99 protein-coding genes, 2 tRNA genes and 2 pseudogenes (1 of these 103 only partly in view) are annotated in these 114,402 nt (G+C 62.8%); 48 read left to right on the forward strand and 55 right to left on the reverse strand.

Annotation, left to right across the window (positions count from 1 at the left end):
* Positions 1 to 284 precede the first annotated feature (284 nt).
* The 3 genes from KSS93_RS00005 (at position 285) to KSS93_RS00015 (ending at position 4,412) form a co-directional block, all read left to right on the forward strand.
* On the forward strand, positions 285 to 2,978 hold the full coding sequence (locus tag KSS93_RS00005; RefSeq protein WP_217886652.1) for a putative bifunctional diguanylate cyclase/phosphodiesterase: 2,694 nt from the start codon (positions 285 to 287) through the stop codon (positions 2,976 to 2,978).
* 147 nt (positions 2,979 to 3,125) lie between these two features.
* The gene (gene msrA, locus KSS93_RS00010) at positions 3,126 to 3,794 is read left to right on the forward strand and encodes a peptide-methionine (S)-S-oxide reductase MsrA (RefSeq protein ID WP_217886653.1); all 669 of its coding nucleotides are present in this window, start codon (positions 3,126 to 3,128) and stop codon (positions 3,792 to 3,794) included.
* Between the two features lie 3 nt (positions 3,795 to 3,797).
* Positions 3,798 to 4,412 carry a glutathione S-transferase gene (locus KSS93_RS00015; protein WP_217886654.1) on the forward strand — a complete coding sequence of 205 codons (615 nt, stop codon included), beginning with the start codon at positions 3,798 to 3,800 and terminating at the stop codon, positions 4,410 to 4,412.
* A gap of 148 nt (positions 4,413 to 4,560) precedes the next feature.
* Here KSS93_RS00015 and creD read toward each other — a convergent pair whose 3' ends face one another.
* From creD to rloA2, 4 genes are all read right to left on the reverse strand, one after another.
* Entirely contained in the window at positions 4,561 to 5,889 is a 1,329-nt protein-coding gene (creD, locus tag KSS93_RS00020) for a cell envelope integrity protein CreD (protein ID WP_217886655.1), read from the reverse strand.
* Positions 5,890 to 6,127: 238 nt separating this feature from the next.
* Complete coding sequence (creC, locus tag KSS93_RS00025; RefSeq protein ID WP_217886656.1) at positions 6,128 to 7,564, reverse strand: two-component system sensor histidine kinase CreC; 1,437 nt, start codon at positions 7,562 to 7,564, stop codon at positions 6,128 to 6,130.
* On the reverse strand, positions 7,564 to 8,244 hold the full coding sequence (creB, locus tag KSS93_RS00030; protein ID WP_217886657.1) for a two-component system response regulator CreB: 681 nt from the start codon (positions 8,242 to 8,244) through the stop codon (positions 7,564 to 7,566). The genes creC and creB overlap by 1 nt, the downstream gene beginning before the upstream one ends.
* Before the next feature lie 122 nt (positions 8,245 to 8,366).
* Entirely contained in the window at positions 8,367 to 8,867 is a 501-nt protein-coding gene (gene rloA2 / locus KSS93_RS00035) for a retropepsin-like aspartic peptidase RloA2 (RefSeq protein WP_217886658.1), read from the reverse strand.
* Positions 8,868 to 9,049: 182 nt separating this feature from the next.
* Here rloA2 and yihG point away from each other — a divergent pair, with 182 nt between their 5' ends.
* The 3 genes from yihG to KSS93_RS00050 all read left to right on the forward strand — a co-directional run bounded on the left by yihG (position 9,050) and on the right by KSS93_RS00050 (position 12,479).
* Entirely contained in the window at positions 9,050 to 9,937 is an 888-nt protein-coding gene (gene yihG, locus KSS93_RS00040) for a 1-acylglycerol-3-phosphate O-acyltransferase, YihG family (protein ID WP_217886659.1), read from the forward strand.
* Positions 9,938 to 10,152: 215 nt separating this feature from the next.
* Positions 10,153 to 11,499 (forward strand): APC family permease, encoded by a 1,347-nt coding sequence (locus KSS93_RS00045; RefSeq protein WP_217886660.1) that lies wholly within the window; start codon positions 10,153 to 10,155, stop codon positions 11,497 to 11,499.
* A gap of 92 nt (positions 11,500 to 11,591) precedes the next feature.
* Positions 11,592 to 12,479, forward strand: a complete 888-nt coding sequence (locus KSS93_RS00050; protein ID WP_217886661.1) for an RHS repeat-associated core domain-containing protein — start codon at positions 11,592 to 11,594, stop codon at positions 12,477 to 12,479.
* A 266-nt stretch (positions 12,480 to 12,745) separates the two neighbouring features.
* On the opposite strand, the gene KSS93_RS00055 is transcribed toward KSS93_RS00050, so the two are convergent.
* Both KSS93_RS00055 and KSS93_RS00060 read right to left on the reverse strand, forming a co-directional pair.
* Positions 12,746 to 13,318 (reverse strand): DUF2780 domain-containing protein, encoded by a 573-nt coding sequence (locus tag KSS93_RS00055; protein ID WP_217886662.1) that lies wholly within the window; start codon positions 13,316 to 13,318, stop codon positions 12,746 to 12,748.
* Positions 13,319 to 13,703: 385 nt separating this feature from the next.
* Entirely contained in the window at positions 13,704 to 13,982 is a 279-nt protein-coding gene (locus KSS93_RS00060) for a hypothetical protein (protein WP_225917267.1), read from the reverse strand.
* A gap of 408 nt (positions 13,983 to 14,390) precedes the next feature.
* On the opposite strand from KSS93_RS00060, the gene KSS93_RS00065 reads away from it, so the two are divergent.
* On the forward strand, positions 14,391 to 15,275 hold the full coding sequence (locus tag KSS93_RS00065; protein ID WP_217886663.1) for an RHS repeat-associated core domain-containing protein: 885 nt from the start codon (positions 14,391 to 14,393) through the stop codon (positions 15,273 to 15,275).
* 194 nt (positions 15,276 to 15,469) lie between these two features.
* Here KSS93_RS00065 and fdhA read toward each other — a convergent pair whose 3' ends face one another.
* Positions 15,470 to 16,669: a formaldehyde dehydrogenase, glutathione-independent gene (gene fdhA, locus KSS93_RS00070; protein WP_027917538.1), complete on the reverse strand. Its 1,200-nt coding sequence runs from the start codon at positions 16,667 to 16,669 to the stop codon at positions 15,470 to 15,472.
* A 620-nt stretch (positions 16,670 to 17,289) separates the two neighbouring features.
* On the opposite strand from fdhA, the gene KSS93_RS00075 reads away from it, so the two are divergent.
* Entirely contained in the window at positions 17,290 to 18,021 is a 732-nt protein-coding gene (locus KSS93_RS00075) for an RHS repeat-associated core domain-containing protein (RefSeq protein WP_225917269.1), read from the forward strand.
* A 192-nt stretch (positions 18,022 to 18,213) separates the two neighbouring features.
* Here the strand turns inward: KSS93_RS00075 and purU are convergent, their stop codons facing one another.
* The 6 genes from purU to KSS93_RS00105 all read right to left on the reverse strand — a co-directional run bounded on the left by purU (position 18,214) and on the right by KSS93_RS00105 (position 25,786).
* On the reverse strand, positions 18,214 to 19,071 hold the full coding sequence (gene purU, locus KSS93_RS00080) for a formyltetrahydrofolate deformylase (protein WP_217841416.1): 858 nt from the start codon (positions 19,069 to 19,071) through the stop codon (positions 18,214 to 18,216).
* A 12-nt stretch (positions 19,072 to 19,083) separates the two neighbouring features.
* Positions 19,084 to 19,716 carry a sarcosine oxidase subunit gamma gene (locus tag KSS93_RS00085; RefSeq protein WP_217886664.1) on the reverse strand — a complete coding sequence of 211 codons (633 nt, stop codon included), beginning with the start codon at positions 19,714 to 19,716 and terminating at the stop codon, positions 19,084 to 19,086.
* 187 nt (positions 19,717 to 19,903) lie between these two features.
* Positions 19,904 to 22,918 carry a sarcosine oxidase subunit alpha gene (locus KSS93_RS00090; protein WP_217886665.1) on the reverse strand — a complete coding sequence of 1,005 codons (3,015 nt, stop codon included), beginning with the start codon at positions 22,916 to 22,918 and terminating at the stop codon, positions 19,904 to 19,906.
* Positions 22,915 to 23,250, reverse strand: coding sequence for a sarcosine oxidase subunit delta (locus KSS93_RS00095; RefSeq protein WP_217841413.1), 336 nt, complete (start codon positions 23,248 to 23,250; stop codon positions 22,915 to 22,917). Before KSS93_RS00095 ends, KSS93_RS00090 begins: the two co-directional genes overlap by 4 nt.
* Positions 23,251 to 23,266: 16 nt before the next feature.
* Complete coding sequence (locus KSS93_RS00100) at positions 23,267 to 24,517, reverse strand: sarcosine oxidase subunit beta family protein (RefSeq protein ID WP_016393299.1); 1,251 nt, start codon at positions 24,515 to 24,517, stop codon at positions 23,267 to 23,269.
* Positions 24,518 to 24,532: 15 nt separating this feature from the next.
* The gene (locus KSS93_RS00105) at positions 24,533 to 25,786 is read right to left on the reverse strand and encodes a serine hydroxymethyltransferase (protein ID WP_217841412.1); all 1,254 of its coding nucleotides are present in this window, start codon (positions 25,784 to 25,786) and stop codon (positions 24,533 to 24,535) included.
* Between the two features lie 328 nt (positions 25,787 to 26,114).
* Between KSS93_RS00105 and KSS93_RS00110 the strand changes: the two genes are divergently transcribed.
* The gene (locus KSS93_RS00110; RefSeq protein WP_217886666.1) at positions 26,115 to 27,155 is read left to right on the forward strand and encodes a threonine aldolase family protein; all 1,041 of its coding nucleotides are present in this window, start codon (positions 26,115 to 26,117) and stop codon (positions 27,153 to 27,155) included.
* Positions 27,156 to 27,349: 194 nt separating this feature from the next.
* Here KSS93_RS00110 and KSS93_RS00115 read toward each other — a convergent pair whose 3' ends face one another.
* The 3 genes from KSS93_RS00115 to KSS93_RS00125 all read right to left on the reverse strand — a co-directional run bounded on the left by KSS93_RS00115 (position 27,350) and on the right by KSS93_RS00125 (position 30,001).
* Positions 27,350 to 29,287 (reverse strand): methyl-accepting chemotaxis protein, encoded by a 1,938-nt coding sequence (locus tag KSS93_RS00115; protein ID WP_217886667.1) that lies wholly within the window; start codon positions 29,285 to 29,287, stop codon positions 27,350 to 27,352.
* A gap of 184 nt (positions 29,288 to 29,471) precedes the next feature.
* A complete protein-coding gene (locus KSS93_RS00120; RefSeq protein WP_217886668.1) occupies positions 29,472 to 29,774 on the reverse strand; it encodes a cell division protein ZapA in 303 nt (100 codons plus the stop codon).
* Entirely contained in the window at positions 29,771 to 30,001 is a 231-nt protein-coding gene (locus KSS93_RS00125; protein ID WP_217841408.1) for a hypothetical protein, read from the reverse strand. Before KSS93_RS00125 ends, KSS93_RS00120 begins: the two co-directional genes overlap by 4 nt.
* A 160-nt stretch (positions 30,002 to 30,161) precedes the next feature.
* Here KSS93_RS00125 and KSS93_RS00130 point away from each other — a divergent pair.
* A pseudogene (locus tag KSS93_RS00130) lies at positions 30,162 to 30,392 on the forward strand (methyl-accepting chemotaxis protein); the annotation flags it as partial.
* A 38-nt stretch (positions 30,393 to 30,430) separates the two neighbouring features.
* Here KSS93_RS00130 and gbcB read toward each other — a convergent pair.
* Entirely contained in the window at positions 30,431 to 31,531 is a 1,101-nt protein-coding gene (gbcB, locus tag KSS93_RS00135; protein WP_217841406.1) for a glycine betaine monooxygenase reductase subunit, read from the reverse strand.
* A 295-nt stretch (positions 31,532 to 31,826) separates the two neighbouring features.
* On the opposite strand from gbcB, the gene gbca reads away from it, so the two are divergent.
* Positions 31,827 to 33,119, forward strand: a complete 1,293-nt coding sequence (gene gbca, locus KSS93_RS00140; RefSeq protein WP_217886669.1) for a glycine betaine monooxygenase oxygenase subunit — start codon at positions 31,827 to 31,829, stop codon at positions 33,117 to 33,119.
* A gap of 34 nt (positions 33,120 to 33,153) precedes the next feature.
* Here gbca and KSS93_RS00145 read toward each other — a convergent pair whose 3' ends face one another.
* From KSS93_RS00145 to KSS93_RS00175, 7 genes are all read right to left on the reverse strand, one after another.
* On the reverse strand, positions 33,154 to 34,035 hold the full coding sequence (locus tag KSS93_RS00145; protein WP_217886670.1) for an RHS repeat-associated core domain-containing protein: 882 nt from the start codon (positions 34,033 to 34,035) through the stop codon (positions 33,154 to 33,156).
* A gap of 977 nt (positions 34,036 to 35,012) precedes the next feature.
* The gene (gene etfB, locus KSS93_RS00150; RefSeq protein WP_217886671.1) at positions 35,013 to 35,783 is read right to left on the reverse strand and encodes an electron transfer flavoprotein subunit beta; all 771 of its coding nucleotides are present in this window, start codon (positions 35,781 to 35,783) and stop codon (positions 35,013 to 35,015) included.
* 10 nt (positions 35,784 to 35,793) lie between these two features.
* Positions 35,794 to 37,026 carry an electron transfer flavoprotein subunit alpha gene (etfA, locus tag KSS93_RS00155; protein WP_217886672.1) on the reverse strand — a complete coding sequence of 411 codons (1,233 nt, stop codon included), beginning with the start codon at positions 37,024 to 37,026 and terminating at the stop codon, positions 35,794 to 35,796.
* Positions 37,026 to 38,978: a dimethylglycine demethylation protein DgcB gene (dgcB, locus tag KSS93_RS00160; protein ID WP_217886673.1), complete on the reverse strand. Its 1,953-nt coding sequence runs from the start codon at positions 38,976 to 38,978 to the stop codon at positions 37,026 to 37,028. The genes etfA and dgcB overlap by 1 nt, the downstream gene beginning before the upstream one ends.
* Positions 38,979 to 39,137: 159 nt before the next feature.
* A complete protein-coding gene (gene dgcA / locus KSS93_RS00165) occupies positions 39,138 to 41,198 on the reverse strand; it encodes an NADH:flavin oxidoreductase (protein ID WP_217841400.1) in 2,061 nt (686 codons plus the stop codon).
* 15 nt (positions 41,199 to 41,213) lie between these two features.
* The gene (locus KSS93_RS00170; RefSeq protein ID WP_217841399.1) at positions 41,214 to 41,744 is read right to left on the reverse strand and encodes a DUF5943 domain-containing protein; all 531 of its coding nucleotides are present in this window, start codon (positions 41,742 to 41,744) and stop codon (positions 41,214 to 41,216) included.
* A gap of 78 nt (positions 41,745 to 41,822) precedes the next feature.
* Complete coding sequence (locus tag KSS93_RS00175; protein ID WP_217841398.1) at positions 41,823 to 42,800, reverse strand: dipeptidase; 978 nt, start codon at positions 42,798 to 42,800, stop codon at positions 41,823 to 41,825.
* A 272-nt stretch (positions 42,801 to 43,072) separates the two neighbouring features.
* Between KSS93_RS00175 and KSS93_RS00180 the strand changes: the two genes are divergently transcribed.
* The 3 genes from KSS93_RS00180 to KSS93_RS00190 all read left to right on the forward strand — a co-directional run bounded on the left by KSS93_RS00180 (position 43,073) and on the right by KSS93_RS00190 (position 44,923).
* Positions 43,073 to 43,474, forward strand: a complete 402-nt coding sequence (locus KSS93_RS00180; protein WP_217886674.1) for a lysozyme inhibitor LprI family protein — start codon at positions 43,073 to 43,075, stop codon at positions 43,472 to 43,474.
* 115 nt (positions 43,475 to 43,589) lie between these two features.
* The gene (locus tag KSS93_RS00185) at positions 43,590 to 44,306 is read left to right on the forward strand and encodes a hypothetical protein (protein WP_225917271.1); all 717 of its coding nucleotides are present in this window, start codon (positions 43,590 to 43,592) and stop codon (positions 44,304 to 44,306) included.
* A gap of 65 nt (positions 44,307 to 44,371) precedes the next feature.
* Positions 44,372 to 44,923: a hypothetical protein gene (locus tag KSS93_RS00190; protein WP_217886675.1), complete on the forward strand. Its 552-nt coding sequence runs from the start codon at positions 44,372 to 44,374 to the stop codon at positions 44,921 to 44,923.
* Here KSS93_RS00190 and KSS93_RS00195 read toward each other — a convergent pair.
* Positions 44,914 to 45,876 carry a GlxA family transcriptional regulator gene (locus KSS93_RS00195; RefSeq protein ID WP_217886676.1) on the reverse strand — a complete coding sequence of 321 codons (963 nt, stop codon included), beginning with the start codon at positions 45,874 to 45,876 and terminating at the stop codon, positions 44,914 to 44,916. The two genes, KSS93_RS00190 and KSS93_RS00195, sit on opposite strands and share 10 nt — an antisense overlap.
* A gap of 145 nt (positions 45,877 to 46,021) precedes the next feature.
* Between KSS93_RS00195 and choX the strand changes: the two genes are divergently transcribed.
* From choX to KSS93_RS00215, 4 genes are all read left to right on the forward strand, one after another.
* On the forward strand, positions 46,022 to 46,966 hold the full coding sequence (choX, locus tag KSS93_RS00200) for a choline ABC transporter substrate-binding protein (protein ID WP_217886677.1): 945 nt from the start codon (positions 46,022 to 46,024) through the stop codon (positions 46,964 to 46,966).
* A 121-nt stretch (positions 46,967 to 47,087) separates the two neighbouring features.
* Entirely contained in the window at positions 47,088 to 47,972 is an 885-nt protein-coding gene (cdhC, locus tag KSS93_RS00205) for a 3-dehydrocarnitine:acetyl-CoA trimethylamine transferase CdhC (RefSeq protein WP_217886678.1), read from the forward strand.
* Positions 47,973 to 48,046: 74 nt separating this feature from the next.
* Positions 48,047 to 49,012, forward strand: coding sequence for an L-carnitine dehydrogenase (locus tag KSS93_RS00210; protein WP_217886679.1), 966 nt, complete (start codon positions 48,047 to 48,049; stop codon positions 49,010 to 49,012).
* Between the two features lie 10 nt (positions 49,013 to 49,022).
* Complete coding sequence (locus KSS93_RS00215) at positions 49,023 to 49,490, forward strand: thioesterase family protein (RefSeq protein WP_217886680.1); 468 nt, start codon at positions 49,023 to 49,025, stop codon at positions 49,488 to 49,490.
* A 62-nt stretch (positions 49,491 to 49,552) separates the two neighbouring features.
* Here the strand turns inward: KSS93_RS00215 and KSS93_RS00220 are convergent, their stop codons facing one another.
* On the reverse strand, positions 49,553 to 51,142 hold the full coding sequence (locus KSS93_RS00220; protein WP_217886681.1) for a metallopeptidase: 1,590 nt from the start codon (positions 51,140 to 51,142) through the stop codon (positions 49,553 to 49,555).
* Between the two features lie 331 nt (positions 51,143 to 51,473).
* Between KSS93_RS00220 and KSS93_RS00225 the strand changes: the two genes are divergently transcribed.
* Positions 51,474 to 51,731: a hypothetical protein gene (locus tag KSS93_RS00225; protein ID WP_217841391.1), complete on the forward strand. Its 258-nt coding sequence runs from the start codon at positions 51,474 to 51,476 to the stop codon at positions 51,729 to 51,731.
* 302 nt (positions 51,732 to 52,033) lie between these two features.
* On the opposite strand, the gene KSS93_RS00230 is transcribed toward KSS93_RS00225, so the two are convergent.
* The 7 genes from KSS93_RS00230 to KSS93_RS00260 all read right to left on the reverse strand — a co-directional run bounded on the left by KSS93_RS00230 (position 52,034) and on the right by KSS93_RS00260 (position 64,343).
* The gene (locus tag KSS93_RS00230; RefSeq protein ID WP_217886682.1) at positions 52,034 to 53,701 is read right to left on the reverse strand and encodes an ABC transporter ATP-binding protein/permease; all 1,668 of its coding nucleotides are present in this window, start codon (positions 53,699 to 53,701) and stop codon (positions 52,034 to 52,036) included.
* On the reverse strand, positions 53,698 to 56,478 hold the full coding sequence (locus KSS93_RS00235) for a M16 family metallopeptidase (RefSeq protein WP_217886683.1): 2,781 nt from the start codon (positions 56,476 to 56,478) through the stop codon (positions 53,698 to 53,700). The genes KSS93_RS00230 and KSS93_RS00235 overlap by 4 nt, the downstream gene beginning before the upstream one ends.
* A 31-nt stretch (positions 56,479 to 56,509) precedes the next feature.
* Entirely contained in the window at positions 56,510 to 59,296 is a 2,787-nt protein-coding gene (locus KSS93_RS00240; RefSeq protein WP_225917273.1) for a TonB-dependent receptor, read from the reverse strand.
* Between the two features lie 482 nt (positions 59,297 to 59,778).
* Entirely contained in the window at positions 59,779 to 60,738 is a 960-nt protein-coding gene (locus KSS93_RS00245; protein ID WP_217886685.1) for a FecR family protein, read from the reverse strand.
* Between the two features lie 88 nt (positions 60,739 to 60,826).
* Positions 60,827 to 61,327: a sigma-70 family RNA polymerase sigma factor gene (locus KSS93_RS00250; RefSeq protein ID WP_217888650.1), complete on the reverse strand. Its 501-nt coding sequence runs from the start codon at positions 61,325 to 61,327 to the stop codon at positions 60,827 to 60,829.
* Positions 61,328 to 61,467: 140 nt separating this feature from the next.
* The gene (gbdR, locus tag KSS93_RS00255; protein ID WP_217841386.1) at positions 61,468 to 62,574 is read right to left on the reverse strand and encodes a choline metabolism transcriptional regulator GbdR; all 1,107 of its coding nucleotides are present in this window, start codon (positions 62,572 to 62,574) and stop codon (positions 61,468 to 61,470) included.
* 392 nt (positions 62,575 to 62,966) lie between these two features.
* Positions 62,967 to 64,343: an L-serine ammonia-lyase gene (locus tag KSS93_RS00260; protein ID WP_217886686.1), complete on the reverse strand. Its 1,377-nt coding sequence runs from the start codon at positions 64,341 to 64,343 to the stop codon at positions 62,967 to 62,969.
* A 442-nt stretch (positions 64,344 to 64,785) separates the two neighbouring features.
* On the opposite strand from KSS93_RS00260, the gene KSS93_RS00265 reads away from it, so the two are divergent.
* From KSS93_RS00265 to choV, 3 genes are all read left to right on the forward strand, one after another.
* Complete coding sequence (locus KSS93_RS00265; protein WP_217886687.1) at positions 64,786 to 65,733, forward strand: choline ABC transporter substrate-binding protein; 948 nt, start codon at positions 64,786 to 64,788, stop codon at positions 65,731 to 65,733.
* A gap of 90 nt (positions 65,734 to 65,823) precedes the next feature.
* The gene (gene choW / locus KSS93_RS00270; RefSeq protein ID WP_217843499.1) at positions 65,824 to 66,672 is read left to right on the forward strand and encodes a choline ABC transporter permease subunit; all 849 of its coding nucleotides are present in this window, start codon (positions 65,824 to 65,826) and stop codon (positions 66,670 to 66,672) included.
* Positions 66,669 to 67,847, forward strand: a complete 1,179-nt coding sequence (gene choV / locus KSS93_RS00275) for a choline ABC transporter ATP-binding protein (RefSeq protein ID WP_217886688.1) — start codon at positions 66,669 to 66,671, stop codon at positions 67,845 to 67,847. The genes choW and choV overlap by 4 nt, the downstream gene beginning before the upstream one ends.
* Positions 67,848 to 67,984: 137 nt before the next feature.
* Here choV and hisF read toward each other — a convergent pair whose 3' ends face one another.
* From hisF to KSS93_RS00305, 6 genes are all read right to left on the reverse strand, one after another.
* Positions 67,985 to 68,755 carry an imidazole glycerol phosphate synthase subunit HisF gene (gene hisF, locus KSS93_RS00280; RefSeq protein ID WP_011536177.1) on the reverse strand — a complete coding sequence of 257 codons (771 nt, stop codon included), beginning with the start codon at positions 68,753 to 68,755 and terminating at the stop codon, positions 67,985 to 67,987.
* A gap of 9 nt (positions 68,756 to 68,764) precedes the next feature.
* On the reverse strand, positions 68,765 to 69,502 hold the full coding sequence (gene hisA / locus KSS93_RS00285; RefSeq protein ID WP_217886689.1) for a 1-(5-phosphoribosyl)-5-[(5-phosphoribosylamino)methylideneamino]imidazole-4-carboxamide isomerase: 738 nt from the start codon (positions 69,500 to 69,502) through the stop codon (positions 68,765 to 68,767).
* A 27-nt stretch (positions 69,503 to 69,529) separates the two neighbouring features.
* Positions 69,530 to 69,790, reverse strand: a complete 261-nt coding sequence (locus KSS93_RS00290; protein ID WP_217886690.1) for a DUF2164 domain-containing protein — start codon at positions 69,788 to 69,790, stop codon at positions 69,530 to 69,532.
* On the reverse strand, positions 69,791 to 70,429 hold the full coding sequence (hisH, locus tag KSS93_RS00295; RefSeq protein ID WP_217886691.1) for an imidazole glycerol phosphate synthase subunit HisH: 639 nt from the start codon (positions 70,427 to 70,429) through the stop codon (positions 69,791 to 69,793).
* Entirely contained in the window at positions 70,430 to 71,023 is a 594-nt protein-coding gene (hisB, locus tag KSS93_RS00300; protein WP_217841379.1) for an imidazoleglycerol-phosphate dehydratase HisB, read from the reverse strand.
* A gap of 200 nt (positions 71,024 to 71,223) precedes the next feature.
* Entirely contained in the window at positions 71,224 to 72,882 is a 1,659-nt protein-coding gene (locus KSS93_RS00305) for an OFA family MFS transporter (RefSeq protein WP_217886692.1), read from the reverse strand.
* Positions 72,883 to 73,304: 422 nt separating this feature from the next.
* On the opposite strand from KSS93_RS00305, the gene KSS93_RS00310 reads away from it, so the two are divergent.
* From KSS93_RS00310 to KSS93_RS00325, 4 genes are all read left to right on the forward strand, one after another.
* Positions 73,305 to 75,557: an AsmA family protein gene (locus KSS93_RS00310; RefSeq protein ID WP_217886693.1), complete on the forward strand. Its 2,253-nt coding sequence runs from the start codon at positions 73,305 to 73,307 to the stop codon at positions 75,555 to 75,557.
* Positions 75,554 to 76,621, forward strand: coding sequence for an A/G-specific adenine glycosylase (gene mutY, locus KSS93_RS00315; protein WP_217841376.1), 1,068 nt, complete (start codon positions 75,554 to 75,556; stop codon positions 76,619 to 76,621). Before KSS93_RS00310 ends, mutY begins: the two co-directional genes overlap by 4 nt.
* Positions 76,618 to 76,890, forward strand: a complete 273-nt coding sequence (locus KSS93_RS00320; RefSeq protein ID WP_217841375.1) for an oxidative damage protection protein — start codon at positions 76,618 to 76,620, stop codon at positions 76,888 to 76,890. Before mutY ends, KSS93_RS00320 begins: the two co-directional genes overlap by 4 nt.
* Positions 76,891 to 76,981: 91 nt before the next feature.
* Positions 76,982 to 77,057, forward strand: a tRNA-Phe gene (locus tag KSS93_RS00325).
* Positions 77,058 to 77,174: 117 nt separating this feature from the next.
* On the opposite strand, the gene KSS93_RS00330 is transcribed toward KSS93_RS00325, so the two are convergent.
* Together KSS93_RS00330 and KSS93_RS00335 are read right to left on the reverse strand one after the other, a co-directional pair.
* Positions 77,175 to 77,480: an addiction module antidote protein gene (locus KSS93_RS00330; protein ID WP_217886694.1), complete on the reverse strand. Its 306-nt coding sequence runs from the start codon at positions 77,478 to 77,480 to the stop codon at positions 77,175 to 77,177.
* Between the two features lie 9 nt (positions 77,481 to 77,489).
* Positions 77,490 to 77,780: a type II toxin-antitoxin system RelE/ParE family toxin gene (locus KSS93_RS00335; RefSeq protein ID WP_217886695.1), complete on the reverse strand. Its 291-nt coding sequence runs from the start codon at positions 77,778 to 77,780 to the stop codon at positions 77,490 to 77,492.
* A gap of 162 nt (positions 77,781 to 77,942) precedes the next feature.
* On the opposite strand from KSS93_RS00335, the gene ppk2 reads away from it, so the two are divergent.
* Both ppk2 and KSS93_RS00345 read left to right on the forward strand, forming a co-directional pair.
* Positions 77,943 to 78,935 carry a polyphosphate kinase 2 gene (gene ppk2 / locus KSS93_RS00340; protein ID WP_225917275.1) on the forward strand — a complete coding sequence of 331 codons (993 nt, stop codon included), beginning with the start codon at positions 77,943 to 77,945 and terminating at the stop codon, positions 78,933 to 78,935.
* 143 nt (positions 78,936 to 79,078) lie between these two features.
* Positions 79,079 to 79,522 carry a hypothetical protein gene (locus tag KSS93_RS00345; protein ID WP_217886696.1) on the forward strand — a complete coding sequence of 148 codons (444 nt, stop codon included), beginning with the start codon at positions 79,079 to 79,081 and terminating at the stop codon, positions 79,520 to 79,522.
* Between the two features lie 177 nt (positions 79,523 to 79,699).
* Here the strand turns inward: KSS93_RS00345 and gabP are convergent, their stop codons facing one another.
* On the reverse strand, positions 79,700 to 81,085 hold the full coding sequence (gene gabP, locus KSS93_RS00350; RefSeq protein ID WP_217886697.1) for a GABA permease: 1,386 nt from the start codon (positions 81,083 to 81,085) through the stop codon (positions 79,700 to 79,702).
* 621 nt (positions 81,086 to 81,706) lie between these two features.
* Here gabP and KSS93_RS00355 point away from each other — a divergent pair.
* The 5 genes from KSS93_RS00355 (at position 81,707) to KSS93_RS00375 (ending at position 86,011) form a co-directional block, all read left to right on the forward strand.
* A complete protein-coding gene (locus KSS93_RS00355) occupies positions 81,707 to 82,480 on the forward strand; it encodes an ABC transporter ATP-binding protein (RefSeq protein ID WP_217886698.1) in 774 nt (257 codons plus the stop codon).
* Positions 82,481 to 82,491: 11 nt separating this feature from the next.
* Entirely contained in the window at positions 82,492 to 83,244 is a 753-nt protein-coding gene (locus tag KSS93_RS00360; RefSeq protein ID WP_217886699.1) for an ABC transporter substrate-binding protein, read from the forward strand.
* Between the two features lie 55 nt (positions 83,245 to 83,299).
* Complete coding sequence (locus KSS93_RS00365; protein ID WP_217886700.1) at positions 83,300 to 83,992, forward strand: ABC transporter permease; 693 nt, start codon at positions 83,300 to 83,302, stop codon at positions 83,990 to 83,992.
* A complete protein-coding gene (locus tag KSS93_RS00370; RefSeq protein ID WP_217886701.1) occupies positions 83,993 to 84,682 on the forward strand; it encodes an ABC transporter permease in 690 nt (229 codons plus the stop codon).
* 114 nt (positions 84,683 to 84,796) lie between these two features.
* Positions 84,797 to 86,011, forward strand: a complete 1,215-nt coding sequence (locus KSS93_RS00375; RefSeq protein WP_217886702.1) for a methyltransferase — start codon at positions 84,797 to 84,799, stop codon at positions 86,009 to 86,011.
* A gap of 329 nt (positions 86,012 to 86,340) precedes the next feature.
* Here the strand turns inward: KSS93_RS00375 and mdtI are convergent, their stop codons facing one another.
* Both mdtI and KSS93_RS00385 read right to left on the reverse strand, forming a co-directional pair.
* Positions 86,341 to 86,658 carry a multidrug/spermidine efflux SMR transporter subunit MdtI gene (gene mdtI / locus KSS93_RS00380; protein WP_217841367.1) on the reverse strand — a complete coding sequence of 106 codons (318 nt, stop codon included), beginning with the start codon at positions 86,656 to 86,658 and terminating at the stop codon, positions 86,341 to 86,343.
* The gene (locus KSS93_RS00385; RefSeq protein WP_217886703.1) at positions 86,652 to 87,011 is read right to left on the reverse strand and encodes an SMR family transporter; all 360 of its coding nucleotides are present in this window, start codon (positions 87,009 to 87,011) and stop codon (positions 86,652 to 86,654) included. The genes mdtI and KSS93_RS00385 overlap by 7 nt, the downstream gene beginning before the upstream one ends.
* 583 nt (positions 87,012 to 87,594) lie before the next feature.
* On the opposite strand from KSS93_RS00385, the gene KSS93_RS00390 reads away from it, so the two are divergent.
* The 11 genes and pseudogenes from KSS93_RS00390 (at position 87,595) to KSS93_RS00440 (ending at position 98,843) form a co-directional block, all read left to right on the forward strand.
* Complete coding sequence (locus tag KSS93_RS00390) at positions 87,595 to 87,846, forward strand: hypothetical protein (RefSeq protein ID WP_437182083.1); 252 nt, start codon at positions 87,595 to 87,597, stop codon at positions 87,844 to 87,846.
* 98 nt (positions 87,847 to 87,944) lie between these two features.
* Positions 87,945 to 88,020 (forward strand) — tRNA-Thr (locus tag KSS93_RS00395).
* A 418-nt stretch (positions 88,021 to 88,438) separates the two neighbouring features.
* Positions 88,439 to 88,723, forward strand: a pseudogene (locus KSS93_RS00400) (tyrosine-type recombinase/integrase); the annotation flags it as partial.
* 933 nt (positions 88,724 to 89,656) lie between these two features.
* On the forward strand, positions 89,657 to 90,634 hold the full coding sequence (locus KSS93_RS00405) for an integrase domain-containing protein (RefSeq protein ID WP_217886704.1): 978 nt from the start codon (positions 89,657 to 89,659) through the stop codon (positions 90,632 to 90,634).
* Positions 90,631 to 90,903, forward strand: a complete 273-nt coding sequence (locus KSS93_RS00410; protein ID WP_217886705.1) for a hypothetical protein — start codon at positions 90,631 to 90,633, stop codon at positions 90,901 to 90,903. The genes KSS93_RS00405 and KSS93_RS00410 overlap by 4 nt, the downstream gene beginning before the upstream one ends.
* 512 nt (positions 90,904 to 91,415) lie before the next feature.
* Complete coding sequence (locus KSS93_RS00415) at positions 91,416 to 92,087, forward strand: hypothetical protein (protein WP_217886706.1); 672 nt, start codon at positions 91,416 to 91,418, stop codon at positions 92,085 to 92,087.
* 386 nt (positions 92,088 to 92,473) lie between these two features.
* Positions 92,474 to 94,315 carry an RNA-directed DNA polymerase gene (locus KSS93_RS00420; RefSeq protein ID WP_225917277.1) on the forward strand — a complete coding sequence of 614 codons (1,842 nt, stop codon included), beginning with the start codon at positions 92,474 to 92,476 and terminating at the stop codon, positions 94,313 to 94,315.
* Entirely contained in the window at positions 94,308 to 95,855 is a 1,548-nt protein-coding gene (locus KSS93_RS00425) for a DNA polymerase (protein WP_217886707.1), read from the forward strand. Before KSS93_RS00420 ends, KSS93_RS00425 begins: the two co-directional genes overlap by 8 nt.
* Before the next feature lie 690 nt (positions 95,856 to 96,545).
* Positions 96,546 to 97,688, forward strand: a complete 1,143-nt coding sequence (gene nirK, locus KSS93_RS00430; protein WP_217886708.1) for a copper-containing nitrite reductase — start codon at positions 96,546 to 96,548, stop codon at positions 97,686 to 97,688.
* 78 nt (positions 97,689 to 97,766) lie between these two features.
* Positions 97,767 to 97,982 (forward strand): DUF3079 domain-containing protein, encoded by a 216-nt coding sequence (locus tag KSS93_RS00435; protein WP_217886709.1) that lies wholly within the window; start codon positions 97,767 to 97,769, stop codon positions 97,980 to 97,982.
* Positions 97,983 to 98,039: 57 nt separating this feature from the next.
* Positions 98,040 to 98,843: a suppressor of fused domain protein gene (locus tag KSS93_RS00440; RefSeq protein ID WP_217886710.1), complete on the forward strand. Its 804-nt coding sequence runs from the start codon at positions 98,040 to 98,042 to the stop codon at positions 98,841 to 98,843.
* 461 nt (positions 98,844 to 99,304) lie between these two features.
* Here the strand turns inward: KSS93_RS00440 and KSS93_RS00445 are convergent, their stop codons facing one another.
* From KSS93_RS00445 to KSS93_RS00455, 3 genes are all read right to left on the reverse strand, one after another.
* A complete protein-coding gene (locus KSS93_RS00445; protein WP_217886711.1) occupies positions 99,305 to 100,501 on the reverse strand; it encodes a type II toxin-antitoxin system HipA family toxin in 1,197 nt (398 codons plus the stop codon).
* Positions 100,498 to 100,749 carry a helix-turn-helix transcriptional regulator gene (locus KSS93_RS00450; RefSeq protein ID WP_217886712.1) on the reverse strand — a complete coding sequence of 84 codons (252 nt, stop codon included), beginning with the start codon at positions 100,747 to 100,749 and terminating at the stop codon, positions 100,498 to 100,500. Before KSS93_RS00450 ends, KSS93_RS00445 begins: the two co-directional genes overlap by 4 nt.
* A gap of 433 nt (positions 100,750 to 101,182) precedes the next feature.
* A complete protein-coding gene (locus tag KSS93_RS00455; RefSeq protein ID WP_217886713.1) occupies positions 101,183 to 103,459 on the reverse strand; it encodes a TonB-dependent siderophore receptor in 2,277 nt (758 codons plus the stop codon).
* Between the two features lie 154 nt (positions 103,460 to 103,613).
* Here KSS93_RS00455 and KSS93_RS00460 point away from each other — a divergent pair, with 154 nt between their 5' ends.
* Both KSS93_RS00460 and KSS93_RS00465 read left to right on the forward strand, forming a co-directional pair.
* A complete protein-coding gene (locus KSS93_RS00460) occupies positions 103,614 to 104,333 on the forward strand; it encodes a response regulator (protein ID WP_217886714.1) in 720 nt (239 codons plus the stop codon).
* A gap of 1 nt (position 104,334) precedes the next feature.
* Entirely contained in the window at positions 104,335 to 105,717 is a 1,383-nt protein-coding gene (locus tag KSS93_RS00465; protein ID WP_217886715.1) for an ATP-binding protein, read from the forward strand.
* A gap of 97 nt (positions 105,718 to 105,814) precedes the next feature.
* Here the strand turns inward: KSS93_RS00465 and KSS93_RS00470 are convergent, their stop codons facing one another.
* Positions 105,815 to 106,228, reverse strand: a complete 414-nt coding sequence (locus tag KSS93_RS00470) for a type II toxin-antitoxin system HicB family antitoxin (protein ID WP_217886716.1) — start codon at positions 106,226 to 106,228, stop codon at positions 105,815 to 105,817.
* 975 nt (positions 106,229 to 107,203) lie between these two features.
* On the opposite strand from KSS93_RS00470, the gene KSS93_RS00475 reads away from it, so the two are divergent.
* Positions 107,204 to 107,479: a hypothetical protein gene (locus KSS93_RS00475; RefSeq protein WP_217886717.1), complete on the forward strand. Its 276-nt coding sequence runs from the start codon at positions 107,204 to 107,206 to the stop codon at positions 107,477 to 107,479.
* Position 107,480: 1 nt separating this feature from the next.
* Entirely contained in the window at positions 107,481 to 107,747 is a 267-nt protein-coding gene (locus tag KSS93_RS00480) for a DUF3077 domain-containing protein (RefSeq protein WP_217886718.1), read from the forward strand.
* Between the two features lie 233 nt (positions 107,748 to 107,980).
* Here KSS93_RS00480 and KSS93_RS00485 read toward each other — a convergent pair whose 3' ends face one another.
* From KSS93_RS00485 to KSS93_RS00515, 7 genes are all read right to left on the reverse strand, one after another.
* The gene (locus tag KSS93_RS00485) at positions 107,981 to 108,400 is read right to left on the reverse strand and encodes a hypothetical protein (RefSeq protein WP_217886719.1); all 420 of its coding nucleotides are present in this window, start codon (positions 108,398 to 108,400) and stop codon (positions 107,981 to 107,983) included.
* Positions 108,397 to 109,299 carry an Ssp4 family T6SS effector gene (ssp4, locus tag KSS93_RS00490; protein ID WP_217841343.1) on the reverse strand — a complete coding sequence of 301 codons (903 nt, stop codon included), beginning with the start codon at positions 109,297 to 109,299 and terminating at the stop codon, positions 108,397 to 108,399. Before ssp4 ends, KSS93_RS00485 begins: the two co-directional genes overlap by 4 nt.
* 177 nt (positions 109,300 to 109,476) lie before the next feature.
* Positions 109,477 to 110,400, reverse strand: coding sequence for a type VI secretion system-associated lipoprotein TagQ (gene tagQ, locus KSS93_RS00495; RefSeq protein ID WP_217886720.1), 924 nt, complete (start codon positions 110,398 to 110,400; stop codon positions 109,477 to 109,479).
* A gap of 76 nt (positions 110,401 to 110,476) precedes the next feature.
* Entirely contained in the window at positions 110,477 to 112,249 is a 1,773-nt protein-coding gene (locus KSS93_RS00500; protein WP_217886721.1) for a formylglycine-generating enzyme family protein, read from the reverse strand.
* Entirely contained in the window at positions 112,242 to 113,444 is a 1,203-nt protein-coding gene (locus tag KSS93_RS00505; protein ID WP_217886722.1) for an FtsX-like permease family protein, read from the reverse strand. Before KSS93_RS00505 ends, KSS93_RS00500 begins: the two co-directional genes overlap by 8 nt.
* Entirely contained in the window at positions 113,444 to 114,148 is a 705-nt protein-coding gene (locus KSS93_RS00510; protein WP_217886723.1) for an ATP-binding cassette domain-containing protein, read from the reverse strand. Before KSS93_RS00510 ends, KSS93_RS00505 begins: the two co-directional genes overlap by 1 nt.
* Positions 114,148 to 114,402, reverse strand: the final stretch of a protein-coding gene (locus tag KSS93_RS00515; protein WP_217888654.1) for a serine/threonine-protein kinase. Its footprint extends 2,745 nt past the window's final position; the window shows 255 of its 3,000 coding nt (coding positions 2,746–3,000); the start codon falls outside the window, past its right edge — the gene reads right to left on this strand; the stop codon is at positions 114,148 to 114,150. Before KSS93_RS00515 ends, KSS93_RS00510 begins: the two co-directional genes overlap by 1 nt.

Consider the following 114,402-nt stretch of genomic DNA (forward strand, 5'->3'; position numbering starts at 1 on the left):
GCTTCCCACAGAGGGCGCGGTGCATCTGCGAGACTAGCTCTCTGCGCGACAGCGCAGCCCGAAAGGGCTGGGTGATCTCCTACAGGAAAGCGCCGGCGCCCCCCTCGCAAGAGCCGTCTTGCCGGCGATAGGGCCTTCAGATTCCACCCCGCCAGCCGACAATCTGTACACAGCATCACGCATGGCCGCTTGCCAGTCCCCGGGACATGATGCAACCTTGCCCAAAGCGTCGCCGCATAGCCCGTGGCCCGCCGCGCCAACCGCCTTGTTCAAGCGAGTCTTCGATGAAAAGCCAACCCGATGCCGCCAGCCGAGTGGCGGCCGAGGTCGTCACGCAGCTACCCGTGCCTTCGCGGCTCGGCATGCTGCGTTTCGAGCGGCTGAACGAAGCCAGCTGGGCCATGCTCTACGTCGACCCGGCCTGCGAACGGCAATTCAACTTGCCCGCCGCCGAGCTGTGCTCATTGATCGGCTCGCCCTACGCCAGCCTCATGGAGCCCGAGGCGCGCTACAAGCTGCATGACGAGATCCAGCTGCAACTGGCCGAGCGCGGCCATTACCGGGTGCGCTACACCCTGCACTGCGGCCCCGAGCCGCTGCGCCTGCTGGAAGCCGGCGAAAGCTACAAGCAGCACAGCCGCCAGCTGCTGCGCGGCTACCTGACGGTGCTCGACGACCAGCCGCTCGAAGGCCCCGAGGTAGACGCCAACGACCTGGAGTCGCGCAACAACCGCCTGCAACTGGCCCTGCAGCTCAACCAGCACGCCCAGCAAGAGCAGCTTGAACACCTCGAGCGGGTTCGCGCCCAGCAAGACCTCATCCTGCGCCTGGCGCGCCAGCGCTACAGCGTGGGTAACTCGCTGCTCGAAGCCGCCGAACTGATCACCCGCAGCGCCTGTGAAATCTACAAGGTCGACTGCGCCAGCATCTGGTACCTGAACGACCAGCGCCTGGAGCCGATCAGCGCCTGGTACAGCCGCGAGCAGCAGCACCGCCTGCCCGAGGCCATCGACGCCAGCCGCTTCCCCGACTACCTCGAAGCCCTGCACGCCAGCCGCGCCATCGACGCCCACAACGCCAGCCACGACCCGCGTACCCGCGAAATGTCCGAGCTGCTGCACGGTAACGACGACAGCGCCATGCTCGATGCCAGCATCCGCATCGACGGCCAGGTGGTCGGCGTGCTGTGCCTTGAGCAAAACGGCAAGCCGCGGGCCTGGCAGTCCGACGAAATCGCCTTCGCCGGCGAGCTGGCCGACCAGTTCGCCCAGGTCATCAACAACCACAACCGGCGCACCGCCGCCAGCGCCCTGCACCTGTTCCAGCGCGCGGTGGAGCAAAGCGCCAGCGCCTTCTTGCTGGTCAACCGCGACGGCGTGGTGGAGTACGTCAACCCAAGCTTCACCGCCATCACCCAGTACAGCACCGATGAAGTCCAGGGCCACCACCTGGCCGAGCTGCCGGCGCTGGAAAACTTGAGCGAGCTGCTGTTCGACTCGCCGTCCAGCCTGGCCATGGGCAACAGCTGGCAGGGCGAGTTCAAGAGCCGGCGCAAGAACCTCGAGCCCTACTGGGGCCAGCTGTCGATCTCCAAGGTGTACGGCGACAACCGCGAGCTGACCCACTACATCGGCATTTACGAAGACATCACCCAGACCAAGCTGGCCCAGCAGCGCATCGAGCGCCTGGCCTACACCGACAACCTGACCAACCTGGGCAACCGCCCGGCGTTCATTCGCAACCTCGACGAACGCTTTGCCCGCGACAGTGCCAGCCCCATCTGCCTGCTGCTGGTGGACATCGACAACTTCAAGCGGATCAACGACAGCCTCGGCCACCAGACCGGCGACAAGCTGCTGATCAGCCTGGCCCGGCGCCTGCGCAACAGCCTGAGCAGCGGCGGCAGCCTGGCGCGCTTTGCCAGCAACGAGTTTGCCGTGCTGCTGGACGACACCTCGCTCGAGGACGGCCAGGGCGTGGCCCACCAGCTGCTGCGCACCCTCGACAAACCCATGTTCGTCGATAACCAGCTGATCAACGTCACCGCTTCCGTAGGCCTGGCCTGCGCGCCGCTGCACGGCAGCGAGCCGGCCACCCTGATGAAAAACGCAGGCCTTGCCCTGCACAAGGCCAAGGCCAACGGCAAGCACCAGGTGCAGGTGTTCACCGAGGTGCTCAATGCCGAGGCCAGCTACAAGCTGTTCGTCGAGAACAACCTGCGCCGCGCCCTGACCCAGAACGAGCTGGAGGTGTTCTACCAGCCCAAGCTGTGCCTGCGCAGCGGACGACTGCTGGGGCTGGAGGCGCTGCTGCGCTGGAACCACCCCGAGCGCGGCATGATCCGCCCCGACCAGTTCATCAGCGTGGCCGAAGAAACCGGGCTGATCATCCCCATCGGCAAGTGGGTGGTGCGCCAGGCCTGCCGCATGAGCCAGCAGCTGCGTGAAGAGGGCTTTGGCAACTTGCACGTGGCCATCAACCTGTCGCCCAAGCAGTTCTCCGACCCGGAGCTTGTGAGCTCGATCGGCAGCATTCTCAAAGAAGAAGCCCTGCCGCCGCACCTGCTGGAGCTGGAGCTGACCGAAGGCCTGTTGCTGGAGGCCAGCGAAGACACCCACCGCCAGCTCGACGAGCTCAAGGCCCTGGGCCTGACCCTGGCGATGGACGACTTCGGTACCGGCTACTCGTCGCTGAGCTACCTGAAGAAGTTCCCGATCGACATCATCAAGATCGACCGCAGCTTCATCAACGAGATCCCCGACAACCAGGACGACATGGAGATCACCTCGGCGGTGGTGGCCATGGCCCATAACCTCAAGCTCAAGGTGGTCGCCGAGGGCATCGAGACGCCCGAGCAGCTGGCGTTCCTGCGCCGCCACCGCTGCGACGTGGGCCAGGGTTACCTGTTCGACCGGCCGATCCCCGGGCGCGAGCTGAACGAAAAACTGCGCCGCTATCCGCGTGGGCCATTGGCCTGACAGCGGCGTAAAGCTCGGGCACTATAGAAGCCATTCGGGCCTCACCGCCGGCAAGCCGGCTCCTACACGAACAGCGCCCCCCTGTAGGAGCCGGCTTGCCGGCGATGGCCTCCCCCAATCAATCTGAAAAAACACAGAGGAACGGCCATGACCCTGCGTTCGGAAATCCTGGTGAACAAAAACGTCCTGCCTACCGCAGAACAGGCCCTGCCTGGCCGCGAAACCCCGATGAGCCTGCCCGAGTTCCACTACGTGTTCGAAGGCACCCCGCTGCTGGGCCCGTTCTTCGAAGGCGCCATCGACTTCGCCATCTTCGGCCTGGGCTGCTTCTGGGGCGCCGAGCGCCGCTTCTGGCAGCGTGAAGGCGTGGTCAGCACTGTGGTCGGCTACGCCGGCGGCTTCACCCCCAACCCCACCTACGAAGAAGTCTGCTCGGGCCTGACCGGCCACACCGAGGTGGTGCTGGTGGTGTTCGATAAAGACAAAGTCAGCTACCGCGAGCTGCTGGCGATGTTCTGGGAGCTGCACAACCCCACCCAAGGCATGCGCCAGGGCAACGACATCGGCACCCAGTACCGCTCGGCCATCTACTGCACCTCGCCGCAGCAGCTGGAGGAAGCCAAGGCCAGCCGCGACGCCTTCCAGGCCGAACTGGTCAAGGCCGGCTTCGGCGAGATCACCACCGAGATCGACCAGGCGCCGACCGTTTACTTCGCCGAGGCCTACCACCAGCAGTACCTGGCCAAGAACCCCGAAGGCTACTGCGGCATCGGCGGCACTGGCGTGTGCCTGCCACCCAGCCTGCAAGGTAACTGAGCCATGATCCTGTTCCATTCGCCCTTGTCGCCGTTCGTGCGCAAGGTGATGGTGGTGCTGCACGAGACCGGCCAGCTCGGCCGGGTGACCCTGCAGGCGGTGAACATCAGCCCGGTGAACGGCGACGAGCAGCTCAACCAGGGCAACCCGATCGGCAAGATCCCGGCCCTGCGCCTGGACGACGGCAGCGTGCTGCACGATAGCCGGGTGATTTGCGAGTACCTCGACACCCAGCACGTCGGCAACCCGCTGCTGCCCCGCGAGGGCTCGGCGCGCTGGCGCCGGCTGACCCTGGCGTCCCAGGCCGATGCGATCATGGATGCTGCAGTAGGTACCCGCTACGAAACCTTCCTGCGCCCGGCCGACAAGCAATGGGACGGGTGGGTGGCAGCCCAGGGCGAGAAGATCCGCAGAAGCCTTGCCAACCTGGAACAGGAGCACCTGGCCGAGCTGGCCTCGGGGTTCGACCTGGCGGCCATTGGCGTGGCCTGTGCGCTGGGGTATCTGGACCTGCGCCAGCCGGAGTTTGGCTGGCGTGAGCAGCAGCCGGGGCTGGCGGCGTGGTATGCCGAAGTCAGCCAGCGGGCGTCGATGCTGGCGACCACCCCAAACGCCTGACCGGGCCTCTTCGCGGGTAAACCCGCTCCCACAGGGTCTGTACCGTACCTGTGGGAGCGGGTTTACCCGCGAAGGCCTTACCTCGGTATCACAGGAAACAACTGCGCAATCCTAAGGGCCAACCAGCGCCCGACCTCTCTATCCTCCCTCATACCCCCCTCCCCACCCGCGACCAGTCCAGCCGGCGGGTCAGCACCATGAACACCCCGAGCAAGCCAAAGCACAGCAGCGAGCCCATCAACAGCGCGTAGTCCTCAGCGCTGAGCAGCCCGTAGAGCATGCCGTACAACGCCGCCAGCCCCGCCGCAAAGCCCACCCCGCGCCCGAAGCTTTGCAGCACGAAGCACAGGTAAAAACCGATCAGCAGCACACAGGCCGACGCCGACAGCCCATAGGCCAGGGCAAAGCCCAGGTGTTCCGACAGCGACAGCAGCAACAGGTAGAAGAACGCCAGGGCCACGCCCACCAGCACGTACTGCACCGCATGCACCCGCAGGCTCTTGAGCACCTCGAACAGGAAGAAGCCGGCAAAGGTCAGGGCAATGAACAGCAACGCGTACTTGATCGCCCGTTCGCTCTTCAGGTACTGGTCCACCGGGTCGACGAAGCTCACACCGAGGGTGGTTTGCAGGAACTCTTCGCATTGGCCCGCAGTGGCGCATTTGCGCAGTGCGTCTTCCAGGTTGGTGGCAAAGAACGAGGTCTGCCAATGGGCATTGAAGCCCTCGTCATCGATGGCCCGGCGGCTGGGCAGATAGCTGCCGATGAAGCTTGGGTGCGGCCAGTTGGCGCGCAGGGCCACCGTGCTGCTGCGGCCCACCGGCAATACATGCAGCTGGCCAGTGCCCTGCAGGGCCAGCTCGAAGCTGTAGTTGAACTCGCCAATGTGGCCACCTTCGAACTGCGGCAGCGGCACATGGACACCGCCGCGCATCCAGTCAAGGCCGGTGCCGGCCTCGAAGGCCAGGCGCTGGTCGTCCAGGTTCAGCTCCAGGTTGTTCTCGATGCCGCGTATATCGCTGATACCCACCACCAGATAGGGCTTGTCGAAGCGGTAGTCGCCGTAGTCCTGGTCGATGCCCCAGTGATCGGGCAGCTTGAAGCGGCCGCTGATACGGCCCTTGGTGTGGAACAGCCGCGCCTCGTAGATGCCCCGGGCGCGCAGTTCGGTCTCGGCGCCCATGTCCACGTCGAGGGTTTCCGGCAAAAAGTACAGGTTGCCGCTGACCGTGCTGGTTTCCTGGGTGCTCTGGCCGTCCTTGTCGATCCAGCGGCGTTCGTACTTGCGGTAGGGCACCACCAGCATCGGGCCGCTGATCTGCTGGCCGTAGGCAGAACTGCGGGCGATGTCCTGCACCACGCTATCGCGCAGGTGCTGGCGTTCGTCGATAAGGCCGCCGATCATCATCAGCGGGATGAGCAACAACAGGATCAGCATGGCGATGGTGCCAAGCTTGAAACCCAGGGTCTTGTTCATTGGTGAGGCTCCGTGTGCGATGGCAGGCAGTGTCTGCCTGCTGCGTGGAGCCTTCGGGGTGGGTTTGTGTGGATTGTGTGGAGAATGTCTTCGCAAGCACAGCGCGCCCCCGTGGGAAGCGGCCTTGTGTCGCGATGGGCTGCGTAGCAGCCCCAGGATCTCGGCATCATGCAAGAATGCCGGGGCTGCTTTGCAGCCCTTTCGCGGCACAAGGCCGCTCCTACAAGGGGTCAGCCAATCATGCGCCTATCCGCCGCGCCGGCAGCCACAAGCGCACCCGCACCCCGCCTTCTACGTTATCCACCGCCAACGCCCCGCCATGCAGTTGCATCACCTCGGCAACGAAATTCAGCCCAAGCCCCGTGCTCTTGCGCCCGGTGCCAGGGCGCGGCAGCGAATAGAAGCGCTCGCTGACCCGCCCCAGGGCGTATTCGGGAATGGTTGGCCCCTGGTTGAACAGGCTCAGCGCCACCCGCTCGCCGTCACGCTCCAGCTCGAACAACAGCACGCCACCAGGCGGGGTGAAATCCAGGGCGTTGTCCAACAGGTTGGCCAGCGCCTGGCGCAGCAGGAACGGGTCACACAGCAGCTGCGTGCCGGCCGGCAAGCGCTGGCGTACTTGCAACGAGTTGGCTTCGATACGCGCACCCTGAGCCACCAGCAACTCATCCACCAGCCCCGCCAGGGCCACCTGCTGCTCATCTTCAAGGGCCTGCATCTGCTCGACCCGGGCCAGGTTCAGCAGGCGCTCGATCATCTGCTGCAAACGCTCGCTCTCGCGCTCGATATTGCCGGCAAAGCGTGCCCGCTGCTCGGCTGGCATGTCGCCCTGCAGCAGCTCCGAGGCCCCGCGAATCGCCGCCAGCGGGCTTTTCAGCTCGTGAGTCAGGGTGTGCACGTAGCGCTCCACGTAGGCCTTGCCCTCCAGCTGCGTGCGCATGCGCTCCACTGCATTGGCCAGGTGCGCCAGCTCGCCGCCCTTGTAGTGCGGCACCGCCGCCCGCTCACCCTCGCTGACCGCCTGGGCGTAGCGCGCCAGGCGGCGCAGCGAGCGCACCAGCCACCACGACAGCGCCGCGCCGATCAGCAGTCCCAACCCGATCAACCCAAGGCCGAGGTTCAGCAGGCGCTGTTCGGAGCGGTCGATGTAAGGCTGCAGCGAGCTGTTGGGCTTGGCCACGGTGACCACGCCAATGATCCTGCCCGCATCGAGGATCGGCGCCGCCACATGCATCACCGAGGTGCTTTCGTCATCGGCGAGAGTGCGGGTAGAGCGCGCGCCGTACTGGCCGCGCAGGGTCAGGTACACGTCGTTCCACTGCGAATAGTCCTTGCCCAGGGCTTGGCCGCTGGAGTCGAGCAGCACGATGCCGTTGGCGTCGGTGACGTAGATGCGGTGGCTGACCTGGGTCTTGGCCAGGCCCCAGATGTGCGCGCCGGGGCTGCGCAGCCCGTAGGCCTTGAGCACCTCGGGCAGGCGGCTCTGGGCCAGGGTGCCGGCCTTGACGTCATCATGGAGGATCTCGGCCAGCAGGTTGGCGGTGTCCACCAGGGTTTCTTCAGAGGACTGGCGCACCACCGGGCGAATCTGCTCGCGCACGGTGTTGAGCAAAAAGTAGCCCGCCAGCCCGACGAACAGGAAGTACACCAAAAAGATGCGAATACCCAGGCGCATCAGGCGTGTTCCGGGCTGTAGCTGTAGCCAAGGCCCCTGTGGGTCTGGATCGGCTCGGCGGCGGGGGCCACCTGGCGCAGCTTGGCGCGCAGGCTCTTGATATGGCTGTCGATGGTGCGCTCGTAGCCCACGTCCGAGGCCACGCCCAAACCGTTGAGCAATTGCTCGCGGCTGAACACCCGGCGCGGTTGCTCCAACAGGCATTGCAGCAGGCGGAACTCGTGGCGGGTCAGGGTCAGTGGCTGACCCTGGTAGCTGATGCGCATGGCCAGGGTATCGAGTTGGAACAGCGTGCTTTCAGTGGCAGGTTCAACGCGCGGCGCCATGCGCTTGAGAATCGCCCGCACCCGCGCCGCCACCTCGCGCGGGCTGAACGGTTTGACCACGTAGTCGTCGGCGCCGATCTCCAGGCCCAGCACGCGGTCGATCTCGGCGTCGCGGGCACTGAGGAACATCACCGGCACCTCGCTGAAGCGGCGCAGCTGTCGGCAGGTTTCAAAACCGCTGATATCGGGCAGGCCGATGTCGAGGATCACCAGGTCCGCCGGGCGCAGGCGCTGTTGCTCGACCGCGGCGCTGCCGAGGGTCACCCATTCGGTGCTATGGCCGTCGGCCTGCAGGGCGTAAACCAGGGTGTCGGCGATGGAGGCTTCGTCTTCGACGATGAGGATGTGGGGCATGGCGTCCGGCATTGCTGGGGGCAAAGCTGGATTTTAAGCGCTCGGGCCCTATCGCCGGCAAGCCGGCTCCTACAAAACCCAGTAGGAGCCGGCTTGCCGGCGATAGGGCCGGTACAGGCAAATCAGCAGTCAGGCTTGCCTGCAGTGAACTTCTTCGCCGGGTTGACCGCCGCCTTGAACTCGCGCAGCGCCTTGGCGCCTACCAGCAGCGGGTAGTTGAAATTGCTGCGGTCGACCAGGTTCACCTCCACGGTGCGCTTCACATCCCCCAGGCACAGCTCCAGGTCGACCACCGGGCGGCGCGACAGCTCAGGGGCATCGCCCTCCTCGTCCTCGTCGGCGCGGTTCTTGATTTTGCTGATGCGCGACACCTCATGCTCGTAGACCTTGCCATCGGCGTCTTTGGTCGCCAGGCGAAAGCGCACCCACTCCTGGCCATCACGCTTGAACAGCTCGATATCCTTGGCCGACAGCGACGCGGTGTAGGCGCCGGTGTCCATCTTGGCCTTGAGGGTTTCGCCCAGCTCCGGCAGCGTGATGTTCTCGTAACGGCCATACAGCGTGGGCTCGGCGGCCATCACCGGCAGCGCCAGAAGGGACAACAGGGCAAGCAGGGGTTTCACAGGGCAGGCTTCCTTGAGAAGAGTCAGTGCTTAGACTGCGCAGGCAGCATAGGTTCGTTGTCACAGGTTAAACAACACAATGTGAAACATTTGTCCCACCCGCCGGGCATTCCGCGTTTGGCGTAGGCCACGGCCCTGCTTATCATTGCCAACCGTAAAATCCACACAACAAGAGTTTCCCTATGCGTCGCCTGCTGACCGGCATCCTTACCCTGACCCTGCTGCTGCTCAACACCCTGGTGATGATCGGCCCGCTGCTGGTGTTCGCCCTGCTCAAGCTGGTGCTGCCCGGCCGCTGGCGCGACTACGCCTCGGCCGCGGTGATGTGGATCGCCGAAGCCTGGTCGGAAGTCGACAAGGCCATCTTCGCCCTGTGCATCCCCACCCGCTGGGACATTCGCGGCGTGGAGAACCTTGGCAAGAACACCTCGTACCTGTGCATCAGCAACCACCAGACCTGGGTCGACATCCCCGCGCTGATCGAAAGCCTCAACCGCCGGGTGCCGTTCTTCAAGTTCTTCCTTAAAAAGGAGCTGATCTGGGTGCCGCTGCTGGGCCTGGCCTGGTGGGGCCTGGACTACCCGTTCATGAAGCGCTACAGCAAGGCGTTTCTCGAAAAGCACCCCGAGCTCAAAGGCAAGGACCTGGAAATCACCAAAGCCGCCTGCGAGCTGTTCAAGCGCCAGCCGGTGACCGTGGTCAACTACCTCGAGGGCACCCGCTTCACCGAAGCCAAGCGCGCCCAGCAGCAATCGCCCTACCGCAACCTGCTCAAGCCCAAGGCCGGCGGAGTGGCCTTCGTGCTGGCGGCCCTCGGCGAGCAGCTGGACGCGCTGCTGGACGTCACCATCGTCTACCCCGGCAAGCAGGCGCCAGGGTTTTGGGCGCTACTCGACGGCAGCATCAGCCGGGTAATCATCGACATCCGCGTGCGTGAGCTGGACCCGGCGCTGAGTGCCGGCGATTACGAGAACGACCCGGCGTTCCGCCAGATCGTGCAGGCTTGGGTGAACCAGTTGTGGGTGGAGAAGGACCAGCGGATCGATGAGCTGCGGGCCGAGATGGGTTAAGCATGTCAGGGCCTCTTCGCGGGCAAGCCCGCTCCCACAGGGTTACGCGATCCCTGTGGGAGCGGGCTTGCCCGCGAAGAGGCCGGCACAGGCGCGATAAAACCTCGATTAAAATCCGGGCTAATAATCGACATTAGCAACTCTTTGTTTGTCACCATCAGCCTTACCAGATAAAAATCGATCATACACAACTACAAAAAAGCCAGGATTGATCGATGGCAACCCAACCTTGCTCCGCCCCCCAACTGCGCCGTGTCCTCGGCCTGCCCGCCCTGGTGTTCTTCGGCCTGGTGTACATGGTCCCGCTGACCATCTTCACCACCTACGGCATCGTCACCGAACTCACCGGCGGGCGTACCGCCAGCGCCTACCTGGTCACCCTGCTGGCCATGCTGTTCACCGCCACCTCTTACAGTTTCATGGTCAAGCGCTTCCCGGTGGCAGGCTCGGCCTACTCCTACACCAACCTGGCCTTCGGCCCCGGCGTGGGCTTTCTGGCTGGCTGGTCGCTGCTGCTCGACTACCTGTTCCTGCCGATGATCAACTACCTGCTGATCGGGCTGTTCCTCAACATCGCCTTCCCGGCGATCCCGGCCTGGAGCATCGTGCTCGCCTCCATCGCCCTGGTGACCGTGCTCAACGTGGTGGGCATTCACTCGGTGGCCAAAACCAGCAACCTGATCGTCGGCGCGCAGATCGTCTTCATCGGGGTGTTCGTCGCGCTGGCGTGGCAGAGCCTGGCCGGGCAGCCGGTGGATGTGCTGGCGCCGCTGCGCGGTGACGGCAGCCAGCCCGGCTTTGGCGCGCTGATGGCCGGTGCCGCGGTGCTGTGCCTGTCGTTTTTGGGCTTCGATGCCGTGTCGACCCTGGCCGAAGAGTGCAAGGACGCCCGCCGCGATGTGCCGCGGGCGATCATCCTTACCACGCTGTTTGCCGGTGTGCTGTTCACCGTGCTGGCCTACGTCAGCCAGCTGGTGCTGCCGGGCAGCCACTTCGCCAACGCCGACGCCGCTGCCAACGAGGTGATGCTCAAGGCCGGCGGCCAGTTCCTCGCCAACTTCTTCACCGCCGCGTTCGTTGCCGGCAGCCTGGGCTCGGCCCTGGCCTCCCAGGCGGCGGTGTCGCGCATCCTGTTCACCATGGGCCGCGACCGCGTGCTGCCACGGCGCAGCTTCGGTTACCTGTCGCCGCGCTTCGGCACGCCGGTGTTCGCCATTGTGCTGGTGTCGGCGTTCTCGCTGCTGGCGTTGGTGATCGACCTGGCCACCCTTGCCTCGCTGATCAGCTTTGGCGCGCTGGTGGCGTTTTCGGCGGTTAACCTGGCGGTGGTCAAGACCCACCTGTTGGCTGAAGGGGCGCAGCGTAACCTCAAGGGGTTGCTGTGCTATGGCGTGGTACCGCTGGTGGGGTTGGGGCTGACCTTGTGGCTGTGGACCAGCCTGTCGGCGCTGACGCTGGTGATCGGGCTGTGCTGGTTTGCGCTGGGGTTGGCGTATCTGGCGGTACTCACGGCAGGCTTCCGCCGGCCGGTGCGGTTGGTGGAGCTCTCCGAGGCGCTCTGACCGCCGGCAGCCACCTGTCATTTTTGCCAGTGGCGCTCTAGCGCTTGCCCCCACAAGCTGTGCCTCGGGAACTGTCACTCGAGGCCACACAAATGGCATCCACCCAGGCAAGAACACTACGTTTCTATCAAGGCCCCTACCTGGCTCTGCAGTTGAACGCCGAGCGCTGTCTGGCCATTGTTCGCCATCAGCATCAGCCGCTGGCGCTGCGGGGGGATCGGCAGGGTGTTGTACTGGGCTGTGATGCGCAGGATTCGGTGCTTCTGTCAGGCCAAAGCAATGCGTCAAGCTATGGCGCATTCGGTTACAGCACAACAACCAGTGAATCACCCCTTGCCTATCAGGGTGAGTGGTTAGAGCCCGACCTCGAAGGGTACCTGCTGGGTCGCGGCTATCGCTTGTACAGCACACGCTTGATGCGCTTCCAGTCCCCAGACAGCTTGAGCCCGTTTGGCGCAGGCGGTTTGAATGCCTACGCTTATTGCGGTGGCGATCCAGTAAACCGAAGCGACCCGAGTGGCCACATGTTCAAAGCCACGTCTTCAAGACCAACGCCGACACATCAGAACTCTGGGTCTACTACCCCAAATACAAGGCCAGCTGCCAGCGCCACACCGCAGCCCGGAACGCCCACCAGCCGTACTGTTCAACCAGCTGGCACTTCCAATCCATCCTCCAGCACCCCAACCTCTTCTCAACAAGCAGGCAGGTCCTCGATTCGAACCTACCTCGATGAGAATAACTTACATCATACTAAGCTCGACAAGTTGGGGCAGAATATCCGGCAAGCCATGAAGGAAGGAAAGTTAAAACTTGCACTGAAGCTGAACGAATTGTTCACAGAGTTAGAAGCAGCCAAGGCCCGAGACGATAATGCCATGAACGCTCTGTTCAGCCCCAACTCAACTATTAAAACCGCCACCATCACTGAATCCGCACCGTCATCAAGCAACCAAGACATACGCACAAGCGCAAAATGAAGAGTGACTGTGCCTGGCTGAGGTCATTGGCGGTGAGGGATCACCGACAGCATCAGCGCGCAACAGAGTTCAAGCTATTTCCGAGGGCCATACACCCGAGGTCTCTACATGACGCTGGCTGATCAACGCCTCAAAAAAGTTGATGAGCTGCAGGCAAGCTTGTCCGGAACCTCTACCGCACAAGCCCACGTACCGACCAGCACCGTGCCATCGCCCCAGGTCGTTCAGGTTCGACAACCTGAAAAGCATGAGCAGGGCGGCTGAAATTACACGGACGGCTGAGCAGGTACCGCCGGCGTGGTCCACAAGCTGCCCAGGTTCTGCAGCAACGTGCTGGCAATGCCCTGCTGCCCCAGGTACTGCAGAATCAACGGCGCAAACTGCCCGATCATCCCGGTATCCATGCCCAGTGCCTTGAACGCGTTGTCCAGGTCGTTGCGGTTCTCTACCTCTCCGCCCAGGGCATTACCCAGCGGCGAGGTACTCTTGTTGCCACCCAGCAACTGCCCCAGCCCGCTCAGGTCACCCAGCGCATTGGCGCCAGACAACAGGTCCAGCCCCGGCACCGCCTTGGTCAACTGGCCATAGTCATCACCGCTGAGGTTGTTGCGCGCCAGCCCCAGCATCGCCCCGGCGCCGCCGATGGCCTGTTCGGGGGTGATCTTCAGCTCGCGGCCCAAGGTGTTGAGCAGGTTGGCCTGGCCCTCGGGGGCCTGCACCGGGGCGCTTTGCTGCTGGTTTTGCGTGGCAGAAACCGCATTGGCGACGTCGCTGAGGTTGAAGGCGAACACCGGGCTTGCGGCCAGGGTTATCAGGGTTGCCAGGGTGAATGCTTTCATCGGGAGGGACCTCGTCGGCCGGGATGGCCTGGAAACGAGGCATTCGACTGGGGGCTCGAACCTTTGTTCCGGGCCGGTGGTCGGCGCATACGGCCCTGCGAATCGAGCTGATTTGTTCGATGCTCGAGGCAGGCGCGAACCCTGTGGGAGCAACTGCCTTGTTATAAATCCAAAACCCGGCGCGATCCCTGAGCAACTGCCTTGTTAAAAATCCAAAGCCGACGCGATCCCTGTGGGAAGCGGCCTTGTGTCGCGATTGGGCCGCGCAGCGGCCCCGGCGATTTTGCATGAGGTCGAGATTCTGGGGCTGCTGCGCAGCCCAATCGCGACACAAGGCCGCTTCCCACAGAGATCGCGCCAGCTTTCAGATCATGCACCGCAGCAATCAATGCACAGGCCGGTTCTCCACCGCGCTGGCCAGCGCATCCGCCTGCCCCCAGGCGATCTGCATGGCGCGCAGGCCGTGCATCAGCAACTGGCGGGTCTCCTCGTCCTTTATGCGCTCGAGCGCGCGGTGGCTGTCGCTGAAGGCGAACATCAGGTAGTGGGAGACGTTCATCAGCACGTACTCCATGGGCACCACGCCATCCTGGATGGCACGGGCGAGGGACTTGTCGGGGGGCAGGATGAATTGATGGGGTGGGTCGGGGACGATTTTTTTCATGGCAGTCACTCGTAGAGGTTGAACTGCTACCGTCCGTTTCCACACAAGAGGGTGGCAGTTGTACACGGGGTGGAAACCGGTCACGAGTATCCCGGTAGGCCTTGCGGCCTCCCGCGTACAACCGCCATGACAGCGGGATATCGTGATTGTCAGGTTTCCACACCCGATCGCTGAACCCTCAGCGACCGGCAGAGCCTAGTGGCCAGTGTTTCCCCGGACAATCAGACGCACATCGACAGACCACGTAGGGTATTTCCATCGCCCTACAGATGTATGCGGGAAGCGACCTAAGACGCCGTAGGGCATTTCGGCGGACCTAGCATTTTTGCCAGTAGCCACCAGCTCGGCTCACGACCAACATCCTGTGAAAAGCCACTACCCAACAGTGCAAGCGATCAGGAGAGTTCCATGAAAAAGCAGGCGGGCACCACCCACTTCTTCTACCAGAACGGCAAACTAACCACTGTCAGCGAAAATGGCCGGCCGCGCACCATCTTCCGCGCCGACGACAGGCCATTGGCAGAGCAGCATGCGGGTGATGCAGGAAACGCCGGCTTGCTGGCAACCGATGATAAAGGCTCGGTACTAAACGTGCAGAATGATGAAAGTGAAGATCACGTCTTTTCAGCATATGGACATGATCCAAGCACGCCCCTGAGCGGAAGACTTTGCGGCTTCAACGGTGAGTATCCAGAGCTAATATCAGGGTACTATTTGTTAGGCCCCGGGCATCACCGCCCATACGCGACAGCACTGATGAGGTTCATGTCACCGGATAGTTGGAGCCCGACAGGAACTGGTGGGTACAACGCATACGCCTATTGCGGAGGCGACCCGATTAATCGTGTTGACCCGTCGGGGCATAATTGGCTGACTAGTTTCTTCAAAGGCGCTGGTAACTTGCTGCATCTTCGCAACAAAAAACCTAGACATCCCGAGCCCTCAGCCACTCGCCTCGACACAACAGTAACCGCCTCCGATAAGAGCCCCCAAAAGCCATTATTACCAGCGTACTCTCAAAAGCCGCCGGAGGGTCATTCAAGTAAAGAAAAAGCAACTGATCTCCTGCGAGATGAAGCGAATAGAATACAGGCTGACTCTCAACGACATTTGGTGTTATACAACCGAAAGCGATTAGCTAACCTTGTAAAAGAACACAAAGGAAAGAAGCCTACCGAAATAAATACAAACCTTGAGCGCTACCGCTACGAGCAGGCCAAGCAAACTGCCAAGCAAGCATATGAAATCCGAAAAACGCCTGGCGTAAGCTACCCTCCTAAATATGAAGAATGAATTTTCGTGGGTTACTCGCAGACAGAAAGTTGAAAAAATTTCGTCTGATTCCCACAGTAGTAAGCACGGATTTGACCACTGGGCTGTGTTAACAGACCTCATCGCCGGCAAGCCGGCTCCTACACAGAGCCGTGCCTGCTTCAAGCGCCCCATGAAAAAGCCCCTCATTTCGAGGGGCTCTTTTCACACAGCCGTCACGCCGCACCCCACATCTTGTGCGGGTCAATCACAAACTTCTTCGGCACCCCGGCATCGAACTCGCCATAGCCTTCCGGCGCCTGGTCGAGGTTGATCACCTGCACCCCCACCACCTCGGCGATGTTGATACGGTCCCACATGATCGCCTGCATCAGCTGGCGGTTGTACTTCATGGTCGGGGTTTGCCCGGTGTGGAAGCTGTGCGACTTGGCCCAGCCCAGGCCAAAGCGGATGCTCAGCGCGCCGATCTTGGCGGCGGCATCTACCGCGCCCGGGTCTTCGGTCACGTACAGGCCCGGGATGCCGATGTTGCCGGCTACGCGGGTTACCTGCATCAGCGAGTTCAGCACGGTGGCCGGGGCCTCGTGCTTGGCGCCTTCGTGGCCGTGGCCGCGGGCTTCGAAGCCGACGGCGTCAACGGCGCAGTCCACTTCTGGCTCGCCCAGAATATCGACGATCTGCTCGTGCAGCGGGGTGTCCTTGGACAGGTCGACCACCTCGAAGCCCTGGGACTTGGCGTGGGCCAGGCGCGCCGGGTTGAGGTCGCCGACGATCACGCAGGCGGCGCCCAGCAGGCGCGCCGAGGCGGCAGCGGCCAGGCCGACCGGGCCGGCGCCGGCCACGTATACGGTGCTGCCCGGGCCAACGCCGGCAGTCACGGCGCCGTGGTAGCCGGTGGGCAGGATGTCCGACAGGCAGGTCAGGTCGCGGATTTTCTCCATGGCCTTGTCGCGGTCGGGCAGCTTCAGCAGGTTGAAGTCGGCATACGGCACCAGCACGTATTCGGCCTGGCCACCGGTCCAGTCGCCCATGTCGACATAACCGTAAGCGCCGCCGGCGCGGGCCGGGTTGACGGTCAGGCACACGCCGGTGTGCATTTCTTTGCAGGAGCGGCAGCGCCCGCACGCAACGTTGAAGGGTACCGACACCAGGTCGCCGATTTTCAGGCGCTCGACATCTCGGCCCAGTTCGACGATTTCACCGGTGATTTCATGGCCGAGTACCAGGCCGACCTGGGCAGTGGTGCGGCCACGGACCATGTGCTGGTCAGAGCCGCAAATGTTGGTGGACACCACCTTGAGGATGACGCCGTGCTCGATCTTCTTGCCGCGCGGGTCCTGCATCTTGGGGTAGTCGATCTTCTGCACCTCGACCTTGCCTGCGCCGAGATACACCACTCCACGATTACCAGACATGCTCTTACCTCGCTTGATTTGTATTTATGCAGCGGTGGTTGAACCTGCCGCCATCCATGGGCGGCATGTGTTACTGGAATGGAGGGATTGTGGGCCGGATGGGGGATGTCGCAGTGACTGGTTGCGACAAAGGGATGCCTGTTTGCGGCGCAGGGGTGTCGCAAAAAGCATCGCGATGGTGCGGCACTCCGGCTCACGCGGAAACCCAGGGAGGTGGTTCAACGCTGCGGTAAGCACTGCGATGTCTTGACGACGGGGAACGGCAGCACAGCTGGTTTTCAGCGAACTAGAGCAGACACAGCGCTCACCGCCATCGCCCAGAAAACGGATGGCACGGTCCGAACGCCTTACAGCAAAGTGCAGATCTGGCGCTACTGTGTGTATTGATAGTTTCCAGACTGGCCGCTTTGTTGAAGACTCAGGTCAACCAGCGTCCTGTCTCGGAAATGAACTGTTCACTTTTGGCGGCGTCTTGGGCGCCCGGCCGATGTTGCAACTCGCCAAAAGAAAACGTTTTCCCGAGACAGGACACTAGCGAGTTCAACAACTTTCGGGAGTACATCATGGCACCTCATAGCCGTGCAGCGACCTGCGGAACGACTCTGCTAGCAACTGACGCCATGGCATCCGTATTGCTGCACATGGGACACTGCGTCAAGCCGGCAACGATCAGCTACACACCCTATGGACAATGCCTGCTTTCTACAGTCGAACACACCCGGACTGCATTTAACGGCGAGCAGTTGATACTGAGTCTGGAAAAGTATCTGTTGGGCAATGGTTACCGAGCTTATAGCCCAACACTGATGCGCTTTATTTCGAGCGACAGCTGGAGCCCGTTCCGTAAAGGTGGCCTGAACGCCTACGCCTACTGCCATTGTGATCCTGTCAATCGCAATGATCCAACAGGCCAGGCTGGGGACTTCAAGATACCCAACCATGGTGACAAGACGCAGTTCAGGCCTTCCCAACGAAAGCCCCCATCCTCCACCAGAATGAATATCCCCAGAAATCTGGAACGGCACGATGACCACTTGCTCTTCAACGTTCTGGACAAGCTGCCAGACGAAGCCCTCGCCAATTTGAGCGAAGCCGACCCGACACTCGAACGCTCGATTGCATCACGGTCCTTGCAAAACCTTGAAAAATTCATGAAATCAAACCTCTTCACGGGCCTAAGCCAAGTTATTGAAAGCCCAGGGCTCGGCATCCGCCGAAAGGAAGCAAGCCAAAAGCTGCAAAGCCAAATCGAGCAGAACACCAAACCTGAGGTGGCCGCTTATCTGAGAACGCTCAATCTGGCCGGCATGGAACCTGCGAGGGGAGCAGCCCAAGTACGGGACAGCATTTGACGGTGACCCCATGCTCACGACAAGGGCGCAGCGCAATTCAGGCCGTTACAAAGGGATGCCTGTTTGCCGCGCAGGGGTGTCGCAAAAAGCATCGCGGGGCAAGCCCGCTCCCACGCTCTGTGGACTGCTCCCAAGAGTTGGCTCGGGGGCAATCACTGGGTGGGAGCGGGCTTGCCCCGCGATGGCGTCGGCTCAGAGTACGACAGTGCGATTGGCGTTCAAGAACACCCGCCGTTCAATGTGATACCCCACCGCCCGCGCCAGGGTCAGGCATTCGATATCGCGCCCCTTGGCGATCAAGTCCTCGGGGTAATGGCTGTGGTCCACCACTTCCACCCCCTGGGCGATGATCGGGCCTTCGTCGAGGTCGTTGTTGATGTAGTGCGCAGTGGCACCGACCATCTTCACGCCCTTGTTGTAGGCCTGGTGATAGGGCTTGGCACCCTTGAACCCGGGCAGCAGCGAGTGGTGGATGTTGATCGCCCGGCCATCGAGCTGGCGGCACAGCTCGGGCGACAGCACCTGCATGTAGCGGGCAAGAATCACCAGCTCCGCACCGGTCTGCTCGATCACCTGCAACACCTTGCGCTCCTGCGCCGGTTTGTCGTTGGGGTCGAGGGCAAAGTGGTAGTACGGGATCTTGTGCCAGTGCGCCAGCGGCTCGAGGTCGGGGTGGTTGGACACCACCGCCACCACGTCCATGCCCAGCTGGCCGATGCGCTGGCGGTACAGCAAGTCGTTCAGGCAGTGGTCGGCCTTGGACACCATGATCACCACCTTGGGGCGGTGGTTGGGCGCGGTCAGCTCGAAGGCCATGCCGAAGGCTTCGCTGCGCTGGGCAAGGCCGGCCCTGAAGCCGTCCTCGTCGAAGCCGTCAGGCGCGCGAAACTCCACGCGAATGAAAAACCGCCCCGACAGCCGGTCATCGAACGAATGGTGCTCGGTGACGTAGCAGCGCTGCTCGTAGAGGTGACGCGTCACCACATCGACGGTGCCGAGCATGCTCGGGCAGTCGGCAGTGAGAATCCAGGTGTCCGGTGCCCGACTCATGCTGTGCGCTCCTTAGGCTTCGATGGCCAGGCCGTACTCGGCCGAGGCGTCCTGCAGCCACAGCCACCAGTAGTCCGAGAAGCTGCGGCGGATCATCAGCTCCCAGGTGTCTTCGGCAGTGCGGCGGATCACCAGCTGCGACTTGGCGAACACGGTGCCGACGGCCTTGCCCACCGGGAAGTTGTTCGGGTGAACATCGTAGCTGGTGGACTTCATCAGCACGTCGCGCACGTTGGGGCCGCGCAGCTCCAGCAGGGTTTGCCCGCCGCTGACGTTGACCACCTGGATGTGCTGGCCGTCGAGGGCGGCACGCAGTTTGTTCTCCACCTCCACTTCCTGCCCGCCGGGGACAATCAGCAGGTACTCGTCCGGGCCCATCCATTGCAGCGACATCTCGCCGTTGGCGACCACGGTCAGGGCCACCGGCAACTCCAGGCCCAGGGCCTTGTGCACGGCACCGGCAAAGGCCGCATCGTGGCCGTTGCCACGAATGGTCAGGTGGCCGAGGAATTTCTTCTCGCGCAGGGTCACGCCTGCGTTCTTGCGGCCCTTGCCGACCAGGCTGGCCAGGTCGGCGTGGTGCAGTGGCGACTGAGCCTTGGCATCGGCGCCGGGGTTTTGCTGGAAGACGTTGATAGCGCTCATTTCTTACCTGCCTTGAATTCTTGTTGATCGCGAAGACCTGAGATCAGGCGCAGAGCTTCTGGGCTGAGGCGATCCTGTGGGAGCGGGCTTGCCCGCGAATGCGATGGTGGGGCCACCGCCCTCTTCGCGGGCAAGCCCGCTCCCACAGGTACCTCATTAGCCATCAGGGCTCTGCCTGCCGGGGGCCTTAGACGTTCTGCCGCTCACCCTTCGGATCGAAGAACACCGAAGACACGATTTCTGCCTCGATCACGCTGCCATCGGCCTGCGGCGAAAACACCCGCTCGCCCATGCGCTTGAGGCCGCCCTTGACCACGCCCATGGCGAACGAATAGCCCAGGGAGTTGGCCGCGTAGCTGGAGGTGACGTGGCCGACCATGTCCATCGGGATCGGCTGCTTGGGGTCGAACACCAGCTGGGCGCCTTCGGGCAGCCACTTGGTCGGGTCCACAGGCTTGAGGCCCACCAGTTGCTTGCGGTCTTCGCGCAGGCAGTCTTCGCGGTTCATGCCACGCAGGCCGATCCACGAGAACGGCTTGTTGCGGCCCACGCACCAGCTCATGTTGAGGTCGTCCGGGTTCATCGAACCGTCGGTGTCCTGGCCAACGATGATGAAGCCCTTCTCGGCACGCAGCACGTGCATGGTCTCGGTGCCGTACGGGGTCAGGTTGTACTTCTTGCCGGCCTCGATGATCTGCTCGAGCACGCCCATGGCGTAGTTGGCCTGCACGTTGACTTCGTACGACAGCTCGCCGGTGAACGAGATACGGAACACGCGGGCCGGCACGCCGCCAACGTTGCCTTCCTTCCAGGTCATGAACGGGAAGGCTTCCTTGTCCATGTCGATGTCGGTCAGCTCGCTGAGCAGCTTGCGGCTGTTGGGCCCGGACAGGGTCATGGTGGCCCAGTGGTCGGTCACCGAGGTGAAGAACACCTTCATGTCCGGCCATTCGGTCTGGTGGTACAGCTCCAGCCACTGCAGCACGCGGGCGGCGCCGCCGGTGGTGGTGGTCATGATGAAGTGGTTGTCGCCAACGCAGGCGGTCACGCCGTCGTCGAAGACCATGCCGTCTTCTTTGCACATCAGGCCGTAGCGGGCCTTGCCCACGTCGAGCTTGGTCCAGGCGTTGGTGTACACGCGGTTGAGGAACTCGCGGGCATCCGGGCCCTGGATGTCGATCTTGCCCAGCGTGGAGGCGTCCAGCAGGCCCACGCTGTCACGCACGGCCTTGCATTCGCGGGCCACGGCGGTGTGGATGTCTTCGCCAGGTTTTGGGAAGTACCACGGGCGCTTCCACTGGCCGACGTCTTCGAACTCGGCGCCGTTCTTCACGTGCCAGGCATGCAGGGCGGTGAAGCGCACCGGCTCGAACAGGTGGCCACAGTGGCGCCCGGCTACCGCGCCGAAGGTCACCGGCGTGTAGTTGGGGCGGAACATGGTGGTGCCCATTTCCGGGATGCTGATGCCGATCGAACGGGCGGCGATGGCCAGGCCGTTGATGTTGCCCAGCTTGCCCTGGTCGGTACCGAAGCCCAGCGCGGTGTAGCGCTTGACGTGCTCGACCGACTCGAAGCCTTCGCGGGTGGCCAGCTCGATGCCGGCGGCGGTGACGTCGTTCTGCTGGTCGACGAACTGCTTGGGCCCCTTGGTGCCCTTGTCGTGCGGCACCTGGAACAGCGCCACGGTGGCCTCTTCCTTGCGCGCCACGGTTTTCGGCAGGGTGCCGACGCTGGCCTTGAAGCCGGCTTCGGTGGCAGCGCGGGCGCCGCCTTCAAAGCCATCGGCAATCACGTCGCCCAGGGCGTACACGCCGTTGATGCCACCCACGCATTCGCGTTTTTGCGGGGCATCGCCCGGCACGAAGCCGAGAATATCGTCGCGCCATACCGGGCGGCCGCCCAGGTGCGAGGCCAGGTGGACGATCGGGCTGTAGCCGCCGGAGGTGGCGATCAGGTCGCAGTCCAGGGTTTCGCCCGGGCTTGTGACCTTGTGCGCCTGCACATCGATGGCGGCCACGCGGGCGCCGGTGACGTGCTTGCTGCCCTTGGCCTCGACCACGGCGCTGGAGGTCAGAATACGAATGCCCTTGGCACGCGCCTCTTCAACCAGCGAACCGCGCGGGTTGTGGCGGGCATCGGCGATGGCCACCACTTGCAGGCCGGCGTCGTGCCAGTCCAGCGCTGCGCGGTAGGCGTGGTCGTTGTTGGTCGACAGCACCAGCTTGCGGCCCGGGGCCACGCCGTAGCGGCGCACGTAAGTGGACACAGCACCGGCCAGCATGTTGCCCGGCACGTCGTTGTTGCCGTACACCAGCGGGCGCTCGTGGGCACCGGCTGCCAGCACCACACGCTTGGCGCGCACACGGTGCACGCGGTGGCGTACCTGGCCGATCGGGGCGCGGTCGCCGAGGTGGTCGGTGAGGCGCTCGTGAATGGTCAGGAAGTTATGGTCGTGGTAGCCGTTGACCGTGGCCCGTGGCAGCAGGGTCACTTCCGGCAGGCTTTCCAGCTCTTTGACCACGGCGTTGACCCAGTCGGTGGCAGGCTTGCCGTCGAGGGTTTCGCGGCTGTCGAGCAGGCTGCCGCCGAACTCTTCCTGTTCATCGGCCAGGATCACCCGCGCGCCGCTGCGCGCGGCGGCCAATGCGGCAGCCAGGCCCGCGGGGCCGGCGCCGACAATCAGCACGTCGCAGTGCTGGTTCATGTAGTCGTAGCTGTCCGGGTCGTTCTGCAGCGGCGCGCGGCCAAGGCCGGCGGCTTTGCGGATGTACTTCTCGTAAGTCATCCAGAACGATTTGGGGTACATGAAGGTTTTGTAGTAGAAGCCCGGCGGCATCATGCTGCCGCCCACCTTGCCCAGGATGCCCATGACGTCGTTGTTGACGTTCGGCCAGCCGTTGGTGCTGGTGGCTACAAGCCCTGCGTACAGCGCTTGTTGCGTGGCGCGCACGTTGGGGATCTGGGTGGCTTCGCTGGAGCCGATCTGCAGGATGGCGTTCGGCTCTTCGGTACCTGCGGCGATGATGCCGCGCGGGCGCGAGTACTTGAAGCTGCGGCCGACGATGTCGACGCCGTTGGCCAGCAGCGCGGCGGCCAGGCTGTCGCCGGCGTAGCCCTGGTAGGTCTTGCCGTTGAAGGTGAAGTTCAGCACCTTGCTGCGGTCGATACGGCCGCCGCTGGCGAGGCGATAGGTCTGGCTCATACTTTTTCCCCTTGGCCCTTGGCGGTCGCGGATGCCGCGCTTTGCTTGCCGGCAGCGGTGACTTGAGGCTTCTCGCCGATCTTGTAGGTTTCCAGAATTTCGTAGGTCACCGTGTCGCGGGTGACGTTGAAGTACTGGCGGCAGCCGGCAACGTGGTCCCACAGCTCGTGGTGGATGCCACGCGGGTTGTCACGGAAGAACATGTAGGTGCCCCACTCCTCGTCGGAGCAGGCGGCCGGGTCCAGCGGGCGGGCGATGTGGGCCTGGCCCGAAGCGTGGAATTCTTCTTCGGAGCGCAGCTCGCCGCAGTGGGGACAGAAGATTTGCAACATGACGGTTGTCTCCGGGTCAGTGGGCGACGGCAGCAGCGCCGTGTTCGTCGATCAGCGCACCGTTGTAGAAACGGTCGATGGAGAATGGCGCGGCCAGCGGGTGCATCTCGCCCTTGGCCAGGCTCGCCGCAAAGACGTTGCCCGAGCCCGGGGTGGCCTTGAAGCCGCCGGTGCCCCAACCGCAGTTGAAGAACATGTTCTTGACCGGGGTCTTGGAGATGATCGGGCAGGCGTCGGGGGTGGTGTCGACGATGCCGCCCCACTGGCGGTTCATGCGCACGCGCGAGAGGTTCGGGAACATCTCGACGATGGCCTGCAGGGTGTGCTCGATCACCGGGTACGAACCGCGCTGGCCGTAGCCGACCCAGCCGTCGATGCCGGCGCCGATCACCAGGTCGCCCTTGTCGGACTGGCTGATGTAGCCGTGCACGGCGTTGGACATGATCACCGAGTCGATGATCGGCTTGATCGGCTCCGATACCAGCGCTTGCAGCGGGTGCGATTCCAGCGGCAGGCGGAAGCCCGCAAGCTTGGCCATGTGCCCGGAGTTACCGGCGGTGACCACGCCGACGCGCTTGGCGCCAATGAAGCCTTTGTTGGTTTCCACACCGATCACGGCGCCGTTCTCTTTGCGGAAGCCAATCACCTCGGTCTGCTGGATCAGGTCCACACCCAAGGCGTCGGCGGCGCGGGCATAGCCCCAGGCCACGGCATCGTGGCGGGCCACGCCGCCACGGCGCTGCACGGTGGCACCCAGAATCGGGTAGCGGGTGTTTTTCGAGCAGTCCAGGTACGGGATTTCGGCCGCCACCTGAGCGGTGTCGAGCAGCTCGCCATCGACGCCGTTGAGGCGGTTGGCGCTGACCCGGCGCTCGGAATCGCGAATGTCCTGCAGGGTGTGGCACAGGTTGTAGACGCCGCGCTGGGAGAACATCACGTTGTAGTTGATGTCCTGCGACAGGCCTTCCCACAGTTTCATGGCGTGCTCGTACAGCTGCGCCGACTCGTCCCACAGGTAGTTGGAACGCACGATGGTGGTGTTACGGGCGGTGTTGCCGCCGCCCAGGTAGCCTTTTTCGATCACCGCAACGTTGGTGATGCCGTGCTCTTTGGCCAGGTAGTAGGCCGTGGCCAGGCCATGCCCGCCACCGCCGACGATAACCACGTCGTAGACCTTTTTAGGGGTTGGCGTGCGCCACATGCGCTGCCAGTTTTCGTGGTGGCTGAGGGAGTGTTTGAAGAGGCCGAAGCCCGAATAGCGTTGCATGGTTTTCTACTCCACTCAGCGGTAGACCGGGAAGTCGGCGCACAGCGCGGCGACGTTCTTGGCGACATCGGCTTCGACGTCGGCATCACCCAGGTTGTCCAGTACATCGCAGATCCAGCCGGCCAGCGCGACGCACTGGGCCACCTTGAAACCGCGGGTGGTGACGGCCGGGGTGCCGATACGCAGGCCCGAGGTGACGAACGGCGACTGCGGGTCGTTCGGCACGGCGTTCTTGTTGACGGTAATGTGCGCGCGGCCCAGGGCGGCGTCGGCGTCTTTGCCGGTGAGGCCCTGGCGGATCAGGCTGACCAGGAACAGGTGGTTGTCGGTACCGCCCGACACCACGTCATAGCCACGGTCGATGAACACCTGGGCCATGGCCTGGGCGTTTTCGATGACTTGCTTCTGGTAGGCCTTGAAGCCTGGCTCCAGCGCTTCCTTGAAGCACACCGCCTTGGCGGCGATCACGTGCATCAGCGGGCCGCCCTGGGCGCCGGGGAACACGGCAGCGTTGAGCTTTTTCTCGATCTCTTCGTTGCTCTTGGCCAGGATCAGGCCGCCACGCGGGCCGCGCAGGGTCTTGTGGGTGGTGGTGGTGACCACGTCGGCAAACGGAATCGGGTTCGGGTACAGGCCAGCGGCCACCAGGCCGGCAACGTGGGCCATGTCGACGAACAGCAGTGCACCGACCTTGTCGGCGATGGCACGGAAGCGTGGGAAGTCGAGGGTTTTCGAGTAGGCCGAGAAGCCGGCGACGATCATCTTCGGCTTGTGCTCGACGGCCAGGCGCTCGACTTCGTCGTAGTCGATGAGGCCGGTATCGGTGTTGATCCCGTACTGAACGGCGTTGTACAGCTTGCCCGAGGACGACACCTTGGCGCCGTGGGTCAGGTGGCCGCCGTGGGCCAGGCTCATGCCCAAAATGGTGTCGCCGGCCTGCAGCAGGGCCAGGTACACGGCGCTGTTGGCCGAGGAGCCTGAGTGCGGCTGCACGTTGGCGTAATCGGCGCCGAACAGCTGCTTGGCGCGCTCGATGGCCAGCGCCTCGACCTTGTCGACGTGCTCGCAGCCACCGTAGTAGCGCTTGCCCGGGTAGCCTTCGGCGTATTTGTTGGTCAGGCCGCTGCCTTGGGCCTGCATCACGCGCTTGCTGGTGTAGTTTTCCGAGGCGATCAGCTCGATGTGATCTTCCTGGCGCTGTTCCTCGGCATTCATCGCCGCCAGCAGTGCGTCGTCATAACCCTGGATCTGGTCTTGCTTGCTGAACATCTTGTTTCTCCCGGCAGCGATCAGTTCTTGTTGGAGAGGGACTTGTCACCCTTTGCGGCGATGTTATGACTGGGCCGGTGGGCACAGATGCCTGCGCGCGCCTTGCAATGGCGCGTTTACGACATTGCTGTTTTGGCAGTGACGGCCCTTTCGCGGGCAAGCCCGCTCCCACAGGCACAGCGCCACCTTCAAATGCTGTGATGAAGCTGTGGGAGCGGGCTTGCCCGCGAAAGGGCCAGTGCAGGTAAACAAGGCTTCCGGCTTGTATAGGCAACCGTCGAATCAATGGTTTAGAGTGCTTTCCTGCGTCGTAATAAGGACAGGCGTCATGACCGACAACAACCAGCAATTCGCCAGCGACAACTATTCCGGCATCTGCCCCGAGGCCTGGGCGGCGATGCAACAGGCCAACCTGGGCCACGAGCGCGCCTACGGCGACGACCAATGGACCGAGCGCGCCGCCGAATACTTTCGCAACTTGTTCGAAACCGACTGCGAAGTGTTCTTTGCCTTCAACGGCACCGCCGCCAACTCCCTGGCCCTGGCCTCGCTGTGCCAGAGCTACCACAGCGTGATCTGCTCGGAGACCGCCCACGTCGAGACCGACGAATGCGGCGCGCCGGAGTTCTTCTCCAACGGCTCCAAGCTGCTCACTGCCGCCAGCGTCAACGGCAAGCTGACCCCCGAATCGATCCGCGAAGTGGCGCTCAAGCGCCAGGACATCCACTACCCCAAGCCGCGGGTGGTGACCATTACCCAGGCCACCGAAGTGGGCACCGTGTACCGCTCCGACGAGCTCAAGGCGATCAGCGCCACCTGCAAGGAGCTGGGCCTGAACCTGCACATGGACGGCGCGCGCTTTACCAATGCCTGCGCGTTCCTGGGTTGCTCGCCGGCCGAGCTGACCTGGAAGGCAGGCGTGGATGTGCTGTGCTTCGGCGGCACCAAGAACGGCATGGCGGTGGGCGAGGCGATTTTGTTCTTCAACCGCGCCCTGGCCGAAGACTTCGACTACCGCTGCAAGCAGGCCGGGCAGCTGGCATCGAAAATGCGCTTCTTGTCAGCCCCCTGGGTAGGCCTGCTGCAAGACGGCGCCTGGCTGCGCCACGGCAACCACGCCAACCATTGCGCGCAGTTGCTGGCATCCTTGGTCACGGGCCTGCCGGGCGTCGAGCTGATGTTCCCGGTAGAAGCCAACGGGGTGTTCCTGCAAATGCCTGAACACGCCATTGAGGCGCTGCGTGGCAAGGGCTGGCGCTTCTATACCTTTATTGGCAGCGGTGGGGCGCGGTTCATGTGCTCGTGGGACACCGAAGAAGCCCGGGTTCGCGAACTGGCGGCGGATATCCGCAGCATCGTCTGCGCCTGACCGGACGCATTCGCGGGTAAACCCGCTCCTACAGGGCTGTGCAAAACACGGCTCCAGCGCCGTACCTGTGGGAGCGGGCTTGCCCGCGAAGCAGACAACACGGTGGATGGCACCGGCTTTGCCGGTGTTCGCGGTGGTCAAACCTGGTGATGTACCTGTGGGAGCGGGTTTACCCGCGAAGAATCCACCACCGATTAAAGCCTGAACCCACCCATCTGCCGCGCCAGGTCGTCAGCCAGCCCGCGCAGCGCATGGCATTCCTCCCGACACCCTTGCACCTCCACCGCCGTCTGCCGCGCCAGGTCCGAGATGCCCTGCACGTTGCGGTTGATCTCCTCGGTCACCGCCGACTGCTCCTCGGTGGCCGTGGCCACCTGGTGGTTCATGTCGCTGATACGCTCCACCTGGTCGGTGATCGCCCCCAGCGACGCACCGGTGTGCTGGCTGGCCTGCACCCCGCCGCCGGTGGCCTGCTGCCCGGCCTGCATCGAACTTACCGCAGTGCCGGCGCCGTGCTTGAGGCGCTGGATCATCTGCTGCACCTCGTCGGTGGACACCTGGGTGCGCCGCGCCAGGGTACGCACTTCATCGGCCACCACGGCAAAGCCACGGCCCATCTCCCCGGCCCGCGCCGCCTCGATGGCCGCGTTCAGCGCCAGCAGGTTGGTCTGCTCGGAAACACTGCGGATCACGGCGAGAACTTCATCGATCGAGGCTACTTCCTCGGCCAGTTGCGTCACCGCATCGGCTGCCCGGCCAATCTCGCCCGACATCCCCTCGATATGCTGCACCGACTGGCGCACCACTTTGCGCGCCTGCAAGGCCTCGTCCCGCGCCGATTGCGAGGCTTCGGCCGCGCTGCCGGCGTTACGGGCGATTTCCTGCACGGTCAGGCCCATCTCGTGCACGGCGGTGGCGACCATTTCGGTCATTTCCTGCTGGCGGCCCGAGCGCTCGGCGGTGTTGTCCACCACCTGGGTTACCTGCTCCACCGAGCGGTGCAGGCGCTCGGTGGTGCCCAGCACGTCCTTGATCAGCGCCCGCTGGCTGTCGAGGAAGCGGTTGAAGCCCCGGGCCAGGTCGCCCAGCTCGTCCTTGCGCGAATCATCCAGGCGGTGGCTGAGGTCGCCCGCGCCACTGCCGATCTGCACCAGCGCGGCGGTCACCTGGCGGATTGGCCGCACCAGGCCACGGGCCAGCAGTACCACCAGCAACAGCGACAGCAGCGCCACGCCACCACCAATCAGGGTGGTCAGCCACACGGCCTCACGCATCTGCGCGTAGATTTCGGCCTCGGGCACTTCGGCCACCAGCGTCCAGTTCAGGTCGCGCAGGGGTAGCCCCAGGGCAAGGTAGCTTTCACCGTCACGCCTGAAACGGGTGCTGCGCAGGCCATCAGCACCGCTGAGCATGGCCTTGGCGGCCTGGGGGTCGAGCTGCTCGGCCAGCGGGCGCTTGCCGCTGAACTGCTGGTCGGGGTGCACCTGGATCAGGCCGTCGTTGCGCACCAAAAACACCTTGCCGTGCTCGCCAAAGCTGAAATCGTGAATCAGCCTGGACAGCTCGGTCATGCGCAGGCCCATGCCGGCCACGCCCACCAGTTGCCCGGCTTTCTCGATGCGGTAGTCGATGAACAGCGCCAGCTCGCCGGTGGCACCGTCAATGTCGATATTGACGAAGCGCTCGGCACCGCTGTCGATGTAGCCGTAGAACCACTTGTCCTTGGGGTTGGCACGGCTGAGGGTGCGGTCCAGGCCCTTCTCGTTGTAGTAGTTGCCACTGTTGGTGGCGGCGAACAGCGCGGTAAAGGCGTGGTTGCGCTGCTTGGCGGCGTCCAGGTATTCGATGAAAGGCGGGAGGCTGGCCGGGTCTTCACCGGCAGCCAGCCAGTCGCGCAGCAGGGTGTTGCCGGCGATGTCCGCGGCGGCCACCAGGGGCTGGCCGAGCATGCGCTCGATGTCGTTGCGGATCGCCTCGACGCTGGCCGGCAAGGCGGTGTCGACCAGGTAGCGCTCGGTCAGGCGGTTGACCGCCACGGTGTAGATCGCCACCACCACCAGAATGCTCGCCAGCAGCGCCGCGCCCATGCTCGCGATCAATTGCCACTGGATACTGCGCCGCCAGATGCCCATGTGTGTGCTCCCCGCAAATTATTGTTTTGCGAGAAGTGTATACACTTAAGTATCCGATCTATCCATAGATCCAGAACAATACAGCCGCCACCCATCGTGGGAGCGGGCTTGCCCCGCGATTGCGTTCGTCAGTGAAAACGCAATCGCGGGGCAAGCCCGCTCCCACGAGGGGGAAAGATTCTTTTTATTGGTCGCCGATGGTGCGGCTGATGGCATCCACGGTGGCGTCGATCTGCGCCTGGGTGCGCTCCAGGGTCAGGGCGTGCTCACGCTGCTGCTCGATCTGCCTGGAGCACAGGTTCAGGGCGGCCAGCACCAGCAGCTTGTCGCCGATCAGGGTCGGGTAGCTGCGTTTGGTCTCGGCCAGCGCGGCATTGAGCATGCGCACCGCCTGCGACAGGGTTTCTTCCTGGCCTTCGGGCGCCTTGAGCGAATAGTCGTTGCCCAGAATCGACACGACGTTGATTGGCTGGGCGTGCAGCTTCATGCGCTGGCCACACCTGCGCTGGCGCGATCGACCAGTGCCTGGATGCGCGCGGCGGTGGCGCCGTGCTTCTCTTCCTGCTCCATCAGCGACAGCTGCAGGGTTTCGTTCTCTTCCTTGGCCTGGGCCAGTTGCTCGCCGAGGCCGGCGTTCTGTTCGGCCAGTTGCGCGTTCTTCTGCATCAGGTCGCTGACCAGTTGCTCGAGTTGATTCAGGGAGGTTTCCAGCATGGGGTTTGTCTCGGTTGTTGCAAAGGGCGCACACGATAAGGAAAAACCTGCGCCCCCGCCATTAAATATCGGATTCATAAGGTTTTTACCTGGCTTGGTTGACCCAGGATCGCCCTGCTTGTTCCGACCCTTTGCAACCGCCTGTCCGGTAAATCGTTATCAGTCCGAATCAACCCTGAACATCGCCTCGGCCGTGGGCCAGATCAACGAACGCAACCTAGTAATCGCCAGCGCCGCCGAAGAGCAGGCCCAGGTGGGCCGCAACCTGGTGAACATCAACGACCTGTTGGTGCAGAGCGCCACCGGGGCGCATCAGACCAGCGCGGCGAGTGCCGAGCTTTCGCGTTCGGCGATGGACCTGAACGGGTTGGTAGCGCGTTTTCGCACCTGAAAAAACAGGGGCCGCTTTGCGGCCCCGGCAATGTCGGATCAGTACTCGATCCGCACATCCCCCTTCGGCACGCTGCAGCACGACAGGATGTAGCCCTCGGCTTCGTCGTCTTCGGTGATACCGCCGTTGTGCTCCATCTCCACCTCGCCGCCCAGCTTGAGCACCTTGCAGGTGCCGCAGATGCCCATGCCGCAGGCCTTGGGGATCATCAGCCCGACCTTGGCCGCCGCGGCGTGCACGGTTTCGCCCGGCGCCACGCGGATGCTCTTGTCGCTGCCGACGAACTCCACCAGGTTGAGGTCGGCCAGGTCCACTTCCGGCGCATCGGCGGCGGCTTCGGCGTGCTCCACCGCATCGGCCTTGGCCTCCGGTGGCGTCGCCCCGAACGACTCTTCGTGGTAGTTCTTCATGTCGAAGCCGACCGCCTCGAGCATGCGCTTGACCGCCGTCATGTAAGGCGTCGGGCCGCAGCAGAACACCACCCGCTCCATGTAGTCCGGGGCGATCAGTTCCATCAGGCGCTGGTTCAGGTAGCCACGGTAGCCGGCCCACGGCTCACCCAGCCCGTGCTTTTCGCAAATGATGTGCAGGCTGAAGTTGGGAATGCGCGAAGCCATCTGCTCCAGCTCGCGGTGGTAGATGATGTCCTTGGGCGAGCGGGCGCTGTGCACGAACACCATGTCCACGTTGGCGTTGGTGTCGTAGAACCAGCGGGCCATGGACATCACCGGGGTGATGCCGACACCGCCAGACAAATACAGCGCCTTGCCCGCCGGGAAGTCGATGGCGTTGAACAGCCCTACCGGGCCGTGCACCGGAAGCTCCGCGCCTTCGTGCATGGTGTCGTGAAGGAAGTTCGACACCAGCCCGCCTGGCACGCGCTTGACCGTGATCGAGAAGCTATAGGGCACCGACGGCGAGCTTGAGATGGTGTACGAACGCATTACCGGTTTGCCTTCGATCTCAAGCTCCAGGGTGACGAACTGCCCGGGCTTGAAGAAGAACATGATCGGCTGGTCGGCCATGAAGCAGAAGGTGCGCACGTCCCAGGTCTCCTGGATGACCTTGACGCAGCGCACGATGTGGCGGCCATTGGCCCAGGTCTGGGTGGTGACCGGATTGAGGAAGGTATCGGACATGTTCATCTCCAGCAGCCGACGATCGGCCTTTCTTATGGCTGCGATAATGCGCACTCCCGGGGCGTCGTACATTCCCATCCACGACATCGGCGTACTTATCGCGACCAGCCCCACCTGGCAAGGGTTGCCGAGTCGGAATTCGATTCGGCCATGTCGCCCATGGATATGGTTCGCGCACGCTTCGAACGCACACTCCTCGGCAAAACAACACGCTGTTTGAAAGCACACAGCCTTGCGGCACCACAACAACGATTAGCCACCTTTTGCCGGCCCCAACGGCCCCGAGGAATACACGATGGACGTCACCGCAACCCTGAGCCTGGGCGATCCACTGGAACCTGCACGCAAGGCCACCGCCGAGATGCTGCAGACCCGCGAGCGCACCTACTCGCTGCCGCAACCGTTCTACACCGACGAACGTCTGTTCCAGATCGACATGCAGGAGATCTTCCAGAAAGAGTGGCTGATCGCCGGCATGACCTGCGAGATCCCGGCCAAGGGCAACTACATCACCCTGCAGATCGGCAAGAACCCGATCCTGGTGGTGCGCGGTGCCGAGGGCAAGGTGCATGCCTTCCACAACGTCTGCCGCCACCGCGGCTCGCGCCTGTGCGTCAGCGACAAGGGCAAGGTGGCCAAGCTGGTCTGCCACTACCACCAGTGGACGTATGAACTGGACGGCCGCCTGCTGTTCGCCGGCACCGAAATGGGCGCCGACTTCGACATGAAGGAATACGGCCTCAAGCCTGTGCAGGTGAAGGTGGCCGGCGGCTACATCTTCATCAGCCTGGCCGAGAACCCGCCGGCCATCGACGAGTTCCTGGCAACCCTTGAGCACTACATGGAACCGTACGACATGGAGAACACCAAGGTGGCGGTGCACACCACCTTGATGGAGAAGGCCAACTGGAAGCTGGTGCTGGAAAACAACCGCGAGTGCTACCACTGCTCGGGCTCGCACCCGGAGCTGCTGCAAACCCTGCTGGAATGGGACGACACCAACGACCCGCGCGCCAGCCAGGAATTCAAGGACCACGTGGCCGCCTCGGCCGCCGCCTGGGAAGCCGAGAAAATCCCTTACCTGCACAAGAGCCACGGCCTGCGTAACCGCATCGTGCGCATGCCGCTGCTCAAGGGCACCGTGTCGATGACCATGGACGGCAAGCAGGCCTGCCAGAAGCTGATGGGCCGCATCAAGAACCCCGACCTGGGCTCGATGCGCATCCTGCACCTGCCGCACTCGTGGAACCACTGCATGGGCGACCACATGATCGTGTTCACCGTGTGGCCGATCAGCGCCCAGGAAACCATGGTCACCACCAAGTGGCTGGTGCACAAGGACGCCGTCGAAGGCGTGGACTACGACCCCGAGCGCATGCGCAAGGTGTGGGACGCCACCAACGACCAGGACCGCCGCCTGGCCGAAGAGAACCAGCGCGGGATCAACTCCACCGCCTATCAGCCTGGGCCGTACTCCAAGACCTACGAGTTTGGCGTGGTCAACTTCATCGACTGGTATAGCCAGCGTGTGCTGGAAAACCTCGGGGCGGAGCCGGCGCCGTATCTTAAGGAAGTGAAGGCGCAGTAACTCAATCGGCCCCTGGCACCCGCAACGCCGAGTGTCAGGGGCTCTTGGTATTGTTCATCCGAATATCAGCCGCTTGGTTGCGTCCAGCTCTCCAACGCCACCATCCTTCGGCACCCGCCCTGAAGAAATGCACTACCCCTTCCCCGAGCTCCCAGGCGCGCCTACCTGCGTACTCCACAGCCTCGCTTACCATCCTGATGCCGGTAATTTCCAGGAAGGTTCCCGATACTACGCGGCTTGAAGCAATACCAGGCTGCCCCATGAGCGTCCAGGTTTCCCGGGCAGCGGTGAAGTTCGAAAAGACCCCGCCGGTGATGTTACCCCCGGAGTTGGCCAGACCGAATCCGCTGGCGAGCGTGATAAGCGAGTCATCCGCCCAAGCGTTTTCGAAGCCTTGCAGAACATTGCCCAGCGCCCCCGAAGCCCCAGTAGCGGCGAATGCAGTGTTGCCGATCCGGTTCAGTAAAGGTGGCGGCGAAAAAGATGAGGGATGGCCTTGGGCGATACGGTGCTCGTGCTGAAGCCTTAAAGCCTCGTTTCTTGCAGTCCTGATGACCGCCCCCGTCAATGTGACGGAGCTGGAAGACGCGCCCAACACCCTGCGCCACCACTGTGCGCCCGGATCTATCCGGTTTATCGGGTCCCCACCACAGTAGGCATAGGCATTGACCCCCCCTAGTCCAAAAGGGCTGAGGGCGTCCGCGCTAACGAAGCGCATCAGGGTCGGGCTGTAGTAGCGGTGGCCGTTGCCCAGCCCGTAATACCCCGTCAACGGGTCGCGGTGCTGGCCACAAAATCCCAGCCCAGGGCCAGTCACGGTATAGGGCGCACCATAAGGCGTATAGGCCCGTGAATGGCCAGCCGTGCCCGTCAGTACGGACTGCTGCTGATCAAGTTTGAGCAGAACATTCGACATGGCAGTAAATACCTGGGGCTTTCTGCATCACCCTATCGCCACTCCCAATAATTGGGTACTGACAAAAATATCAGCTGATCATATTTTGATCAGTCGTATCCCGGCCCTGCGCCACGGGGCCTGGCGAGGGGTACGAACACTTTATCCACAAGCAGGCCCACAAAGGATGTGCAAAACATCAGGATCAGGTATTTGAAGATCGTTGATCAAAAAACGATCAAATCTCTACAAGCCTCGTAATCAAAGGCCTGCAAGGAATATCCAACACCTTGTCCACAGAGAGACCAACAGCGTTTGTGAACAAGCACAGCGGGCGGACTGCAGGTGTTGTGGATAAGCATCTCATCCCATTGATTTCACTGATAGGGGCAGGCTGTCGCGTCGATTTGATCGTTTTTTGAACAAACCGCTACAAGCCAGAAAATTCGGTGCCTGTAGTCATGGCCAAACAGATTATCCACAGGGCCGCCAACAGCGAATGTGGGCAAGTGCTGAGGAATTAAGCGACATATTTCAACCAAACCCTGATCACTAATTGATCAAACTGCTGGATGCTTTGATTTTAAAGGGCTGTAGCGAAGCGCAAACACTTTACCCACAGCTTGGCGAACAGATTCCGGGGGCAAGTTTATCGGGCGCGAAGCGGCCCCCTAGGCCTCAGCCTCATGCAAAATTGCCGGGGCTGCTGCGCAGCCCATCGCGACACAAGGCCGCTTCCCACAGGGGCCGCGGAACATCTGCGAGACTAGTTCTCTGCGCGACAGCGCAGCCCGCAGGGCTGGGTGATCTCCTACAGCTACGGCACTGGGCTGAAGCTTATGCAATCCCTGTGGGAGCGGCTTTAGCCGCGAAGCAGGCGACGCGGTGGAGGGCACCGGCTTCGCCGGTGTCCGCGGGTAAACCCGCTCCCACAGGGTTAACGCCAGGCCGTACTCTGCGCAGTCCTGTGCAAGCAGGGCTTGAATGGCGGGGTTTGCTCAGCGCAACACCCCCTCCTCCACCAGCAGCTTGAGGATCGCCTCGGCACCTTCCTGCGGCGAAACATCCTTCAGCACCTTGCCACCCCCGCCACTGGCCTTGGCCGTGGCGGCCTTCATGCGGTCGGCGCCGCTCTTGGCCTTGATCACCTTGAGCCGCTTGGGCCGTGGGCGCGCCGGCTGCAGGGCGTCATCGCCGAGCACCGGGTCGTCCACCACCGCCACCTCGTGTGGCGCCAACACACCACGCCGGGCTGGGCCAAAGGCGCTCTGGCGCGGTTTGGGCGCCGCGTTATCCACAGTTGCCAGCAACGGCAGGCGCACCTTCAAACGGCGCCGCTGGCCCCGTGGCAGGGCCTGCAGCACTTGGGCGGTGCCGTTTTCGATCGATTCCACCTCGGCCAGGCCCACCACCAGCGGCCAGCCAAGCTTCTCGGCCAGCAGAAACGGCAGCATGCCCGAGCCTTCGCCGGTTTCGGCCTGGCTGCCGGTCAGCACCAGCTGGGCGCCGGCGTCACGCAAATATTCCCCAAGCACGCCGAGTACATCGGCGCCAGCCGGCTGCTCGAGCACATCCAGATGCTCCAGGCCCATGCCCAGGTAGGCGCGCAGCGCCTCTTCACGGGGGTCGCCGGCATGCACCACCTGCAAGTTATCCCCAGCCAGCTGCAAGCCCAGCTCCACGGCGCGGGCGTCCTGCTCGGCGCGGCGGGCGCGGCCGGAGCTTGGGTGGGCACCGATGGAAACCAGGCTGATCACTTTGGTAGTCATGCTTGTGCCCTTATGCCGCGTCGCGCTGGCCGCCGCTGCGGTAGTTGTCCACAGCCTCGATCAGTGCCTTGAGAATCGCCGAACTGTCGCCAATCACCGACAGGTCGGCCCGCTTGATCATGTCGCAGCCCGGGTCCATGTTGATCGCCACCACCTTGTCGCAGGCACCGATGCCCTGCAGGTGCTGGATGGCGCCCGAGATACCCACAGCCACATACACCCGCGCCGTGACCCAGGTACCGGTGGCGCCCACCTGGCGGCTGCGCGGCATGAAGCCGTCGTCCACCGCCACCCGCGAGGCGCCTTCGGTGGCGCCCAGCGCTGCCGTGGCCTGGTGGTACAACTCCCAGTCCTTCACGCCGTTGCCGCCCGAGACGATGAACTCGGCCTCGGCCATGGCGATGGCGGCCGGGTCCACAGCCACCGAGCCCAGGTCTTCGATACGCGACAGGCTGCGCGCCACGCCTGTGGACAACTCCACCGGCAGGGCTTCGTGGCGGGTTTCGCTGACCGGCTCCGCACATTCGGCAGCAGCCAGAATCAGCCGTGGCAACTGGCGCTGGATATCCTGCTGGCCGGCACCGGCTCGGCCGATGCACTGGCCGTCCTTGACCTGCCACACCCGCGTGGCCGGGCGCTCGCCCAGGGCGGCGGCAAAGCGCCGGCCCAGTTCGCCGCCACCGGTGCGGCTGTCAGGCAGCAGCCAGTGGCGCGGGGCGAGCTGGTTATCCACAGCCCGCAGGCCCTGGACCAGTTGCTCCGGTGCATACCCCTCGAAAGCCTCACCCTCGATGACCAGCACCCGGTCGACGCCGGCTGTGGAAAAGTTACTTTCTTTATGTTCGCCGAACACGATGGCCAGCACCGCGCCGTCGCTGCCGGCCAGGCTGTGGGCCAGGCCCAGCAGGTCGCGGTCGTGGCTGCCCAGGCGGCCACCGACCATGTCCGGCACCACGGCAATGTAAAACGCAGGCTCAGCCACCTGGTGCAGCGGCAGTTGCACTTCGGCGGCGGCAGTGCGCCGGCCGCCAACACCGGTGCCCTGCTGGGCGCCACTGCGGTCGATGCGCTTGAGCCCGGCCGGGCCGGTGAAGCCTGCGGCAATGGCGTGGGGGTTCTTGCGCATCAGCCCGTTGGGGCCCATCCAGCTGGTTTGCTGTGTTTGCATGGCCGCGTGCAGCGGGTGCAGGCGGTTACGGGCGATCCACTCGGCGCGAGGGTCGCGGCGGATGATGTCGCTCATCAGTGCACCTCCGCAGGTTCACGTTTGGCCGGCTGCGACTTGGCGGCGGCCGGGGTTTGGTCTTCGATCAGCACGTCGGCCACAAGCTCGGCCAGGTCCTTGATCTGCGGGCGTGGCTCGACCACCCCTTCAAGCATGGCAGTGCACTGCGGGCAACCCACGGCCACAAGCTCGGCCTCGGTTTCGCGGATGTCGTCCATGCGCATGTCGGGGATACGCTGCTTGCCCGGGATGTCGGTGATCGGCGCACCGCCGCCACCGCCGCAGCAACGCGAACGGAAGCCCGAGCGTTGCATCTCGCGTACTTCGATGCCCAAAGCCTTGAGCACATCGCGCGGGGCTTCGTATTCGCCGTTGTAGCGGCCCAGGTAGCACGGGTCGTGGTAGGTGACGCTGCCGCCCTTGTGCTGGCCGAGGTTGAGCTTGCCTGCTGCGATCAGTTCGGCGATGTAGGTGCTGTGGTGCTGCACCTGGTACTCGCCGCCCAGGGCGCCGTATTCGTTCTTCAGCACATGGAAGCTGTGCGGGTCGCAGGTAACGATGCGCTGGAAGCGGTACTTGGCCAGGGTCTGGATATTGCGCTTGGCCAGTTGCTGGAAGGTCGCCTCATCGCCCAGGCGCCGGGCCACGTCGCCGCTGTCGCGCTCTTCAAGGCCCAGCACGGCAAAGTCCACGCCCGAGGCCTTGAGCACCTTGACGAAGGCACGCAGGGTGCGCTGGTTGCGCATGTCGAAGGCGCCATCACCGACCCAGAACAGCACCTCGGTGGTTTTCACCTCTGACAGCAGTTTCAGGTTGAGGTCGGCCGCCCAGTTCATCCGCCCGCCCGGGGCGAAGCCGCCGGGGTTGTCGGTGGCGATCAGGTTGTCCAGCACCTCGGCGCCCTTGTTCGGGGTGGCGCCTTTTTCCAGCGTCAGGTGGCGGCGCATGTCGACGATGGCGTCAACGTGCTCGATCATCATCGGGCACTCTTCCACGCAGGCGCGGCAGGTGGTGCACGACCACAGGGTCTCGGCGTCCACCAGGCCGTTGACGATCGGCTGGTGCGGGTGGCCGCCGTGCTCGCCCACCGGCTTGCCCGGGTAGGGGCTGCCGGCAAATTTGGCGTCGGTGCCACCGGCCAGGCCAATGACCATGTCCTGGATGAGCTTTTTCGGGTTCAGCGGCTGGCCGGCGGCGAACGCCGGGCACATGGCCTCGCATTTGCCGCACTGCACGCAGGCGTCGAAGCCCAGCAGCTGGTTCCAGGTGAAGTCCACCGGTTTTTCCACACCCAGCGGTGCGTTGGGGTCTTCGAGGTCCAGCGGCTTGAGACCGGTGGAACGGCCGCCGCCGAAGCGCTCGGCGCGGCGGTGCCAGGCCAGGTGCAGGGCACCGGCGAAGGCGTGCTTCATCGGCCCGCCCCAGGTCATGCCGAAGAACAGCTCGGACACACCCCACATGACGCCTAGGCCGAGGATGCCGACCATCACCCAGCCGCCGGTGTCGGCCGGCAGAATGCCGGCCACCGGCAAGGTGGCGATGAAGAAGCTCGCGGCGAACACCAGCAGGCTTTTCGGCAGGCGCATCCACGGGCCCTTGGACAGGCGCGAGGGCGGGTTGATGCGGCGTTTGAAGACGAACAGCGCGCCGCTGAACATGATCACCGTGGCTACCAGCAGCGCGTAGCCGAGGATTTTGCTCTGCAGGCCAAAGCCATGCACCAGGATCGCCAGCACGGCCGACAGCACGAAGCCGCCGGCGGTGGCCACGTGGGTCTTGGACATGTACTTGTCGCGCTCGACCACGTGGTGCAGGTCCACCAGGTAGCGCCGCGGCATGGCCAGCAGGCCTGCCAGCAGGTTGACCTGGCTGGGCCGCCCGCGCCGCCACATGCGCACCCGGCGCGCAGCGCCAAGCACCGCCAGGGCGAGAGCGGCGAACAGCAGGATGGGTAGAAGGGTGTTCAACATGGGAGGCTCCCACAACAGCTGGAATCTAGCGCCGCCCCCTGTGGGAGCGGGCTTGCCCGCGATGGCGTCCGGTCAGACAACACAGTTGCTTGAGCTGACGCCATCGCGGGCAAGCCCGCTCCTACAGGGACTGCGCCCGGTGGCGATGGCGGTTATCGGTCAGAAATCCTTGCACAGGCGCAAGGCATCGTAGATCGCCGCATGCACGTTGCGCTGGGCCACGCAGTCACCGATGCGGTACAGCAGGTAGCCCTCGCCCGGCTGGCTGAGGATCGGCTGCGGCTTGATGGCGAACAGCGCCTCCACGTCGATCTGGCCCTTGTTGCGCGAGCCATCCTTCAGCGCGTAGTACAGCTGCTCGTCAGGGCGCACGCCGTTCTCCACCACCACCTGGTCGACCACCCGCTCTTCCTTGGCGCCGGTGTACTCGTTCTCGAGCACCGCCACGAGCTTGTCGCCCTCGCGGTAGACCTTCTCCAGCATCATGTCGCCGGTCATGATCACTTCTTTCGGGTACATGCTTCGGTAGTAGGTCGGGAAGGTGGTGCCGCCCATGGCCACGCCCGGCTTGATGTCGTCGGTGACGATCTCGACCTGGCTGCCCTTGTCGGCGATGAAGTCGGCCACCGACATGCCGGTGAATTCGCAGATGGTGTCGTACACCAGCACGTTCTTGCCCGGTGCAACCTTGCCGTCCAGTACATCCCAGCTGCTGACCACCAGGCCCTCGGCGGCGCCCCAGTGCTCGTTCTGCTCAAGGAACGAATGCCCGCCCACGGCCAGCACGATCACGTCCGGGCGCAGGTCCTGGATGGTCGCCACGTCGGCGGCGGTGCCCAGGCGCAGGTCAACCTTCAGGCGCGCCAGCTCCAGTTGGTACCAGCGGGTGATACCGGCAATCTGGTCACGCTGCGGTGCTTTGGCGGCGATGGTGATCTGCCCGCCAATCTGCTCTTTTTTCTCGAACAGGGTCACGTCGTGGCCGCGTTCGGCAGCCACGCGGGCCGCTTCCATGCCGGCAGGGCCTGCGCCAACCACCACCACCTTGCGTTTCACGCCGGTGGTCTTCTCGATGATGTGCGGCACGCCCATGTATTCACGGGAGGTGGCGGCGTTCTGGATGCACAGCACATCCAGGCCCTGGTACTGGCGGTCGATGCAGTAGTTGGCACCGACGCACTGCTTGATCTGGTCGATCTGGCCCATCTTGATCTTGGCGATCAGGTGCGGGTCGGCCATGTGCGCACGGGTCATGCCGACCATGTCGACATAGCCGCCTTCCAGAATGCGCGTGGCCTGGTTCGGGTCCTTGATGTTCTGCGCGTGCAGCACCGGGACCTTGACCACTTCCTTGATGCCGGCCGCCAGGTGCAGGAACGGCTCCGGCGGGTAGCTCATGTTCGGGATGACGTTGGCCAGGGTGTTGTGGGTGTCGCAACCCGAACCGACCACGCCGATGAAATCGAGCATACCGGTGGCATCGTAGTAGGCGGCGATCTGCTTCATGTCCTCGTGGCTGAGGCCATCAGGGTGGAACTCGTCACCGCAAATGCGCATGCCTACACAGAAGTCGTCGCCCACTTCGGCGCGCACGGCTTTCAGCACTTCCATGCCGAACTTCATGCGGCCTTCGAAGCTGCCGCCCCATTCGTCGGTACGCTTGTTGACCCGCGGGCTCCAGAACTGGTCGATCATGTGCTGGTGCACCGCCGACAGCTCGACGCCGTCCAGGCCGCCTTCCTTGGCCCGGCGCGCAGCCTGGGCGTAGTTGCCGATGACGCGCCAGATCTCTTCCACCTCGATGGTCTTGCAGGTGGCGCGGTGTACCGGTTCACGAATGCCCGACGGCGACATCAGGGTTGGCCAGTTGAAGCCGTCCCAGCGCGAGCGGCGGCCCATGTGGGTAATCTGGATCATGATCTTGGCGCCATGCTTGTGCATGGCGTCAGCCAAATTCTGGAAGTGCGGGATGATGCGGTCGGTGGACAGGTTGACCGACGCCCACCACTCCTGCGGGCTGTCGATGGCCACCACCGACGAGCCGCCGCAGATGGCCAGGCCGATGCCGCCCTTGGCCTTTTCTTCGTAGTACTTCACATAGCGGTCGGTGGTCATGCCGCCGTCGGTGGCATACACCTCGGCGTGCGCGGTGCTGAGCACGCGGTTGCGGATGGTCAGTTTGCCGATTTGAATCGGCTGGAACATTGCTTCGAATGCCATGACGCGGTCTCCGGCTTACAACGGCTTTGTAACGAACAGGCCATCTTCGTGGCCTTCTTCCGACCCGCCGTAGACCTGTTCGGCCACGGTGCGGATCTTGCTGCCACGGGCAGCGAGAATCTGGTCCATGGCACCGGCGAACCAGCCGGTGAACATGTAGTCGACCTTGCGCCCGCACTTGCCGTACACGTACACGAACGCCGAGTGCTCGAGCTTGACGCTGCAGGTGCCTTTATCCAGGTCGATGTCCTGGATCTTGAACAGGCCCCAGCCGCGCTGGCTCAGGCGCTTCATGTAGTGCTCGAACACCGCCACGCCTTCCAGGCCATGGCACTCGGCTTCTTTTTCACACCAGTGCCAGGCCGACTTGTAGCCAGCCTTGTAGAGGATCTCGGCGTAGGCGTCGGCGCCCAGCACTTCCTCGATGCCGATGTGGTTGTTGACGAAGAAATGCCGTGGCACGTACAGCATCGGCAGGGCGTCGCTGGTCCATACGCCGGTTTCGGTATCGACTTCGATTGGCAATTGCGGGGCGATCTTGGCCATGGAAACTCAACTCCAGAAAATTTTCGTATTTGGATGCCCCGGCGTTGCTGGCAGGGGCTTTCAGGCTTGGAGTGCGGCTTATTCGCCCCACACATCCTTGAGGACGTTCACCCAGTTCTCGCCCATGATCTTGCGCACCACGCGTTCGCTGTGGCCGCGTTTGAGCAGGGTTTCGGTGAGGTTGGGGAATTCGCCGACGGTGCGAATGCCCAGCGGGTTGATGATCTTGCCGAAGTTGGTCAGGCGACGGGCGTAGCCCTTGTCGTGGGTCAGGTACTCGAAGAAGTCCTGGCCGTGGCCCTGGGTGAAGTCGGTACCGATACCGATGGCGTCTTCACCGACGATGTTCATGGTGTACTCGATAGCCTCGGCGTAGTCGTCGATGGTCGAGTCGATGCCCTTGGCCAGGAATGGCGCAAACATGGTCACGCCGACGAAGCCGCCGTGGTCGGCGATGAATTTGAGCTCTTCGTCGGACTTGTTGCGCGGGTGTTCTTTGAGGCCCGAGGGCAGGCAGTGCGAGTAGCACACTGGCTTTTTCGATTCGAGGATGACTTCCTCGCTGGTTTTGGAGCCCACGTGCGAGAGGTCGCACATGATGCCGACGCGGTTCATCTCGGCGACGATCTCGCGGCCGAAGCCCGACAGCCCGCCATCACGCTCGTAGCAGCCGGTGCCCACCAGGTTCTGGGTGTTGTAGCACATCTGCACGATGCCCACGCCCAGTTGCTTGAACACGTCTACATAGGCGATCTGGTCTTCGAACGCGTGGGCGTTCTGGAAGCCGAAGAGAATGCCGGTCTTGCCCAGTTCCTTGGCCTTGCGAATGTCGGCAGTGGTGCGCACCGGCATTACCAGGTCGGCGTTGTCGCGGATCAGCTTCTGGCTGGCGGCGATGTTGTCGACCGTGGCCTTGAAACCCTCCCACACCGACACCGTGCAGTTGGCTGCGGTCAGCCCGCCTTTGCGCATGTCTTCGAACAGCTCGCGGTTCCACTTGGCAATGATCAGGCCGTCGATGACGATGCTGTCGGCGTGAAGTTCGGCTGGGCTCATCAGGCTGTCCCCTTTTATTGAGTTGGGCTCGCCGAACCATGTGCCGGCGCTTTGGGGCCAGCATATGCCTGTGCTCCAAGGCGCCCCGATGCAAAAACGACAGGGGGTTTGCCGAAAGCGTCAAGGGCCGACAGGGCACGCTCTGGCACGCCGCTCACAGATGAGATTCAGTCTCGACAAGGGCTTCATGAACATTTCGTCAGGGAGCTATCGCGCAGGCGTTGGCTGAGCGAGAATCCCTGCGATTCGTCAGCCTGTTCAGGAGAAAACGGATGAAATCAATGGCATGGCTGGTGTTGCTGGCCGCAGCATGCGGCGCCCACGCCGCCGAAGAAGACAGCACGCCCTGCGACAACGTCGAAACCGACCAGCAGGGCTATGCCTGCGCCGCCTACAACAAGCAGACCGCCGAGCGCGAACTGAAGGCTGCTTACGACGACCTGATCCAGCGCATCCGCGACCAGTACGCCGACGAAAGCGACAAGGCCGCGGCGCTGAGCGGGCGCATGGAGGCAGCTGAAAAGCTGTGGGCGCAGCTGCGCGATGCCGACTGCAAGGTCGAGACCTATGCCGAGAAGCCTGGCAGCAAGGCCTTCGAGGCGGCGTGGAATACCTGCGTGGCGCAGCGCAGTGATGAGCGCTCGGAATACCTGCAGTCCATTGGACAGCAGTAGAAACGCGAGCTGAGCAGGAAGTAGTTTCAGCTTATCTGCAATGGCGATCCGAACCACAGTGGCTCCCGGGCGCCTCACCCGGGGCGCTGGAATTTACTTGATCGGAAGCCGAGATATGACCACCAGCATCAGCAAAACCGACATGGACAGCGCGATCGCTGCCCTGAAGAAGGAAGGCGAAGAGCGCGCCGTCATAGTTGCCAACACCATCTGCATCTTTGCCCCGGATGTGCCCGCCAGCGTTGCCGAGGATGTACTGGACGGCATGCGCCTGATGAACCTGTCGGCAAACAAGAAGTTCGATAAGGAAACCCAGCAACGCGAGTGGTACAACTTCTATAACGACGGCCTGGGCAAGTTCGGCTGGACACTGACAGGCGCCGCCCACGTAGAGGAAGCTCTCGACAAGGACACCCACACGCTGGCAACCCTGGCCCCCGAGATTGTTACCGTCCAGATTGGCCGCAGCCATCGACTGAGCCCCTGCGTGAAGCGCTCTTTCGAAGTGATCGTGAAAACGCCAAAAGCGCAGCAACTGCTTGAAGAAAGCAGCGTGAGCGTTTCGGGCAAGTCCAGCACTGTTCAGATTTCGGCCTGCGAGATGTCGCCGCAAGGGCTTCCGATCATGCACATGACCAGCGTTCAACTGAGCTACGACAAAGCCGAAAAGGCCGCAGGTTCCGCTGGCCGCATCATCGACAAATCGAACACTCGCGTTTATCGGGCCGCGCAACAAGGCTCGTTCAGCGTTCGCCACTTCGAAGCCATGCGCGAAGCCGTCAGGCTGAAGCTGGCCAGCCAGGCGTTCGACATCCTGGCACTCGACATCTGACCTGGACCTGGCGCCGCACTGCGGCGCCAGGTTCCCCTCTTGCACATAGCCCGAGGGCCCGCATCATGCCCGCGAAACCTGCCGCCCAACGCTACGAAGATCTTCACGCCTGTTTGCGCCTGTCGCAACTGCAGGCCAACGGAGCTCATGACCGCCAGCAAGATGGCCAGCGCTGGCTTGGTCGCTTTCTGCTGACACTGGAAGATTGTGGGGCCAAGTTGTTTGAACGGACGACCAAGAGCATCACCTGCGTTCCCACGGACGCTGTGTTCGAAGACGTCTTCGCAGGCTGGATTCCGTCACCACAAAAGCCAAACCTCATGTTCAAACGGGTGGCCAGCGACATACTCCATGGCTTGCAACAGCCGGACCTCGCCCTGCTACGCAGTACATCGGCCAGCTCGCACATGAGCATTGCGTTCGATGTGGATGGCGACGGCGAACCCGTGGCGATCATCTTTCACCTGCGGTGTGCGACCGATCCGGATGCACCCCGCACGCGGCTGGCCCTGCAACTGAATCACCTGGGCGTGAAACTCGACCCCCAGGCATTCGAGGCACGGCGAGACCAGGTCGAAAGCCGGCTACGGGAGTATTCCAACCTTGATCAGTTCTGATCTGGCGCCTGTGGTTTGAGTGCCTGACGCTCTTCGCGCGGACAGCGGCCAAAGCGTCGCTTGTATCGACGGGTGAAGTACGACGGCAGCTCGAAACCGCACGCCACGCTGACCTGCGTGATGCTCATCTGCGTCTGGCACAGCAACTGACGTGCTTTATCCAGGCGCAGGCCGAGATAAAAGCCAGTTGGCGTGTCACTCAGGTACAAGCGAAACAAGCGCTCCAGTTGTCGCCTGGTGATCATGGCTTTGGCTGCCAGTTCCAATGTGCTCAACGGCGGCTCGGTATGCTTTTCCATTTCGCCGATCACCTGCACAAGCTTGCGGTTGTTGATGCCATAGCGTGAGGCGATCTGCATGCGCTGGTGGTCCTGGCGCGGGCGAATGCGCCCCAGCACGAACTGCTCCGACACCTGCACCGCCAGTTCGCTGCCGTGGGCCTGGGCGATCAGGTCGAGCATCAGGTCGATGGACGCGGTGCCACCGGCACAGGTAATGCGCCGGCGGTCGATTTCGAACAATTCTTGCGTGGCCTGCAAGCGCGGGTAGCGCTCTTTGAACGCCTCCAGCGCCTCCCAGTGCAGGGTTGCGCGGTGGCCGTCGAGCAGGCCGGCCTCGGCCAGCAGCATGGCGCCAGTGTCGATGCCGCCCAGCACCACGTTGTCATGATCCAGCCGGCGCAGCGCCTGCTGCAGCGCCGCCCCGTAGCAGGCCAGCGGCTCGAAGCCGGCCACCACCAGCAGCATCTGCGCCCCGGCAGCTTCAGCCAACGCACCGTCGGCGTTCACCGACATGCCGTTGCTGGCCAGCACCGCGCCGCCGTCCAGGCTAAGCACCTGCCAGCGGTACAGCGCTGCGCGAAAGCGGTTGGCCACCCGCAGCGGTTCCAGGGCACTGATGAAGCCCATCGCCGAGAAGCCCGGCAACAACAAGAAGTGAATGGTTTGCGGCATCGCCTGCTCCACGTGAAGGTGGTCGCCATAGTGCAATTGTTGGTCGCCAGGGTGCGATTTTCCACCCCGGAGCCAGCGTAGCGTATCTACACGGTCCGCAAGAGGCCGCCCCTATAACAATACGTACTGCCGATGGAGAGCCACCATGCATCGCTTTGTCCGCCGCAGCCTGTTATCCCTCGCCCTCAGTTCCACCCTGGCCACCCCGCTGTTCGCCGCCGAACCCGCCGCCTGCAAGGATGTGCGCCTGGGGGTGGTCAACTGGACCGACGTTATCGCCACCAGCGCCATGGCCCAGGTACTGCTCGACGGGCTGGGCTACCAGACCAAGCAGACCAGTGCCTCGCAGCAGATCATCTTCGCCGGCATTCGCGACAAGCGTCTGGACATGTTCCTGGGTTACTGGAACCCGATCATGACCCAGACCATCACCCCCTTCGTCGATGCCCAGCAGGTGAAGGTGCTGGACAAACCCAGCCTGGAAGACGCCCGCGCCACCCTGGCGGTGCCCAGGTACCTGTACGACAAGGGCCTGAAAACCTTCGCCGACATTCACAAGTTCCAGAAGGAGCTGGGCGGCAAGATCTACGGCATCGAGCCAGGCTCGGGCGCCAACACCCAGATCAAAGCCATGATCAGCAAAAACCAGTTCGACCTGGGCAAGTTCCAGCTGGTCGAGTCCAGCGAGGCCGGCATGCTCGCCGCCGTGGACCGCGCGGTACGGCGCAAGGAGGCGGTGGTGTTCTTCGGCTGGGCGCCGCACCCGATGAACGTGAACATCGACATGGCCTACCTGGGTGACAGCCAGGACGCCCTGGGCCCGGACGAAGGCCGCGCCACGGTGTGGACGGTGACCGCCCCGGACTACGCCCAGCGCTGCCCCAACGCCAACCGCCTGCTGGCCAACCTCAAATTCAGCGCCGAGGACGAGAGCCGCATGATGCAGCCGCTGCTCGACCACAAGGACGCCCTGGAATCGGCCCGCCAGTGGCTCAAGGACCACCCCGAAGACAAAGCCCGCTGGCTGGAGGGGGTGACCACCTTCGACGGCAAGCCGGCTGCGGACAACCTCAAGCTCACCGCCAACTGACAGGGCCCTTTCGCGGGCAAGCCCGCTCCCACAGGTACAGCATCCGACTCGGGATCACATTGATCCTGTGGGAGCGGGCTTGCCCGCGAAAAGGCCAACACCGACAGCACAAGGAACCCCCATGAACCACGACGTCATCATCACCTGCGCCCTCACCGGCGCCGGCGACACGGTCGCCAAGAGCCACCTGGTCCCGGTCACCCCGAAACAGATCGCCGAAGCTGCAGTAGAAGCCGCCAAGGCCGGTGCCACGGTGGTCCACTGCCACGTTCGCGACCCGGACACCGGCCGTTTCAGCCGTGACGTGGCGCTGTACCGCGAAGTGATGGAGCGCATCCGCGAGGCCGATGTGGACATCATCGTCAACCTTACCGCCGGCATGGGCGGCGACCTGGAGATCGGCCCGGGCGAAACGCCCATGGAGTTCGGCGCCGGCACCGACCTGATCGGCCCGCTGGAGCGCCTGGCCCACGTCGAGGCGCTGCTGCCGGAAATCTGCACCCTGGACTGCGGCACCCTCAACTTCGGCGATGGCAATGCCATCTATGTCTCCACCCCGGCGCAGCTGCGCGCCGGCGCCAAGCGCATCACCGAGCTGGGGGTAAAGGCGGAGCTGGAGATCTTCGACACCGGCCACCTGTGGTTCGCCAAGCAGATGATCAAGGAAGGCCTGCTGCACGACCCGTTGTTCCAGCTGTGCCTGGGCATCCCCTGGGGCGCGCCGGCCGACACCACGACGATGAAGGCCATGGTCGACAACCTGCCCGCCGACGTGACGTGGGCCGGCTTCGGCATCGGCCGCATGCAGATGCCCATGGCCGCACAAGCCGTGCTGCTGGGCGGTAACGTGCGGGTGGGGCTGGAGGACAACCTGTACCTGGACCGCGGCGTGCTGGCCAGCAACGGCCAATTGGTGGAGCGCGCGGCTGAAATCATCACCCGCATGGGCGGGCGCGTGCTGAGCCCGGCCGAGGGCCGGGAAAAGATGAACCTAAAGCGCCGCTGACCCGCACCCACTCATCCCACTGTAGGAGCCGGCTTGCCGGCTCCTACAGCGCCCCAGCCAAACAGGAGTTGCACATGCCTTTCATCACCGACATCAAAACCTTCGCAGCCTTGGGCAGCGGCGTCATCGGCAGCGGCTGGGTCGCCCGCGCCCTGGCCCACGGCCTGGACGTGATCGCCTGGGACCCGGCCCCCGGCGCCGAAGCCGCCCTGCGCAAGCGCATCGCCAATGCCTGGCCGGCACTGCAAAAGCAGGGCCTGGCCCCCGGTGCCTCGCCGGAGCGCCTGAGCTTCGTCGCCACCATCGAAGAATGCGTGTGCAACGCCGACTTCATCCAGGAAAGCGCCCCTGAACGGCTGGAACTCAAACTCGAACTGCACGCCCAGATCAGCGCCGCCGCCAAGCCAGACGCGATCATCGGCTCCAGCACCTCGGGCCTCTTGCCCAGCGAGTTCTACGAGTCGGCCAGCCACCCTGAACGCTGCGTGGTCGGCCACCCGTTCAACCCGGTGTACCTGCTGCCGCTGGTGGAAATCGTCGGTGGCAAGCACACCAGCCCCGAGGCCATCGAAGCCGCAAAAACCATCTACACCGCCCTGGGGATGCGCCCGCTGCACGTGCGCAAGGAAGTGCCCGGCTTCATCGCCGACCGCCTGCTCGAGGCGCTGTGGCGCGAAGCCTTGCACCTGGTCAATGACGGCGTGGCCAGCACCGGCGAAATCGACGACGCGATCCGCTTCGGCGCCGGCCTGCGCTGGTCGTTCATGGGCACCTTCCTCACCTACACCCTGGCTGGCGGCGATGCCGGCATGCGCCACTTCATGGCCCAGTTCGGCCCGGCGCTGAAACTGCCCTGGACCTACTTGCCGGCCCCGGAGCTGACCGAAAAGCTGATCGACGATGTGGTCGAAGGCACCACCGAGCAACTGGGCGAGCGCAGCATCACCGCGCTGGAGCGCTACCGCGACGACACGCTGCTGGCAGTGCTGGAAGCGGTGAAAACCAGCAAGGCCAGCCACGGCATGGCCTTCGGCGACTGAGGAGACTGCGATGCCCGCACTGATCACTTACCGAACCCAGGTCAACCAGGACTGGGTCGACTACAACGGCCACCTGCGCGACGCCTACTACCTGCTGATTTTCAGCTACGCCACCGACGCGCTGATGGAGCGCATCGGCCTGGACGCCGACGCCCGCGGGCAAAGCGGGCATTCGCTGTTCACCCTGGAAGCGCACATCAACTACCTGCACGAGGTGAAGCTCGATACCCAGGTGTGGGTACAGACGCAGATCATCGGCTTCGACAAGAAGCGCTTGCACCTTTACCACAGCCTGCACCGGGCAGGCTTCGACGAAACGCTGGCGGCCAGCGAGCAGATGCTGCTGCATGTGGACCTGGCGGGGCCGAAGTCGGCGCCGTTCGGGCAGAATAGTGCAGATGCACTCCAGGCCCTGCTCCAGAACCAGCCACCGCCAGGCAATCAGTACATAGGAAGGGTCATGCGCTTGACTCGATAGATCGCATCCAGACTCCAGAAGGGCGCACGGCTGCCTGCAGCCGTGCGCCCTTCAATTTCACGCTAATCGAAAGTGTTGACCACTTCGACCCGATCATTCAGTGAACCTTCGCTCGACGACATCCTCATACCCGGCGGCAGGGTGTGATCACTGTTGAACTGAGGAATATTCAGATCACCGCTGTAGCTGTCACTGGTGTAGCTTCTGCTCACCCGATTGCCCGGGCCTAAAAACAATAGGTAGTTACCGGGTTTAACCCCTTGAACTTTCGCGGAAGACACCATCCCTGCCCACTCCCGCCCACACTGTTGAAGGACCGACGTGGTTGTCCTTCCCACATGCAGAAAACTGCATGTTTTGCCTTGATAATTGGTGTGTTCATAAAGCGTAATTGTGCGCACCTGCGGATAGAATGCCTCGACAACCTCTCTGTACTCAGAGAACTGGCGGGCCACGTCGTGGTTCTGTACCGTCCCCAATGCGCGCCCCTGATATTGCAGACGCGGGTTGGAAAAATAAGGAATTGCGCCATGCGAAGTCACCTGGATGGTATGAAAATTTGGCGAATAGTGCCGGTAACCATGGTTGTAACCCTTGCTAGGGTCGTTACCTACCAGGCCATGCCCTCCCCCCAGGTTGTGCCCAAGTTCATGTGCAAGGGCGACCGTACAACTGATCGTATTGAACCCTGTCTCCTTTCTTGACCGACCGTAGGCATTCCCGCAGATTGAGCTCTCGGTGTTATACAGCGAAACCAAATGTGCGGCGAACAGATCGCGCTGGGTCGAAACCTTCGAACCTAGCGCACTGTTGGCTTTAGCCATTTCTTGAAGCATTGCCCACTGGCTTTTAGTCCCTTGGCTATAGTCCGGATCAACAAAACCAGCTAACTCATACGTGATGGGGATGTGACTGTTAATTAAGTACTGGTTGGCGTTTTGCAAGGCCTGCACGAGTTCGGCCCGATAGTTCGGAGAACGTGCCCGGCGCTCATTGGTTGTGACAAACATCACCCTGATCGTGCTGTGAGCTGACTTGGGTGTTTTGCCAGCTTCAATATTCATCCTTGATGGCGTGGGCATGACGGGTTCGCCTTCGACAGGCATCTTGGATTCATCAACCTTGACCAATACATGCTGTCCCATGCCTATCGGCTCCAACCGATACAGTTGGCCATCGATATGGATGTCGCCTACGACCTGAGCATCTTCACGTACCAGAGAGATCCAATTGAACGGATCAAAATCCACCTCGTCTGGAGATGGGTAACGCTGCTTTCGCTCTGACGCCACATCGCCAACCCACCCAGACATTCCGGCGACCGTACTGAAACGCTTCAAGTTGAAGCGTACAACGCTGCCCTCCGGTAATCTGATCGCCAGCTCGGAATTGTCTGCGTCTACAAGCGGGGACTTGATGTTTACCAGCCATACCTCCTGTGACGAAGGAGAGGCCAGCAGTGCAGACAGTGATGGATAGATACCGGCTTGGGAACTGAGACTCTGCAGGGCCTGCCGGTCCGCCACTGGCCGTTCGAAAAGCAATGCTGGAGTGCGCGGTTCCCCATCGACAGCGCTGTTTACCGCAGAGCAACCCGCAGTGGCTAGCAAGGCATGGCTCAACAGTACAAATACCCAACTTGAGCGCTTCATTGTTCGAACCTCTGTGAGTAGAGATTCGATTAGATGCTTAGGCAAGTACCTCCACAACTGGCAGAGTTACCAGTTGTCAAGCAAAAAATAACCCCGGAAGCCGTGAGCGTCCGGGGCCAAGAGCGAGCAACATCCACTGTGCGAGAAGTGAGGGTGACCAAACCCTCGGGTGCCGTGAATGGCTCCAGTGTGCTGGCTCGCTCATGATCCGATTTAGCCGTAAACGACCTGTTCTTAGCCAAAGCAGCCATGGCGACAATCTGTCCTTGCCGGGCTGTCGCAAGCGACACAGAATCGGTCGCAAACAACAGCGACAAAAGGGGCAACAGCCATGATGCATGCGGATCTGATTGACCAGGACGACCTGCTGGGCCACCTGCGCGCCCGGGGCTTCGACATCCCCGCCGGGGCCAGCGCCGAGCAGGCTTGTGAAGTGGTGGTACGCGGCCTGACCGAACCCAATGCCAAGGCGCTCAAGGGCATGGTCGAGCAGATGTATACCGGCAGCGCAACCATTTTGCCGGCCGTGCGCCAGGCCATCGACAAACAGCTGCTGCCGGCGTTGGCGCAGTTCAGCCAGCGCGCCTGACCGAGCGCCTCTGCTGGGGCGTCTTCGCGGTGCTTCGGCATTCCGACAAGCCCGCTTCCACAGCTCGAAGCCTGTAGAAGACTACCCAGCCCTTCGGGCTGCGCTGTCGTGCAGAAAACCGGGCACGAGCCCGCCGCGGCCCCTGTGGGAGCGGGCTCGCCCGCGAACACCGGCGAAGCCGGTGCCAGACACCGCGTGACCTACTTCGCGGGCAAGCCCGCTCCCACAGGTCCCTGCTAAATCAACGAGTTGTGATTTTTTCCATAGGAACGGAGCCTGCCCGCGATTAGGCCTGCCCTGCTTTACGCAGGCTCGGCCTGTTTCTCCAGCTCAATGGTTTGCTCGAACAACTGCGCCAGCCCTTCCTGATGGGTCACCCCCACCACCGTACAGCCCGGCAACTCGCGCCGCAGCATCTGCAACAATGCTTTCGCGCTACCCATGTCCAGCTGGCTGGTCGCTTCGTCCAGGTACAGCGTATCGGGCCGGTACAGCAGTGCCCGCGCCAGGCTCAAGCGCTGCTGCTCGCCACCTGACAGCACCCGCTCCCACTCCGCCTGCCTGTCCAGTTGGCCAATCAGCTCGCCCAGGCCGACCTTGCCCAGCACATCGACCAATTGCACATCATCCATCGACGCTAGCTGTGGATAAGCCAGCAATTGGCGCAGGCTCATGTGCGCCAGGTAGGGCTTTTGCGGCAGCAGCAGGCTGCGCCCACCGGGCAGTTGCCAGTCGCCCAGGCAATACGGCCACAGGCCCTGCAAGGTGCGCAGCAAGGTCGACTTGCCGAGCCCGCTGCGCCCGGCCAGGCGCAGCCACTGGCCGGGCGCAGCCTGCAGCTGCACATCGCCCAGCAGCACACTGCCATCGGGCCGGCACAAGGTCAGGCCCTGCGCGCACAGGCATTCGCCGCGGGGCGCTTGGCTTGCACTGCGGCGGCTGGCAGCGATGGCCTGTTCGAACTGGTCAAGGCGCTCCAGCGCCGCGCTCCAGCGCACCAGCTTGGTGTACAGCTTGATGAACCAGCTCAGCGAGTCGTGCACCGCGTTGAACGCGCTGCGGATCTGCATCAGCCCGCCCAGGGTGATGGCCTTGGCCATGAACGCCGGCAGCGCGGCGAACACCGGGATGATCAGGCTCAGGCGCTGGTAGGCGACGGTGAACAGCCCAAGGTCGCGCTCGCGGCCCATCAGCTGGCGCCAGTTCTGGGCAATGGCGGCGAAGCGCTGCGCCAGTTGCTGGCGCTCCACGGCCTCGCCACGGTACAGGGCGATCTGCTCGGCATGGTCGCGTTTGCGCAACAGGCTTGCGCGAAAATCCGCCTCGCGGTGCTCGCGCTCGTAGTTCAGACGGTGCAGCGGCTTGCCGATCAGGTGGGTCAGCAGGCTGCCAAACAGGGTGTAGGCCAGCACGATCCACACCAGGTAGCCGTGCACGGTGTAGCTGTCGCCGAACAGCTCGAAGGTCTGCACCCCGGAGAGGTTCCACAAGATCACCACGAAGGCGCCGACCTGGGCCAGGTTGATCACCAGGGAGGCCACCAGCTCGATGGACAGATCGACCATGATGTCGACGTCCTGGGCAATGCGCTGGTCGGGGTTGTCCGGCTCGCCGTTGAGCCCCAGGCGGTAGAACGCCTGGTCGGCCAGCCAGGCATCAGTCAGGCGCCCGGTCATCGCCTGGCGCCAGCGCAGCACCAGGCCTTTGCGGATGTAGTCGAGGAACACGATGATCAGCACATAGGCCGCCAGGTACAACGTGTACTCCCCCACCAGCCCGTACAAGGCGTGGGTGTCGAACGCGGTGAGGGTGTCGTAAAAGGTCTTGCTCCAGCTGTTGATCAGCACGTTGATCTGCACCACCAGCAGGCCCAGGCCGATCACCGCAGCAAGCATCAGCCAGGCCTGCCACTGGCTGCGGTCACGCCAGAACGGCAGGCTCAGGCGATAGAAAGTGCGCAGCGTGTTCAACGGGCTTGCTCCAAGGCGCTGGCCGACGGCAGCAGGCGCAGTTGCACCTGGTTGGCGCGGGGGAACAACTGCCTGGCCTGCTGTTGCAGCTCAGCCAGGGTCAGCGCCTCGGGCAGTTGCGCCTGGGTGTGCAGGTAGCGCGGGTCTTGCCAGCGGCGCTCGCTGAGCACCAGGCGCTTGAACTGGGTCTGGGGGTCTTCCCGGCGCTTGCCTTCCTGGCGCAGCAGCTCGCGGCGCTCGTGCTGCACCCATTGCTCATCGACGTTCAGGCTGGCCAGGGTGCGCTGGGCCATGGCCCAGAGCTCATCCACCCGGGCGGGGTCGCAAGTGAAGCTCAGGCTGCTTTCGACACGCTGGGTGTCAGGGTTCAGCTCGCTGTCGAAGCGCAGGCGGTACACCCCCGAGGCTTCGCCGCGCAGTTGGGCCTTCAGGCGCTGGTTGGCCAGGTCGCGCAGCACCGCCACACGCACCGCGGCCTCTGGGCTCCAGGGCTGGTCGTGGTAGCTGCTGGCTTGCAGCACCGCGCGCGGCTCCAGGGCGATGGCCAGGTCTTCACGGCGCTGGCCGGGCTGCTGCAACGCAGCTTGGCTGGCCGGCGGTGCGGCGCGCCGCGGGATGGTCGCCAGCAAGCTGCGCACCAGGGGCTCGAGCTGCTCGCTGGGCAAATCGCCCATCAGGTAGTAGGTCACCGGCGCGCCGACCAGTTGCTGCCAGTCGGCATTCAGTTGCTCGGTGGTCAGGGCCTGCAGCGCCTCGGCGCTTGGCGCCTGCCAGTGGTCGGCGCCGAACTTGAGCTGGCGCTGCACGGCGTCCTGGCGGCTGCGCACATCGTCCGGGCGGCTGCGCAGGCGTTGCAGCAGCTCGTCGCGGGACTCGGTAAACAGCGCAGGGTCGATACTCGCCACTTGGCTGACGCGGTAGCTTTGCAGCAGGGCCTGCAACTGCTCGGGCGGCGCGCCCAGGCTCAGTTGCAGGCGCTGGGGCTGGTGCTCGTGGCTCAGGTTGGCACGCTTGGCCTGGCGCCAATTGGCCAGGGCTTGCGGGGCCATGCCCGGGGTGCCGCTGCGCACAGCCAGTTGCGCGGCCATTTGCACACGCCACACCGGCGCGCCTTCCAGGCGATAGCCGGCGGACGACTCGGCTTGCAGCTGCAGCTTGCCTTCCGGGCCTGGGCGCTTGAGCCAGACCAGGCGGTCGCCGTTGCTCAACTGCCAGTGCTCGACCTGCTGCTCGGGGAACGCCTTGCGCTCGACGATGAGCGCCGACGCCGGTGCTTCGGGCATTTTCACCGGGGTCGCGGGCGCCGCGGGCGGCGCCTTGCGCACCGGGGCATCGAGCTTGCGGGCCGCCAGCGCGGCCTGCTGCGCCTGCACCTCGGCAACCGTCGGCAGGGCCAGCACCGAGGTGCCCGGGGCGCTGACTTGCAGCACCCGGTCGGGGCTGTTCAGCCACAGCCGCAGGCGGTCATTCAGGTCGTTCAGCCCCACCGTGCGCAGCACCTTCTGGTAACGCCGGCCAACGGCTGCTCGCTCGTTTACCGGGCGGTCCTGCACGGCGGCGTTGTTCAGTTGCTCGACCCATTGCTCGAAGGTACGCGGCGTCTGGTTTTTAACCGTTTTGGTGGCCAGCTTGGCGATGACGGTACGTTCGCGCTTTAGGTCGGCGGGGCCCAAGCCATGCTGGCGCAGGCGCTCGATTTCGCTCAGCAGCCCCTGCAGGGCCTGCGGGTGGGCCTGGCCATCGACACCGGCGGCGATGCCCAGCACCGTGGAGTGCTCGCCGATCAAGGTCTTCTGCGCGGTCAGGCTGCGCACCCCGGCAGGCAAGGGTTGGCGGCGCAGGGTATCGAGCAGCGCGCTCAGGGTCATGCGGTCGATCAGCTTTTCGCGCAGCGCCGCATAGGAGGTGCCGCGGCTGTCCGGTTCGTGCAGGCGCAGCAACAGCGCCACCTGGTTACTGCCCGATTGCGGGTCTTGCAGGCGGAAGATCTTCAGCTGGTCGTCCAGCGGCAGTTCGCGCTGCTCGCGGCCGGGCACTTCACCGGCCTTGGCCTGGCCGAAAGCCTGTTCGATCTGCGCCTTGAGCTGCTGCGGGTCGAAGTCGCCGACCGCCGAGATCACCATGTTGTTGGGCAGGTACCAGCGCGACTGGTAGGCCTTGAGGCTTTCCAGGCTGGCCGAGCGGATGGCCGCCTCGTTGCCGATGGTGCGGTGCCCTGGGTAGGCGGAGCCGGCGCGCTGCGAGGCGGTGCGCTGCTCGTTCATGCGCTGGGCCACGCCCAGGCCGCCGCGCCATTCTTCGATGACGATGGGGCGCTCGCGCTCGAGGTCGTCGGCGGTGTAGTCGCGGGCGAACACCAAGTCGGCCAGCGCCTGCAAGGCTTGCGGCGCCTGGCGCACGCCGGCCGGCGGGCCGATCAGGTACTGGGTGCGCTCGTAGTTGGTCACCGCGTTGAAGTTGCGCCCCTGCACCCAGCCCAGCGCGGTCATGCGCTCGCGCAGCTTCTGCTGGCCGCCGGCGCGGCTGTGGAAGGTCAGGTGCTCGACCATGTGCGCCACACCAACCTGGTCGTCGGCTTCGTCCACGGAGCCTGCCTTGACCGTCAGGCGCAGGTCCAGGCGCCCGGGCTGCGAGGTTTCGCGCACCAGGCGGTAGGCCAGGCCGTTGGCCAGCTGGCCGTGGACCACCTGGGGGTCCCAGGGCAGGTCGGCTTCGGTGATTGAGGCGCAGCCGCCGAGCAGCAGCGGGCCGAGCAGGCCCGCAATGAGTTTTTTCATCAGGGTATCCACGGTTCTTGTAAGGGGCGGGTCAGAAGCGGTAGCCGACTTCGAGCCAGTACTGGCGGCCGGTTTCGTAGCGCACGTTGGCGCTGCTGCCGGCACTGATGGTTTCGTTGATCTTGTCGGTGACGTTTTTCACATCGACACCGACGAACAGCGCCTGGTCCTTGCCGGTGGGCAGCTCCCAGTCAACGCGCATGTCCCAGGTGGCCGCACCACCCACCTGCGCGGCCTCGTACACCGCCAGCGATTCGCCGCCGTCGTCGATCTCCCTGCCGGTGTCGATGATCTGCTTGTACGGCCCGCGGTAACGCAGGAAGTTGCTCCAGGTAATGTTCCACTGCGGGATCTCGGTGATCGAGGTCATGCGCAGGGTCCAGGGGCGGTTGAAGTTGTCGGGCGGCAGTTGCAGGTACGAAATGCGCTTGCCGTCGTAGATCACGTCGCTGTCGTTGTATTCGTCGCGGTTGATGATCGAGTCGTAGGTACGGTGCGAGTCTTCGCTGCGCATCCAGCCAAAGGCCCATTGCAGGCTGGTTCGGGTGCCGGCCAGCTTGATTTCGTCACGCGGGGTGATGGTCAGGGTGATGTTGTCGCTCTCGCTGCTGCCCTGGTTGGTGTAGACGTAGTAGTTGGAGGTGTAGCCGTCGACCACCGGCGCGCCGACCACGTTGCGGTATGACTTCACCACCTTGTCGTGGCCGGCGCGATGCACGTACTTGAGGCTGAAATCGGTGTTCAGCCACAGCTGGTCCAGACCGACCATCAGCTCGTCATCGTAGGGAATGTCCAGCGAGGAAAAGCGCACGTCGCCGCTCAAGGTCGACAGGTAGGTCCAGGGGCCGGTCTGCGAGGTGCGGCGGTAGCGGCTGTTGAGCTGGTCACGGCCATCGTCCAGGCGCATCTTGTACAGGTTGCGCCCGTAATAGCGGTTGGCACCGAACACCAGCACGGTGCTGCGGTCGCCGAAGAAGTCGTAGTCACCGGAAAAGCGCGGCGCGAGGGTCTTCTTCTCCATGTAGTCATCGCCCTCGTAGCGCAGGCCCGGGCGCAGGCCGAGCTTGCCGAACTGCATGCTGTCCTGGATGTACAGCGCGTAGCGCTTCTCGTCCACCTCGATGCGGCCGGCGCGGTAGATGCTCTGCGCGTTGGCCCACTGGCGGGTGTTGGTGCTGTTGTACAGCTTGCCCACCGAGCACAGCGGGTCGCCGCCGCAGTCGGTGCCGGTGTCACGGGTCAGGGTGGTGACGCTGCTGGCCTCGGTTTCGCGCTCCCAACTGGCGCGGGTGTAGCCCAGCTGGATGCCGCTGTTGACGGTGTGGGTGCCGCCGGCGAACTGGAAGGTTTGCCAGACGGCATCGGCGGTGTAATCCAGGCGCTTTTGCACCTGCTCGATGCTGCCGTAGGAGCCTTCGGCACTGCGTGGCGTGGTCGCGGTGGTAACCCCCCAGTTCTTCACGTCGGAGTAGTACCAGTTGATGAACTCGTTGGACTGCGCGTCCCGCGAGCTGGAAAGCTCCGACACCGCCAGGGTGTGGGTCCAGGTGGCGGTATCGGCCAGCCAGGTGGCTTTGAGCGAGCCCTGAGTGCCGCCAGTGCTGGTGGTGAACTCGGAGTTCAGGGCGTTCTCGCGAAAGTACAGGTCTTCGCCGGGGGCATACAGCAGCGAGGCATCCAGGGTCAGGCGGTCGTTGACGTTCCAGTAGGTCTTGACCATGTAGTTGTCGAGGCTGCGGGTCTGGTCCTTCTCGTTGTCGGCGTTGGGGTTGGTGTAGCCGTTGCTGTAGGCCTTCAGCGGGATCACCGAGCGCTTCTGCGAGAAGCTGAAAATGGCGCCGAAGTCGTCGGTGAAGTGGCCTTCGAGGGTGCCGCGCAGGGTGGTCTTCTCGAAATCCGGCTGGTACTGCTCGTTGGAGGCGTTGGCGAAGCTTTCCTGGTCGCCGTCGGCGATGTGGTAGCGGGTCCACTCCGAGCGGGTCATGGAGTACGAGATATTGCCGTGCATCTGCCGGCTCGGGCGGCGGGTGATGGCATCGACCACACCGCCGTTGAAGCCACCGTAGCTGGCCGGCACGTTGCTGTCGTAGACCCGCACTTCCTCGAGCAGGTTGGCGTCCAGGGCAATGCCGTGGGAGCGGCTGGGCGAGGAGTCGAACTGGCGCACGGCGTTGTAGTCGTGGGCGCCGGGGTCGAGGTCGTTGTTGATCGAGATGCCGTCGATCATGAAGTTGTTCTGGTAGTACTTGGCGCCGTTGATGCTGATGTCGGCCGGGGCGATTTCGCCAGGGGTGTTGGAGCTTTGCTGGCTGGTGCTGAACTGTACGCTGGGGTGCATCTGCAGCAAGGTGGTGATGTCGCCGTTGGCGCCGGGGAAGGCCTTGATGGCCCGGCTGCCGATCACCGTGGTACCCATGTAGCTGTTTTCTTGCGTGTCGCCGAGCACCACGGTGTTGTGCAGCTCCAACGGGCCATCGCCGTCGCTGTGCAGCAGGCGGAAGGTGAAGGTGCCGGTTTCATAGTCCCAGGTGATGCCGCTGCTTTGCAGCAGGCGCGACAAGGCGACTTCGCTACTGAGGTTGCCGCTGATCGCCGTGGAGGCCAGGCCTTGCAGCAGGTCGGGGTCGACGCTGACCTGCAGGCCGCTCTGCTGACCGAAGGTGATCAGGGCCATGGCCAGGTCCTGGCTTGGGATGTTGAAACCATGCACCTGCGCCAGCAGCGCCTGTTCGGCGTCGGTACGGGCCTGGGCAGCTGGCAAGGTCATCAGGCAGCACGCCGCCAGCACGCCAGCCCCGGCAGCCTGAACTGCACGCAACGACCACTCCCGCGCCTGGCGCGTCCTAAGGCTTGTTGTTTCAGTCATCCCACATCCCCGCCCCGGGCAATCGCCGGGCTGCAAAATTGAATACGAATCGCTATCAGTTGTTGCGCGCGGGGGAGAAGACGGGGCAGTTCAGCGGTTTTTCAGAAATTTGTTAAAAAATTTTTTTGGGCGGTTTACGCGGGGGCTGTACGCGGCCCTGTAGGAGATCACCCAGCCCTTTCGGGCTGCGCTGTCGCGCAGAGAACTGGTCTCGCAGATGTACCCAGCCCCTGTGGGAAGCGGCCTTGTGTCGCGATGGGGCGCGAAGCGGCCCCAAGGCCTCAGCCTCATGCAAAATTGCCGGGGCTGCTGCGCAGCCCATCGCGACACAAGGCCGCTTCCCACGGGAACCGTGTTCAATCAATGAGTTGTAGTTTGTTCTATGAGAGCCGGCTTGCCGGCTCCTATAGGCGATGAGGCCGGCAATGCCGTTTTCAGGGCTTGCTCAGCACCAGCAGCCACGGGCCATAGCTGCGCACTTCGCCGCCATGGGGGCGGATCACGGCTCGCAGTGCCGCCTCGGGTTTGCGCAGGTCGTACACGCCGGTCACCCGCTTGCTGCCCAGCGCATCGTCGCGCAGCAGCACCGTGCCCGGCAGGTAGCGCGCCAGTTCCTGCACAAGCTCGGCCACCGGCTGGTCGTCGGCAATCAGCTGGCCCTGGCGCCAGGCGGCGGCCTGCGAAGGCGCGAACGTGCTTAGCTGGGCCTGGCCGTCGCGGTAGCGCAGGCGCTGCCCGGCAGTCAGCGCGGCGGCCAGCACCTTGGCCGAATCCTCGACCCGCACCGAGCCATGCTGCACGTCCACGCCTACCCTGCCCGGGCGCAGCTGCACGTTGAAGGCAGTACCGGTGACGGTCACCTGCACGCCCTCGGCGCGTACATGGAAGGGCTTGCGCTTGTCGGGCTTCACTTCGAAGAACGCCTGCCCGGTGAGCAGGCGCACATCGCGCTGGTTGCCGGCGTAGTCCACGGCGATGGCGGTGTCGCTGTCCAGCTGCACCACGCTGCCGTCGGCCAGGGTGACGTCGCGGGTCTCGCCCTGGGCGGTGCGGTAGTCGGCCTGCAGGCGCAGGCTCAGCGACGGCGCCACCGCCAGCATCAGGCAGGCGGCCACGGCAGCGCCCAGCCACCAGCGCCGCGGCACCTTGCGCCGCACCGGCAGTTGCACCACCTCGGCGCTGGCCGGCCACTGTTCGCAGGTAGTCGGCGCCAGCTGCCCGCTCAGGCGCCACAGGCGCTCGGCCTTGCGGTAGGCCTCGGCATTGCCGGGGTCGTTGGCCAGCCACTGCTCGAACTGCTCGCGCAGGGGCATGTCCTGGGGGGCCTGCTGCAGGCGCAGGAGCCAGTCCAGCGCCTGCTCGCGGCGGCTGGCGGTGAGGTCTGCTGACGTCATGTCGGGCATGTCTCCTTGGGGCTCGGGGGCGCGAAGGGTCGCACAGAGTCGGCCCGTTGAGCAAAAGACGCGGCAGCCTGCGGTTTTTTCACAGCTCGTCCTCCAGCCGTGCCAGGCAGTGGGCCAGGGCATCGCGCACCAGCTGGTGCACCAGGCTCACCGACACCTCAAGGTGGTTGGCCACCTGCTGCAGGGTATGGCCGCCCAGGCGGTGCATCTCGAAGGCCGTGCGGGTGCGCAGGGGCAGTTCCTCGAGGGCGCGGCTGATGGCGGCCAGTTCGCTCTGCTGGCTGACGGCCTGCTCGGGGGAAGCGGTGCTGGCGGGCAGTTCGGCGAGCAGCTCGTCGCCGCCTGGCTGGGCTTTTTCAGTGGCGGTGCGGCGGGTCTGGTCGAGGGCCAGGTTGCGCACGATGCGGTACAGGTAGCTGGCGGGGTGGCGGATATCGGCCTCGTCCGCCTGCCGGCTGAAGCGCAGCCAGGCTTCCTGGACCACATCCTCGGCACGGGCGCGGCAGCCGACGATCGGCGCGGCGTAGTCCACCAGTGCCGGGCGGTGGGCCAGGTAGAGCTGCAGTTTGTCGTCCGCCACGGGGTGGTATGCCAAGGTGTTTCGGGGGCGGCGATGTTACCTGTTGTCGAGAATCATTATCAATATGTATTGATCCGGCGGTGAGGGCCAATCGCCGGCAAGCCGGCTCCTACAGGGAGCCGACTGCCGATGAGGGTGGCTCAGAGCCTCACACTGGCAAAGGTCGATTCGTTGCGTGCCTGGCTGAGGGCTGCCATCGGCCCGCTGTGGGGCGACAGGGCCATGGCCTGCGGGATCGGCATCATCGCCACTTGTTGGGTGGTGTTGGAGCCCACGCGCTCATCACGCGGCGGGATGCCGAAATACTCGCGGTAGCACTTGGAGAAGTGCGGCGTGGACACGAAGCCACACACCGAGGCCACCTCGATGATCGACATCGGCGTCTGCTTGAGCAGCTGACGCGCGCGGATCAGGCGCAGCTTGAGGTAGTAACGCGACGGCGAGCAGTGCAGGTACTTCTGGAACAATCGCTCGAGCTGGCGACGCGACACCGACACGTAAACCGCCAGTTCGTCGAGGTCGATCGGCTCTTCGAGGTTGGCCTCCATCAGCGCGACGATTTCCTGAAGCTTGGGCTGGTTGGTGCCGAGCATGTGCTTGAGCGGCACGCGCTGGTGGTCCTGCTCGTTGCGGATGCGCTCGTAGACGAACATTTCGGAGATTGCCGCCGACAGCTCGCGGCCGTGATCACGGCTGATCAGGTGCAGCATCATGTCCAGCGGCGCAGTGCCGCCGGAGCTGGTGAAGCGGTTGCGGTCGAGGGTGAACAGGCGGGTGCTCATGTTGACCCGCGGGTAGGCCTCCTGCATGGCGGCCAGGCATTCCCAGTGCACGCTGCAATCGAAGCCGTCGAGCAAGCCGGCGCAGGCCAGTGCCCAGCTGCCGGTGCATACCGCGCCCAGGCGGCGCGACTGGCGGGCCTGGGCCTGCAGCCAGGTGACGTGCTCGCGGGTGACGGTGCGCTGAATGCCCACGCCGCCGCAGACGATCACGGTGTCCATCGGCGGGGCGCTGTGCATGGCGGCGTCGGGGGTGATTTGCAGGCCGTCGCTGGCCCACACCTGGCCACCGTCGACGGTCAGCGTGTGCCAGCGGTACAGCTCGCGGCCGGACAGCTGGTTGGCCATGCGCAGCGGCTCGACCGCCGAGGCCAATGAAATGAGGGTGAAGTTGTCCAGCAGGAGAAAACCGATGGACTGTGGAGCTGTGCGGTTCTGGGTTGGGTTCCCGGAGGTGTACGACGTCATCGCGATTTCTCCTCACACAAATGCAGGGTGTGCCTCAGGCGGGCACTGGTTTCTTGTTATCACCCCGGTTCGTATGCAGGGGCTTTGCCAATCTCAACGCAAACGCCGTGCCTGAAATTGAACGGCTATCCAAAAAAACCCAAAAACGACGTCATCTCGTTGCCGTGCAGGGCTTTTTTCTTGCGTTGCGGTTCATGCGCAAAGCGCCGGGCCAGCGCCTTTGCGTGTCTGTGCTGAGCAGTTCGGTAGCACAAGTGGGAAGGTTGCCCAGAAGCGACAGACTTGAGTGTCACCGACAACGAGCACACTGGTAACGACAGCCGACGGCCGGTCGTGAGCGGCGGCTGCGCCATAACATGGCGCAACCGCCAGGGGTGGGCCAAAACGGCGCATCAGCACTCGATGGCGCTGACCGCAAGGCCGCCGCGCGAGGTTTCCTTGTACTTGTCGTGCATGTCGGCGCCGGTGTCACGCATGGTGCGGATCACCTGGTCGAGGGAGATGAAGTGTTCGCCGTCACCGCGCAGGGCCATCTGCACGGCATTGATCGCTTTTACCGCGGCAATGGCGTTGCGCTCGATGCAGGGCACCTGCACCAGGCCGCCGACCGGGTCGCAGGTAAGCCCCAGGTTGTGCTCAAGGGCAATTTCGGCGGCGTTCTCCAGTTGCGCCGGGGTAGCGCCGAGCACTTCGGCCAGGCCCGCAGCGGCCATGGCGCAAGCCGAGCCCACCTCGCCCTGGCAGCCCACTTCGGCGCCAGAGATGGAGGCGTTCTTCTTGCACAAAATGCCCACCGCAGCGGCGCCGAGGAAGAAATCCACCACGTTGGTTTCGTCCACCACATCGGAGAAGCGCATGTAGTAGTGCAGTACTGCCGGGATGATGCCCGCCGCGCCATTGGTGGGCGCGGTGACCATGCGCCCGCCGGCGGCGTTCTCTTCGTTGACCGCCAGGGCGAACAGGTTGACCCACTCCATGGCGCTCATGGTCGAGCCGATCACGTTGGGCTTGCCGATTTCCTGCAGGCTGCGGTGCAGCTTGGCGGCGCGGCGGCGCACGTTAAGCCCGCCGGGCAGCGTGCCTTCGTACTTCAGGCCGTTGTTCACGCACTCCTGCATGGCGTGCCAGAGCTTGAGCAGGCCGGCGCGGATTTCGTCCTCGCTGCGCCAGACCTTCTCGTTGGCCATCATCAATTGCGACACACGCAGGTCGTTTTGCTTGCACAGGCGCAGCAGTTCGGCGGCGCTGTTGAAGTCGTACGGCAGCACGGTCTGATCGGCGTCCAACACGCCGCTGGCGGCCTGCGCGGCGTCGACCACAAAGCCGCCACCCACCGAGTAGTAGGTGTCGCGGTGCAGCTCGCCAGAGGCGCCTTCGGCCACCAGGGTCATGGCGTTGGGGTGGTAGGGCAGGTTCTCGTCCAGCAGCAGCATGTCGCGGGCCCAGACGAATTCGATGGGCAGGCGGTTATCCAGTTGCAGCAGGTTGGTTTCGCGCAAATCGGCGATGCGCGGGGTGATCTGCGTGGGGTCGATGGAGTCGGGCCATTCGCCCATCAGGCCCATGATGGTGGCGTTGTCGGTGCCGTGGCCGACGCCGGTGGCCGAGAGCGAGCCGTACAGGCGCACCTCGATGCGCCTTACCTGCTCCAGTTCGCCGCGCTCGCGCAGCCCCTGGACGAACAGCGCGGCGGCGCGCATGGGGCCGACGGTGTGCGAGCTGGAAGGCCCGACACCGATCTTGAACAGGTCAAACACGCTGATGGCCATTGTCGCAACACCTCTTGATGGGCTGTCTGGGCACGCCAAACGACGCCTTGCACAACTGCTAGGCTGAAACGTCGAGCCGCCTTGGAATGCTCGCATCATCGGGCTTTTGCCCACCCCCCCGCCGTCTGCAACCGACGTACTTTTGTCCGGCAGCGCCGCTGTGATCCGGTGCCTTGTGCGCCGCTTTCCAGCGGCCGGGCGACGCAAAAACCGGGGTGTGGGGGTGGAACAACCCGATTGCGACATCGCCCGTACTGGATGCGACCCGTCCTGTACTGGATACGACCCCACCAGTAGGCGATTGCCGAACGCTGGAGGATTATCGAAAGCGACTCGTATTGCACGGCCTCGCATCCTGCCCTCTGCAGGCCTGGCTCACCGGCGCGCTAAAAAGCGCCGGCGGCCCCCGCGAACCCGAAGATAAAATCACAGGAGTCCACCTATGAAAGCTTCACCCTCGCTGTTGCTGGCCGCGATGCTCTGCGCACCGTTGCTGGCCCAGGCCGCCGAACCCGAGCAGTGCCAGACGGTACGCTTCTCGGACGTTGGCTGGACCGACATCACCGTGACCACCGCCACCACCAGCGTGGTACTCGAGGCGCTGGGCTACAAGACCCACACCACCATGATTTCGGTGCCGGTCACGTACAAGTCGCTGGCCTCGGGCAAGGACCTGGATGTGTTCCTCGGCAACTGGATGCCGACCATGGAAAACGACATCAAGCAGTACCGCGATGCCGGCACCGTGGAGACCGTGCGCGCCAACCTGGAGAACGCCAAGTACACCCTGGCGGTGCCCCAGGCCCTGTACGACAAGGGCCTGAAGGACTTTGCCGACATCCCCAAGTTCAAGAAGGAACTGGACGGCAAGATTTATGGCATCGAGCCGGGTAACGACGGCAACCGCACCATCCAGAGCATGATCGACAAGAACGCCTTCGGCCTGAAGGACGCCGGTTTCAAGATCGTGCAGTCCAGCGAGGCGGGCATGCTGTCGCAGGTGGACCGGGCGCAGAAGCGCGGCGAGGCGGTGGTGTTCCTGGGCTGGGAGCCGCACCCGATGAACACGCGTTTCAAGATGCAGTACCTGACAGGGGGCGACGAGTTCTTCGGCCCCGAGTTCGGCAAGGCAACCGTATTGACCAACACCCGCAAGGGCTATGCGCAGGAATGCAGCAACGTTGGCCAACTGCTGAAGAACCTGTCGTTCGAGCTCAAGGATGAAAGCACGATGATGGGCTATGTCCTGGACGACAAGATGAAACCTGAAGCCGCCGCGAAAAAATGGCTCAAGGACAACCCTGGCAAGCTGGACACCTGGCTGGCCGGCGTCACCACCGTGGATGGCAAACCCGGCCTTGAGGCGGCCAAGGCCAAACTCGCTCAATAACAACGAATTTCGCAGTAGCAACAAGCACTACCTCGGGGCGGGACCGTGCCGCCCCGGACTGATTTCAATCTTTGCAGGTGGAAGCTCGCTATCATGCTTATCGATCAGAAAATACCCCTGGGGCAGTACATCGCCTCATTCGTCGAATGGTTGACCCAGAATGGCGCCAATTACTTCGACGCTATCGCTCAAGGCCTGGAATTCATGATCCATGGCGTCACCAGTGCCTTGACCTGGTTCAACCCTTTCGTGCTCATCGCCCTGTTCGCCGCCCTCGCGCACCTGATTCAGCGCAAGTGGGCACTGACCGTATTCGTCGCCCTGTCGTTCCTGCTCATCCTCAACCTGGGCTACTGGCAGGAAACCATGGAAACCCTGGCGCAAGTCAGCTTCGCCACGGTGGTGTGCGTGGCCTTCGGCGTACCGCTGGGCATCCTCGCCGCACACAAGCCGATGTTCTACACCGCCATGCGCCCGGTGCTGGACCTGATGCAGACCGTGCCCACCTTCGTCTACCTGATCCCCACCCTGACCCTGTTCGGCCTGGGTGTGGTGCCGGGGCTGATATCCACCGTGGTGTTCGCCATCGCCGCGCCGATCCGCCTTACTTACCTGGGTATCTGCGACGTGCCGCAAGAGCTGATGGACGCCGGCAAGGCCTTTGGCTGCTCGCGCCGCCAGCTGCTGACCCGCATCGAACTGCCCCATGCCATGCCGAGCATCGCCGCCGGCGTGACCCAATGCATCATGCTGTCGCTGTCGATGGTGGTGATCGCCGCCCTGGTGGGCGCCGATGGCCTGGGCAAACCTGTGGTCAACGCACTGAACACCGCCGATATCTCGCTCGGCTTCGAAGCGGGCCTGGCCATCGTGTTGCTGGCAATCATGCTCGACCGTATCTGCAAGCAACCGGAGCTGCCGGCAAGGGGTGAGGCATGAGCATCATTCGTTTCGAAGACGTCGACGTAATCTTCTCGAGCAAGCCACGCGAGGCGCTGGCGCTGCTCGACAAGGGCCAGACCCGCGAGCAGATTCTCAAGCAGACCGGCCTGGTGGTGGGGGTCGAAAAGGCCAACCTGGACATCAACAAGGGCGAAATCTGCGTGCTGATGGGCTTGTCCGGCTCGGGCAAGTCGAGCCTTCTGCGCTGCATCAACGGCCTGAACACGGTCAGCCGCGGCAAGTTGTTCGTCGAGCACGAAAACAAGCACATCGACATTGCCCACTGCACCCCGGCGGAGCTGAAGATGATGCGCACCAAGCGCATCGCCATGGTGTTCCAGAAGTTCGCCCTGATGCCTTGGCTTACGGTGCGCGAGAACATCAGCTTTGGCCTGGAGATGCAGGGCCGCCCTGAAAAGGAACGGCGCAAGCTGGTGGACGAAAAACTCGAGCTGGTGGGCCTGACCCAGTGGCGCAATAAAAAGCCCGACGAGCTGTCTGGCGGCATGCAGCAGCGCGTGGGCCTGGCCCGGGCGCTGGCGATGGACGCCGACATTCTGCTGATGGACGAACCCTTCTCGGCCCTCGACCCGCTGATCCGCCAGGGCCTGCAGGACGAGCTGCTGGATTTGCAGGCCAAGCTGAGCAAGACCATCGTGTTCGTCAGCCACGACCTGGACGAGGCCCTGAAGCTGGGCAGCCGCATCGCGATCATGAAGGACGGGCGGATCATCCAGTACAGCAAGCCCGAGGAGATCGTGCTGAACCCGGCCGACGAGTACGTGCGTACCTTCGTTGCCCACACCAACCCGCTGAACGTGCTGTGCGGGCGCAGCCTGATGCGCAGCCTGGACAACTGCAAGCGGGTCAACGGCTCGGTGTGCCTGGACCCGGGCGGCGACTCGTGGCTGGACCTTGGTGAAGGCAACTCGATCAAGCGCGCACGCCAGGGGCAGAACGGCCTGGACATGCAGAACTGGGCACCGGGGCAGGCGGTGGAAGGCCTGGGGCGCAAGCCGACGCTGGTGCACGCCGACATCGGCATGCGCGAAGCGCTGCAGATTCGTTACCAGACCGGCAACAAGCTGGTGCTGCAGGAGAACGACAAGGTGGTGGGGATTCTGGGGGATACCGAGCTGTACCACGCGTTGCTCGGCAAGAATCACGGCTGATGCCGTTGGGGCCGCTTTGCGGCCCATTCGCGGGCAAGCCCGCTCCCACAGGTACTGCACTGCTCTTGAGGCCAGTGCGATACCTGTGGGAGCGGGCTTGCCCGCGAATGGGCCGCAAAGCGGTCCCAATCAATGTTTCAGCGCACGACGATCCCGCGCGAAGCCATATAGGCCTTGGCCTCAGGCACGGTGTACTCACCGAAGTGGAAGATACTCGCCGCCAGCACCGCGCTGGCGTGCCCTTCCAGAATGCCGTCAGCCAGGTGCTGCAGGTTGCCCACACCACCGGAGGCGATCACCGGAATACCCAGCGCATCGCTGATGGCGCGGGTAACGCCCAGGTCGAAGCCGTTCTTCATGCCGTCCTGGTCCATGCTGGTCAGCAAAATCTCGCCAGCACCCAGGCCTTCCATCTTCTTCGCCCACTCCACCGCATCCAGCCCGGTGGGCTTGCGCCCGCCGTGGGTGAAGATCTCCCAGCGCGGGGCCTCGCCCGGGCCGGAGACTTTCTTGGCGTCGATGGCGACGACGATGCACTGCGAGCCGAAACGGTCCGCCGCCTCGCCGACGAACTCCGGGTTGAACACCGCGGCGGTGTTGATCGAAACCTTGTCGGCACCGGCGTTGAGCAGGTTGCGGATGTCCTGCACGGTACGCACGCCACCGCCCACGGTCAGCGGGATGAACACCTGGCTGGCCATGCGCTCGACGGTGTGCAGGGTGGTGTCACGGCCATCGACGCTGGCGGTGATGTCGAGGAAGGTGATCTCGTCGGCGCCCTGCTCGTTGTAGCGACGGGCGATTTCCACCGGGTCACCGGCATCGCGGATGTTCTCGAACTTGACGCCCTTGACCACCCGGCCGTTGTCCACGTCCAGGCAAGGGATGATGCGCTTGGCCAGTGCCATGGTCGTTCCTCAGCCTTGGTAGTTGTCGCAGAAGGCCTGGGCCTCGGCGACGTCGAGGGTGCCTTCGTAGATGGCGCGGCCGGTGATGGCGCCGACGATGCCGGGGGCCTTGGCGTCCAGCAGGGCCTTGATGTCACCCAGGTTGTGGATGCCGCCCGAGGCGATCACCGGAATGCGCGTGGCTTCGGCCAGGGCCTTGGTGAAGGGCACGTTGCAGCCCTGCATCATGCCGTCCTTGGCGATGTCGGTGTAGACGATCGCCGAGACGCCATCGGCCTCGAAACGCTTGGCCAGGTCGATGACCTGCACCGAGCTGACTTCGGCCCAGCCGTCGGTGGCGACGAAGCCGTCCTTGGCATCCAGGCCAACGATGACCTTGCCCGGGAAGGCCTTGCAGGCCTCGGCGACGAACTCTGGCTGCTTGACCGCCTTGGTGCCGATGATCACGTAGCTGACGCCAGCCTTGACGTAGTGCTCGATGGTTTCCAGCGAGCGGATGCCGCCGCCGATCTGGATCGGCAGGGACGGGTAGCGCTTGGCGATGGCGGTGACCACCTCACCGTTGACCGGCTGGCCTTCGAAGGCGCCGTTCAGGTCGACCAGGTGCAGGCGGCGGCAGCCACCCTCGACCCACTTGGCGGCCATGCTCACCGGGTCGTCGGAGAATACCGTGGAGTCTTCCATGCGGCCTTGGCGCAGACGCACGCAGGCACCGTCTTTCAGATCGATAGCGGGGATAATCAGCATGTTGGGGACCTGTCCAATTCGTTGAGTTCAGGGCTTCTCGAGCGCCCACAGGTCGCTTTCGATGCTCTCGAACCGCTCCTTGAGGTGCAGCTGAACATCGGCAATCGCCCTGTTGTAGTAATGGGGTGCAATTTCCTTGCTGAACAGCTCGAGGACCTCGGCCACCTCGAACGACCCCAGCTGCAGCTCGAAGCGGTCTTCCAGGAAGCGCTTCAAGGTGTCGAGCGCCTCGCGCTCCTGCTCGGGGGCCAGGGTGATGACGGGGGCCTTGGTCTTCGACCTGCTCATTTACCAGCGCCCGTCCCAGGCGACGAAGTTCTGCAGCAGCTGCAGGCCATGGGTGTGGCTCTTCTCCGGGTGGAACTGCACGGCAAAGCGCGAGCCGTCGGCCAGCGCTGCGGCAAAATCGTTGCCGTAGTGGCCGCGGCCGACCACCTGGCCGGGCTTGCCGGCGTTGATGTAGTAGCTGTGCACGAAGTAGAAGCGCGCACGGTCAGGGATGTCGTGCCACAGCGGGTGGTCGATGGTCTGGCTCACTTCGTTCCAGCCCATGTGCGGCACCTTCAGGTGCTCGCCGTCTTCTTGCAGGCCTTTGCCGAAGAAGCGCACCTGGCCCGGGAACAGGCCGATGCAGTCGACACCGTCGTTTTCTTCGCTATGGTCGAGCAGCGCCTGCATGCCCACGCAGATGCCGAGGAACGGGCGGTCCTGGCTGACTTCGCGTACCAGGCTGTCGAAGCCCAGGCGGCGGATTTCGGCCATGCAGTCGCGGATGGCGCCAACGCCCGGGAACACCACGCGGTCGGCTTCACGAATGACCGCCGCGTCGCTGGTGACCACGACCTTGCCGGCGCCCACGTGCTCGAGGGCCTTGGCCACCGAGTGCAGGTTGCCCATGCCATAGTCGATTACGGCTACGGTCTGCATTTACAGGCACCCTTTGGTGGACGGCATCTGCCCGGCCATGCGCGCGTCCTGCTCGACCGCCATGCGCAGGGCACGGCCGAAGGCCTTGAACACGGTCTCGATCTGGTGGTGGGTGTTGTGGCCACGCAGGTTGTCGATGTGCAGGGTCACCAGGGCGTGGTTGACGAAGCCCTGGAAGAACTCCTGGAACAGGTCGACATCGAAGCCGCCAACGCTGGCGCGAGTGTAGGGCACGTGCATCTGCAGGCCCGGGCGGCCGGAGAAGTCGATGACCACGCGCGACAGGGCTTCATCCAGCGGCACGTAGGAGTGGCCGTAGCGGAAGATGCCTTTCTTGTCGCCGACCGCCTTGGCGAAGGCCTGGCCGAGGGTGATGCCGACGTCTTCGACAGTATGGTGATCGTCGATATGCAGGTCGCCCTTGCACTCGATATCCAGGTCGATCAGCCCGTGGCGAGCGATCTGGTCCAGCATGTGTTCGAGGAAAGGTACGCCGATATCGAATCGGGCCTTGCCACTGCCATCGAGGTTGATCGAGCACTTGACCTGGGTTTCCAGGGTATTGCGCTCGACGGAAGCCTTACGTTCGACCATCACCAGCTCCGCAAAATCATTGGGCGAAAAGGGCGTCATTATAGGCCCAGAACGCGCCGGCTTGAAACGCGGATGACATATGGCAGCACAAGCAATCGCGGGGCGAGCCCGCTCCTACAAGTCTATACAAGACCTGTGGGAGCGGGCTTGCCCCGCGATGAGGATGGAACAGCCGGCCACTGCGCCGGCTGAATCACCTGTCAGTGGAACAGTACTGCAGTCTTCTGCAGGGTGATCCACACACCCCAGGCCAGCGGAATCACCACCACGGCCCAGGCCAGCAGCACCAGCGGCAGGCTGCCCGAGGAAGCTTTCCACTCCAGCGAGCGCGCGCTGTCGGCGCCCTTGTCGTGGCTCAGGGCGCGCTCTGCGGCAAGCTCGGCGTCGGTCATGAAGTACTTGTCGGCCACCGGGCGCACCAGCAGGTTGCAGATGAAGCCCAGCACCAGCAGGCCGGCCAGGATGTACAGGGTCATGTCGTAGGCCGCAGCCCGCTCCACGCCTGCGGCCAGCTGCGCTTCACGCAGGTAGGTGATCAGCACCGGGCCGAGCACGCCGGCAGCGGCCCAGGCGGTCAGCAGGCGACCGTGGATGGCGCCGACCATCTGCGTGCCGAACAGGTCGGCCAGGTACGCAGGCACGGTGGAGAAACCGCCGCCGTACATCGACAGGATGATGCAGAACGCCGCCACGAACAGTGCCACGTTGCCCAGGTGGCCCATGTTCGGCACCAGGCTGTAGAGGCCCACGCCCAGGGCGAAGAAGGCGAAGTAGGTGTTCTTGCGGCCGATGTAGTCGGAGAACGACGCCCAGAAGAAGCGGCCGCCGATGTTGAACAGGCTCAACAGGCCGGTGAAGCCGGCAGCAATGGCGGCAATCTGCGCCAGTTGCGCAGGGTTCAGCTCGCTGAAGGTCAGCTCGTTGCCCAGCAGCTTGCCGGCGAACACTTCCTGCAGCAGCGGCGAAGCCATGCCGAGGATGCCGATACCGGCCGACACGTTCAGGCACAGCACCAGCCATACCAGGGCAAACTGCGGGGTCTTCCAGGCCACGCTGACGTGCACGTGGCGGTCGGTGACCATGGCGTTGGCTTTTTTCGCCGGCGGCGTCCAACCTTCAGGCTTCCAGCCGGTCGGCGGTACGCGGTAAGCCAGGGCGCCGGCGGTCATGAACACGAAGTAGATGGCGGCCATGGCGACGAAGCTCTGCCATACGCCCACCTCGGTGCTGCTGCCGAAATGGCCCATCAGTGCAGTGGCCAGAGGAGCGCCCACCATGGCACCTCCACCGAAGCCCATGATTGCCATGCCGGTCGCCATGCCGCGCTTGTCCGGGAACCACTTGATCAAAGTCGACACCGGCGAGATATAGCCCAGGCCCAGGCCGATACCACCGATCACACCCGAGCCCAGCCACATCAGCCACAGCTGGTGGGTTTTCACGCCGATCGCCGAGATCAGCAGGCCGCCGCACCAGCACAGCGCCGATACCAGGCCGGCCTTGCGCGGGCCGGCGTGCTCCAGCCAGCCGCCGAGTACCGCGGCCGAGCAGCCGAGGAACACGAAGAACAGGGTGTAGATCCAGCTGAGCATGGAGATCGGCCAGTCGCACTCGGCGCTGAACAGGCGGGCGACGAAGCCCATGTCGGCGGCGCAGGCGACCGGGGCGGTGACGCCCAGGGCCTGGGACAGTGGCAGCCAGAACACCGAGAAGCCGTAGGCCATGCCGATGCACAGGTGAATGGCCAGGGCTGCCGGCGGGACCAGCCAGCGGTTGAAGCCCGGGCGGGCGATGATGCGCTCCTTCGACAGGAAGCTCGGCGAACCGGTCGCCGCCCCTGCCGTGATACTGCTGTTCATGGGTTTTCCTCTTGTAGGTGGGCTTTGCTCGCAGTTTCAATGCCCGGCTCTGTGTGGCTGCACGCAAGGCGGCCCGGCCGTTATCGGCACCAGACCGCGACAATGGGTCGCGGTTGGCTGCAAAAGCGGCGCAAGATTAACAGCTGCAGATGACATGAAGGCAATCTGATATCCCTATTTTTTCGACAACTGAGTCAATAATTCTTGTACCCAGGTGTGGTGGTGCGGCGTTTTGCGCTTGGGAGCAAAGGCCGTGTGCGGCCTGCGCCGGCCCTATCGCCGGCAAGCCGGCTGCTACAGGGGCGGGCGGGAATAAATGAACTGCCCCTGCACAAACTGTCGAAACGTCGGATACGCAGAGCCATACCGCACGGCGCTATACTCGCCGCTGAATTTCAAAATCGGACTACAAGGACTCGCCCATGAAAGCGTTCGGCAAAATCCTGGGGCTGGGGCTTCTCGGGTTGTTGCTGATCATCGTGGCGCTGGGCTTCGCCCTGACCCACCTCTTCGATCCCAACGACTACAAAGACGAAATCCGCCAGCTGGCCCGCGACAAGGCCCATGTGGAACTGACCCTCAACGGCGATATCGGCTGGAGCCTGTTCCCGTGGCTGGGCCTGGAGCTGCACGAGGCGAGCATCGCCACGCTGAACAACCCCAAGGTGCCGTTCGCCGACCTGCAGATGCTTGGCCTGTCGGTGCGCGTGCTGCCGCTGCTGCGCCGCGAAGTGCAGATGAGCGACGTGCGGGTCGAGGGCCTGAACCTGACCCTCACCCGTGATGCCAACGGCCACGGCAACTGGGAAGACATCGGCAAGCCGCTGCCCGACGCGAACGTGGCCAGCGCCCCGGCCGGCGGCGCCAGCGCGCCCGCCGATGCCCCAGTCAGCAAACCCGAAAGCAGCAGCGAACGCGCGGTCAAGCTCGACATCGACAGCCTGACCGTGAACAACGCACGAATTCTGTACACCGACGAAAAAGCCGGGCAGACCTACAGCGCCGAGAGCATCCAGCTGAGCACCGGCGCCGTGCACGAAGGTGTGAACATTCCGCTCAAGGCCAGCGCCTTCCTGGCAGCCAGCCAGCCGAACATGAAGGCTCGCACCGAGCTTGCCGGCGAGCTGCGCTTTGACCGCAAGCTCAAGCGCTACAACCTCGAGGACCTGCGCCTGTCGGGTGAAACCTCGGGCGAGCCGCTGGCCGGCAAGACCGTGACCTTCGCCGCCCAGGGCCAGGTCCTGGTCGACCTGGCCGCCAACGTGGCGTCGTGGAGCGGGCTGAAGGTCTCGGCCAACCAGCTGCGCGCCCTCGGCGAGCTGAACCTGCGCGACCTGGACAAAGCCCCGCAACTCACTGGCGCGCTGTCCATCGCCCAGTTCGACCTGCGCACCTTCCTCGACGGCATCGGCCAGCCGCTGCCAGCCACCGCCGACCCGGCCGCGTTCAACAAGCTCGAGCTGGTCACCCGTCTGGAAGGCTCGCAAAACAGCCTGGCCCTGGAAGACCTGGCGGTGAAGCTGGATGACAGCACCTTCAGCGGCCGTGTGGCTGTGGAAGACTTCACCAAGCAAGCCCTGCGCGTGCGCCTGAAAGGCGACACCTTCAACGCCGACCGCTACCTGCCGGCCAAAAGCGAAGAGGCCAAGGGCGCCACCGCGGCGCGCCAGGCCGAGGTCAAGCAGCAGGAGTCTGCCGCGGTGGCCGGCGCCGGCACCACGCCGCTGCCCAACGCCCCGACGCAACAGGCCTGGAGCAACGACAAGCTGCTGCCGGTGGACCGCCTGCGCGCCCTCGACCTGCAGGCTGAGCTTGCCTTCGGTGCGCTGACCCTGGACAAGCTGCCGATCAGCGACGCCCAGCTCAACGCCAACGGACAAGGTGGCCTGCTCACCCTGCAAACCCTGCGCGGCGGCCTGTACAACGGCAGCTTCGAGGCCAAGGGCACGGTCGACGTGCGCCCAGCCGTACCGCAGATCGGCATCAACACCAAGATCAACCGCGTGCCGGTGGAGCACTTCATCAAGCGCGAAAGCCCTGACCAGGCACCGCCGGTGAAGGGCCTGCTGACCCTTGACAGCAACCTGACCGCCACCGGCAACAGCCAGAAGGCGCTGGTCGACACCTTGAACGGCACCGCCAGCTTTGCCATCAACGATGGTGTGCTGGTCAACGCCAACCTTGAACAGCAGCTGTGCCAGGCCATCGCCACCCTCAACCGCAAGCAACTGAGCGGCGAGCCGCGCGGCAAGGACACGCCGTTCCAGGAGCTGCGCGGCAGCCTGGTAATCCGCAACGGCGTGGCCAGCAACCCCGACCTCAAGGCGCGCATCCCGGGCCTGACGGTGAACGGTAATGGCGACCTCGACCTGCGCGTGCTGGGCATGGACTACAACGTCGGCGTGGTGGTCGAAGGCGACCAGCGCGCCATGCCCGACCCGGCCTGCCAGGTGAACGAGCGCTACGTGGGCGTTGAAGTGCCGCTGCGCTGCCGCGGCCCGCTGGAGCTGGGCGCCAAGGCCTGCCGCCTGGACCAGGACGGCCTGGGCAAGGTGGCGGCCAAGCTTGCCGGCAACCGCCTGAAAGACAAGATCGATGAAAAGCTCGAAGAGAAACTCGGAGGCAAAGTGAGCCCGGAACTCAAAGACGCGCTCAAGGGGCTGTTCAAACGATGAGCCCCCAGCAGTTCTCCAGCGCGGTGCTGGAGTGGTACGACCAGCACGGCCGCCACGACCTGCCCTGGCAACAGGGCATCACCCCGTACCGGGTGTGGGTGTCTGAAATCATGCTGCAGCAGACCCAGGTGAGCACCGTGCTCAATTACTTCGACCGCTTCATGCAGGCGCTGCCCACCGTGCAGGCCCTGGCCGAGGCGCCGGAAGACGAAGTGCTGCACCTGTGGACGGGCCTGGGCTACTACACCCGCGCGCGCAATCTGCAAAAGGCCGCGAAGATCGTCGTCGAGCAGCATGGCGGCGAATTCCCGCGCAGCGTCGAGCAGCTCACCGAGCTGCCCGGCATCGGCCGCTCCACAGCGGGGGCCATCGCCAGCATCAGCATGGGTATCCGCGCGCCGATTCTGGACGGCAACGTCAAGCGCGTGCTGGCCCGCTACACCGCCCAGGCCGGCTACCCCGGCGAGCCCAAGGTGGCCAACCAGCTGTGGGCAACCGCCGAGCGCTTCACCCCCATGGCCCGGGCCAACCACTACACCCAGGCGATGATGGACATGGGCGCCACGCTGTGCACCCGCAGCAAGCCCAGTTGCCTGATTTGCCCGCTGCAGCGCGGTTGCGAAGCGCACCTGCACGGCGAAGAAACCCGCTACCCCGAGCCCAAGCCACGCAAGGCGCTGCCCCAGCGCAAGACGCTGATGCCGCTGCTGACCAACCACGAAGGCGCCATCCTGCTGTACCGCCGCCCGTCCAGCGGGCTGTGGGGCGGGCTGTGGAGCCTGCCGGAGCTGGACAGCCTGGCGCAGCTCGACGACCTCGCCTACCAGCACGGCCTGCGCCTGGCCGGCAGCCAGGCTTTGCAGGGCCTGACCCACACCTTCAGCCACTTCCAGCTGGCAATCGAGCCGTGGCTGGTGCGTGTCGAGCCTGTCGGGGCGCACGTGGCCGAGGCCGACTGGCTCTGGTATAACCTCGCCACCCCGCCGCGCCTGGGCCTTGCTGCCCCGGTCAAGAAGCTGCTGCAACGCGCGGCCGACGAACTGATTGCAGGAGAAACCCCATGACCCGCACCGTGAAGTGCCGCAAGTACAACGAAGAATTGCCAGGCCTGGAGCGCCCGCCTTACCCCGGCGCCAAGGGCCAGGACATCTTCGAGCACATCTCGCAGAAGGCCTGGAAAGAGTGGCAGGACCACCAGACCATGCTGATCAACGAGAAGCGCCTGAACATGATGAATGCCGAGGATCGCAAATTCATCCAGGCCGAGATGGACAAGTTCTTCGCCGGCGAGGATTACGCCCAGGCCGAAGGCTACGTTCCACCCTCGGAATGAGCCCGGGGATCGTAAGCGACGGAATTAATTTAAAATTTTTTAAAAAAAGTCGTTGACGCCCCGTCAGAAAATCTATTTAATTCACCCCGTCGCCCAGATAGCTCAGTCGGTAGAGCAGAGGATTGAAAATCCTCGTGTCGGCGGTTCGACTCCGTCTCTGGGCACCACCTTCAAGCTTCTGGTGGTTGCAAAGTTACCCGAAGCGACACAAAAAACCCGCCTAGTGCGGGTTTTTTGTTGTCTGCAATTCAGGGCCAGGCGCAGCAAAGTACTGCGCCCTTTCCTTACCCTGCTGCCCGAGGCGGCACAACCTCGGCGTGCAAGCGCACCCCGAGCGCCGCCATCACCTTCATGATGGTCGCCAGGCTAGGGTTACCGTCAGCGGACAACGCCTTGTACAGCCCTTCGCGGGTAAGGCCGGTATCACGCGCCAGTTGGGCCATCCCACGGGCCCGTGCGATATCGCCCAAGGCGGCAGCCAACAGGGCTGGGTCGTTTTCCTCAAGGCAGGCCTCCAGATAGAGAGCCATGTCCTGTTCAGTTTTCAGATGGTCTGCTGCATCCCACCTGCTCAGTTTGACGTCTGTCATCGCCACCTCCTAAACATTGCGCGCCAGGGCGAGAGCTGACTTGATATCCCTGGTCTGGCTGGACTTATCGCCGCCGGCCAACAAGATAATCACTTCATGCCCTCTCTGAACGCAGTACACCCTGTAACCGGGACCGTAGTCGATCCGTAGTTCGAACACCCCTTCCCCCACCGACTTGCAGTCTCCCAATGCCCCGAGTTCGACACGACGCAGCCGCACATTGATGCGAGCTTGCGCTCGAGCATCCCTCAGGGCCGCAAACCACCTCATGTACCTGTCAGTCTGAATGAGTGTGTGCATGAGGCGAATGTAAACTGCAGTTCACACTACAGCAATTCACACCTGTTTCAAACCATGAGCCACTTAAGTGAAGCCCGCCCCCATTTGATCGACATCAAAAAGCCACCACCCCCTTCCCCCTAGGATGACCGGTGGACACCCGACCCGATCAAAAGGACCGCCATGAGCGACGACGCCACCTTGCTGCTTCCCTCACCCGCCGAAGCCACGCCGGCCAGCGCCCAGCCCGCCACCCGCACCCGCCGCCCGCGCAAGCCCGCTGCCAAGCCGCAGACCATCACCCAGGTCAGCCAGCAGCCCGCCGCCCTGCAGGTCGCCACCGCGCGCAAGGGTTCAAGCGAAGACAGCACCTCGGCACACCTGCCGGCCAGCTACCCCTACCGCACCCGCATGCGCCGCCAGGATTACGAGAAGGCCAAGCACGCCCTGCAGATCGAACTGTTGAAAGTGCAGAACTGGGTGAAGGAAACCGGCCAGCGCATCGTCATCCTGTTCGAGGGCCGCGACGCTGCCGGCAAGGGCGGCACCATCAAGCGCTTCATGGAGCACCTGAACCCGCGCGGTGCACGCATCGTTGCCCTGGAGAAGCCATCAGAGCAGGAAAAGGGCCAGTGGTACTTCCAGCGTTACGTGCAGCACCTGCCCACCGCCGGTGAAATGGTGTTCTTCGACCGCTCCTGGTACAACCGCGCCGGCGTCGAGCGGGTGATGGACTTCTGCACCCCGCACCAGTACCTGGAGTTCATGCGCCAGGCCCCGGAGCTGGAGCGCATGCTGTGCAACAGCGGCATCCTGCTGTTCAAGTTCTGGTTCTCGGTGAACCGCGAAGAACAACTGCGCCGGTTCATCTCGCGCCGCGACGACCCGCTCAAGCACTGGAAGCTGTCGCCCATCGACATCAAGTCGCTGGACAAGTGGGACGACTACACCGGTGCCAAGGAAGCCATGTTCTTCCACACCGACACCGCCGATGCGCCGTGGACGGTGATCAAGTCCGACGACAAGAAGCGTGCGCGGATCAACTGCATCCGGCACTTTTTGCATTCGCTGGATTACCCGGGCAAGGACCACAGCGTGGCCCATGCGCCGGATGCGCTGTTGGTGGGGAGGGCTTCGCGGGGGTTTGAGGAGGATGAGGCAGCGGTAGCTGGCTGAGGCCTTGCTTGGCCTGTAGCGGCCTCATCGTCGGCAAGCCGGCTGCTACAGGGTGGCGCATTCGCCTATAGGGCAGGCTTGGGTTTCTTGGGCAACTGCGCTTCAATACGCGCCTTTAGCATTCACACCAAGGACCGCGCCCCATGGCCACCAACAACAAGCAACAGAAACGCGCCAAGCGCGCCGCCGCCAAGGCCAAGCAAAACCGCATGGTGCGCAGCGGCCAGGCGGTCAAGGCCAGCGCTGGCGACAGCGCCAGTGTCGAGCAGGTGTTCAACAAGGCCATGGAGTCCGACAGCTACAAGGAGCTGTTCGACAAGATGAAAGCCGCACAGCAAACCAGCCTGGTGGCGATGATTTCGGTGTTTCTGGTTGACCCGCTGCTGGCCCTGGTACTCAAAGGCCACAAGGAAGAACACGCCACCGACTACATCGTGCTGGTGTTCAACGCCTACCGCACCTGGCTGGACGGCGCCGACGAAGACACCACCATGGCCTGGCTGGAAAGCGACGAGTTCCAGGACGCCTATATCGCCGCATCCGAGCTGGTGGCCAAGCAGCAGCAACAGCAGAAGCAGTTTGGCTGACAGCGCTTGGCCTGTTCCGGCCCTTTCGCGGGCAAGCCCGCTCCCACAGGGGCGCGCCTTCCCGGGCCTGCGCTGAACCCTGTGGGAGCGGGCTTGCCCGCGAAGAGGCCCGCACAGGCAAAAAAAAGGCCGCACCCTGCAGAGGGTGCGGCCTTTGTTCATTGCAGCCAGCGCGAATCAGCTATCCAGCGCCACGCGCCCGGCAGCCGCACGCTTGCGGTGTACCAGCAGGCCCGCAGCAACCACACCAATGCTGAGCAGCGCCGTGGCGATGATCTCGGCACGGTGGTCTTCACGCAGGGCCATCACCACCAGCACGGCGACGATGAACGCGATGGTCGCCCAGGTCAGGCCCGGGAACATCCACATCTTGAACGAGATCTTCTCGCCGCTGGCTTCACGCTGGGCGCGCATGCGCAGTTGCGACACGGCGATCACCAGGTACACCAGCAGGGCGATGGCGCCGGAGCTGGCCAGCAGGAACTCGAACACCTCGGCCGGGGCCAGGAAGTTGGCAAACACGCACAGGAAGGCTGCAGCCGTAGACAGCAGCACTGCCCAGTGCGGGGTGCCGGCCTTGGTGGTGCGCTGGGCAATGGCCGGGGCGTCGCCACGCTTGCTCAGCGAGAACAGCATGCGCGAGGAGGTGTACAGCGCCGAGTTCAGGCAGCTGGTAACGGCAATCAGCACGACGATGTCGACGATCAGCTTGGCATTCGGTACGCCGATCAGGCTGAGCACGGTCTGGTACGAGCCCTTCTCGGCCAGGGTCGGGTCGTTCCACGGCACCATGGCCACCACCAGGAAGATCGACACCAGGTAGAACAGGCAGATACGCCAGATCACCGAGTTGGTGGCGCGGCTGATCTGCTTGCCCGGGTCTTTCGATTCGGCAGCAGCGATGGTGACGATTTCGGTACCCATGAACGAGAACATGGTGGTCAGCATGGCCGCCAGCACTGCGCCCAGGCCATTGGGCATGAAGCCTTGGGTGTCGAACAGGTGGCTGACGCCGCTGACCTGGCTGCCCGGCACCATGCCGAACATGGCGGCGCAACCGACCACGATAAAGCCGATGATCGCCAGCACCTTGAGCAGGGCGAACCAGAACTCGAACTCACCGTAGTTTTTAACGCTGAACAGGTTGGTGATGGTCAGTGCCAGGGTGATGATCAGCGAGAACGCCCACAGGTCCACGGACGGGAACCAGGCGTGCAGAATGGCCGCCGCAGCGTTTGCCTCCAGCGGGATCACCAGCACCCAGAACCACCAGTACAGCCAGCCAATGGTGAAGCCGGCCCAGCGCCCGATGGCGCGGTCGGCGTAGGTGGAGAACGAACCGGTGTCGGGCGAGGCGACCGCCATTTCACCGAGCATGCGCATCACCAGCACCACCAGCGTACCGGCGGCGGCATAGGCCAGCAGCACGGCAGGGCCGGCAGCCGCGATAGCGTGGCCGGAGCCGACGAACAGGCCGGCGCCGATCACGCCTGCGATGGACAGCATGGTCACATGCCGTTGCTTGAGCCCCTGAGCGAGGTCATTGGAATTGTTACCGCTCATAAAACTACCTTTGTAAGGAGTGGACCACTCCGACTGCTATACGAAGCGCGCCCGGGGTTGATTTAGGCGTCGCTGCAATCGGCGCTTTCTTGCTGGCAATAAGCGCGCCACTTGCTGAATACATTGGTCGGGCGTTTCTGAAAACTCAATAACGACGCGCCCTGCAGGGCTTTTGGCCAGGTCTTGACCGAAAGGCCGCCAAACCCCCGTGCCAAGTCCGGATTACTGAAATACTCACTTACAAACGCACCAATGGTGCCCCTCGGTAACACCTTTGCACCAGTGCAAGGCAAAAAAGTGCAACCCGAAGGTACAACCCGCTTGATCTACTTCTGTAGCCGGCAAGCCGGCTGCCACAGGGAGGAAATGGTCTAAAGCGCTTCCAACAACGGGCCAAAGCTGGCACCATCGCGCCTTTTTTCATCAAGGCTCCGGTGCCGGGCAAAGTGCTATTGCGGACATCCTCGCGACAGTCCACTGCAACGATGCGACAAACTGCCCCACCAACAACCGAAGCCCCTTGCGACCCCGTTGGCCCACGTTGCGCCGCTATGCTAGCGTGGCGCTCGCCAGGAAGGCCGCCAACAGCTGGGAACGCACCCGAACACATGAGGACCGCACATGGCCCAGGCCACGCCCGCGCTGGAAATCCGCAACCTGCACAAACGCTACGGCGAGCAGGAAATTCTCAAGGGCATTTCGCTGACCGCGCGCGACGGTGACGTGATCTCCATCCTCGGCTCGTCCGGCTCGGGCAAGTCCACCCTGCTGCGCTGCATCAACCTGCTCGAGAACCCGCACCAAGGGGAAATCCTGGTGGCCGGTGAAGCCCTCAAGCTCAAGGCGCAGAAAAACGGCGACCTGATTGCCGCCGACAGCCGCCAGATCAACCGCCTGCGCAGCGAAATCGGCTTCGTCTTCCAGAATTTCAACCTGTGGCCGCACATGTCGGTGCTCGACAACATCATCGAGGCACCGCGCCGCGTGCTCGGCCAAAGCAAGGCCGAGGCCATCGAAGCCGCCGAAGCGCTGCTGAACAAGGTCGGCATTTATGAGCGCCGCCACGCCTACCCCGCCCAGCTTTCCGGTGGCCAGCAGCAACGCGCCGCCATCGCCCGCACCCTGGCCATGCAGCCAAAGGTGATCCTGTTCGACGAGCCGACTTCGGCCCTCGACCCGGAAATGGTCCAGGAAGTGCTTAACGTCATCCGCGCCCTCGCCGAAGAAGGCCGTACCATGCTGCTGGTGACGCACGAGATGAACTTTGCCCGCCAGGTGTCCAGTGAAGTGGTGTTCCTGCACCAGGGCCTGGTCGAAGAGCAGGGATCGCCGCAGCAGGTCTTCGAAAACCCGAACTCGGCGCGTTGCAAGCAATTCATGTCCAGCCACCGCTAACGGAGCAATACATGCACACTTACAAGAAGTTCCTCCTGGCAGCCGCTGCCACCCTGGTGATGTCGGCCAACGCCATGGCCGCAGAAAAACTGCGCATGGGCATCGAAGCCGCCTACCCACCGTTCAACAACAAGGATGCCAGCGGTAACGTCGTCGGCTTCGACAAGGACATCGGCGACGCCCTGTGCGCCAAGATGAAGGTCGAGTGCTCGGTGGTGACCTCCGACTGGGACGGCATCATCCCGGCCCTGAACGCCAAGAAGTTCGATTTCCTGGTGTCGTCGCTGTCGATCACCGACGAGCGCAAGCAGGCGGTCGACTTCACCGACCCCTACTACTCCAACAAGCTGCAGTTCATCGCGCCGAAGAACGTCGACTTCAAAACCGACAAGGCCTCGCTCAAGGGCAAGACCATCGGCACCCAGCGCGCCACCCTGGCCGGCACCTACCTTGAAGACAACTACAGCGGCGTCGACATCAAGCTGTACGACACTCAGGAAAACGCCTACCTCGACCTGCTGTCCGGGCGCATCGACGGCATCCTGGCCGACAAGTACGTGCAGTACGAGTGGCTCAAGAGCAAGGACGGCATGAACTACGAGTTCAAGGGCGAGCCGGTGCTGGACAGCGACAAGATCGGCATCGCCGTGCGCAAGGGTGACACCAAGCTGCGCGACGACCTGAACAAGGCCCTGGCCGAAATCAAGGCCGACGGCACGTACAAGAAGATCAACGACAAGTACTTCCCGTTCAGCATCGAATGATTCACCTCGACCGGTACCGCCTTGCGCGGTGCCGGTCCCTTGAACGCAGCGACCCATGAATATCGACCTGCACGGATTCGGTCCGGCCATGATGGCCGGCACCCTGATGACCGTAAAACTGGCGCTTTGCGCCCTGCTGCTGGGGCTGGTCCTGGGGCTGCTCGGCGCCCTGGCCAAGACCTCCTCGATCAAACCATTGCAATGGCTTGGCGGCACCTATTCCACGCTGGTGCGCGGCGTACCTGAACTGCTTTGGGTACTGCTGATCTATTTCGGCACCGTCGGGCTGATGAACAGCCTCGGCGAAGCCCTGAACATGCCGGGCCTTGAGCTCAGCGCCTTCGCCGCCGGGGTAATCGCCCTGGGGCTGTGCTTCGGTGCCTACGCCACCGAAGTGTTCCGCGGCGCCATTCTGGCCATCCCCAAGGGCCACCGCGAAGCGGGCCTGGCCCTGGGCCTGTCGGGCGGGCGCATTCTGGCGCGGATCATCCTGCCGCAGATGTGGCGCATGGCCCTGCCGGGCCTGGGCAACCTGTTCATGATTTTGATGAAAGACACCGCGCTGGTGTCGGTGATCGGCCTTGAAGAAATCATGCGCCACGCGCAAATCGGCGTGACCGTGACCAAGGAGCCGTTCACCTTCTACGCGGTGGCCGCCTGCATTTACCTGGGCCTGACCATCATTGCCATGACCGGCATGCACTTCCTGGAAAAGCGCGCCGCTCGCGGCTTCATGAGGGCCGAATAAATGAACTGGGAAGTCATCATCAAGTGGCTGCCACGCCTGGCCCAGGGCGCCACCCTGACCTTGGAGCTGGTAGCCATCGCCGTGGTTGCCGGGCTGATCCTGGCCATCCCGCTGGGTATCGCCCGCTCCTCGCGCCACTGGTACGTGCGCGCCGTGCCCTTCAGCTACATCTTCTTCTTCCGCGGCACGCCGCTGCTGGTGCAGCTGTTTCTGGTGTACTACGGCCTGGCGCAGTTCGACGTGGTGCGCTCAAGCGCGCTGTGGCCGTACCTGCGCGACCCGTTCTGGTGCACCGTGCTGACCATGACCCTGCACACCGCCGCCTATATCGCCGAAATTTTGCGTGGCGCGTTGCAAGCCATCCCCAAGGGCGAGATCGAAGCCGCCCGGGCGCTGGGCATGTCGCGTGGCAAGACGCTTTTCTACATCATGCTGCCGCGCGCCGCGCGCATCGGCCTGCCGGCCTACAGCAACGAAGTGATCCTGATGCTCAAGGCCAGCGCCCTGGCCAGTACCGTGACGCTGCTGGAGCTGACCGGCATGGCGCGCACCATCATCGCCCGCACCTACCTGCCGGTGGAGATCTTCTTCGCCGCCGGGGTGTTCTACCTGCTGATCTCGTTCGTGCTGGTGCAAGGCTTCAAGCTGCTGGAACGCTGGTTGCGCGTGGACGCCAGCCAAGGCCGCTGAGCCTCAACCCACTGCAAGCCAGCTTCTACAGCCATGCGCCGCACCTGTAGAAGCCGGCTTGCCGGCGATGGGGGCACATGGCGCCCCCTTCCAGACCGCGCCCCCGGTGCCTGCATGAACACACCCTCCTACCTGCACACCCCCCACCTGCTCGAGCGCTTCCAGGCACTCGACCACTTCATCACCCGGCACCAGCACCTGTGGCGCCCGCGCCCCTTCACCCTGCCGCACCTGGGCTGGGAAGCCGAACACCCCGAGCTGTCCACCTGGCTGCGCCAACGCACCCTGGAACAGGCCGAAGCCGCACGCCACCCCGAGCAGTTGCCAGCCCCGGCACCCTTCCCGCAGCTGGCCGCCCAATCCCTGCAACTGTCGGCCGCAGGCGAGCTGCCCGACGCCGGCCTGCACCCTGCCGGCCACCGCCTGGACGTCGCCGTGCCCGGGCGCAAATGGCAACAGATCGAAGCCTTCACCCGCCGCCTGGCCTTCGCGCAAGCGCCACGCCACTGGCTGGACTGGTGCTCGGGCAAGGGCCACCTGGGCCGCCGCCTGCTGCAGCCCGGCCAGCAACTGACCTGCCTGGAATACGACGCCGAGCTGGTGCAGGCCGGCCAGGCCCTGAGCGAACACCACCACCTGCCCGCCACCCATGTGCATCAGGATGTGATGGCCAGCGACAGCGCCCGGCACCTGGCCCGCGACACCAGCGCGGTCGCCCTGCACGCCTGCGGCGACCTGCACGTACGCCTGCTGCAACTGGCCAGCCAGCACGGCTGCCGTCAGCTGGCCGTGGCCCCGTGCTGCTACAACCGTACCCAGGCCGAGGCCTACCAGCCGTTATCCACAGCCGCCAAGGGTTCGTTATTGCAGTTGTCACGGGAAGACCTGGGCCTGCCCCTGAGCGAGGCCGTTACTTCCAGCGCCCGGGTACGGCGCCAGCGCGACACCTCGATGGCCCGCCGCCTGGGTTTCGATTTGCTGCAGCGCGAACAACGCGGCATCGACCAGTACCTGCCGACCCCCTCGCTTGCCGTTGACTGGCTGGCCAAACCCTTCGAGCAATACTGCCGCGACCTGGCCGAGCTACGGCATGTGGAGCTGGCCGGCAGCCCCGACTGGCAGGCCCTGGAAGCCGCCGGCTGGCAACGCCTGGCCGAGGTGCGCAACCTTGAGCTGGTGCGCAAGCTGTTCCGCCGGCCGCTGGAGATGTGGCTGGTGCTCGACCGCGCGCTGTTTTTGGCCGAGCAAGGCTACGAGGTAAAAGTCGGCACGTTCTGCGACTACCCCCTCACCCCGCGCAACCTGCTGGTGCTGGCTGAACGCAGTTGACAGCCTGTGGATAACTCTGTGAACAAGCTTTTGATGAAAATCGCGATTTAGTGGATCCAATCGCTATTTAGACCGCCTCGCTTATTCCACACAGCTTCTGAAAACCAGTAAAAACAGGCCTTTGCGCAAAGACCGGTGGTAACGCCCTTCGGCATGCCTTTCGCGCAAGCGGCCAATGCCGCTTGTGCATAAGCCTTCGAGTGTGCTTGAGATCACACCTGCAGGAGACCGCAAACCGTAGGAGCGGCCTTGTGTCGCGAAGGGCTGCAAAGCAGCCCCAACAGACCCAAGCCAAACGCAGAACTCCAACACCTCGCAAAAAATGCCCCTCAAGCCAGCTTCAACAACCCCATCCCCACCAGCAACAACAGCAACCCCAACCACCCCCGCCCGACCAGCCGCTGCCCAAACAACGCCCAGCCCATGGCCACGGTAGCCAGAATCCCGAAGCCACCCCAGATGGCGTAGGCCAAGGACAACTCGATGTCCTGCACCGCCTGCGCCAATGCGGTAAAAGCCGCCAGCACGCAAACAATCGAGGCCAAGCCCAGCCCCTTGCGACGGAAACCGTCGGAGTACTTGAGCAACAGGTTGGCCAGCACTTCAAGGGCAATGGCCAAGCCCAGCCACAAGAACGGAATCAGCATGGCAGCGCCTCCCCTTCAGCTTTGGCAGGTGTGCTGCGGGTACCGGCCTTGACCAGCAAGATGCCGGCAATCATCACCGCCAGGCCCACGGCCTTGGCCCAGCCCAGGCTTTCACCCAGCCAGAGCACGCTGACCAGGGTAATCAGCACGATGCCGATGCCTTCCCACAGCGCATAAGCGACGCCCACCGGCACCCGCTTGACCGCCAGGGCCAGGAAGAAATACGACAGGCAGATCATCACGTACATGACGGCATGCCCGATGAATGGGGACGAAGTGGCGGCGAGTTTCATCGACGCCGTGCCGATCACCTCGGCGGTGATGGCAACGACCAGATAGATCCAGGAACGCATGGTGCCCTCCCATGGGCGACAGCAGCCGAGTGCGCAGGCATCGGCGCCAGGCAAAGACGTTTAAGGCTGTGAAGGGAGGGTGGCACTAGAGGTCGCCCGTCCAGTGACGTTCACGGGAGACAAGGCAGGAGGTAGAGAGGAGCTTGAAAGCTTTGATGTTCAACATAATGAACAAAAGCCTAGCTATCCGCCGTATAAAAGTCAAACAAGACGAAAACGTAAAATATATTAATCATCAAGGCGCCAGAATAAAAGCGCCATCAAATCGCCACCAGCCGGGACAATATCGCAGCAAACCTGTATGATATGCGCCCTCCAAGGACTCACTCGAGACAGCCGGCTATCCGGGGCAGGCTTTTCTTACATAAGGAAAAGCACCGTCCTACAACCGAGCGCGTCGGAGACGCTGGATACTCTTCCAGCCCATTTAGCGGCACAGCCACCTGACAGCAAAACGGAAGCGCGTCACAGCTGCTAGCCCTTGTGCTACCAGCTCTGAGTTAACGCCGGTAAAATCGTCGGCCACTCTGCGGTACCCTCAAGCGCCTCCTACTACAGACCGATCTGGAACGGACCGAACATCGTGAAACACGCCAAATCTTTCGCCCTGCTGACCGTCGCCCTGGCCATGGCCGGCTGCGCCAGCCCCGCCCCGACCGCCAAGCCCACCACGCTGGACTGGAACACCCCCGGCATGCAGCTCGGCGGCGACCGCGGCCTGCCCCTGCACGCCACCGAAAGCCCGTGCCGCAAGCGCGGCTGCGACAACGACAAGCTGTTCTTCAACCCCGGCAAAACCGAGCCAAGCGTGAACACCATCCACCGCGGCTGGTAAGAAATTTCTCCTTTTGCCTCGGTGACTTAGGCTATCGCAGGCAGATTGCGAGGAAGTGGTTTACAGGCTCGATTCCGTCGCTATAATGACGCCCCTGTGCCGGTATAGCTCAGATGGTAGAGCAACTGACTTGTAATCAGTAGGTCCCGGGTTCGATTCCTGGTGCCGGCACCATACGCAGTACGCAAAAGGCTCACCGAAAGGTGGGCCTTTTTTGTTTCCGCCGTGGTAAACCACAAATCACCCCCGCCTCGCCGCCGGCAAGCCGGCCCCCACAGGCACTGTACAAAGCGTGAGTTCGATGCGCTCCGTGTAGGAGCTGGCTTGCCTGCGATGGGCTGCGAAGCAGCCCCAACAACCCAAGGGGCGACGCAATTATCTGCCCACCAGCGCACCCCAAAAGCAGACACATCCTCGCATCGGAATACCGGGCTGCCGTTTATGATCAGCTCGATCGCACCGGCCCCTACTGATTCCGCCAACGACTTGATGGGCCGATCTGGGTGCTGGTCATACTGGATACGTCGCAGCCTTTGCCGAAATCGTCCTGAACGTCCTGGGGTAAGCCTTGGTATTAACGCTCCACGGCTGGGATATCTGCGGCCACGGGTTCCGCGCCATGGCGTGCAGTGCGCTGGTCGAGTCTGGCCTATGGTCAGAGACGGCCATCGAACGGCAGATGAGCCGCAAGAAACGCAACAACGTGCGCGCCGCCTATACCCATAATGCAGAGTTCCTTGAAGGGCGCCGGATGATCATGACCTGGTGGAGTCGGTTTCTAGAGGCGAACCGCGAGGACCATATGACGCCGCATGAGTTTGCCAAGCGAACGGGCGAGAACGTCACGCGCCTACGCAGTGCCAAGAGGAACGAGTAACCCGCCGCACCACCATCTCAACTCGCTATGAAGTTACCCACAGCACCGCATGAAGCTCCTCCGCGCGGGTCCTTTCAAACGTGGCTGCAAAGCCGCCCCGTTTGAAACGACCATACGTAAGAAAAAAATGCTGGCACAGCTTACGTCTGTGGAAAACCACTGATGTCCACCGGGGGACAGTTTTATCCACAGGCGCTAAATCTCTGATATCGCGCTGCTTGACGAATATTGTCCACAGACGTAGACCGGGAGTCGCAAGCGCTGTCGATGACAGCATCCCAGGTGACCCGAGCCTTAACGGTCACCCCGCCCCCGCGGTGGTTCACCCGCAAGTACGATTCGCGTCCGGCAGCTCGTACGGTCACTACCCATGTGATGGATGCCAACTCAATATCGTTGCCCCTGCGGCAACCACCCTACCCATCTGCTCAGCAGCAACCTATCCGCTTGGCCATTTCGCGTGCGCCAACCTGCGCCCGTCTCTTTCACTGGAAAGAGACGGGCGCTCCTGACACTGCTGCAGCCCTGATCGCACATGGCTCAGCGGCAATTCCCCTCGTGACAATTGGCGTGACAAACGCCGATGTCACCAGCAACAGCCATGCAGATGATGGTGCCGCAGACCAGGGAATGGACTGCACCTGACTGACAGTCAGGCATGCCCCGGTCATCGCATTGCTGCGTTCACCCGGCTCAGGATCTCTCAGGCGCTGGTCTCGTCAGCCAGCGCGGCCTCCACCCGCCCACCGGTAACGGTGCTCAGGAGGCCAGATCATGAGATGCCCTTGCTCCCGGTCGTAAGGAGCCGCCAGTCCCGCGTTAGAGGACATCCCCACAGGTCGCAGGGGCCTTGATCCCTGATAACACTCAACATCCATGGCGGGATGACGTGGGGAAAGTTTCAAGGGTTTTGGGGTCGAGAGGAGTTAGATCATGGCATTAGTATGTAGACGGGATGGACGCAATTTTGGCTATGGCCGACAACTGAGTTACGCCGGGCCACAGGCTTTACGCGATCTCTTTGGCGGCGGGCATTACGGGACGGTCAAAGCGCACAGTGATCGGTGGCAGGCATTTGTACGGTGGTGTCGATCTGAGGGTGGTCCAGGATTCAATGACGCTCGGCAGATTGATCGGCAGACATTACTGGACTACGCCCGGCATTTGCGCCTGCAAGTTGACCAAGGTGAACTCAGCATCGCCACTGCACAAAACCGATTGTCCAGCGTCAACCGGACCATGGGCGCGCTCCGCGGTGATCACTATGTGAAAGTGCCAAGTCCGAGCAAGGCATTGGGAATGCAGCGCATCACCGTGCGCACGACAAATCCTCAAGGTCAAGATCACAAACACGTGATACGCGTCATCGAGGCGCTCCGCGAAAAGCATCCGCGTGCCGCCGCCATCGCACAATTGGCACGCGCCACTGGCATGCGTCTGCGCGAAGCGATTTTGGCCGACCTACCGCGACTCAAGCGTGAAGCCGAATACTACTACAAGATCAACATCCAGGACGGCACCAAAGGTGGCCGCGGCGGCGTAACCGCGCCTCGTTGGATCACGGTGGATGACCATATTCGCGAAGCGCTCAGGTACGCCGAACAGGTCTCTCCCGTCGGTAGCCGCAAGCTGCTGGCACCGAACGAGAGCTACCTCGATTTCCAACTGGAAATCGTCCGCCCCGCCCGAGATATCCTCCATACACACAACCTCAAAGGCTTCCACGAACTGCGCGCGGCTTATGCGTGCGAACGCTATGAGCAGATCACACATCACCTAGCGCCCATCAATGGCGGCAGGTGCAGGCGCCTCGATCCAGGCCTTGATCGAGAGGCACGTATACAAATCAGCTATGAGCTGGGACACGGTCGAATCGACGTGGTATCGGCGTACATCGGTGGTCGAGCATGAGTAAGCCCTACGACATGGAGCTTTTCCTGGCTGGAGTGCTGACTGGAGCGCATGCCACACGAGAACGTCACACCCGCCAAGCCAGGACTATTCAAGCAGCCATTTCTGAACGCTGGCACCGAGATAACCCATGGACCTGGCAACGAAAGCATCTGGCGTGGTTTCTCGATACGCACGTGAACCGGCGCGCTGAGTCGACGCGCTACTACTATCTGTTGACCGTAAAATTGCTCACTATTCGCTTAGGAAAGGTATGGCAGTTCAAATGACAGTCGAGGATCAGCAACCGACCAGAGACGGGCGATAGGAATTGGTTTCTTCGCCAGCTTTTCGCAACATCGCCAGCTACTAGTAACGCCACCACATGGATTTTTCCTCCTCCTCCCCCGCTTCTTGCCCTCTCAACAGAGTATCCCCAGCACCGAAACGTCCATTGTTTTTTTTTCGGAGCACTGAATCGGACGTCTACAAACCCCCTACAACCCGCGATCACCGGGAGCACACTCAGCACGGTGAGCACGCACAGCCCAGCGAGCACCGAAACGCTTGCAAATGCATGTTTCTTAACAGTTTGGTTGACAAAAAATTTTCAACTCAAATCTGAGTGGCTATTTTCTTACTCTTACTCAATACTCAGATTGGAATATACCTGCAATATCGGGTTCAGATTGCACGTTCTAAGTCTTTGATAAATAACGCTTTTTAGTCGACTCTTGGTTTCAGCGAATGATTCCCGAACGGTCGGGCTTTCAGCTGAGATTACTAACTCGGAGATTGCATCATGACTGATACCCCTATCCCCTCACTCCCAACCCCAGCGCTACCTGCCGCTGCCCAACCCTCAACTGTCGTCAATCAGACGTCTGCGGGTGTATTAGACCAGAATCTTGCTGCTCTACTAGCTTTGAATACCACTCAGAAAAAAAAGAGAAAAAGTAAAGCCCATCTTAATGCAATGAAAATGCGTGGAGAGTTATGGCCAGAGCTAGATACCAGCCTTCTATGGGATCGAACAGTCAATGATGGATATTCATCGATCCCTAGAACTCTTTCACTCATAACCAACATGATTGACGATCTCGCAAAAAAGCATACCGGAAAGTCTGTCGCCGCTGGAAAAACGTATTTTGCTCTGTGGTGTAGGGTGTGGGATGAAAACATGCTAACTATTGAGAATGAATCTGTTTATGCCATTGAGTCGGGATATTCCGGGGAGCGGAACGTGACGACCTGGCGGCAGCATATGAAGGTCCTTCAAGAGCTGGGCTTTATCGATACGAAAGAAGGTGCTTATGGCCCCTACAATTTCGTCCTCATATATAACCCATATTTGGTACTGAAAAAACTTAAGTCACAGATACCTGCACCCTATTATCAGCTGCTCTTGCAACGTGCGATTGAGATAGGTGCAGATGGTGACCTCATAGATAAGCCAAACAAGGAAAAGAAATAATGGAAAACATAAAATTACTTATGATATTAGCCATCGAAACCGTAAGACTTATTAGTCAAATAATCAAGTTATTCCAATGATATCTGTTGCGGATGTATGAGATCTCAATAGAACTCATACATCCGCCTATTTAATCAGTACAGGTCTATCGCAGAATATCTTGGCTCGCATATGCAAATTGGGCTGCAATTGACCACCTAGATGCATGCTGTTTCGTCAAAAAATATTTCTGTGCCTGTCTTTGACGATACGGCTATAGTACGCTTGATGGCATTTTGATAGCCTAGCTTCCAAGGGCAGCTTTGGGAGTCGGCACACACCAAAATGGTATTTGAGACAGAGATAGATAAAAACTATTGAACTCCGGATAGATCGAGGAATGAGACATGAGTGAACAATTCGTGTCCGACGCGGCAGGAACTCCGCATCTGGCAGAGCAGGACGATAGTCTTAAAAACCTGAAACTATTGGTTGAATCCTTCAATACAGACAATCTGAACTCCCGCGACCGAAAGAAGCTCCAAGAACTTCGATCAATTCTTTCCCCGCTACTAAAAAAAGGCGGCGCTTTAGCAGACTTATCTCAAGATGGAAAAGAAGTTTTAGCATTTCCAATCGACGTCGACAGTGTCCTACAACATTTAAACCAAGACATGAGGGATGACTGGTTTACTGACACACTTCAACACAAAGACCTTCTCTCAAATAAACAATCACTTCATGAAGTGCTTCATGAGTTGTTAAGTGAAGGGAATGGACAATATATTGGCTCTTTCCGGAATGTTTACAACATACCTAAAAAAGGGCTAGGAATTAGGTACTCGTTAGAAACTGACTTCTATGACAGATTTATATATCAATCAATCTGTACCTTCCTGATACAGTTTTATGATCCACTTTTATCTCATCGAGTACTAAGCCACAGATTCAACAAAGAAAGAAAAACAGAAAAGTATATATTTAAAAGCCGAATTGATTTATGGCAAACTTTCGAAGGTGTGACCAGAACGGCTCTAAACAACAATCAATCACTACTAGCAACCGATCTAATAAATTGCTATGAAAATATTACAATTGAAACAATTCGCACAGCTTTTGAGCGATCAATTGAAAACATAAAAACTTCCGGCCCAAACAAAGTATTAATTAGGAATGCAGTGCAAACCCTCTGCAACCTTTTGTCGCGGTGGGGATACAGTGAACGTCACGGACTACCTCAAAACCGCGACGCATCGTCATTCATCGCAAACGTCGTCTTAAATGATATTGACCATGAAATGGTGCGATTAGGTTACGATTATTATCGCTACGTGGACGACATCAGGGTAATTTGTCCAAACACGAGAGTCGCAAAGAAAGCGTTGACTGAGCTTATAAATCAGCTCAGAAAGGTTGGAATGAATATAAACTCTGGGAAAACAAAAATCTTAACCCAAGACTCTACCTCTAGTGAAATTGATGAGTTTTTCCCAACATCTGACGATCGAAGCATCACTATCGACAACATGTGGAGATCAAGAAGCAGAAGGGTTATTGCGCGTTCAGCAAAGTACATATATCAAATATTGAAAGAGTGCATCGAAGATAAACAAACACAGTCCAGGCAGTTTCGATTCGCGGTAAACCGACTGATAAAACTGACTGATGCAGGCATTTTTGATATTCATGCAGCCATTGCAACAGATTTAAAAGCACTCTTAATTAGCTCACTTGAGGACCATGCGGCCTCGACCGATCAGTACTGTAGACTTCTAGGGATTCTAGACCTCAACGAGCAAGAGCTCAGTGATATCTACAACCATCTTAGTGACCATGAGCGCTCGGTTCACTCTTGGCAAAATTTTCATCTATGGTTACTTCTAGCAAATCGCAAGTACAAAAATATCAACTTAATATCGCTAGCAACCACAAGAATAAATTCTGACGTACTTCAACCAGAAGTAGCGGCAATTTTTATTTATCTAAAGTGTGTTGATGAGACACAAATTTTAATTGATGTCATTTCCAAATTTGAGTCTACCTGGCCATATTATCATCAACGAAATTTCCTATTAGCTTGTAGTGACTTTGATCAAAGTCAACTGAAACCTTTGATTTCTAAGCTAGGCCCTAAACTTAAAAGGACCGGCAGCAGAGCCAAGCCATATTTTACGAATGGTATTCCTATGGTCGAACGAGAAAAAATAGCCATGCTCGATCTTTATGATGAGATCACACCATATGACTGAATCAAAAAAAGCCTTACTGTTTATAGCTGACTATACAGACCAAGGGCAAGACAGAACCTTCCTATGGTCCGATGGTACTTTAGGTGAAGTCACCATATCTGACTTAGTAGATCAAAAACATGAGCTTGTCTGCCATGACTTATGGTTAATTGCCCCATCGCTCTATCGGGCGACAAACAAATTACCATCTAACATTACAGACATTGAAGAACTTCGAATCCTCACCTCCGGAAAGAAAAAAGAAAGAGAATCAAGAGACAAGAAAGACATATCCCAGCTACTATCCGCATTTGTTTCCGACGAAATTATTGCAAAATATAAAGAAATTTTTAACCGCAAGGCACCTCTAGATGAAGCCATTTTCTCTTCAATTGGCGAAGCATTATTGAAATGCTTCGAAGTTGTAAAAAAAGATGCAGAAACTGCCGGTGAATGGGATAGATTCATGGCAGTCGAACGTCCCGTAAACGACTACCTAATAAAATCAGCGTCCGAAGGCATTTCTATCTCTGAAGAAAAACTTAGGCACCATAAAAACAAAATAGAATTTGAATTCTATATGGCATTGAAGAATTTCTCTTCCGACTACGATATGCCTCTAGAGGTTCCTTCCGACCAAGCCGTTATCGAATACCTAGAGCCCCAAGGGTTTGATTTTACCGGTCTAGACGTGGATTACATTTTAAATTTTGTCCCTATGCAATCAAACTTTGCAGTGGACCTAATTAGCTTAAGAAAAATTCAAAATTCACGTAGAGTATTAGCAGCCATTCCATTGAGCCAAAATCGAATTTATCCGATCGTCGATAGCTTTGGATCTATCACCTCAAGAATCTACTTCAAAGACCCGTCGTTGCAAAATCTTGCAAAACACCATCGAGACATTTTAATTCCAGACACGAATAAGCAGTTGTCATACATAGACTACGATCAATTTGAAGCAGGCGTAATGGCCGCACTCTCCGGCGACGAGAAATTATTAGCGTTATACAATAGTAGTGATGTATATGAAATTGCTGCAGAAGAAATATTTGACGATAAGAGAAAGAGAAAACAAGCCAAGAGGTTATTTCTTTCTTATGCCTATGGAATGAAGCGGCAACACATCCTTGCTGCAGCGCAGGGTTTTGGTGCAGATCGCCAAAACGCTAAGAAATTTTTTGACCAATTCAAAACATTCGAAGCTTGGAAAGTCTTAGTCCACGAAGAATTTCAACGCACGGGAAGAATTGGCACTGCGTTTGGCAATTATATGCAACGCGATCGAAAAGGAGAACTAACAAGCAAAGAAAAAAGATCTGCTATCAGTCAAGTTGTACAAGGAACTGCCTCATTAATATTCAAGAAAGCACTGCTATGCTTGAGTTCAATATCTGAGGTAAAACTAAAACTGCCAATGCACGACGCTGTTTTGCTGGAGCATTCCGCAGACTACGACGTAGATCGAGTAATAAATATTTTTTCAGAAGCGATGTCTGAGCATTTTCAAAATCAGATTCAAGGCAAGGCTTCATTAAGCCAATTCCATGAAAAACCATAGCTAGTAAAGCTGTGGATTGGTACAAAATTTCTTGAGAGTTCCTTACGGGTTGGTTAAAGGCCCCAGGTTTTTACTGGATTGATCTGGCCACATCCGGAGCTCACTGGATCTGGAGATAGACGTACAGATACCTCGATGATTTTTAACTAATCTATTTTAGACCATAAAGGTAGTTTTAGAGATAGACTGCTTATTCAACATAAATAAATAACAACACTATCAATAAGATATGTATTTATTCGACTCCTGGTGCCTTTAAATAATCTCACCGGAAAGTGGCCCACTTTTTCGCCCCCCCTCACCCCTGCATCAAAACCTTCTGCAACCGCCGAATCTCCCCTCCCCCCACCTCCAACGCCACATTCCGCCCTTCCTTCCCCAACCCACTCACCAACACCACCCCACCCTTAACAAAATTACGTTCCTGCGCCAACGGATACAGCGCAATGATGTGGTCCACACTGACCACATACTGCCGATGGTTAACCCCTTCAAAACAGACAAACCGGCTCACTCCCTGCGCTCCCCTGAAGCCGCTGCACGCTGGCAACCCATGCCTGTGAGCGTAGCTTGCCCAAGCAACGCCATCACCCCGCCACTACCCCACTTGTTGTTTTCGCTCAATAACCCGCACACAAAATACGGTTATCCATAAGCGCGACGGCTTTCGTCGACTTACGGAGAAGTCCCATGAGCGAGCAAGAAGGAGTAGCCCTGACCCGGCGTGGCATCCTTGCCGGCGGCGTGTTGCTGGGCGTTGGTGCCAGCCTGTTGGCCAGTAACCAGGCGCGGGCAGCAACGCCAGCACAGCAAAAACCGGCAACGGCCCTGGCCAAAATGGAGCGCGTCAAGGCCGAGCTGGTAGCCCCACCCCAGGTGCACGCCCACACCCAGCAAGCGCCTGGCCAACCGCGCATCGTCGAGTTCCGCATGGTCATCGAGGAGAAGGAGCTGGCGGTCGACAACCAGGGCGCCTTCATCCACGCCATGACCTTCAACGGCTCGGTGCCAGGCCCGCTGCTGGTGGTGCACGAGGGCGACCAGGTCGAGCTCACCCTGGTCAACCCGGCCAGCAACAGCATGATGCACAACATCGACTTTCACGCCGCAACCGGCGCCCTGGGCGGCGGTGAGCTGACTCACGTGCAGCCGGGCCAGCAGGTGAAGCTGCGCTTCAAGGCCGACCGCGCCGGGGTGTTCGTGTACCACTGCGCGCCGGGCGGGGTGATGATCCCCTGGCATGTGGTGTGCGGCATGAACGGCGCAATCATGGTGCTGCCGCGTGATGGCCTGAAAGACCCCGAGGGCCGGCCGCTGCACTACGACAAGGTGTGGTACATCGGCGAGCAGGACTACTACATCCCCCGCGACAGCAGCGGCAAGTTCAAGCGCTACCCCACGCCCATCGCCAGCTTCGGCGACATGCAGCAACTGATGAAGGGGCTGGTGCCGTCGCACATCGTGTTCAACGGCAGCGTGGGTGCGTTGACCGGCGAACACGCCCTCAGCGCCGAGGTGGGCGAGACGGTGCTGATCGTCCACTCCCAGGCCAACCGCGACACCCGCCCGCACCTGATCGGCGGCCATGGCGACTACGTGTGGGCCTCGGGCAAGTTCGCCAACCCGCCGCAGCGCAACCTGGAAACCTGGTTCATCCCCGGCGGCGCAGCGGGTGCGGCGTTGTACACCTTCCGCCAGCCCGGCCTGTATACCTACCTCAACCACAACCTGATCGAGGCGGTGATGCTGGGGGCTGCGGCCCATGTGCAGGTGCAGGGGCAATGGGACGACGAACTGATGAGCCAGCTGGAGGCGCCCGGCCCGATCCGCTGAGGCGTTGACCCAGGTCACGCCGATTGGCCATGGGCGGCATAGCCTGTGGTTCAGGTACCCACTTCATGGAGGGAGACCATGGCCAAGAAATTCCCCGCCAACCCCAGCCACCCCGAGCGCATCTGCTGGGGTTGCGACCTGTATTGCGCAGCCAATGCGCTGGCCTGCGGCAACGGCGCCAGCCGCACCATGCACCCGGTCGAGCTGTTCGGCGAGGACTGGGACAGCTTCGACAACGGCCTGGAAACGCCGCTGGACGCCAAGCCGGTCACGCTGCAGCCAGGCAGCGGTTGAGCACCTGGGCGGCGCACGGCACCATGGCGGTCGCCCATTTACCCGCAAGGACCGCCCATGGACTTCTTCAAGAAACTGTTCGGCCTGTCGCGCCCGAAAGCAGCTGAACAACCAACCGCGCCAGCGCCAGAACCCGCCATGACCGCCGCCGAAGCCGCCAACCAGGCCGCCCGCGAAGCCGGCTGCGCACGCCTGGACCGCCACTGGCAAAGCGTCGGCGAAGTCGAGCAGGACGTGCTCGGCTACATGATCAGCCCCAGCCTGATGGGCGGCCCGCACTGGCCCTCCACCCGCCAGGCCTACCGCGTGGTGCGCCGGGCCAACAGCATTGCGCTGGCCACTGACGGGCTGAGCGACCCGTTCGACGATGTCGAAGGCGGCGGCAACGGCTTTGAGCTTGAGCTGTTCATCGAATCGCCCGACTTCCCTGAAGCAGCCCGCACCCCGGGCGATGTCAGCCCGTTCATGCGCACCTGGGCTTTTGATGTGGTGCGTACCGTCGCCTCCACGGTGGCCGACGCTGGCGGCATCACTCATCAGTTGGAGCGCTATGGCGTGCTGTCGCTGGAGCTGCCCGGGGTAAGCCAGTCGCCCTGCATGGGCGATGAAATCCCGGCGCACTTCATCAGCGAGGACGACTGCCTGGGCGTGCTGGTAGGCGGCCCGGCGCCGGACTTTGCCACGCACCTGGCGGACATGCCGCTGTCGCCGGTGACCCTGGTGCCGGTGGTGCTGATTACCGCAGCCGAGCTCGATTACGTGCGCGCAGGCGGCGGGCAGGCGCGCAATGACCTGGTGCAGCGCCTGCAGGCGGCGGGGCATGGGCATGTGAGCAAGCTCAAGCGGGAGAGCGTGGTCTGAAGCGCCTCACTGAAGTACGTGGGGGCAACTGACTTGTTCAATTTCTAAAATCTGGCGCGCCCCCTATAGGAGCAGGCTTGCCGGCGATAGGGCCGGCACAGGCGAATGCTGGCACCGGCTGTGCCGGTGATCGCCGGCAAGCCGGCTCTCATAGAACAAACTGCAACTCATTGATTTAACACGGTCACTGTGGGAAACGGCCTTGTGTCGCGATGGGCTGCGCAGCAGCCCCGGCAATTTTGCATGAGGCAGACCTTGGGGCCGCTTCGCGCCCCATCGCGACACAAGGCCGCTTCCCACAGAGACCGTGGCGCATCTGCGAGACCAGTTCTCTGCGCGACAGCGCAGCCCGAAAGGGCTGGGTGATCTCCTACAGGTACAGCAAATGCCTGAAGGCCATGCGATGCCCGCTCCCACGCTTCAGTTGCCTGCCCTACAGCGCAGCCAGCAGGGCTGGCTCCTCAGCCAAAGGTCTGGATAAACGGTAATGCACTCGCCTTGATAGCCAGCACCACGTGCTGCGCTTGCTCGCACAGGTCCGCTTCTGCCTTGAACACCCGCTCCATCGCCTCGAGCTGATGAAGGATGACCTGCGCAGGGTTGCTCACATCGCACGATTGGGCGAAGTCCAACAAACCCTGGCGTGATGCGAACAAGGACTTGTTTCCCGATAACGATAGCGCCAACACATCCTCTGGAATGTAGGCCGTGGTATTGACGATATCGTAGGCAGGCGCCAGGCGCGCATCGCGCTGGAATGGGTCGGAGTACAGCAACCCGAAGTTCTTCAAGTGCCCGTCGCCATTACCGACGATGCAACTCAAGGCAACCATCGCGAACAGCTGTTGCAAAGACGCCTGAACATGCTCAGGCGCGCAAAAAAGCCGAATGGCCTTGGCGATAGCCGCATAGCTCTTGCTGTACTTCTGGTCTGCGGCAAGCCCCATAAGTGCGGCCATGTCTTCGAAGCCGATCGGGTTGTTACGCTCGTCACGGTCGAAGCGGCGCATCACGAATAACCGGGCGTTATCCGAAAGGAAGAACTGCGGTACCGGGACTCCGGCCGCCTGTGCAATGGACATGCACAGGTACTCGTTGATCGCCAACCCCGGGTACTCGTCGCGCCCGCTTTTGATGATCAACTCGGACGTTTTTGAGGTGAACCGCTGCGCCAGCGGGTCGAACTGCTCCGGGACCAGCACCTTGGGCTGTACCCCGGACACCCCTGCACGCAGGATGTAGCGGTCGACAAGGTCAGCGAAGATATCTTCCGAGCCATCCCAGGCGAGGATGTCTCGCAGTTTTTCGCCGGGAAACTGCTGACGCTGCAACAAAGCATCGACTGATCGAGAACTGACATGGACACGCCCGATCGGCGAACTGCTGCCGGACAACGCCAGCAGAAGCATAGGGTCAACTTGCACGACCTTGGCCAGCCGGTTGCGCAGTTGCTCCAGCACGTAACCTTCCGGCAGGTTCATCTGGAACACCGGGTGCAACTCGCGGTGGCGATACTCCTCTGCACGTACCGGCATCAGCAAGCTGAGTGCCGCGCGCCGGTCCGCGTCAGGCGCATAGCGAAAAAGAAAGTCACCTGCGCTTTGCAGCAGTGCCCCGCTGCCACCCTCCGGTGTGCTGACAGTGAGCGATCCGTTCATTCGAACAACCCCTGAATTTCGTCAAGCGTCGGCATCACTGCTGGCACCACCTGCAGCTCACAATCAAGCGCAGCCAGCACCTTGGCGTAAGCGCCCATGGCAACGGAAAAGCTGCCCTGCTCTATGGCGATGACTTTCTGCCGGGTGAGCCCCGCCAAAGCAGCGACCTGTTGCTGGGTCAGCCCGCGATTGAGGCGGCGAGTTCGAATAAGCGCCCCCAGGCGATCGGTGATCAGTGAAGAGTCCATGTTCCGTATACGTTACAAATCAGTTGCTATGTAACGTATACGCGACCTGATCAAAAATCAACCAACCTCATAAAAAAGCCGCATCAGCCTGATGCCAGACAGTTAGCGTCATAAATGGGCTGCTTTGCAGCCCTTCGCGGGCAAGCCCGCTCTCATAGAACAACACATAACTTATTGATTTACAGGGTCCTGTGGGAAGCGGCCTTGTGTCGCGATGGGCTGCGCAGCAGCCCCGACAATCTGCATGAGGCCGAGACCTTGGGGCCGCTTCGCGCCCCATCGCGACACAAGGCCGCTTCCCACAGAGACCGTGGCGCATCTGCGAGACCAGTTCTCTGTGCGACAGCGCAGCCCGAGGGGCTGGGTAATCTCCTACAGGTACAGCGCCGGCTTGAAGCCTTGCGCGTCCCCTGTGGGAGCGGGCTTTTGCTGCTTAGAACGACGTACTCACCGTCAACTCCAGATTACGCGGGTCACCATAAATCGCCCCCGCATAAAACCCGTACTGGCTGTAGTAGTGCTTGTCGAACAGGTTGTTGGCCCTGAGGCTGACGTCGGTGTCGTCGGTCAGCTGGTACTTGGCCATGGCATTCCAGATGGCATAGCCCGACCAGTTGACGTCGGTGGCGCCGGTGCTCAAGCCATTGGTCGGCTGGCCGGCCGGGCTGGAAATCGCGCGGATGTTGCTTTGCGCAGTCACCCCGGCGCCCAGGGTCAGGCGGTCCAGCGGGCCAGACAACCGGTAGGTGGTGGACGCCTTGAACAGGTGCGACGGGTCGCTGCGGCCATCGCTGTCCACACGGCGGAAGTGCAAGTAGGTGTAGCCGGCATACACATTCCAGTTCGGCGTCAGCGCGCCTGCTACTTCCAGGTCGATACCGTCGGTTTCCTGGCCGGTGCCGGCGGTGTAGGCCTGGGCGCCGGTCGGGGTGGACTGGCTGCCGTCCATCACCGCTTTACCGGCCTGTTTGGTCAGGAAGTACGCCGCCGAGGCGTTCAGGCGGCCATCGAACCAGGCGCCCTTGATACCGGTTTCGTAGCTCTTGCCGCGAATCGGCGCCACCTTGGTGCCGTTGACGGTTTCCTGGGTTTGCGGGTTGAAGATGTCGGTGTAGCTGACATACGCCGAATAGGTGTCGTTGAGGTCATACACCGCGCCCAGGTAAGGCGTGACGATGCCGTTGTTCTGCTGGTTGCTGCGCGCGCCGGTGAGCGCCAGGGTGGTCGCCGAATAGTCGGTAACCCGGGCGCCGGCGATCACCGACAGCGGGTCGGTGATGCTCAGGCGGGTGGCGGCATACATGCCCTGCAGGCGCGTGGTGGTCTTGGTGTGGCGGCCGGTCTTGGAGGCCAGCAGCTGGTAGTCGGCATCCACGCCGTTGCCCCAGTTGCTGATCGGCAGGCCGTTGTTGGCGCGGAACTGGCAGCCCCGGGAGCCTGCGCGGCTGATACCGTCACCGACCATGGTGCAGGTGTATTCCGGCGCCCAGGCCACGGTGCGGCTGTCGTTGTAGCCGAGCATCGCCTGGTGAGTACGGCCGAACATCTGGAACGGCCCCGACAGGTCGATCTGCGCCGACTGCTGGGTGGTGTCGGAGGAGCTGTGCAGGCCGTTGAGCACCGCACCGCTGCCGTCCTGGTCCCAATAACCCCCATAGCCGCCGGTGGTCGAGTTGACCTTGGCCAGGCCACGGTGGTTGAGCGCTTCGGTTTCGCTCTGGGCCAGCTTCAGGTCCAGGCTCCAGTCGTTGTCGAAGCGGTGCGCCAGCGAGCCGAAGGTGGTGCGGGTGACGGTTTCGCCAAAGCTCCAGCTCGGCGCCACGTTGGTGCTGCGCGGCAGGTTGGTGGTGCTGCCGTCACCGAACCAGATCGGGATGTTGGCACCCCAGCCGGCACCGATCACCTTGCTGTATTCGTACTGGTAACCGGCGCCCAGGGTGGTGGCGTCGTCCAGGTCGAATTCGAAGTTGGCCAGGGCGGCGCGCGAGCGCTCGGACTGGTTGTCGCGGAACGAGTTGGCGTCCTGCTGGGTCATCACGAAGCGCGAGCGCAGGCGGCCGTCTTCGGACAGCGGCAGGTTCAGGTCGGCGCCCAGGCGGCGCTTGTCCCAGCTGCCGTAGGTGGCGTAGGCGCTACCGCCGAAGGTGCGGGTGGGCGCCTTGCGGATCAGGTTGACCGTGGCCGACGGGTCGCCGGTGCCGCCCAGCAGGCCGTTGGCGCCGCGCACGATGTCGATGCGCTCGTACAGGTCCATGTTCAACGCGCTGCCGCCATTGCTGAAGTCCGAACCACCCTGGAACTGCAGGCCGTCAACCTTCCAGTTGCTGATCGAGTAGCCACGGGCGCGGAAGTCGGTGCGCCCGCCCACTTCGCTTTTGCTGACGCTGACGCCGGGGGTGGTTTCCAGCGCCTGCTCGATGTTCTGTACGCCGCGGTCGTCCATTTGCTGGCGGGTGATGGTGGTCACCGACTGCGGGGTCTGCCGCGGGGTCAGGTTCAGGCCGGTGGAACTGCGGGTGCTCTCGACGGTGTAGCCGATTTGCCCGGTATCATCGGCCACCGGCAGCGCGCTGCTGTCGATGTTGGTCGCGTCCAGCACCAACGCCTGGCCATCGGCGGCCATTGCAGTACCGGAAAGCCCGAAGGCGACGAAGAAGGCAAGCGGGGTGAGGCGGCTGCCGCCTCGGGTCATGCAGAATGCGTCGTTCATGGTGTGCTGGCGTACCGTTTGGGAAGGCTTCGTATTTGCAGATGATTTTTTGTTACGATTCTAGGCATCCGCCTTCTGCGCTCCATGCCCGGCATGTACGGGCATGTAATAGGACGTAACAGCGCACAAGCCCTCCTCTACAGGTACATCAGTGATGAGCATGACCCTGCTGGTCGTCGACGATGACGACGAGATCCGCGAACTTCTTTGTGAATACCTCACCGAAGCCGGTTACAACGTGCTGGCGGCCGCCGACGGCGAGCAGATGCGCGAGCAACTGGCGCGCTGCAAGGTCGACCTGGTGGTGCTCGACCTGATGCTGCCCGGCGAAGACGGCCTGAGCCTGTGCCGCCAGTTGCAGGCAGTGCCGGGGCTTGCGGTGATCATGCTGTCGGCCAAGGGCAGCACCCTGGACCGCATCATCGGCCTGGAGGTGGGCGCCGACGACTACCTGGCCAAGCCCTTCGAGCCGCGCGAGCTGATCGCCCGGATCAAGGCCGTGCTGCGCCGCCCGCAGCGACTGGAGGCCCAGGCCGAAGAGAGCGACACCGAACCCCACCTGTTCGCAGGTTTTCGCCTGGACCCGGTCAAGCGCCTGCTCACCCACCCCGACGGCCAGGCCCTGACCCTGCCGCGCTCCGACTACCGGGTGCTGCGCGAGCTGCTGGAGGCCAACAACCGCGTGGTGTCCCGCGACCACCTCACGCGCAGCGCGTTCGGCCGCGACCACCTGCCCGACGACCGCTCGGTAGACATGTGCATCAGCCGCCTGCGCCAGCAACTGCGCCGCGCACCGGGCAACGCCGCGCAAATTCTCACCATTCGCAACGAGGGCTACCTGCTGAGCCTCAGCCGCGAAGCGTCGGGGGCCTGAGGTGCGCCTGCTGCGCCGGTTGTGGCCACGCACGCTGTTCGGCCAGCTGCTGCTGATCATGGTCAGTGGCACCCTGGTGATCCAGCTGATGTCCAGCAGCATCTGGTTCGATGTGCGCTTTGCCCAGGTGCTGGAGGCACCGGTGCGCCTGATCGCCGCCCGCAGCGCCCCGCTGATCGCCCAGGCGCAATGCCACGCCGGCACCTTGCAGGTGCCGCGCCACTACCAGCTGCGCTGCGCCGAGTCGCTGCCCGAGGCGCAGCACGACGAGCGCCGTGGCCGGCGGCGCATCGAGCTGCTGCTGCACCAGGCGCTGGCCTATGAATTGGGCCGCGACCCGCAGGTGCGCCTGCTCAAGGTGCAGCTCACCGACGAGTTGGGCCAGCCCATCGTCTGGCGCAGCCTGTTCGGCCTGCGCACCGCCCAGGCCCATATCGAGTTCGCCGTGCCCCTGGCCGACGGCCACTGGCTGGCCATCGACGGGCAAGAGCTGCAAGGCTGGAGCGGCGAATCGGCCTGGGTGCTGATCAGCGATTATTTGTTGCGGGTATACGCCCTGCGCATCGTCGCCGTGCTGCTGGTGTGCCTGGTGGCGGTACGCCTGTGCCTGCGCCCGGTGCGCCGCTTGGCCGAAGCCGCCCGTGGCCTTGGCCGCAACCTCGAGCAGGCGCCGCTGCCGCTGGACGGCCCCGAGGAGGTGCGCCACGCCGCCCTGGCCTTCAATGCCATGCAGCAGCGGCTGATCGCCATGGTCAACGACAAGGCCTACTTCCTCGCCGCCGTGTCCCACGACCTGCGCACCCCGCTGACGCGCATGCGCCTGCGCCTGGAGCGGCTGGAGGATGGCGAACACAAGGAGCGGCTACGCCAGAACATCGCGCAGATGGACGGCATGATCGGCCAGGTGCTGGACTACCTGCGCGCCGGCGAGCAGCAAAATTTGCAGGAAGTGGACCTCGACCGCCTGGTGGCTCGCCTGTGCGCCGACCTTGCCAGCAACGATGAGCCGCTGCCGGTGCACGGCCACGCCGGCAAGGTGCGGGTGGATGCCTTGTTGATGCAGCGTTGCCTGCAGAACCTGCTGGTCAACGCCCTGCGCTATGGCCGCGAGGTGTCGGTCACGCTGGAGGCGGCAATCACCGGTGTTTACATCCACATCGACGACCGTGGCCCCGGCATCGCGCCAGCCTTGCTGGCCACCATCACCGACCCGTTCGTGCGCGGCGAAGGTTCGCGCAACCAGTCCTCCGGCGGCTACGGCCTGGGCCTGAGCATCGCCCAGCGCATCGCTGCCAGCCATGGCGGTGAACTGTTGCTGCGTAACCGTGAAGGCGGCGGCCTGCGGGCCAGTGTGCTGTTGCCCAAGGGCGGCCCCGCCGGTTGAATATCCTTCAGCCCGGCGCCATACCTGTAGCCGGCTTGCCGGCGATGAGGCCACCCCAGGCAGCACCATCCAGCTGCCTGAACGCCGCTCAACGCGCCTACTTGCAATCCCCCTGCAAAATCCGCAACGCCGCCTCGGCCAAAAACCCCGACCGGCTCTTGTGCTCGGGGTGGTTCTGCACATAGCTGTCGATACGGGTCAGCAGATAAGCCGGCAAGGTGATGTTGAGCTTCTCGGCCTTGCCCAGGTAGCGGGTGATGTCGATATCGATCAACGCCCAGGTGCAGCCGGCATATTCGGGATTTGCCGCATGCACGGTCACGGTGCTGGCCTTGGGGATCTCCTGCTGGTCTTGCGCCAGCAGTTCGAGGTGGCCCTCGATGGCCTCGCGGGCCATGGCGATGGCGTGGTCGAGGTCTTCACCGGCGGAGAAGCAGCCGGGAATGTCCGGTACTTCAACGCCCCAGGCGTGCTGGTCGTCGCCGGCAAGGATGGCGATGGGAAACAACATGGCAGTGGTTCTCCTGGTCAGCTGGCGTAACCGATGCGCCGAATTGGTGGGTAGTATAACCACCAATTATCACCAATCAACACTATACCTACCGAGCTGACGAATGGGGCCGGATGGCACTGAACCTCAGTCATGCGCCTGCAAGCCCTGATACCCCCTCAAGGCATGCACTAGGGCGGGCACCGGTACTTTCACAGGGGTGACTGGCCCGAAATAAACTGTGGGAGCGGGCTTGCCCGCGAAGCGCCGCGCGGGCGGCGCTCGATCTTGAAAGCGCTGCAAGGCTTTCGGCGGACACCTTGCAGCCCTCATGCGGTCTAGGTAGACATGGTTCAGACAATCTCAGGGGTGGGCTTGCTCCTGTATCCAAGCTGTACCGAGGCATGTAGCTGCATGCTTTGAAAATGCAGCAGGTTTGGATGGGCATGTCTTGAGGTTGCATCAAGGCATACAAGTGCCCGGCGAAAGCCTTGCAGCGCCCTCAAGATCGAGCGCCGCCCGCGCGGCGCTTCGCGGGCAAGCCCGCTCCCACAGTTTATTTCGGGCCAGTTACTCCTGCGAAAGTACAGGTGTCCGCCTTGGTGCATGCCTTCAGATCGCATAGGGGCATCCAGGTGCATGGCCTGAAACCGCTGGGGCGCGAGCCTCGGATCTGTACGACATTTCCGAACCTGCTACCAAATGCTTCGAGATCAAGCAGCTTCGGACCTATCCTACGCCCGACTCAGAAGCTTCACCGTTGCCGGTCTTTCACCTCGGGAATAACGTCCTCGGGTCGCCATCAGGTGACCGGGTGTGAGAACCCGTCGGGAATCCTTCAGCGGCTGAGTCGTCATGGCAGCCGTGCGCGGGCAGGCTTTGCCTGGCCGAGTTTTCCAAGGTTCCCTCGGTTTCTCACCCCACGCACGGCTGCCACCCTCTACCCGTGAGAAGGTCGACGTGGCAGCTCCTTGAAGCGAACCTTGGAGCTGCATCATGAAAAAAATCGTCCCCGACCCACCCCTGGGCAAACTCCCCCTCACCCCCTTCTTCACCGTCCGCACCGACATGTACCCGCCCGATGCCCTCATGCACCTCAACGAGCTGCTGCGCGGTGTCTCGGAAACCATCGACGAACACTGCCGCAACCACGCAGGCGAGCCGGGCTTGAGCATGCTCGCCAACGCCGCCCACGCCACCGATATCGCCCGCGCTTTGGGCGAGCATGTGCTGGGCAGGCTGGACATGAGCATGTTCAGGAGCGAGGCATGACATGGCCGAGCCCACCGCCGTAACCGCAGGCGTCGAAACCCTGCTGGAGGCCGGCAGCCCACCGCTGCCGCTGCTACGGGTGATGCCCGGCATCCCCATCGACGATGCCTACGAACAGGTGTCGATCTTGCTGGGCTACATCAAGCACCTGATCCGCGAGGGCGATGCCGAGGATGACCACAAACTGCTGGGCGCCGCAGACTACCTCAGCGCGCTGGCCAAGGCGCTGATGAACGATATCGAGATCGCCCGCAACCGGCGTCATTAAGCGCCAACCCCATCGCGGGGCAAGCCCGCTCCCACGGGTACAGCGCAGCATTCAGGCTGGCGCAATCCTGTAGGAGCGGCCTTGTGCCGCGAATAGCCTGCGCAGCAGGCCCGGCAATCTTGCATGGTGCGCAAATTCCGGGCCCGCTACGCGCGCCTTTCGCGGCACAAGGCCGCTCCTACAGGGTACTGCATCACCCGTGCGCCCCATGCTCCGCCAACAAGCTCCTCGCATCAGCGCCCGCGCTGCCGACGCAACTCCACCAACCGCCGACGCATCTCGCGATGCCGCGCGCTGTTGAACACCAGCAGTGCCAGCAACGCCAGCGCCACAACGATTGCCAACAACACCGCAGGCAAGCCGCTGCCGAACAGGCTCAGCACCAGCACCAGCGCCACAACCGGCACCGGCAACACCGCCCACATCGCCCATGCATGGCCACGAATCATCGCGAAGTGCCCGATACACAGCGGCACGATCAGCACGGCGCTGAAAACCATGGTGTATAGCGGGTTGTCGGGGTGATTGAACCAGTGCTCATCCACCCACAACACCAGCGATAACGCAGCCGCCACTACACACATGAAAAAGCCCAACACAAAGGTCGGGAAGTACTGGCGCATGAACCCTTGAAACTCGCCGGGCTTCATCATTCGAATTCCTCGTACAGCCCCACGGCAATGCTCTGCACCGAACCACTCCCGGCAAAGCCCAGCGTCGCGCCGAGCGAGTCGCGCAGCAGGGTTTGCGTGGCATGGTTGATCTGCGCCGGGGTGTAGCGCTTGGTCAGGTTACCTGCGGCCTGCTCCAGCTTGAGCTGCTTGGCGGTCAGGCTCGGGTGCTTGATCGACAGCAACTCGTCGGTCAGCGCCTTGCGCTGCTGGCGGCTGAGGCTCTTGGTCAGCTCCAGCCAACTACGGCCGGTCGAGGCTTTGTGCACCTGCAGGTACTTGAGGGTGGTCAGGCCCGAAGCGCCGACGCCCAATAGCGATACGCCATCGAGCACCAGGGATGCGGTCTGGTACCACTGGCTGTTGTCCAGCGCGTCGTTGGCCGCCGGGTTGGTCACTTCGCGCACTGTGCGCATGATGCCGATGCCGCACTGGATGCTGCTGGCGGTCGCTGCGGCGCCACCGACGTAGGTCAGCACCAGGCTGGTACCCGCAGAAAAAGGCGCGGCGATGGTGCCGCTGAACACCACGAACCAGCCAATCACCGCACCGGCACAGGACAGCGTGGTGTTCACCGCCTCCTTCACCACCCGCGACTCACGCGGGTTGGTCTGCAACTGCTCGGTGTACTGGGCCGGGGTCTGGTACTTCTTGATCTCGCGCAGGATCACCCGCTTGGGGCGAATGCTGCAGATCGGCTGGAATTCGCGCAGGGTGATCACGTTGTATTCGGCGTCGATGTACACCACCCCGGCGCCGACGATACGCGGGTCGGCGTCGATGGCGGCGAACATCTGCGGCAGGTTGATCCGGGCCTGGATGCGCTGGCGGGCCAGGAACTGGGAACTGTTGGCCAGGGAATTGACCAGAAGGTCTGTCACAAGCAAATCCTCATACAATCCACGGCCGCACAAGGCGCTCTGCCTTGTGCGGCCTGTGACGGCCTCATCGCCGGCAAGCCGGCTCCTACAGGTACAGCGCTGGCCTGCGGGTTATGAGATTCATGTGGGAGCGGCGCTGCGCCGCCCCTACAGAAAGCCCCATGAGGCCCTGAAGCATCAAACGTTCGGGCAAGGCACCGGTGCCCAGTCGCCCATGTCCGGGTTGCGGCACATGCCGTTCACCTGGTCGTTACCGGCCTTGGCTACCTGCTGCGCCTCAGCCTGCTTGGTGGTGGCGTTCTGCAGGGTCTTCTCGGTGGCTACCGCCTCTTGCGGCACGTTCTTGTTGACCTTGGCCGGCTGCACTTTCTGGGTTTTCTTCTTGCCGGTGGTGGCGACTTTCGGCGGCTCGGCCACGGCCACCACTTCGGTGCGCTGCACGCCCACCTGCTTGAGGTCCTGCTCGTAGGCCTGGGTGTAGTTGTTCAGGTTCTCACCCAAACGGCCATTGACCGCGGTCAGCAGCTTGTTCGACTCCTGCAGGCCCGAGACGATCTCGGCCAGGCGCTTGCGGCCCTCGGCGTCGTTGATACGGCCCGATTTGCGGCCATCGATCAGGCTGGTGAACTCACGCTGGTAGCAGGCCTGGGACGACTTGGCGTAGGCGGTGGTGCGGTCCATGTCGGAGGCGCTTTTGTTGATGTCGGTGGCATACGAGGCGATGCGCTGCTTGTCGTCGGTGATCTGCTTCTGGCGCTCGGTGTAGTAGCCGGCAGCACCGCCCACCAGGGCGCCGCCCGCCGCGCCGATGGCGGCGTTGCGACCGCGTTTTTCGTCATCCACCAGGGCACCGGCCAGGGCGCCGCCGAGGGCACCGATCACCGCACCGGTGGCCACCGAGCGGGTCATGTCGCCGTCGGTGCTGCGCAGGTGCTGCACCGGCTCGTAGCAGTTGGGGTAGTACTCGACCTTGGTGGTGGCGCCTACCTTGGAGGCCGGCGAGCTGGCGCAGCCGGTCAGCAGCACAGTGCTGAAACCTGCGGCCAGCAGCAGTGCAGTACGGGCCTGGGAGGCATTGATCAGGGGTTTGCGGGTGAACATGGTCAGGTTCTCTCTTGGGTTTGTCGATGGCCGGGGGCAAAAGACCGCCCGGTGTTCCTTTCAGTTGAAAATGTGCCTAGGGGCGCGGGGCGGCCGATGCCAGCAGCTCCTTGAGGATCGTCGCCGGGTCGGCCCGCCGGCTTTGGCGGTACTCCCCGACATGGCGTACGAACAGGGTGGCGCGGGTTACCAGGCTGTTGCCCAGTACCGGCTTGCGGTTGAGTTCTTCACGCACGCGCTGGAACTGCGCCTGGATCACCGCATCGGTGTAGCGCGTGCCGCTGGCCAGGTTGTCGATGTAAATCGCCACGGCGCCATCCAGCGCGGCGCGGCCATTGGCGATGGCGGCGCCGTACATGCGTGCGCTGGTCTGGTCGCCCGAAGCCTCGGCCTTGGCCTGGGTGTTCTTCAGGTTGGTCAGGCGGATGTTGTAGTTGTTGATGGTCTCGGCCACCAAGGCCGCCGACTGGATCAGGTTGCCGGCGGCCTCTTCACGCTGGCGGGCGATCAGCGACACGTTGCGCTTGAGCTCTTCGTTCACCACCCCAAGCTCGGCCTGCTGGCGCGGGTCGCTGGTGGCGGCAATGATGCTGTCCAGGCGCTTGGTCGGGTCTGCTGCTGCGTCGATATCATCGGTCAGCCCGGCCAGGCGGCCCTCCTTCTGCCACTGCTCGAACAGCTCCTGGTAGCGCGAGCGCGGCGCCGACAGGGCGCCGATGGCAATGCGAAAACCGGTGGTTTCGTTGCGCTGCTCGGTGCCATCGCCGCCAAACAGCGGGTATTCGCGGCGCATGCCGGTGAACAGCGTGCCCTCGCCTTCGAGGTAGTTGCCGCCCTTGACCACAAAGCCGCCGTAGGCGCCTTGCAGGCGCCCGGCGTTCACCAGCTGGAACGACTCCTGGACCATCTCGGCGGCGTTGCCGATCACATCGAACAGCCCCAGCGGGTTGGGCTGCTTGGTACCGATCGGCATCAGGCGCGCCGCCTGCCCGGTGCCACCGGCCACCTGGTTGAACACTGCCCAGTCCGCCAGCGGCCCATCACTGTCGCTACCCTCGACCTTGCGCGGGAACAGCCGGCCTTCCAGCTCCTGGCGAGTGACCTGCGAGCCGCCACGGGCGGCGAACTCCCATTCCACCTCGGTGGGCAGGCGCACAAAGCCAACGCCGCCATCCTCGGCCTTGCTGCCCCGGCCACTGACCGGCAGCAGGTCGCGGTGGTGCTTCATCAGCCAGGCGCTGTACACGGCAGCAAAGCGCTCGGCCTCAAAACGCGACAGCTTGACCTTGGGCAGGCGCCCGGCGGCGCTGGTTTCAGCCTGGCAGGCAGGCTCCGCCTCACCACTGGCCAGCGACTGCGCCTGGGCCATCACCTGGGCGTACTGGCGCGCGGTCACCTCGTACTTGCCGATGAAGTACATCATCGGTTTCAGTGGCGCGCCCTTGTCGAGCTTGGGCAGCGTCGGGCCAACGGCCTGCTGCCACTGCGCCGGCAAATCCTGCAGGCTGAACTGGCCGTTGATGAAATCGCGCCGGTAGCCGGAGATGAACGACTGCTTGTAGCCCGCCTCGCCTTCGCTGAACGGGTAGCCAAGGTTCACCTCGCGGTCGTCCAGGCTGCCCTGGGCCAGCACGTAGACGCTGCGCAGCACCAGTTCGCCGCCGCACGGCAGCGGCAGGCTGACATCGCCCGGCAGGGGCTTGGGGTTGTCCAGCTTGCCGACATCGACCGGCTGTGCGGCGGCCTGGGCTTCGGGCTTGGGCTTGTCGTCGCCATCGGCCGGCGAACAGGCCGCCAGGCCCAGAGCAGTCAAAAGCAAGGCCGCAGCCTTGAGGCGGTTATCAGACATCACGAATTCCTTGGGCGGCATCGATGCGCGAAACCCGCCAGCCACCCAGGGCGGCGGCGGTGGTGCTGGCCAGCAGCACGGCACCCAACGCAACGAGGTAATGCACGGGCAGCAGGCGGCTGGCGAACTCGCCGGGCACCTGCATGAAAAGCCGGTTAAGGCCGTGTTCGGCCAGCAGGTACAACAGCCCCGCCACGGCGGCGGCCAGCAGGCCGCTGTACAGCGCCTGCACCATCACGAACAGCAGCAGCGCGGCGCTGCCAAACCCCAGCAGGCGCAGCACCGCAAGCTCACGCTGCTTGCGCTCCACCGCCGCCACCGCACCGGCGGCGGTGGCCGCCACGGCGCCCGCCACGGCCAGCGCGGCGATAATCCAGAACACCAAATCGAGGTTGCGGCTCAGCGACTGCACCTGGGCGATCTGCGCGGCCTGGGTCGATACCAGCAACTTGCGTTCGGCAAAAAACCTGCGCAGCGGCTCCACGTCGGTGAGCTCGCGGGCGTACAGGCGAAACGCCGGGTACACGCGCCGGGTTTCAGCGGCCACCTCATCACCCGGCCAGCCCAGCGCCGGCACCGCGCGGCCATCGCGGTAGTCTTCCACCGCCTCCAGCAGCGCCAGCGGGGCGAACAGCCCATCACGCTCGAAGGCGGCCAGGGGCAGCACGGCGCTCACCTGCAAGCGGGTCTGGCGCCACTGCACCTGGCCGGCCTGCTGGCGGCTGAAGCTGGCCTGCACCTCGTCGCCAGCCTTGGCGCCGAGTTTTTCGGCGGCGGTAAAACTCAGCACCACCTGTTGCACGCCCTCGGGCGGCGCCACCTGTTGCAGCAACGGGTCGCCCTTGGCGGTCGGCAGCATCTCAACCGTTACGCCACGGCCCAAGGCCGGCATCAGCAGCTCGGCGGTGGCGGCAATCTGCCGGGTGCGCGGTATGGCAAAGGCCACGCCCGGGCGCTGCGCCAGTTCTTCGATAAAGCCAGCACTGAAACGCCCACCACCCAGCGGGATGATCTCGCGCACGCCCGGGTCGCGCTGCAAGCGCTCGGTCAGGCTGCCCACCAGGCCGAACTTCAACCCGAACAGCACCAGCAGCGGCGCGATCACCGCCACCAGCGCCAGCACGCCACAGGCCGACAGCCGCGCTTCGTTGCGGTAGTCCTGCCAGGCCAGGCTGGCGATCAGCAGCGGGCGCATCAGGCGGCCTGCTCCACAGTGGCGGTAACGCCGCCGTCGGCATCGCGCCGGCAGGCCATGCGCAACACCCGCAGCCCGGCGGCGCGGGCCAGTTGTTCATCGTGGGTGGCGATCACGCAGGTCACCTGGCGCTGCCCGGCTTCGTGCAGCAGCAACTGCATCACCCGCCCGGCGTTCACCGGGTCCAGCGCCGCCGTCGGCTCATCAGCCAGCAGCAACGCCGGGGCGTGGGCCAGGGCGCGGGCGCAGCTGACCCGCTGGCGCTGGCCAAGCGATAACGCCGCAGGTTTTTTACCCAGCTGGTCGTGCACATCCAGCGCCTGGGCCAAGCGCTCGACACTGCCGTCGTCACTCAACCCCAGCAACTGGCGCGGCAGGCGGATATTGCCGCGCACATCCAGAAAGCCCAGCAACCCGCCGGCTTGCAGCACATAACCCAGCTGGCGGCTGCGCAGCGCGGCCAGGCGGTCGAGGGCGCGCTGGCGCCACAGCCCGGCGATATCCTCACCGCCCAGGGCAAAGCCCTCGGCGCCGTCCGGTGCCAGCACCAGCGCCAGCAAATCCAGCAGCGTGCTCTTGCCGCAGCCGCTCGGCCCCACCAGTGCCACCCGCTCGCCGGCCGCCATGTGCAAGCGCTCCACTTGCAGGCTGTAACGCTGGGCACCCTGCCCGCGCGTCTTGTGCACACCGCTCAGGTTGATCATCACGGCAGCGTCGACAGCGGTACACGGTACAAGGCGTCGCCCGGCTCGGCCTTGCCGAAGCGCACCCAGTTGGCCATGTCGTTGTGGAAGGTTTCGTACAGGCGGATCTTCGAGTCCAGCTCGTCAATGAAGTCCTCCTGCTCGGCCACCGACAGCGACAGCCACAAGTCCTGGGTCATGGCCAGCGACTTGCTGCGGTACGGCAGGCCTTCCAGGTACTCGCCCAGCACCCCGCCCTGGGCCAGGTTGGCGCC

It is taken from the genome of Pseudomonas xanthosomatis, assembly GCF_019139835.1.
GTDB lineage: Bacteria > Pseudomonadota > Gammaproteobacteria > Pseudomonadales > Pseudomonadaceae > Aquipseudomonas > Aquipseudomonas fakonensis.

Bases quoted from the DNA above. Each gene is read 5' to 3' on its own strand.
- creC (WP_217886656.1), bottom strand. From the start codon at position 7,564: ATGCGCCTGGGTATTCGCATCTTTTTGGTGTACTTCCTGTTCGTCGGG.
- KSS93_RS00435 (WP_217886709.1), top strand. From the start codon at position 97,767: ATGGCCAAGAAATTCCCCGCCAACCCCAGCCACCCCGAGCGCATCTGC.
- dgcB (WP_217886673.1), bottom strand. From the start codon at position 38,978: ATGTTGAACACCCTTCTACCCATCCTGCTGTTCGCCGCTCTCGCCCTG.
- KSS93_RS00090 (WP_217886665.1), bottom strand. From the start codon at position 22,918: ATGAGCCAGACCTATCGCCTCGCCAGCGGCGGCCGTATCGACCGCAGC.
- KSS93_RS00310 (WP_217886693.1), top strand. From the start codon at position 73,305: ATGAAAGCGTTCGGCAAAATCCTGGGGCTGGGGCTTCTCGGGTTGTTG.
- KSS93_RS00235 (WP_217886683.1), bottom strand. From the start codon at position 56,478: ATGAAAAAACTCATTGCGGGCCTGCTCGGCCCGCTGCTGCTCGGCGGC.
- KSS93_RS00450 (WP_217886712.1), bottom strand. From the start codon at position 100,749: ATGGACTCTTCACTGATCACCGATCGCCTGGGGGCGCTTATTCGAACT.
- KSS93_RS00185 (WP_225917271.1), top strand. From the start codon at position 43,590: ATGACCACCAGCATCAGCAAAACCGACATGGACAGCGCGATCGCTGCC.
- gbca (WP_217886669.1), top strand. From the start codon at position 31,827: ATGGACGTCACCGCAACCCTGAGCCTGGGCGATCCACTGGAACCTGCA.
- hisA (WP_217886689.1), bottom strand. From the start codon at position 69,502: ATGCTGATTATCCCCGCTATCGATCTGAAAGACGGTGCCTGCGTGCGT.
- KSS93_RS00345 (WP_217886696.1), top strand. From the start codon at position 79,079: ATGGCCACCAACAACAAGCAACAGAAACGCGCCAAGCGCGCCGCCGCC.
- KSS93_RS00385 (WP_217886703.1), bottom strand. From the start codon at position 87,011: ATGCGTTCCTGGATCTATCTGGTCGTTGCCATCACCGCCGAGGTGATC.
- KSS93_RS00060 (WP_225917267.1), bottom strand. From the start codon at position 13,982: ATGAAAAAAATCGTCCCCGACCCACCCCATCAATTCATCCTGCCCCCC.
- KSS93_RS00330 (WP_217886694.1), bottom strand. From the start codon at position 77,480: ATGACAGACGTCAAACTGAGCAGGTGGGATGCAGCAGACCATCTGAAA.
- gbcB (WP_217841406.1), bottom strand. From the start codon at position 31,531: ATGTCCGATACCTTCCTCAATCCGGTCACCACCCAGACCTGGGCCAAT.
- mutY (WP_217841376.1), top strand. From the start codon at position 75,554: ATGAGCCCCCAGCAGTTCTCCAGCGCGGTGCTGGAGTGGTACGACCAG.
- KSS93_RS00505 (WP_217886722.1), bottom strand. From the start codon at position 113,444: ATGCGCCCGCTGCTGATCGCCAGCCTGGCCTGGCAGGACTACCGCAAC.
- KSS93_RS00510 (WP_217886723.1), bottom strand. From the start codon at position 114,148: ATGATCAACCTGAGCGGTGTGCACAAGACGCGCGGGCAGGGTGCCCAG.
- KSS93_RS00005 (WP_217886652.1), top strand. From the start codon at position 285: ATGAAAAGCCAACCCGATGCCGCCAGCCGAGTGGCGGCCGAGGTCGTC.
- KSS93_RS00045 (WP_217886660.1), top strand. From the start codon at position 10,153: ATGGCAACCCAACCTTGCTCCGCCCCCCAACTGCGCCGTGTCCTCGGC.
- KSS93_RS00180 (WP_217886674.1), top strand. From the start codon at position 43,073: ATGAAATCAATGGCATGGCTGGTGTTGCTGGCCGCAGCATGCGGCGCC.
- KSS93_RS00175 (WP_217841398.1), bottom strand. From the start codon at position 42,800: ATGAGCCCAGCCGAACTTCACGCCGACAGCATCGTCATCGACGGCCTG.
- choV (WP_217886688.1), top strand. From the start codon at position 66,669: ATGAGCATCATTCGTTTCGAAGACGTCGACGTAATCTTCTCGAGCAAG.
- KSS93_RS00415 (WP_217886706.1), top strand. From the start codon at position 91,416: ATGACTGATACCCCTATCCCCTCACTCCCAACCCCAGCGCTACCTGCC.
- mdtI (WP_217841367.1), bottom strand. From the start codon at position 86,658: ATGCTGATTCCGTTCTTGTGGCTGGGCTTGGCCATTGCCCTTGAAGTG.
- KSS93_RS00485 (WP_217886719.1), bottom strand. From the start codon at position 108,400: ATGATGAAGCCCGGCGAGTTTCAAGGGTTCATGCGCCAGTACTTCCCG.
- KSS93_RS00360 (WP_217886699.1), top strand. From the start codon at position 82,492: ATGCACACTTACAAGAAGTTCCTCCTGGCAGCCGCTGCCACCCTGGTG.
- KSS93_RS00195 (WP_217886676.1), bottom strand. From the start codon at position 45,876: ATGCCGCAAACCATTCACTTCTTGTTGTTGCCGGGCTTCTCGGCGATG.
- gbdR (WP_217841386.1), bottom strand. From the start codon at position 62,574: ATGACGTCGTACACCTCCGGGAACCCAACCCAGAACCGCACAGCTCCA.
- KSS93_RS00480 (WP_217886718.1), top strand. From the start codon at position 107,481: ATGGCCGAGCCCACCGCCGTAACCGCAGGCGTCGAAACCCTGCTGGAG.
- KSS93_RS00015 (WP_217886654.1), top strand. From the start codon at position 3,798: ATGATCCTGTTCCATTCGCCCTTGTCGCCGTTCGTGCGCAAGGTGATG.
- KSS93_RS00455 (WP_217886713.1), bottom strand. From the start codon at position 103,459: ATGAACGACGCATTCTGCATGACCCGAGGCGGCAGCCGCCTCACCCCG.
- gabP (WP_217886697.1), bottom strand. From the start codon at position 81,085: ATGAGCGGTAACAATTCCAATGACCTCGCTCAGGGGCTCAAGCAACGG.
- KSS93_RS00260 (WP_217886686.1), bottom strand. From the start codon at position 64,343: ATGGCCATCAGCGTGTTTGACCTGTTCAAGATCGGTGTCGGGCCTTCC.
- KSS93_RS00355 (WP_217886698.1), top strand. From the start codon at position 81,707: ATGGCCCAGGCCACGCCCGCGCTGGAAATCCGCAACCTGCACAAACGC.
- KSS93_RS00445 (WP_217886711.1), bottom strand. From the start codon at position 100,501: ATGAACGGATCGCTCACTGTCAGCACACCGGAGGGTGGCAGCGGGGCA.
- KSS93_RS00425 (WP_217886707.1), top strand. From the start codon at position 94,308: ATGACTGAATCAAAAAAAGCCTTACTGTTTATAGCTGACTATACAGAC.
- KSS93_RS00420 (WP_225917277.1), top strand. From the start codon at position 92,474: ATGAGTGAACAATTCGTGTCCGACGCGGCAGGAACTCCGCATCTGGCA.
- KSS93_RS00075 (WP_225917269.1), top strand. From the start codon at position 17,290: ATGGCATCCGTATTGCTGCACATGGGACACTGCGTCAAGCCGGCAACG.
- KSS93_RS00215 (WP_217886680.1), top strand. From the start codon at position 49,023: ATGCCCGCACTGATCACTTACCGAACCCAGGTCAACCAGGACTGGGTC.
- creD (WP_217886655.1), bottom strand. From the start codon at position 5,889: ATGAACAAGACCCTGGGTTTCAAGCTTGGCACCATCGCCATGCTGATC.
- msrA (WP_217886653.1), top strand. From the start codon at position 3,126: ATGACCCTGCGTTCGGAAATCCTGGTGAACAAAAACGTCCTGCCTACC.
- KSS93_RS00050 (WP_217886661.1), top strand. From the start codon at position 11,592: ATGGCATCCACCCAGGCAAGAACACTACGTTTCTATCAAGGCCCCTAC.
- KSS93_RS00095 (WP_217841413.1), bottom strand. From the start codon at position 23,250: ATGTTGCAAATCTTCTGTCCCCACTGCGGCGAGCTGCGCTCCGAAGAA.
- KSS93_RS00225 (WP_217841391.1), top strand. From the start codon at position 51,474: ATGATGCATGCGGATCTGATTGACCAGGACGACCTGCTGGGCCACCTG.
- KSS93_RS00145 (WP_217886670.1), bottom strand. From the start codon at position 34,035: ATGTCGAATGTTCTGCTCAAACTTGATCAGCAGCAGTCCGTACTGACG.
- creB (WP_217886657.1), bottom strand. From the start codon at position 8,244: ATGCCCCACATCCTCATCGTCGAAGACGAAGCCTCCATCGCCGACACC.
- tagQ (WP_217886720.1), bottom strand. From the start codon at position 110,400: ATGTTCACCCGCAAACCCCTGATCAATGCCTCCCAGGCCCGTACTGCA.
- ppk2 (WP_225917275.1), top strand. From the start codon at position 77,943: ATGAGCGACGACGCCACCTTGCTGCTTCCCTCACCCGCCGAAGCCACG.
- KSS93_RS00320 (WP_217841375.1), top strand. From the start codon at position 76,618: ATGACCCGCACCGTGAAGTGCCGCAAGTACAACGAAGAATTGCCAGGC.
- etfB (WP_217886671.1), bottom strand. From the start codon at position 35,783: ATGACTACCAAAGTGATCAGCCTGGTTTCCATCGGTGCCCACCCAAGC.
- KSS93_RS00460 (WP_217886714.1), top strand. From the start codon at position 103,614: ATGAGCATGACCCTGCTGGTCGTCGACGATGACGACGAGATCCGCGAA.
- KSS93_RS00120 (WP_217886668.1), bottom strand. From the start codon at position 29,774: ATGAAGCTGCACGCCCAGCCAATCAACGTCGTGTCGATTCTGGGCAAC.
- KSS93_RS00410 (WP_217886705.1), top strand. From the start codon at position 90,631: ATGAGTAAGCCCTACGACATGGAGCTTTTCCTGGCTGGAGTGCTGACT.
- KSS93_RS00405 (WP_217886704.1), top strand. From the start codon at position 89,657: ATGGCATTAGTATGTAGACGGGATGGACGCAATTTTGGCTATGGCCGA.
- dgcA (WP_217841400.1), bottom strand. From the start codon at position 41,198: ATGGCATTCGAAGCAATGTTCCAGCCGATTCAAATCGGCAAACTGACC.
- hisH (WP_217886691.1), bottom strand. From the start codon at position 70,429: ATGCAGACCGTAGCCGTAATCGACTATGGCATGGGCAACCTGCACTCG.
- yihG (WP_217886659.1), top strand. From the start codon at position 9,050: ATGCGTCGCCTGCTGACCGGCATCCTTACCCTGACCCTGCTGCTGCTC.
- KSS93_RS00470 (WP_217886716.1), bottom strand. From the start codon at position 106,228: ATGTTGTTTCCCATCGCCATCCTTGCCGGCGACGACCAGCACGCCTGG.
- cdhC (WP_217886678.1), top strand. From the start codon at position 47,088: ATGAACCACGACGTCATCATCACCTGCGCCCTCACCGGCGCCGGCGAC.
- KSS93_RS00105 (WP_217841412.1), bottom strand. From the start codon at position 25,786: ATGTTCAGCAAGCAAGACCAGATCCAGGGTTATGACGACGCACTGCTG.
- fdhA (WP_027917538.1), bottom strand. From the start codon at position 16,669: ATGTCTGGTAATCGTGGAGTGGTGTATCTCGGCGCAGGCAAGGTCGAG.
- purU (WP_217841416.1), bottom strand. From the start codon at position 19,071: ATGAGTCGGGCACCGGACACCTGGATTCTCACTGCCGACTGCCCGAGC.
- KSS93_RS00365 (WP_217886700.1), top strand. From the start codon at position 83,300: ATGAATATCGACCTGCACGGATTCGGTCCGGCCATGATGGCCGGCACC.
- KSS93_RS00440 (WP_217886710.1), top strand. From the start codon at position 98,040: ATGGACTTCTTCAAGAAACTGTTCGGCCTGTCGCGCCCGAAAGCAGCT.
- nirK (WP_217886708.1), top strand. From the start codon at position 96,546: ATGAGCGAGCAAGAAGGAGTAGCCCTGACCCGGCGTGGCATCCTTGCC.
- KSS93_RS00170 (WP_217841399.1), bottom strand. From the start codon at position 41,744: ATGGCCAAGATCGCCCCGCAATTGCCAATCGAAGTCGATACCGAAACC.
- KSS93_RS00245 (WP_217886685.1), bottom strand. From the start codon at position 60,738: ATGACGTCAGCAGACCTCACCGCCAGCCGCCGCGAGCAGGCGCTGGAC.
- KSS93_RS00100 (WP_016393299.1), bottom strand. From the start codon at position 24,517: ATGCAACGCTATTCGGGCTTCGGCCTCTTCAAACACTCCCTCAGCCAC.
- hisF (WP_011536177.1), bottom strand. From the start codon at position 68,755: ATGGCACTGGCCAAGCGCATCATCCCTTGCCTGGACGTGGACAACGGC.
- KSS93_RS00335 (WP_217886695.1), bottom strand. From the start codon at position 77,780: ATGCACACACTCATTCAGACTGACAGGTACATGAGGTGGTTTGCGGCC.
- KSS93_RS00190 (WP_217886675.1), top strand. From the start codon at position 44,372: ATGCCCGCGAAACCTGCCGCCCAACGCTACGAAGATCTTCACGCCTGT.
- KSS93_RS00055 (WP_217886662.1), bottom strand. From the start codon at position 13,318: ATGAAAGCATTCACCCTGGCAACCCTGATAACCCTGGCCGCAAGCCCG.
- KSS93_RS00115 (WP_217886667.1), bottom strand. From the start codon at position 29,287: ATGGGCATCTGGCGGCGCAGTATCCAGTGGCAATTGATCGCGAGCATG.
- KSS93_RS00375 (WP_217886702.1), top strand. From the start codon at position 84,797: ATGAACACACCCTCCTACCTGCACACCCCCCACCTGCTCGAGCGCTTC.
- KSS93_RS00210 (WP_217886679.1), top strand. From the start codon at position 48,047: ATGCCTTTCATCACCGACATCAAAACCTTCGCAGCCTTGGGCAGCGGC.
- KSS93_RS00290 (WP_217886690.1), bottom strand. From the start codon at position 69,790: ATGAGCAGGTCGAAGACCAAGGCCCCCGTCATCACCCTGGCCCCCGAG.
- KSS93_RS00265 (WP_217886687.1), top strand. From the start codon at position 64,786: ATGAAAGCTTCACCCTCGCTGTTGCTGGCCGCGATGCTCTGCGCACCG.
- KSS93_RS00110 (WP_217886666.1), top strand. From the start codon at position 26,115: ATGACCGACAACAACCAGCAATTCGCCAGCGACAACTATTCCGGCATC.
- etfA (WP_217886672.1), bottom strand. From the start codon at position 37,026: ATGAGCGACATCATCCGCCGCGACCCTCGCGCCGAGTGGATCGCCCGT.
- KSS93_RS00065 (WP_217886663.1), top strand. From the start codon at position 14,391: ATGAAAAAGCAGGCGGGCACCACCCACTTCTTCTACCAGAACGGCAAA.
- KSS93_RS00220 (WP_217886681.1), bottom strand. From the start codon at position 51,142: ATGAAGCGCTCAAGTTGGGTATTTGTACTGTTGAGCCATGCCTTGCTA.
- KSS93_RS00125 (WP_217841408.1), bottom strand. From the start codon at position 30,001: ATGCTGGAAACCTCCCTGAATCAACTCGAGCAACTGGTCAGCGACCTG.
- KSS93_RS00500 (WP_217886721.1), bottom strand. From the start codon at position 112,249: ATGTCTGATAACCGCCTCAAGGCTGCGGCCTTGCTTTTGACTGCTCTG.
- choX (WP_217886677.1), top strand. From the start codon at position 46,022: ATGCATCGCTTTGTCCGCCGCAGCCTGTTATCCCTCGCCCTCAGTTCC.
- KSS93_RS00475 (WP_217886717.1), top strand. From the start codon at position 107,204: ATGAAAAAAATCGTCCCCGACCCACCCCTGGGCAAACTCCCCCTCACC.
- hisB (WP_217841379.1), bottom strand. From the start codon at position 71,023: ATGGTCGAACGTAAGGCTTCCGTCGAGCGCAATACCCTGGAAACCCAG.
- KSS93_RS00370 (WP_217886701.1), top strand. From the start codon at position 83,993: ATGAACTGGGAAGTCATCATCAAGTGGCTGCCACGCCTGGCCCAGGGC.
- KSS93_RS00085 (WP_217886664.1), bottom strand. From the start codon at position 19,716: ATGAGCGCTATCAACGTCTTCCAGCAAAACCCCGGCGCCGATGCCAAG.
- KSS93_RS00305 (WP_217886692.1), bottom strand. From the start codon at position 72,882: ATGAACAGCAGTATCACGGCAGGGGCGGCGACCGGTTCGCCGAGCTTC.